General features: G+C 69.7%; 119 protein-coding genes and 1 pseudogene (2 of these 120 running past the window's edge). 59 read left to right on the top strand and 61 right to left on the bottom strand.

The window, feature by feature from the left end:
- The 3 genes from rfaE2 to JOD27_RS12820 all read left to right on the top strand — a co-directional run.
- Positions 1-289, top strand: partial view of a D-glycero-beta-D-manno-heptose 1-phosphate adenylyltransferase gene (rfaE2, locus tag JOD27_RS12830; protein WP_307830102.1) — the 3' portion only. Its footprint begins 974 nt before the window's first position; the window shows 289 of its 1,263 coding nt (coding positions 975-1,263); the start codon falls outside the window, past its left edge; its stop codon occupies positions 287-289.
- The gene (locus JOD27_RS12825) at positions 289-960 is read left to right on the top strand and encodes an SDR family oxidoreductase (RefSeq protein ID WP_204762409.1); all 672 of its coding nucleotides are present in this window, start codon (positions 289-291) and stop codon (positions 958-960) included. Before rfaE2 ends, JOD27_RS12825 begins: the two co-directional genes overlap by 1 nt.
- A gap of 200 nt (positions 961-1,160) precedes the next feature.
- Positions 1,161-1,739 (top strand): phosphatase PAP2 family protein, encoded by a 579-nt coding sequence (locus tag JOD27_RS12820; protein ID WP_204762408.1) that lies wholly within the window; start codon positions 1,161-1,163, stop codon positions 1,737-1,739.
- Here JOD27_RS12820 and JOD27_RS12815 read toward each other — a convergent pair.
- The 3 genes from JOD27_RS12815 to JOD27_RS12805 are packed head-to-tail and all read right to left on the bottom strand — an operon-like array spanning position 1,649 to position 4,220.
- Positions 1,649-2,245 (bottom strand): flavodoxin family protein, encoded by a 597-nt coding sequence (locus JOD27_RS12815; RefSeq protein ID WP_204762407.1) that lies wholly within the window; start codon positions 2,243-2,245, stop codon positions 1,649-1,651. The two genes, JOD27_RS12820 and JOD27_RS12815, sit on opposite strands and share 91 nt — an antisense overlap.
- Complete coding sequence (locus tag JOD27_RS12810) at positions 2,245-3,039, bottom strand: SDR family oxidoreductase (RefSeq protein WP_204762406.1); 795 nt, start codon at positions 3,037-3,039, stop codon at positions 2,245-2,247. Before JOD27_RS12810 ends, JOD27_RS12815 begins: the two co-directional genes overlap by 1 nt.
- Entirely contained in the window at positions 3,036-4,220 is a 1,185-nt protein-coding gene (locus JOD27_RS12805) for a cytochrome P450 (protein ID WP_204762405.1), read from the bottom strand. The genes JOD27_RS12810 and JOD27_RS12805 overlap by 4 nt, the downstream gene beginning before the upstream one ends.
- A gap of 83 nt (positions 4,221-4,303) precedes the next feature.
- Here JOD27_RS12805 and JOD27_RS12800 point away from each other — a divergent pair, with 83 nt between their 5' ends.
- Genes JOD27_RS12800 through JOD27_RS12785 form a run of 4 tightly spaced genes read left to right on the top strand, consistent with a single transcriptional unit; the run spans position 4,304 to position 6,751 of the window.
- Positions 4,304-4,630, top strand: a complete 327-nt coding sequence (locus tag JOD27_RS12800) for a plasmid stabilization protein (protein ID WP_204762404.1) — start codon at positions 4,304-4,306, stop codon at positions 4,628-4,630.
- A 1-nt stretch (position 4,631) separates the two neighbouring features.
- Positions 4,632-5,291, top strand: coding sequence for a hypothetical protein (locus JOD27_RS12795; protein WP_204762403.1), 660 nt, complete (start codon positions 4,632-4,634; stop codon positions 5,289-5,291).
- Positions 5,288-5,842: a hemerythrin domain-containing protein gene (locus JOD27_RS12790; protein ID WP_204762402.1), complete on the top strand. Its 555-nt coding sequence runs from the start codon at positions 5,288-5,290 to the stop codon at positions 5,840-5,842. The genes JOD27_RS12795 and JOD27_RS12790 overlap by 4 nt, the downstream gene beginning before the upstream one ends.
- Before the next feature lie 51 nt (positions 5,843-5,893).
- The gene (locus JOD27_RS12785) at positions 5,894-6,751 is read left to right on the top strand and encodes an NmrA/HSCARG family protein (RefSeq protein ID WP_204762401.1); all 858 of its coding nucleotides are present in this window, start codon (positions 5,894-5,896) and stop codon (positions 6,749-6,751) included.
- Here the strand turns inward: JOD27_RS12785 and ctaD are convergent.
- Complete coding sequence (ctaD, locus tag JOD27_RS12780) at positions 6,732-8,483, bottom strand: aa3-type cytochrome oxidase subunit I (protein ID WP_204762400.1); 1,752 nt, start codon at positions 8,481-8,483, stop codon at positions 6,732-6,734. The two genes, JOD27_RS12785 and ctaD, sit on opposite strands and share 20 nt — an antisense overlap.
- Before the next feature lie 56 nt (positions 8,484-8,539).
- Between ctaD and tal the strand changes: the two genes are divergently transcribed.
- Positions 8,540-9,619, top strand: a complete 1,080-nt coding sequence (tal, locus tag JOD27_RS12775; protein WP_204762399.1) for a transaldolase — start codon at positions 8,540-8,542, stop codon at positions 9,617-9,619.
- Between the two features lie 3 nt (positions 9,620-9,622).
- A complete protein-coding gene (locus JOD27_RS12770) occupies positions 9,623-11,455 on the top strand; it encodes a transketolase (RefSeq protein ID WP_204762398.1) in 1,833 nt (610 codons plus the stop codon).
- A gap of 1 nt (position 11,456) precedes the next feature.
- On the opposite strand, the gene JOD27_RS12765 is transcribed toward JOD27_RS12770, so the two are convergent.
- A complete protein-coding gene (locus tag JOD27_RS12765) occupies positions 11,457-11,690 on the bottom strand; it encodes a hypothetical protein (protein WP_204762397.1) in 234 nt (77 codons plus the stop codon).
- A gap of 403 nt (positions 11,691-12,093) precedes the next feature.
- Here JOD27_RS12765 and JOD27_RS12760 point away from each other — a divergent pair, with 403 nt between their 5' ends.
- Entirely contained in the window at positions 12,094-12,393 is a 300-nt protein-coding gene (locus JOD27_RS12760) for a hypothetical protein (RefSeq protein ID WP_204762396.1), read from the top strand.
- Here the strand turns inward: JOD27_RS12760 and tsaA are convergent.
- Both tsaA and JOD27_RS12750 read right to left on the bottom strand, forming a co-directional pair.
- The gene (tsaA, locus tag JOD27_RS12755) at positions 12,390-12,785 is read right to left on the bottom strand and encodes a tRNA (N6-threonylcarbamoyladenosine(37)-N6)-methyltransferase TrmO (RefSeq protein WP_204762395.1); all 396 of its coding nucleotides are present in this window, start codon (positions 12,783-12,785) and stop codon (positions 12,390-12,392) included. The genes JOD27_RS12760 and tsaA overlap by 4 nt on opposite strands.
- The gene (locus tag JOD27_RS12750; RefSeq protein WP_307830101.1) at positions 12,785-14,185 is read right to left on the bottom strand and encodes a protein adenylyltransferase SelO; all 1,401 of its coding nucleotides are present in this window, start codon (positions 14,183-14,185) and stop codon (positions 12,785-12,787) included. Before JOD27_RS12750 ends, tsaA begins: the two co-directional genes overlap by 1 nt.
- 100 nt (positions 14,186-14,285) lie before the next feature.
- Between JOD27_RS12750 and JOD27_RS12745 the strand changes: the two genes are divergently transcribed.
- Positions 14,286-14,735 (top strand): hypothetical protein, encoded by a 450-nt coding sequence (locus JOD27_RS12745; protein WP_204762393.1) that lies wholly within the window; start codon positions 14,286-14,288, stop codon positions 14,733-14,735.
- Positions 14,725-15,966 (top strand): MATE family efflux transporter, encoded by a 1,242-nt coding sequence (locus JOD27_RS12740; protein WP_204762392.1) that lies wholly within the window; start codon positions 14,725-14,727, stop codon positions 15,964-15,966. The genes JOD27_RS12745 and JOD27_RS12740 overlap by 11 nt, the downstream gene beginning before the upstream one ends.
- Here the strand turns inward: JOD27_RS12740 and JOD27_RS12735 are convergent, their stop codons facing one another.
- Both JOD27_RS12735 and JOD27_RS12730 read right to left on the bottom strand, forming a co-directional pair.
- Positions 15,967-16,317 (bottom strand): HNH endonuclease, encoded by a 351-nt coding sequence (locus tag JOD27_RS12735; protein WP_204762391.1) that lies wholly within the window; start codon positions 16,315-16,317, stop codon positions 15,967-15,969. It abuts the gene before it with no gap.
- The gene (locus tag JOD27_RS12730; RefSeq protein WP_204762390.1) at positions 16,301-17,230 is read right to left on the bottom strand and encodes a LysR family transcriptional regulator; all 930 of its coding nucleotides are present in this window, start codon (positions 17,228-17,230) and stop codon (positions 16,301-16,303) included. Before JOD27_RS12730 ends, JOD27_RS12735 begins: the two co-directional genes overlap by 17 nt.
- 109 nt (positions 17,231-17,339) lie before the next feature.
- On the opposite strand from JOD27_RS12730, the gene JOD27_RS12725 reads away from it, so the two are divergent.
- Positions 17,340-18,335 carry a TDT family transporter gene (locus JOD27_RS12725; protein WP_307830100.1) on the top strand — a complete coding sequence of 332 codons (996 nt, stop codon included), beginning with the start codon at positions 17,340-17,342 and terminating at the stop codon, positions 18,333-18,335.
- Positions 18,336-18,799: 464 nt separating this feature from the next.
- On the opposite strand, the gene JOD27_RS12720 is transcribed toward JOD27_RS12725, so the two are convergent.
- Positions 18,800-20,011 carry an HNH endonuclease signature motif containing protein gene (locus JOD27_RS12720; RefSeq protein WP_204762388.1) on the bottom strand — a complete coding sequence of 404 codons (1,212 nt, stop codon included), beginning with the start codon at positions 20,009-20,011 and terminating at the stop codon, positions 18,800-18,802.
- A gap of 437 nt (positions 20,012-20,448) precedes the next feature.
- Here JOD27_RS12720 and JOD27_RS12715 point away from each other — a divergent pair, with 437 nt between their 5' ends.
- Together JOD27_RS12715 and JOD27_RS12710 are read left to right on the top strand one after the other, a co-directional pair.
- Positions 20,449-20,877 (top strand): DUF6292 family protein, encoded by a 429-nt coding sequence (locus tag JOD27_RS12715; RefSeq protein ID WP_204762387.1) that lies wholly within the window; start codon positions 20,449-20,451, stop codon positions 20,875-20,877.
- 281 nt (positions 20,878-21,158) lie between these two features.
- A complete protein-coding gene (locus tag JOD27_RS12710) occupies positions 21,159-21,524 on the top strand; it encodes an STAS domain-containing protein (protein ID WP_204762386.1) in 366 nt (121 codons plus the stop codon).
- 202 nt (positions 21,525-21,726) lie between these two features.
- Here the strand turns inward: JOD27_RS12710 and JOD27_RS12705 are convergent, their stop codons facing one another.
- From JOD27_RS12705 to JOD27_RS12685, 6 genes are all read right to left on the bottom strand, one after another.
- Positions 21,727-21,885: a hypothetical protein gene (locus JOD27_RS12705; protein ID WP_204762385.1), complete on the bottom strand. Its 159-nt coding sequence runs from the start codon at positions 21,883-21,885 to the stop codon at positions 21,727-21,729.
- Positions 21,882-22,199, bottom strand: coding sequence for a hypothetical protein (locus tag JOD27_RS12700; protein ID WP_204762384.1), 318 nt, complete (start codon positions 22,197-22,199; stop codon positions 21,882-21,884). Before JOD27_RS12700 ends, JOD27_RS12705 begins: the two co-directional genes overlap by 4 nt.
- A 107-nt stretch (positions 22,200-22,306) precedes the next feature.
- Complete coding sequence (locus tag JOD27_RS45955) at positions 22,307-22,435, bottom strand: hypothetical protein (RefSeq protein WP_275591647.1); 129 nt, start codon at positions 22,433-22,435, stop codon at positions 22,307-22,309.
- 306 nt (positions 22,436-22,741) lie between these two features.
- Positions 22,742-23,011 carry a hypothetical protein gene (locus JOD27_RS12695; protein ID WP_204762383.1) on the bottom strand — a complete coding sequence of 90 codons (270 nt, stop codon included), beginning with the start codon at positions 23,009-23,011 and terminating at the stop codon, positions 22,742-22,744.
- A 134-nt stretch (positions 23,012-23,145) separates the two neighbouring features.
- A complete protein-coding gene (locus tag JOD27_RS12690) occupies positions 23,146-23,802 on the bottom strand; it encodes a hypothetical protein (protein ID WP_204762382.1) in 657 nt (218 codons plus the stop codon).
- Positions 23,803-23,836: 34 nt separating this feature from the next.
- A complete protein-coding gene (locus JOD27_RS12685; protein ID WP_204762381.1) occupies positions 23,837-24,499 on the bottom strand; it encodes an RNA polymerase sigma factor in 663 nt (220 codons plus the stop codon).
- Positions 24,500-24,685: 186 nt separating this feature from the next.
- Here JOD27_RS12685 and JOD27_RS12680 point away from each other — a divergent pair, with 186 nt between their 5' ends.
- Positions 24,686-25,168: a hypothetical protein gene (locus tag JOD27_RS12680; RefSeq protein WP_204762380.1), complete on the top strand. Its 483-nt coding sequence runs from the start codon at positions 24,686-24,688 to the stop codon at positions 25,166-25,168.
- Positions 25,169-25,393: 225 nt separating this feature from the next.
- Here JOD27_RS12680 and JOD27_RS12675 read toward each other — a convergent pair whose 3' ends face one another.
- Positions 25,394-25,897: a methyltransferase family protein gene (locus JOD27_RS12675; RefSeq protein ID WP_204762379.1), complete on the bottom strand. Its 504-nt coding sequence runs from the start codon at positions 25,895-25,897 to the stop codon at positions 25,394-25,396.
- 212 nt (positions 25,898-26,109) lie between these two features.
- Between JOD27_RS12675 and JOD27_RS12670 the strand changes: the two genes are divergently transcribed.
- Positions 26,110-26,628 carry a hypothetical protein gene (locus JOD27_RS12670; protein WP_204762378.1) on the top strand — a complete coding sequence of 173 codons (519 nt, stop codon included), beginning with the start codon at positions 26,110-26,112 and terminating at the stop codon, positions 26,626-26,628.
- Here the strand turns inward: JOD27_RS12670 and JOD27_RS12665 are convergent.
- A complete protein-coding gene (locus JOD27_RS12665) occupies positions 26,595-29,324 on the bottom strand; it encodes an AfsR/SARP family transcriptional regulator (protein ID WP_307830129.1) in 2,730 nt (909 codons plus the stop codon). The two genes, JOD27_RS12670 and JOD27_RS12665, sit on opposite strands and share 34 nt — an antisense overlap.
- A 59-nt stretch (positions 29,325-29,383) precedes the next feature.
- Complete coding sequence (locus JOD27_RS12660; RefSeq protein ID WP_204762376.1) at positions 29,384-30,001, bottom strand: TetR/AcrR family transcriptional regulator; 618 nt, start codon at positions 29,999-30,001, stop codon at positions 29,384-29,386.
- 115 nt (positions 30,002-30,116) lie between these two features.
- On the opposite strand from JOD27_RS12660, the gene JOD27_RS12655 reads away from it, so the two are divergent.
- Entirely contained in the window at positions 30,117-30,644 is a 528-nt protein-coding gene (locus JOD27_RS12655) for a DUF308 domain-containing protein (RefSeq protein WP_204762375.1), read from the top strand.
- Positions 30,645-30,858: 214 nt separating this feature from the next.
- On the opposite strand, the gene JOD27_RS12650 is transcribed toward JOD27_RS12655, so the two are convergent.
- Positions 30,859-34,560, bottom strand: coding sequence for a 5'-nucleotidase C-terminal domain-containing protein (locus tag JOD27_RS12650; RefSeq protein ID WP_204762374.1), 3,702 nt, complete (start codon positions 34,558-34,560; stop codon positions 30,859-30,861).
- 190 nt (positions 34,561-34,750) lie between these two features.
- Here JOD27_RS12650 and JOD27_RS12645 point away from each other — a divergent pair, with 190 nt between their 5' ends.
- A complete protein-coding gene (locus JOD27_RS12645) occupies positions 34,751-36,019 on the top strand; it encodes an amidohydrolase family protein (protein ID WP_204762373.1) in 1,269 nt (422 codons plus the stop codon).
- Here JOD27_RS12645 and JOD27_RS12640 read toward each other — a convergent pair.
- Genes JOD27_RS12640 through JOD27_RS12620 form a run of 5 tightly spaced genes read right to left on the bottom strand, consistent with a single transcriptional unit; the run spans position 36,016 to position 41,247 of the window.
- Positions 36,016-36,498 carry a DUF6653 family protein gene (locus JOD27_RS12640; RefSeq protein WP_204762372.1) on the bottom strand — a complete coding sequence of 161 codons (483 nt, stop codon included), beginning with the start codon at positions 36,496-36,498 and terminating at the stop codon, positions 36,016-36,018. The genes JOD27_RS12645 and JOD27_RS12640 overlap by 4 nt on opposite strands.
- A 13-nt stretch (positions 36,499-36,511) precedes the next feature.
- Positions 36,512-37,111, bottom strand: coding sequence for a TetR/AcrR family transcriptional regulator (locus JOD27_RS12635; protein ID WP_204762371.1), 600 nt, complete (start codon positions 37,109-37,111; stop codon positions 36,512-36,514).
- A gap of 32 nt (positions 37,112-37,143) precedes the next feature.
- The gene (locus tag JOD27_RS12630; RefSeq protein ID WP_239566962.1) at positions 37,144-38,634 is read right to left on the bottom strand and encodes an acyl-CoA synthetase; all 1,491 of its coding nucleotides are present in this window, start codon (positions 38,632-38,634) and stop codon (positions 37,144-37,146) included.
- Between the two features lie 7 nt (positions 38,635-38,641).
- Positions 38,642-39,751 carry an NAD(P)-dependent alcohol dehydrogenase gene (locus JOD27_RS12625; protein ID WP_204762370.1) on the bottom strand — a complete coding sequence of 370 codons (1,110 nt, stop codon included), beginning with the start codon at positions 39,749-39,751 and terminating at the stop codon, positions 38,642-38,644.
- A gap of 17 nt (positions 39,752-39,768) precedes the next feature.
- Positions 39,769-41,247, bottom strand: a complete 1,479-nt coding sequence (locus JOD27_RS12620) for an aldehyde dehydrogenase family protein (protein ID WP_204762369.1) — start codon at positions 41,245-41,247, stop codon at positions 39,769-39,771.
- Positions 41,248-41,295: 48 nt separating this feature from the next.
- On the opposite strand from JOD27_RS12620, the gene JOD27_RS12615 reads away from it, so the two are divergent.
- The gene (locus JOD27_RS12615; RefSeq protein ID WP_204762368.1) at positions 41,296-41,733 is read left to right on the top strand and encodes a MarR family winged helix-turn-helix transcriptional regulator; all 438 of its coding nucleotides are present in this window, start codon (positions 41,296-41,298) and stop codon (positions 41,731-41,733) included.
- A 127-nt stretch (positions 41,734-41,860) separates the two neighbouring features.
- On the opposite strand, the gene JOD27_RS12610 is transcribed toward JOD27_RS12615, so the two are convergent.
- The 4 genes from JOD27_RS12610 to JOD27_RS12595 all read right to left on the bottom strand — a co-directional run bounded on the left by JOD27_RS12610 (position 41,861) and on the right by JOD27_RS12595 (position 44,829).
- Entirely contained in the window at positions 41,861-42,790 is a 930-nt protein-coding gene (locus tag JOD27_RS12610) for a PDR/VanB family oxidoreductase (RefSeq protein WP_204762367.1), read from the bottom strand.
- Positions 42,787-42,945, bottom strand: a complete 159-nt coding sequence (locus JOD27_RS12605; RefSeq protein ID WP_204762366.1) for a hypothetical protein — start codon at positions 42,943-42,945, stop codon at positions 42,787-42,789. Before JOD27_RS12605 ends, JOD27_RS12610 begins: the two co-directional genes overlap by 4 nt.
- Positions 42,942-43,976 carry a Rieske 2Fe-2S domain-containing protein gene (locus JOD27_RS12600; protein WP_204762365.1) on the bottom strand — a complete coding sequence of 345 codons (1,035 nt, stop codon included), beginning with the start codon at positions 43,974-43,976 and terminating at the stop codon, positions 42,942-42,944. The genes JOD27_RS12605 and JOD27_RS12600 overlap by 4 nt, the downstream gene beginning before the upstream one ends.
- Before the next feature lie 85 nt (positions 43,977-44,061).
- The gene (locus JOD27_RS12595; RefSeq protein ID WP_372441687.1) at positions 44,062-44,829 is read right to left on the bottom strand and encodes an IclR family transcriptional regulator; all 768 of its coding nucleotides are present in this window, start codon (positions 44,827-44,829) and stop codon (positions 44,062-44,064) included.
- Between the two features lie 118 nt (positions 44,830-44,947).
- On the opposite strand from JOD27_RS12595, the gene JOD27_RS12590 reads away from it, so the two are divergent.
- Positions 44,948-45,571, top strand: a complete 624-nt coding sequence (locus JOD27_RS12590; protein WP_204762364.1) for an RraA family protein — start codon at positions 44,948-44,950, stop codon at positions 45,569-45,571.
- 20 nt (positions 45,572-45,591) lie between these two features.
- Here the strand turns inward: JOD27_RS12590 and JOD27_RS12585 are convergent, their stop codons facing one another.
- Complete coding sequence (locus JOD27_RS12585; protein WP_204762363.1) at positions 45,592-46,020, bottom strand: hypothetical protein; 429 nt, start codon at positions 46,018-46,020, stop codon at positions 45,592-45,594.
- A 220-nt stretch (positions 46,021-46,240) separates the two neighbouring features.
- Here JOD27_RS12585 and JOD27_RS12580 point away from each other — a divergent pair, with 220 nt between their 5' ends.
- The 7 genes from JOD27_RS12580 to JOD27_RS12550 are packed head-to-tail and all read left to right on the top strand — an operon-like array spanning position 46,241 to position 48,964.
- Positions 46,241-46,543, top strand: coding sequence for a gas vesicle protein GvpO (locus tag JOD27_RS12580; protein WP_307830099.1), 303 nt, complete (start codon positions 46,241-46,243; stop codon positions 46,541-46,543).
- Between the two features lie 15 nt (positions 46,544-46,558).
- Positions 46,559-46,858 carry a gas vesicle protein gene (locus JOD27_RS12575; RefSeq protein ID WP_204762361.1) on the top strand — a complete coding sequence of 100 codons (300 nt, stop codon included), beginning with the start codon at positions 46,559-46,561 and terminating at the stop codon, positions 46,856-46,858.
- Positions 46,855-47,538: a GvpL/GvpF family gas vesicle protein gene (locus JOD27_RS12570; RefSeq protein ID WP_204762360.1), complete on the top strand. Its 684-nt coding sequence runs from the start codon at positions 46,855-46,857 to the stop codon at positions 47,536-47,538. Before JOD27_RS12575 ends, JOD27_RS12570 begins: the two co-directional genes overlap by 4 nt.
- Positions 47,531-47,689: a gas vesicle protein GvpJ gene (gene gvpJ, locus JOD27_RS12565; RefSeq protein ID WP_204762359.1), complete on the top strand. Its 159-nt coding sequence runs from the start codon at positions 47,531-47,533 to the stop codon at positions 47,687-47,689. Before JOD27_RS12570 ends, gvpJ (JOD27_RS12565) begins: the two co-directional genes overlap by 8 nt.
- Positions 47,686-47,955: a gas vesicle protein K gene (locus JOD27_RS12560; protein ID WP_204762358.1), complete on the top strand. Its 270-nt coding sequence runs from the start codon at positions 47,686-47,688 to the stop codon at positions 47,953-47,955. Before gvpJ (JOD27_RS12565) ends, JOD27_RS12560 begins: the two co-directional genes overlap by 4 nt.
- Complete coding sequence (gene gvpJ, locus JOD27_RS12555) at positions 47,952-48,293, top strand: gas vesicle protein GvpJ (protein WP_204762357.1); 342 nt, start codon at positions 47,952-47,954, stop codon at positions 48,291-48,293. The genes JOD27_RS12560 and gvpJ (JOD27_RS12555) overlap by 4 nt, the downstream gene beginning before the upstream one ends.
- A complete protein-coding gene (locus JOD27_RS12550) occupies positions 48,290-48,964 on the top strand; it encodes a GvpL/GvpF family gas vesicle protein (protein WP_204762356.1) in 675 nt (224 codons plus the stop codon). Before gvpJ (JOD27_RS12555) ends, JOD27_RS12550 begins: the two co-directional genes overlap by 4 nt.
- 50 nt (positions 48,965-49,014) lie before the next feature.
- Here JOD27_RS12550 and JOD27_RS12545 read toward each other — a convergent pair whose 3' ends face one another.
- Entirely contained in the window at positions 49,015-50,088 is a 1,074-nt protein-coding gene (locus JOD27_RS12545) for an NAD(P)H-dependent amine dehydrogenase family protein (protein WP_204762355.1), read from the bottom strand.
- A 14-nt stretch (positions 50,089-50,102) separates the two neighbouring features.
- Entirely contained in the window at positions 50,103-50,891 is a 789-nt protein-coding gene (locus JOD27_RS12540) for an SDR family oxidoreductase (RefSeq protein ID WP_372441686.1), read from the bottom strand.
- 70 nt (positions 50,892-50,961) lie between these two features.
- Here JOD27_RS12540 and JOD27_RS12535 point away from each other — a divergent pair, with 70 nt between their 5' ends.
- Positions 50,962-51,573 (top strand): TetR/AcrR family transcriptional regulator, encoded by a 612-nt coding sequence (locus JOD27_RS12535; RefSeq protein ID WP_204762353.1) that lies wholly within the window; start codon positions 50,962-50,964, stop codon positions 51,571-51,573.
- On the opposite strand, the gene JOD27_RS12530 is transcribed toward JOD27_RS12535, so the two are convergent.
- Genes JOD27_RS12530 through JOD27_RS12515 form a run of 4 tightly spaced genes read right to left on the bottom strand, consistent with a single transcriptional unit; the run spans position 51,542 to position 56,017 of the window.
- Positions 51,542-52,900, bottom strand: coding sequence for a GH1 family beta-glucosidase (locus tag JOD27_RS12530; RefSeq protein WP_204762352.1), 1,359 nt, complete (start codon positions 52,898-52,900; stop codon positions 51,542-51,544). The genes JOD27_RS12535 and JOD27_RS12530 overlap by 32 nt on opposite strands.
- 22 nt (positions 52,901-52,922) lie before the next feature.
- The gene (locus JOD27_RS12525; protein WP_204762351.1) at positions 52,923-53,813 is read right to left on the bottom strand and encodes a carbohydrate ABC transporter permease; all 891 of its coding nucleotides are present in this window, start codon (positions 53,811-53,813) and stop codon (positions 52,923-52,925) included.
- A 7-nt stretch (positions 53,814-53,820) separates the two neighbouring features.
- The gene (locus JOD27_RS12520) at positions 53,821-54,741 is read right to left on the bottom strand and encodes a carbohydrate ABC transporter permease (protein ID WP_204762350.1); all 921 of its coding nucleotides are present in this window, start codon (positions 54,739-54,741) and stop codon (positions 53,821-53,823) included.
- A 22-nt stretch (positions 54,742-54,763) separates the two neighbouring features.
- Positions 54,764-56,017, bottom strand: coding sequence for an ABC transporter substrate-binding protein (locus JOD27_RS12515; protein WP_204762349.1), 1,254 nt, complete (start codon positions 56,015-56,017; stop codon positions 54,764-54,766).
- A 234-nt stretch (positions 56,018-56,251) separates the two neighbouring features.
- Between JOD27_RS12515 and JOD27_RS12510 the strand changes: the two genes are divergently transcribed.
- Positions 56,252-57,283, top strand: a complete 1,032-nt coding sequence (locus JOD27_RS12510) for a LacI family DNA-binding transcriptional regulator (protein ID WP_204762348.1) — start codon at positions 56,252-56,254, stop codon at positions 57,281-57,283.
- Positions 57,284-57,286: 3 nt separating this feature from the next.
- Here JOD27_RS12510 and JOD27_RS12505 read toward each other — a convergent pair whose 3' ends face one another.
- Both JOD27_RS12505 and JOD27_RS12500 read right to left on the bottom strand, forming a co-directional pair.
- The gene (locus JOD27_RS12505; RefSeq protein WP_204762347.1) at positions 57,287-57,424 is read right to left on the bottom strand and encodes a hypothetical protein; all 138 of its coding nucleotides are present in this window, start codon (positions 57,422-57,424) and stop codon (positions 57,287-57,289) included.
- 189 nt (positions 57,425-57,613) lie between these two features.
- Positions 57,614-57,787, bottom strand: a complete 174-nt coding sequence (locus JOD27_RS12500) for a DUF5999 family protein (protein ID WP_204762346.1) — start codon at positions 57,785-57,787, stop codon at positions 57,614-57,616.
- A gap of 123 nt (positions 57,788-57,910) precedes the next feature.
- Between JOD27_RS12500 and JOD27_RS12495 the strand changes: the two genes are divergently transcribed.
- Positions 57,911-60,217, top strand: coding sequence for an ATP-binding protein (locus JOD27_RS12495; RefSeq protein WP_204762345.1), 2,307 nt, complete (start codon positions 57,911-57,913; stop codon positions 60,215-60,217).
- Between the two features lie 197 nt (positions 60,218-60,414).
- A complete protein-coding gene (locus tag JOD27_RS12490) occupies positions 60,415-61,503 on the top strand; it encodes an RICIN domain-containing protein (RefSeq protein ID WP_204762344.1) in 1,089 nt (362 codons plus the stop codon).
- Positions 61,504-62,059: 556 nt separating this feature from the next.
- Here JOD27_RS12490 and JOD27_RS47135 read toward each other — a convergent pair.
- Positions 62,060-62,275, bottom strand: a complete 216-nt coding sequence (locus JOD27_RS47135; protein ID WP_504739937.1) for a Scr1 family TA system antitoxin-like transcriptional regulator — start codon at positions 62,273-62,275, stop codon at positions 62,060-62,062.
- Positions 62,276-62,579: 304 nt separating this feature from the next.
- Complete coding sequence (locus JOD27_RS12485) at positions 62,580-63,044, bottom strand: Lrp/AsnC family transcriptional regulator (RefSeq protein WP_204762343.1); 465 nt, start codon at positions 63,042-63,044, stop codon at positions 62,580-62,582.
- Between the two features lie 113 nt (positions 63,045-63,157).
- Here JOD27_RS12485 and JOD27_RS12480 point away from each other — a divergent pair, with 113 nt between their 5' ends.
- A complete protein-coding gene (locus tag JOD27_RS12480) occupies positions 63,158-64,273 on the top strand; it encodes a Glu/Leu/Phe/Val family dehydrogenase (RefSeq protein WP_204762342.1) in 1,116 nt (371 codons plus the stop codon).
- A gap of 100 nt (positions 64,274-64,373) precedes the next feature.
- Positions 64,374-64,925, top strand: a complete 552-nt coding sequence (locus JOD27_RS12475; RefSeq protein WP_204762341.1) for a DinB family protein — start codon at positions 64,374-64,376, stop codon at positions 64,923-64,925.
- A 339-nt stretch (positions 64,926-65,264) separates the two neighbouring features.
- Here the strand turns inward: JOD27_RS12475 and JOD27_RS12470 are convergent, their stop codons facing one another.
- Entirely contained in the window at positions 65,265-66,419 is a 1,155-nt protein-coding gene (locus JOD27_RS12470; RefSeq protein WP_239566960.1) for an MFS transporter, read from the bottom strand.
- A gap of 82 nt (positions 66,420-66,501) precedes the next feature.
- Here JOD27_RS12470 and JOD27_RS12465 point away from each other — a divergent pair, with 82 nt between their 5' ends.
- The 3 genes and pseudogenes from JOD27_RS12465 to JOD27_RS47380 form a co-directional block, all read left to right on the top strand.
- Entirely contained in the window at positions 66,502-66,810 is a 309-nt protein-coding gene (locus tag JOD27_RS12465; RefSeq protein WP_204762340.1) for an ArsR/SmtB family transcription factor, read from the top strand.
- 112 nt (positions 66,811-66,922) lie between these two features.
- Entirely contained in the window at positions 66,923-67,720 is a 798-nt protein-coding gene (locus tag JOD27_RS12460) for a phosphotransferase (protein WP_204762339.1), read from the top strand.
- A gap of 287 nt (positions 67,721-68,007) precedes the next feature.
- Positions 68,008-68,154, top strand: a pseudogene (locus JOD27_RS47380) (IS30 family transposase); the annotation flags it as partial.
- An 87-nt stretch (positions 68,155-68,241) separates the two neighbouring features.
- Here the strand turns inward: JOD27_RS47380 and JOD27_RS12455 are convergent.
- Positions 68,242-69,723 (bottom strand): flavin-containing monooxygenase, encoded by a 1,482-nt coding sequence (locus JOD27_RS12455; protein ID WP_204762338.1) that lies wholly within the window; start codon positions 69,721-69,723, stop codon positions 68,242-68,244.
- A gap of 108 nt (positions 69,724-69,831) precedes the next feature.
- Here JOD27_RS12455 and JOD27_RS12450 point away from each other — a divergent pair, with 108 nt between their 5' ends.
- The 6 genes from JOD27_RS12450 to JOD27_RS12425 all read left to right on the top strand — a co-directional run bounded on the left by JOD27_RS12450 (position 69,832) and on the right by JOD27_RS12425 (position 75,100).
- Positions 69,832-71,010, top strand: a complete 1,179-nt coding sequence (locus JOD27_RS12450; protein ID WP_307830128.1) for a helix-turn-helix domain-containing protein — start codon at positions 69,832-69,834, stop codon at positions 71,008-71,010.
- A 54-nt stretch (positions 71,011-71,064) separates the two neighbouring features.
- Positions 71,065-72,087 carry an LLM class flavin-dependent oxidoreductase gene (locus tag JOD27_RS12445; RefSeq protein WP_204762336.1) on the top strand — a complete coding sequence of 341 codons (1,023 nt, stop codon included), beginning with the start codon at positions 71,065-71,067 and terminating at the stop codon, positions 72,085-72,087.
- Between the two features lie 19 nt (positions 72,088-72,106).
- Positions 72,107-72,397, top strand: coding sequence for a hypothetical protein (locus JOD27_RS12440; protein WP_204762335.1), 291 nt, complete (start codon positions 72,107-72,109; stop codon positions 72,395-72,397).
- Positions 72,398-72,519: 122 nt separating this feature from the next.
- Positions 72,520-73,335, top strand: a complete 816-nt coding sequence (locus JOD27_RS12435) for a CPBP family intramembrane glutamic endopeptidase (RefSeq protein WP_204762334.1) — start codon at positions 72,520-72,522, stop codon at positions 73,333-73,335.
- Positions 73,332-74,453 carry a sensor histidine kinase gene (locus JOD27_RS12430; protein WP_204762333.1) on the top strand — a complete coding sequence of 374 codons (1,122 nt, stop codon included), beginning with the start codon at positions 73,332-73,334 and terminating at the stop codon, positions 74,451-74,453. Before JOD27_RS12435 ends, JOD27_RS12430 begins: the two co-directional genes overlap by 4 nt.
- Entirely contained in the window at positions 74,450-75,100 is a 651-nt protein-coding gene (locus JOD27_RS12425; protein ID WP_204762332.1) for a response regulator, read from the top strand. The genes JOD27_RS12430 and JOD27_RS12425 overlap by 4 nt, the downstream gene beginning before the upstream one ends.
- A 4-nt stretch (positions 75,101-75,104) precedes the next feature.
- Here the strand turns inward: JOD27_RS12425 and JOD27_RS12420 are convergent, their stop codons facing one another.
- Positions 75,105-76,049, bottom strand: a complete 945-nt coding sequence (locus tag JOD27_RS12420; protein WP_204762331.1) for an EamA family transporter — start codon at positions 76,047-76,049, stop codon at positions 75,105-75,107.
- Between the two features lie 84 nt (positions 76,050-76,133).
- Between JOD27_RS12420 and JOD27_RS12415 the strand changes: the two genes are divergently transcribed.
- Positions 76,134-76,679 (top strand): CGNR zinc finger domain-containing protein, encoded by a 546-nt coding sequence (locus JOD27_RS12415; protein WP_204762330.1) that lies wholly within the window; start codon positions 76,134-76,136, stop codon positions 76,677-76,679.
- An 81-nt stretch (positions 76,680-76,760) separates the two neighbouring features.
- Here JOD27_RS12415 and JOD27_RS12410 read toward each other — a convergent pair whose 3' ends face one another.
- The 5 genes from JOD27_RS12410 to JOD27_RS12390 form a co-directional block, all read right to left on the bottom strand.
- Positions 76,761-77,246: a glutathione peroxidase gene (locus JOD27_RS12410; protein ID WP_204762329.1), complete on the bottom strand. Its 486-nt coding sequence runs from the start codon at positions 77,244-77,246 to the stop codon at positions 76,761-76,763.
- 14 nt (positions 77,247-77,260) lie between these two features.
- Positions 77,261-77,806, bottom strand: a complete 546-nt coding sequence (locus JOD27_RS12405; RefSeq protein ID WP_204762328.1) for a TetR/AcrR family transcriptional regulator — start codon at positions 77,804-77,806, stop codon at positions 77,261-77,263.
- Positions 77,803-78,237 (bottom strand): nuclear transport factor 2 family protein, encoded by a 435-nt coding sequence (locus JOD27_RS12400; RefSeq protein ID WP_204762327.1) that lies wholly within the window; start codon positions 78,235-78,237, stop codon positions 77,803-77,805. The genes JOD27_RS12405 and JOD27_RS12400 overlap by 4 nt, the downstream gene beginning before the upstream one ends.
- Positions 78,238-78,253: 16 nt before the next feature.
- Entirely contained in the window at positions 78,254-79,393 is a 1,140-nt protein-coding gene (locus JOD27_RS12395) for a globin domain-containing protein (RefSeq protein WP_204762326.1), read from the bottom strand.
- A 131-nt stretch (positions 79,394-79,524) separates the two neighbouring features.
- Positions 79,525-80,535, bottom strand: coding sequence for an Acg family FMN-binding oxidoreductase (locus JOD27_RS12390; protein WP_204762325.1), 1,011 nt, complete (start codon positions 80,533-80,535; stop codon positions 79,525-79,527).
- A 226-nt stretch (positions 80,536-80,761) separates the two neighbouring features.
- On the opposite strand from JOD27_RS12390, the gene JOD27_RS12385 reads away from it, so the two are divergent.
- On the top strand, positions 80,762-81,781 hold the full coding sequence (locus JOD27_RS12385; RefSeq protein ID WP_204762324.1) for a PQQ-dependent sugar dehydrogenase: 1,020 nt from the start codon (positions 80,762-80,764) through the stop codon (positions 81,779-81,781).
- Positions 81,782-81,871: 90 nt separating this feature from the next.
- On the opposite strand, the gene JOD27_RS12380 is transcribed toward JOD27_RS12385, so the two are convergent.
- Both JOD27_RS12380 and JOD27_RS12375 read right to left on the bottom strand, forming a co-directional pair.
- A complete protein-coding gene (locus JOD27_RS12380) occupies positions 81,872-83,368 on the bottom strand; it encodes an FAD-dependent oxidoreductase (RefSeq protein WP_204762323.1) in 1,497 nt (498 codons plus the stop codon).
- Positions 83,369-83,604: 236 nt separating this feature from the next.
- Positions 83,605-84,057: an Lrp/AsnC family transcriptional regulator gene (locus tag JOD27_RS12375; RefSeq protein WP_204762322.1), complete on the bottom strand. Its 453-nt coding sequence runs from the start codon at positions 84,055-84,057 to the stop codon at positions 83,605-83,607.
- Positions 84,058-84,151: 94 nt separating this feature from the next.
- On the opposite strand from JOD27_RS12375, the gene JOD27_RS12370 reads away from it, so the two are divergent.
- A complete protein-coding gene (locus JOD27_RS12370; protein ID WP_204762321.1) occupies positions 84,152-84,979 on the top strand; it encodes an LLM class flavin-dependent oxidoreductase in 828 nt (275 codons plus the stop codon).
- On the top strand, positions 84,976-85,392 hold the full coding sequence (locus tag JOD27_RS12365; RefSeq protein ID WP_204762320.1) for a nucleoside deaminase: 417 nt from the start codon (positions 84,976-84,978) through the stop codon (positions 85,390-85,392). The genes JOD27_RS12370 and JOD27_RS12365 overlap by 4 nt, the downstream gene beginning before the upstream one ends.
- Here the strand turns inward: JOD27_RS12365 and JOD27_RS12360 are convergent.
- Genes JOD27_RS12360 through JOD27_RS12325 form a run of 8 tightly spaced genes read right to left on the bottom strand, consistent with a single transcriptional unit; the run spans position 85,383 to position 92,852 of the window.
- Entirely contained in the window at positions 85,383-85,967 is a 585-nt protein-coding gene (locus JOD27_RS12360; protein ID WP_204762319.1) for a GTP-binding protein, read from the bottom strand. The two genes, JOD27_RS12365 and JOD27_RS12360, sit on opposite strands and share 10 nt — an antisense overlap.
- Positions 85,951-86,301 carry a DUF742 domain-containing protein gene (locus tag JOD27_RS12355; protein ID WP_204762318.1) on the bottom strand — a complete coding sequence of 117 codons (351 nt, stop codon included), beginning with the start codon at positions 86,299-86,301 and terminating at the stop codon, positions 85,951-85,953. Before JOD27_RS12355 ends, JOD27_RS12360 begins: the two co-directional genes overlap by 17 nt.
- A gap of 4 nt (positions 86,302-86,305) precedes the next feature.
- Positions 86,306-86,743: a roadblock/LC7 domain-containing protein gene (locus JOD27_RS12350; protein WP_204762317.1), complete on the bottom strand. Its 438-nt coding sequence runs from the start codon at positions 86,741-86,743 to the stop codon at positions 86,306-86,308.
- Positions 86,740-89,079, bottom strand: a complete 2,340-nt coding sequence (locus tag JOD27_RS12345; RefSeq protein WP_307830098.1) for a sensor histidine kinase — start codon at positions 89,077-89,079, stop codon at positions 86,740-86,742. Before JOD27_RS12345 ends, JOD27_RS12350 begins: the two co-directional genes overlap by 4 nt.
- The gene (locus JOD27_RS12340) at positions 89,076-89,849 is read right to left on the bottom strand and encodes an ABC transporter ATP-binding protein (protein WP_204762316.1); all 774 of its coding nucleotides are present in this window, start codon (positions 89,847-89,849) and stop codon (positions 89,076-89,078) included. Before JOD27_RS12340 ends, JOD27_RS12345 begins: the two co-directional genes overlap by 4 nt.
- On the bottom strand, positions 89,846-90,703 hold the full coding sequence (locus JOD27_RS12335) for an ABC transporter permease (protein WP_204762315.1): 858 nt from the start codon (positions 90,701-90,703) through the stop codon (positions 89,846-89,848). The genes JOD27_RS12340 and JOD27_RS12335 overlap by 4 nt, the downstream gene beginning before the upstream one ends.
- Positions 90,700-91,686, bottom strand: coding sequence for an ABC transporter substrate-binding protein (locus tag JOD27_RS12330; protein WP_204762314.1), 987 nt, complete (start codon positions 91,684-91,686; stop codon positions 90,700-90,702). Before JOD27_RS12330 ends, JOD27_RS12335 begins: the two co-directional genes overlap by 4 nt.
- 38 nt (positions 91,687-91,724) lie before the next feature.
- A complete protein-coding gene (locus JOD27_RS12325) occupies positions 91,725-92,852 on the bottom strand; it encodes an agmatinase family protein (RefSeq protein WP_204762313.1) in 1,128 nt (375 codons plus the stop codon).
- Between the two features lie 443 nt (positions 92,853-93,295).
- Here JOD27_RS12325 and JOD27_RS12320 point away from each other — a divergent pair, with 443 nt between their 5' ends.
- Genes JOD27_RS12320 through JOD27_RS12310 form a run of 3 tightly spaced genes read left to right on the top strand, consistent with a single transcriptional unit; the run spans position 93,296 to position 96,637 of the window.
- Positions 93,296-94,351 (top strand): NAD(P)/FAD-dependent oxidoreductase, encoded by a 1,056-nt coding sequence (locus tag JOD27_RS12320; protein ID WP_204762312.1) that lies wholly within the window; start codon positions 93,296-93,298, stop codon positions 94,349-94,351.
- On the top strand, positions 94,348-95,709 hold the full coding sequence (locus tag JOD27_RS12315) for an amidohydrolase family protein (RefSeq protein ID WP_204762311.1): 1,362 nt from the start codon (positions 94,348-94,350) through the stop codon (positions 95,707-95,709). Before JOD27_RS12320 ends, JOD27_RS12315 begins: the two co-directional genes overlap by 4 nt.
- The gene (locus JOD27_RS12310; RefSeq protein WP_204762310.1) at positions 95,687-96,637 is read left to right on the top strand and encodes a LacI family DNA-binding transcriptional regulator; all 951 of its coding nucleotides are present in this window, start codon (positions 95,687-95,689) and stop codon (positions 96,635-96,637) included. Before JOD27_RS12315 ends, JOD27_RS12310 begins: the two co-directional genes overlap by 23 nt.
- A 1-nt stretch (position 96,638) precedes the next feature.
- On the opposite strand, the gene JOD27_RS12305 is transcribed toward JOD27_RS12310, so the two are convergent.
- The 3 genes from JOD27_RS12305 to JOD27_RS12295 all read right to left on the bottom strand — a co-directional run bounded on the left by JOD27_RS12305 (position 96,639) and on the right by JOD27_RS12295 (position 98,127).
- Positions 96,639-96,962 (bottom strand): avidin-fold protein, encoded by a 324-nt coding sequence (locus tag JOD27_RS12305; protein ID WP_204762309.1) that lies wholly within the window; start codon positions 96,960-96,962, stop codon positions 96,639-96,641.
- Positions 96,959-97,321 (bottom strand): cupin domain-containing protein, encoded by a 363-nt coding sequence (locus JOD27_RS12300; RefSeq protein ID WP_204762308.1) that lies wholly within the window; start codon positions 97,319-97,321, stop codon positions 96,959-96,961. Before JOD27_RS12300 ends, JOD27_RS12305 begins: the two co-directional genes overlap by 4 nt.
- 92 nt (positions 97,322-97,413) lie before the next feature.
- Positions 97,414-98,127, bottom strand: a complete 714-nt coding sequence (locus tag JOD27_RS12295) for a response regulator (RefSeq protein ID WP_204762307.1) — start codon at positions 98,125-98,127, stop codon at positions 97,414-97,416.
- A 409-nt stretch (positions 98,128-98,536) separates the two neighbouring features.
- Between JOD27_RS12295 and JOD27_RS12290 the strand changes: the two genes are divergently transcribed.
- The 9 genes from JOD27_RS12290 to JOD27_RS12250 all read left to right on the top strand — a co-directional run.
- Positions 98,537-99,811: a lysine N(6)-hydroxylase/L-ornithine N(5)-oxygenase family protein gene (locus JOD27_RS12290; RefSeq protein ID WP_307830097.1), complete on the top strand. Its 1,275-nt coding sequence runs from the start codon at positions 98,537-98,539 to the stop codon at positions 99,809-99,811.
- The gene (locus tag JOD27_RS12285; protein WP_204762306.1) at positions 99,811-101,325 is read left to right on the top strand and encodes a class I tRNA ligase family protein; all 1,515 of its coding nucleotides are present in this window, start codon (positions 99,811-99,813) and stop codon (positions 101,323-101,325) included. Before JOD27_RS12290 ends, JOD27_RS12285 begins: the two co-directional genes overlap by 1 nt.
- Positions 101,208-102,368 (top strand): NAD(P)/FAD-dependent oxidoreductase, encoded by a 1,161-nt coding sequence (locus JOD27_RS12280; RefSeq protein ID WP_372441693.1) that lies wholly within the window; start codon positions 101,208-101,210, stop codon positions 102,366-102,368. The genes JOD27_RS12285 and JOD27_RS12280 overlap by 118 nt, the downstream gene beginning before the upstream one ends.
- A gap of 43 nt (positions 102,369-102,411) precedes the next feature.
- On the top strand, positions 102,412-103,626 hold the full coding sequence (locus JOD27_RS12275) for an MFS transporter (protein WP_204762304.1): 1,215 nt from the start codon (positions 102,412-102,414) through the stop codon (positions 103,624-103,626).
- Complete coding sequence (locus JOD27_RS12270) at positions 103,623-104,858, top strand: ATP-grasp domain-containing protein (RefSeq protein ID WP_204762303.1); 1,236 nt, start codon at positions 103,623-103,625, stop codon at positions 104,856-104,858. The genes JOD27_RS12275 and JOD27_RS12270 overlap by 4 nt, the downstream gene beginning before the upstream one ends.
- A 91-nt stretch (positions 104,859-104,949) precedes the next feature.
- Positions 104,950-106,218 carry a lysine N(6)-hydroxylase/L-ornithine N(5)-oxygenase family protein gene (locus JOD27_RS12265; protein ID WP_204762302.1) on the top strand — a complete coding sequence of 423 codons (1,269 nt, stop codon included), beginning with the start codon at positions 104,950-104,952 and terminating at the stop codon, positions 106,216-106,218.
- On the top strand, positions 106,215-107,504 hold the full coding sequence (locus JOD27_RS12260; RefSeq protein WP_204762301.1) for an ATP-grasp domain-containing protein: 1,290 nt from the start codon (positions 106,215-106,217) through the stop codon (positions 107,502-107,504). The genes JOD27_RS12265 and JOD27_RS12260 overlap by 4 nt, the downstream gene beginning before the upstream one ends.
- An 11-nt stretch (positions 107,505-107,515) precedes the next feature.
- The gene (locus JOD27_RS12255; protein ID WP_204762300.1) at positions 107,516-108,715 is read left to right on the top strand and encodes an acyl-CoA dehydrogenase family protein; all 1,200 of its coding nucleotides are present in this window, start codon (positions 107,516-107,518) and stop codon (positions 108,713-108,715) included.
- Positions 108,716-108,731: 16 nt separating this feature from the next.
- On the top strand, positions 108,732-109,915 hold the 5' portion of the coding sequence (locus JOD27_RS12250; protein ID WP_204762299.1) for an acyl-CoA dehydrogenase family protein. 10 nt of this gene lie beyond the right edge of the window; 1,184 of the gene's 1,194 nt are visible here — the first part of the coding sequence; the start codon lies at positions 108,732-108,734; its stop codon lies beyond the right edge, outside the window.

Raw genomic sequence — 109,915 nt, 5'->3', positions numbered from 1 at the left:
CCTGTCGGTGCGGCGCCTGAAAGGCGAGGGGCGGCCGGTCAACGGCCAGAACGAGCGCATCGAGGTGCTGCGCGCCCTCGAGTCGGTGGACGACGTGGTCGTGTTCGGCGAGGACACCCCGGAACACGTGCTGGGCCGGTTGAGGCCGGACGTGTGGGTGAAGGGCGGCGACTACAACGCCGACCTGCTGCCAGAGGCCGCGGTGGTGCGGCGCTGGGGCGGCCGGACCGTCGTCGTGCCGTACCACCGGGGACATTCGACGACCGAGATCCTGTCGAGGAGGGCTTGATGCTGGGGAACGTGCTGGTGACCGGTGGCGCGGGCGGGCTCGGTGCCGCCGTCGTGGACGCGGTGCGCGAGGCCGGCGGAACACCGCTGGTGCTGGACAAGTCCGCGCCGTCCACGGCGGAGTTCGAGCTGGTCGACCTGGCGGACGGACGAGCGGCCGAAGCGGCCGTCCGGAAGCTGGCGGAGCGGTACGGCAGGTTCAGCGGTGTCGTGACGGCGGCGGGCATCGACCGGTGCGGCACGCTCGCCGAGGTACCGGCCGAGGAGTGGGAGAACGTCGTCCGCGTCAACCTCTTCGGCACCGTCGCGGTGGTCCGTGCCGCGTTGCCGCACCTGGAGAACGGCCGGGTGGTGACGGTCGCGTCCACACTCGGGCTGCGGGCCGTCAGCGACGCGACGGCTTACTGCGCCTCGAAGTTCGGCGTCGTCGGGTTCACCCGCGCACTGGCCGCCGAGACCGCGGGCCGGACCGGTGTCACGCTCGTGGTGCCCGGCGGGATGCGGACGAACTTCTTCGACGACAGGACCGAGCAGTACCGGCCGAAGGACCTGGAGAAGCTCAACCCGCCGGACCGCGTCGCGGCCGCGATCGTGTTCGCGCTCAGCCAGCCGCCCGGCTGTGAGATCCGCGAACTCGTGATCGCGCACAGCGAGGAACCGTCCTGGCCCTAGCGCCTCTATCGAGGTCCATGTTCGCGATAGTCGGGCCTGAGGCGGCCCCTGGCGGCACGGCCGGCGGCCCACATACGACACCGGTATGCGAGCCGTCCGGCCGCACCACCAGAAACCACTTCCGGCGCGAGTCTCATCGAACGGGACCTCGATACAGGCCCTGGTTTCTCCGATCACGTGTTCTGGGTACGTAAAGCAGCATGTTCGGTGATAACGAGCTGGACGAGGAGTCCCTGCGCGACAGTGACGCGTTGCCGTCCGAACGTCCCAACCCGATCATCATCGCCGTGAGCGTCATGGCACGGGGTGGCGCGTTGTGGGTGCCGGTCGCCGGCCTGATGACGTTGGCGGGCAAGGGAAGAGCGGCGAAGAAGGCCTTGACCGCGGCTGCCGTGGCGCTGCCGATCGGGCACCTGGTCAGTCTGGTCGTGCACCGCCGCAGGCCGCCGTCCGCGCACCTGCCCGCGCGAAGGGCGCTGCCGGAAGACCCGGACTCGTCGTCGTTCCCGTCCAAGCACGCGATGACGGCTGCCGCGTTCGGCACCGCCACCGCGCTGGAGGACAAGGAAGCAGCTGTTCTCGTGACGCCGCTGGCGCTGCTGGTCGCCTACAGCCGCCTGCGGACCCGCGTGCACTGGCCGACCGACGTCCTGGGAGGACTGCTGATCGGCGCGGTCGTCGCGCTGGCTCAGGCGGGAATCGGGCGCTCCGCCAGGGCGAGGGCCACTGCGTGGAGGTTGGCGGCCATGGTGCGGCCGGTGTTCTCCGACCACTCGTGACCCTCGGACGTCTCCGAGAAGCTCGGGCCGGGGCCAGGGCCGCGGTTCCAGTACGTCCAGGCCTGGCCGGGGATCGTGTAGCCGATGTCGCCGAGCCCGCCGGCGATCTCGCTGATGACGTGGTGCGCGCCGTCCTCGTTGCCGGTCACCACGACGCCCGCGACGCGGTTGTAGGCCACCGGCCGGTCCTCGTCGTCGGTCTCCGAGATCATCGCGTCCATCCGCTCCAGCGCCCGTTGCGCGAGCGAGGACGGGTGCCCGACCCACGTCGGCGTCGCGACCACCAGGATCTCCGCGTCCAGCAACGAAGCGTGGATGCGCGGCCACTCGTCGCCGGGACCGAGGTCGGTCGTCACGCCGGGCGGGATGGTGTGGTCCGCGAGCCGGTACGTGGTGACGTCGACGTCCTTCTTCGTCAGCTCGTCGATCACGACTTGGGCGAGCATGTCGGTGTTGGACTGGTCGGGGGACTTCTTGAGGGTGCAGTTCAGCACCACGGCACGCATCAGGGCTGCCTCCACTTCTCGTCGCCGAGCATTCCGCTCGCCTGCGGGCCCATCAGGGACATTCCGCCGTCCACGACGAACGACGCTCCGGTCACGTAACTGGCGGCCGGGGTGGCGAGGAACGCGACGACGGCCGCGACCTCGGCGGCGTGACCGGGACGGCCGAGCGGCACGCCCGGACGGGGCTGGGTGCGTGGGTCGACGTCCTCCTGGCCGGTCATCGGCGTCGAGATCTCGCCGGGTGCCACGGAGTTCACGGTGATGCCGTGCTCGGACAGTTCGAGCGCGAGCACCTCGGTCAACGCGCCGAGCCCGGCCTTCGCGGCGCAGTACGGCGCGGCGCCGACGCGTGGCAGGTGCTCGTGGACCGAGGTGATGTTGATGATCCGGCCGCCGCGCCCGGCGTCGATCATGTGCCTGGCCGCGCGCTGGCAGCACAGGAACGCACCGTCCAGGTCGACCGAGATCACCTCGCGCCAGGTGTCGAACGGCATGTCCATGACCTTCTGGCTGGTGCCGGTGCCCGCGCAGTTCACCAGGATGTCGACGCCGCCCAGTTCCTCTGCCAGCTCGTCCACGACGGCCGCCGCGGTGGGCAGGTCCGTGAGGTCGAGCTGCCGCACGCCGCAGCGCGCGCCCGCCTCTCGTACCTGGTCAGCGGTTTTCGCGGCTCCGTCGGCGTCCTCGTGGTACGTGATGCCCACGTCCACGCCGCCGCCCGCCAGCGCGACGGCGATCGCCTTGCCGATACCGGAGTCCGACCCTGTCACTACGGCGTACAAGGGTGCGTTCATGAGACGCGAGTACCCGTGGGGGTGGCGTGCATTCGCAACCCGAAGTGGTTCAGCGTCTTCGGCAGCGGTGCGGTGAGCTTCGGGAACGCGAGGTGCTCGCTCAGCGCGTCCAGCATCGCGCTGCCGGTGGCCAGCACGAGGTCGCGGCCGGGGCACACGCCGGGGCCACCGCTGAACGGCACGATCGCCGGATCGAGCGGGCGGTCCCAGATGTCCGGCGCGTACTCGTCGGCGAACGGCAGCCGGTCCGGGTCGCGGTGGAAGAACGGCGTGAACACGACGAACTCGGTGTTCGCCGGCAGCCACGTGCCGTGCCAGCGGGTGGGCCTCGTGCTCTCCCGCAGGATCACCGGCGTCGTCGGCCACAGCCGCGCCGACTCGAGGATGCCGTGCGTGCCGCGGCCACCGATCGCGAGCGCTCGCATCGTGACGATCCCGGCCGCGTCGAACGCGAACAGCCAGTGCGGCACCTGCCCGGACAGATCACCCGGTTGGGCGGCCAGGCTGCCCTCCTCCGCACGGTCGAGGTGCTCGTCGAGCCTGCGCTGGAACCGTTCCCGCAGGTCACGCTGCCTGGGATGGAGGAAAGCCCAGTTGGCGTTCTCCCGCAGCGCCTTCAGGTCATCCGTCAACTGCTCGTCGTCGCGGGCGTGGTCACCGAGCACGATCCTGCGCACCACCCGCCACCACGCCTGGGCGAACGCGTCCCAGGTCAGCTCACCGGTGTTCATCACGTGCCGGGTGAGCAGGTCGGCCTCGTCGCGCACGATCGCGTCGACGGGCACATTCTCCGGCCGCAACGCGCGTTCGTTGAGCTCCCTGCGCCGTTCCCGGGACGTGCCTTCGGAGATCAGCACGCCGTGCGGCTGGAAGTGCTTCAGCGCGGCCTTCTTCTCCTTGGTGGCCAGCGCGAACGGCTCCGGCGACTCGGCCAGCAACCGGCCGACGTCAGCCGGGTCGACGAGCATCGCGACACTGCGGCCGGTGATGCGCAGCCGCACCGGCTCCGGGCCGTAGCGGTCGCGCAGGTGCCGCATCGTGTCGATCGCCGTGCCGTCGGCCTGCAGCTTCTCGGACAGGGCCATCACGCCCGGCCTGCGGACGATGACGCCCTTCGCGAGCGTGGGCAGCAGCACCGTCGAGAACACTCGGGCGGTGTCGAGTCGTGATGAGATCGCCATGCCCTCCGGCTACCCCCGGTGACGCTGGTGTGAACCGCCCTGACCGGGGGTATTCGCGGGTCAGCTCGAACCAGGAGGTCGTGATGCCCGCGGGATCGAACGCGAAACGTGAACGCCAGTACGAACACATCAAGGACTCCGCCCGCAGCCGTGGCGCCTCGCCCAAGCGGGCGAAGGAGATCGCCGCGCGCACGGTGAACAAGAACCGCGCCCAGTCCGGCGAGTCCAAGACCGCCAGCGAGTCCTCCACGAAGGACATGTCGCCGCAGAAGCGCGGCGGCCAGCGGTCGGGTACGAACAGGCCGAAGGGGCCGACGAAGGAACAGCTCTACAACGAGGCCAAGAAGAAGAACATCAAGGGCCGCTCGACGATGACGAAGAAGGAGCTCGCCAACGCCCTCGGACGCTGACGTGGACAAGCCCTCGGCCCTGACCATCCTCACCGCCGAGCACTACACGCTGCAAATGGCGCGTACCGCGACGATCACCGACGCGGCGAGCCGGGCGGGCCATCTGCTCACCACGATCTCGGCGTCGATGATCGCGCTGGGCTTCGTCGCCCAGGTCGTGCCGCCGCGGGTGCTGCTGACCCTGATGCTGGTGATCTTCACCGGCCTGTTCCTGATCGGCCTCGCCACCTTGTTCCGCACGATGGAACTGACCATCGAGGACGTCCAGGCGGGACTGGGGATCAACCGCATCCGGCACGTCTACGGCGACCTCGAACCGTCCACAAGGGACGTCTTCGTGCGGCAGATGCACGACGACACGGCCGGCGTCAAGGCCGACGCCGGGCAGACCGGCTGGCCCAAGGCCAGGCGGCCGCGGCTCATCGGCACCGCGCTGGGCGTGTCCGGGCTCGTGAACCTCGTCAACGGACTCGTCGCGGGCGCCATCGCCGGTGCCGCCTCCGGTCTGCTCGGCGCCGGGCTGACGTGGTCGATCGTCATCGGCGCCGCCGTGGCCGTGACGGTGATCAGCGCGTTCGGCGTGGTGCTCGGCCGGATCGGGCGACGCGGCCTCGCGCCCATCACCACGCGATATCCCAGAACCGAAGGAGAACCACCGTGAAGTACGACGTCGTCGACCTGATCATGCAGGACCACCGCGAAGTCGAGCGCCTGTTCGCGGAGTTGCAGAACAGCCCGGAGAAACGGCCGTTGCTGACCCCGGTGCTCTGCGGCCTGCTCGTCGCCCACAGCAGGGCCGAGGAGACCGAGGTCTACCCGGTCGCCAAGCAGGAGGCGGACGAGTCCGACGAGGTCGAGCACAGCCAGGAGGAGCACGCCCAAGCCGAGCGTCTGCTCGCCGAACTGCTCGACTGCGAGTACGACTCGCCGCGGTACGACGCCAAGCTGCGCGAGGTCGTCGAGGCCGTCACCCACCACGTCGAGGAAGAGGAGAAGACGGTCCTGCCGGGCATGAAGCGCCGCCTGAGCGAGGAACGCCGGCACGAGCTCGGCGAGAAGTTCGCTCACGTGCGGGCCGACCACCTCGGCGACATCCCCGGCCAGGCGAGCCGGGAGGAACTGCTCGCGCAGGCTCGCAACCTCGGGCTGCAGAACGCCTCGTCGATGAGCAAGTCCGAGCTGCAGCGCGAGATGCAGAAGGCCGGTTCCTGACAGTCGTAATGGACTGGAATCGGAGACGATAAGCAGGCCAGGAGGCCTGCCATGGACGATTCCGGGATGGTCGCGGTCACCGGTGCGACGGGTCGCCAGGGCGGCGCCGTCGCCCGGCACCTGCTCGCGGCGGGCTGGCGGGTGCGGGCCCTGACCCGCGACCCGTCGTCGGCGAAGGCGCGGCGGCTGGCCGAGGCCGGGGCCGAGGTGGTGCGGGCGGACATGGCGGACGTCGCCACGTTGCGGCCCGCGTTCGCCTGGGCACACGGCGTGTTCACCGTGCAGAACCCGATGATCAGCGGGCACGACGGCGAGCTCGCGCAGGGCCGCAACGTGGGTGACGCCGCCGCCGAGGCGGGCGTGCGGCACGTGGTGTACGGGTCCGCCGGCGTCGGGAAATCGGGCACCGGTGTCGCGCAGTGGGAGTCCAAAGTGGTCATCAAGGCCCACCTGGAGTCACTGGGCCTTCCGCTCACGGTGCTGCGGCCGACGGCGTTCATGGAACTGATGACCGACAAGGACTTCTACCCGCCGGTGTCGATGTGGCACCTCATGCCGAAGCTGATCGGCGGCGATCGCCCGTTGGTGTGGCTGTGCGCGGACGACCTCGGTGCGATCGCCGCACGGGCGTTCGCCGAGCCGGACCGGTTCGTCGGCGCGGACCTGTCGCTGGCCTCCGACGTGCGCAGCATCGACGAGTGCCGCGACCTGTGGCGTGCGGAGTTCGGCAGGCCGCCACGCCGTTTCCCGATGCCGATCCGGTTGTTCCGCCGGTTCGTCGGTGACGACCTGCTGACGATGTGGCGCTGGCTGCACGACAACCCGGTCGAGGTCGATCCGGCGGAGACGCGCGCGATCGTGCCGTCCGCGAAAACCGTGCGCGAATGGCTCAGCTCTCGCGCTCGGTAGAGGCGAGGGTGTCCTCCGTCGGTTCGTCGGGCGGAGTGTGGTGGCCGCGCCGCAGGATCGAGAAGTGGGCCTCGTCGCGCATGCGGTCCACCATGTGCGGGTAGTGCAGCTCGAACGCGGGCCGCTCGGACCGGATCCTCGGCAGTTCCAGGAAGTTGTGCCGCGGCGGGGGAGAGGTGGTCGCCCACTCCAGCGAGTTGCCGTAGCCCCAGGGGTCGTCGCGTCCTGCCGGTTCGCCGTGCCGGTAGCTGCGCACGATGTTGTAGAGGAACGGCAGCACGGACGCGCCGAGCACGAACGCGCTGATCGAGGAGATCGTGTTGAGCAACGTGAACCCGTCGCTCGGCAGGTAGTCGGCGTACCGGCGCGGCATGCCCTGGTTGCCCAGCCAGTGCTGGACCAGGAACGTGCCGTGGAAGCCGAGGAACGTCGTCCAGAAGTGCAGCTTGCCCAGCGGCTCGTCGAGCATCCGCCCGGTCATCTTCGGGAACCAGAAGTAGATGCCCGCGTAGGTGGCGAACACGATCGTGCCGAACAGCACGTAGTGGAAGTGCGCGACGACGAAGTACGTGTCGGTGACGTGGAAGTCCAGCGGCGGTGACGCCAGGAGGATGCCCGTCAGGCCGCCGAGCAGGAACGTCACCAGGAACCCGATCGAGAACAGCATCGGTGTCTCGAACGTGAGCTGCCCGCGCCACATCGTGCCCGCCCAGTTGAAGAACTTGATCCCGGTCGGCACCGCGATCAGGAACGTCATCAGCGAGAAGAACGGCAGCAACACCGCGCCCGTCGCGAACATGTGGTGCGCCCACACCGCGACCGACAGCATGCCGATCGCGAACGTCGCGAACACCAGCCCCTTGTAGCCGAACAGCGGTTTCCGGCTGAACACCGGCAGGACCTCGGTGATGATGCCGAAGAACGGCAACGCCACGATGTAGACCTCGGGGTGACCGAAGAACCAGAACAGGTGCTGCCAGAGGATGACCCCACCGTTGGCCGGGTCGAACACGTGCGCCCCGAGGTGCCGGTCGGCCGCGAGACCCATCAGCGCGGCGGTCAGGATCGGGAACGCCAGCAGGATCAGCACGGACGTCACCAGGATGTTCCAGGTGAAGATCGGCATCCGGAACATGGTCATGCCTGGTGCCCGCAGGCAGACGATCGTGGTGGTCATGTTGACCGCGCCGAGGATCGTGCCGAGGCCGGATACAGCGAGCCCCATGATCCACAGATCCGGGCCGATGCCGGGAGCGTGGGCGGCGCTGGACAACGGGGTGTAGCCGGTCCAGCCGAAGTCGGCGGCACCGCCGGGCGTCACGAAGCTGCTCATCACGATCAGGCCGCCGAACAGGAACAACCAGTACGAGAACGCGTTCAGGCGTGGGAACGCGACGTCCGGAGAGCCGATCTGCAGCGGCAGGACGAAGTTCGCGAAACCGAACAGGATCGGGGTCGCGTACAGCAGCAACATGATCGTGCCGTGCATGGTGAACAGCTGGTTGTACTGCTCGTTCGACAGGAACTGCAGCCCTGGACGTGCTAGTTCGGCGCGCAACAGCAACGCCATCACGCCGCCCGCCATGAAGAACGCGAACGACGTGACCAGATAGAGGATCCCGATCTGCTTGGGATCCGTGGTGCGCAGCAGAGACAGGAAAACGGCACCTTTGGGACGCCGGCGTGCGACGCCCGGATGCGGCACCACCGGCGTCGGCTTCAGGGCGGTCATGAGTGTGGCTACCCCGGCCACGGGTACCCGGAAACGGCCAGGAGAGAGGACTTGCCATGCGGACCGCACTGCACGGCCTGGCCGAACGCGGCCAGAGCCCGTGGATGGACCAGTTGTCACGAGACCTGCTCCGCGGAGGCGATCTGGCCGGCCTGGTCGAGGCGGGCGTGCTGGGCGTGACGTCGAACCCGACGATCTTCCAGGACGCCATGAGCAGCGGCGACGCCTACGACGCCCAGAAACGCGAGCTCGACGAGGACGACCCGAAGGAGGTCTTCCTCGCTCTCGCCGCCGAGGACATCCGCAACGCCTGCGACCTGCTGGCCGGCAAGGGCACCGCGCCGCAGGACGGCTGGGTGTCGATGGAGGTCGACCCGAACTTCGCCTACGACACGCAGGCGACGCTCGACGAGGCGCGGCGGCTGCACTCGTTGATCGACCGGCCGAACCTGTTCGTGAAGATTCCGGGTACCCCGGAGGGCATGCCGGCCATCGAGGAGTCGATCGCCCGCGGCATCCCGGTCAACGTGACGTTGCTGTTCTCGCTCGACCGGCACCGCGCCGCGGCCGAGGCCTATCTGAGGGGTCTGCGCAGATTCCGCGCCGACGGCGGTGACCTGAGCAAGGTCGCGTCGGTGGCGTCGTACTTCGTGTCCAGAGTGGACACCGAGGCCGACAAGCGCCTGGACGCGATGCGGGGCCACGAGGTGCTCAAGGGGAAGCTCGCGATCGCCAACGCCAAGCTCGCCTACCAGCAGTATCTGGAGATCTTCTCCGGCAAGGAGTGGGACGAGCTGGCCCGTGCGGGCGCGACCCCGCAGTGGTGCCTGTGGGCGTCCACGTCGACCAAGAACCCGGCCTACCGCGACACGCGCTACGTCGAGGAACTGATCGGACCGGAGACGGTGACCACCATGCCGCGCAAGACGATCGAGGCCTTCCTCGACCACGGCCGCATCGCCGACACCCTGACCCGCGACGTCGAGGGCGCCCGCCGCGTCCTCGACAGGTTCGCCGAGATCAGGATCAGCTACCGCGACGTCACCGAGACCCTCGAACGCGAGGGCGTCCGCAAGTTCGCCGACTCCTACCAGCAGCTCCTGGACAGCCTGACCGCCCACCCAGCCCGGAGGTGACCCTTGCCCCACAACGACTTCCGCCACGAACTCGCCCAGCAGCTCCGGGTCGACTCGATCCGCGCGAGTGACGCGGGCGGCTCCGGTCACCCGACGTCGTCGATGTCCGCGGCCGACCTGATGGCGGTGCTGCTCGACGGCTACCTGAGGCTCGACTACGCGAACCCGGACAACCCCGCCAACGACCACCTGGTGTTCTCCAAGGGCCACGCCTCACCGCTGTACTACGCGATCCTCAAGGCGGCGGGCGCCATAACCGACGAGGAACTGCTGAGCTTCCGCACGTTCGGCAGCCGGCTGGAAGGCCACCCCACACCCCGCATCCCACCGACCGACGTGGCCACCGGCTCGCTCGGCCAGGGTCTGCCCGTCGGTGTGGGCCTGGCGCTGGCGGGCAAGAAGCTCGACGCGCTGCCGTACCGCGTGTGGGTGCTCTGCGGCGACTCGGAGATGGCCGAGGGTTCGATCTGGGAGGCGTTCCAGCACGCGGGCTGGGCAGGCCTCGACAACCTCACCGCCATCGTCGACGTCAACCGCCTCGGCCAGACCCGCGAGACTATGCTCGGCTGGGACCTCGACGGCTACGCCGCCCGCGCCGAGGCGTTCGGCTGGAAGGCCATCGCGATCGACGGCCACGACCTGGACGCCATCGACGCCGCACTGGCCCAGGCCACGTCCGTGACGGACCGGCCGACCGTGATCCTCGCCAAGACCCACAAGGGCCGCGGTGTGAAGGCCGTGGAGGATCAGCCGGGCAAGCACGGCAAGCCTTTGGAAGAGCCCGCGGAGGCCGTCGAGGAGCTCGGCGGCGCGCGTTCGCTGGCCGTGACGGTCAAGACGCCCACACCCGGCACGCCGCATCGCTTCGCCACCAACGGCGGCACGTTGCCCCGCTGGGAGATCGGCGAGGAGGTCGCGACCCGCCAGGCGTACGGGCAGACGCTGGCCGAACTGGGCGGGCTGCGCGGGGACGTCGTGGTGCTGGACGGCGAGGTCTCGAACTCGACCATGTCGGAGCTCTTCGCCAAGGCGCATCCCGACCGCTACTTCGAGATGTTCATCGCCGAACAGCAGATGATCGCCGCCGCCGTGGGCATGCAGGCCCGCAACTGGGTGCCGTTCGCGTCGACGTTCGGCGCGTTCTTCACCCGCGCGCACGACTTCATCCGCATGGCCGCGATCTCCCGCGCGGACCTCCGCCTGTGCGGCTCGCACGCCGGGGTGTCGATCGGCGAGGACGGCCCGTCGCAGATGGCGCTGGAGGACATCTCGATGTTCCGCGCCATCCACGGCTCCACGGTGCTGCACCCGTCCGACGCGAACCAGACCGCGGCTCTGGTCTCGGAAATGGCTTCGCTGCCGGGGATCTCGTACCTGCGGACGTTGCGCGGGAAGACGCCGGTGCGGACGTCGCCGGACGAGAACATCCGCGTCGGCGGCAGCAGGGTGCTGCGCAACAGCGATCACGACGACCTGACGATCGTGGCGTGCGGGATCACCGTGGGGGAGGCCGAGAAGGCGGCCGACGTGCTGGAGGCCGACGGCATCCGGGCACGGGTGATCGACTGCTACTCGATCAAGCCGATCGACGGGAACACGCTGGTGCAGGCCGCGTCGCAGACACGTGCCGTGCTCACCGTCGAGGACCACTGGCCCGAGGGCGGGCTCGGTGACGCCGTGCTGGACGCGCTGGCCGCGTGCGAGGCTCGGCCGCCGGTGCGCAAGCTCGCGGTGAGCTCGATGCCGGTGTCCGGGAAACCGGGGGAGCTGCTGCACGCGGCGCACATCGACGCCGAGGCCGTGGTGGAGGCGGCTCGGCAACTCGTGAAGGCGTAGTTCAGACCGGTTCCGGCGGCTGCGGGTCCGGGTCCGGGGCCGGTGTGGGCGGCTGCGGGTCCGGGTCGGGTCCCGGTGTGCGGGGCAATGGTCCTGGGTCCGGTTCCGGGGTCGGCGGCACCGGGCCTCGGCCCGGCGTCGGCGGCAGCGGATCCGGGTCTGGTCCCTGCGGCCGGGGCTGGTCCGGCCCAGGGGTGGGCGGCAGCGGTTCCGGCGGCGGCACTGGCTGGCTCATGCCTACCGGATACCCACGGCGAACCCCGCCCTCACCAGCCCGGATTCCGCACCGCCTCGAATTCCGGGATTTCCGCACTGTCCAGGATGACCTCGCGCGAAGACTGGTACCTCGGCTCGTCCCGCGGCCTGAACTTCCTGGGCGCGCTGGAACTCCTGGAGTTGCTCGACCAGCTGGCGTCCCGACCGCGCTGGCCGGGAAGGGACGTGCCGCTGCCGATCATCCACCTGCGCCGGCCGCCGGGCACGGACAGCCCGCTCGAGGCACTGGCCAACCGGCCGGCCACCGCGCGCGGACGCCGGGTCGCGCTCGCGTTGGTGGACGGCAGGAAAACTACCTCGACGTCTTCCGCAAGAACTGCAAGACCCTCAACGACGGCCGCTCCGCCGCGGCCTACGACGCGATGCAGGTGCTGGCAGAAGGCGTGCGGCAGGTGCGCCGGACCGACCCCGGCGCCCGCGTGCGGGAGGGACTGCTCGCCGGCATCGGCAGCATCCGGCCGGACAACGCGATCCAGGGCGCCACCGGGACGATCGGGTTCGGTGCCAGCACACGAATCCCGTCGGACAAGGCCGTGCTGGTGTTGCAGGGCAACACGGACACGACCTCGACACCGCGGTTGTTGTGCGGGGAACTGCCGTTCAAGGGTGATCTGGCCTCAACACTGGTGCAGGACAGCGGTTGCCCGCGTGATCCGCACTAGCGCTCGGACCCGAGCACCGGCTTCACGTCGAGGACGGGCGTGCCGTCGATCGCCTCCAGATCGGCGACCCGCACCTTCACCCCGTCCACGCCGAGGATCCGGACCCGGTGCAGCCCGATCGGGTTCGGCCGGTCCGGCGACCGCGTGGAGAACACGCCGGTTTCCGGCCGGTCCGCGTCGCCGCGCGGATGGACGGCCAGCACCGACCGGTCCGCGCGGTCGAGCCACGTCAGCACCAGGACGTCCTGCCCGGCGGCGAGTTCGCGCATCGCTCGCGCGTACTCCGGGGCGAAGACGAGCCACGACTCCGGTGCGCCCTCGTCGCCCTGCTTCGGGGCGGACGAGCGGTCGAGCAGGGGTGATTCGACGTGGCCGATCGGCAGCAGCTTCATCAGGTCCCGCAGAAGGTCTGGTAGGTGGCACTGAAGTCCTGCGGCGCAGGTGCGGCGAAGTATTCCAGGCCGGGCCGTTCGCCGTACGGCGCGGTCACCGCGTCCAGCAGTCGTTCCAGCGGACCCAGGTCACCGGCGGACCCCGCCGCCAGCGCCTCCTCCACGAGGTGGTTGCGCGGGACGTAGACGGGGTTGACCTTGTCCATCGCGTCGGCGTCGGGTCCGAGCGCACGCCACCGCTCGATCCAGCCGTCGATCGCGGCGAGGTCGAGGAACAGCGACCGCGCGGGCTCCGCGTCACCCCGTGCGGCCGCGGACAGCCGGTGGAAGAACAACGTGAAGTCGACGTGGTTCGCGTGCATCAGCGCGAGCAGGTCCTTCACCAGTTCGACGTCACCGGCAACGCCGAGCTTGGCCTGCAGGCCGCCCATCCAGGCGCGTTCGAAGTGCCCCTCGAACGTGCCGAGTGCTTCCACCGCCACGGAGACCGCCTGGTCCTCGTCGGAGGCGAAGAGCGGCAACAGGGCTTCGGCGAGCCGGGCGAGGTTCCACTCGGCGACGATCGGCTGGTTGCCGAACGCGTAGCGGCCGCGGTGGTCGATGGAGCTGTAGACCGTTGCCGGGTCGTAGGCCTCCATGAACGCGCAGGGGCCGTAGTCGATGGTCTCGCCCGAGATCGTCATGTTGTCGGTGTTCATCACGCCGTGGATGAAGCCGACGAGCATCCACTGCGCCACGAGCGCTGCCTGCGCGGCGACGACCTGCTCGAACAGCTCCACGTGGCTGCTGCCGGGGTAGTGGCGGGCGATGGCGTGGTCGGCGAGGCGGCGCAGCAGGTCGTGGTCACCGGTGTTGCGGGCGTACTGAAAGCTGCCGACCCGCAGGTGCGACGAAGCCACCCGCGCCAGCACAGCTCCCGGCAGCGGGGTCTCGCGGTGCACGACGGCGCCGGTGGCCACGACGGCCAGTGAGCGGGTCGTCGGGATACCGAGCGCGTTCATCGCCTCGCTCACGACGTACTCGCGCAGCATCGGCCCCACCGCGGCCAGCCCGTCGCCGCCGCGGGCGAACGGTGTGCGGCCGGAGCCCTTCAGGTGCAGGTCGCGCAGGCGGCCGTCGGCGTGCGTCAGTTCGCCGAGAAGCAGCGCGCGGCCGTCGCCGAGCCTGGGGGAGTAGCCGCCGAACTGGTGGCCGGCGTAGGCCTGGGCCACGCCCGGCGCCTCGTTGCCGACGAGGAACGGCAGGCCGTCGGAGCGCAACCAGGCGGGATCGAGGCCGAGTTCCTTCGCCAGCGGCTCGTTGAGGACGAGGAGGACCGGTTCCTCGACCGGCGCCGCCTCCCAGGCGACCGCCATCTCCGGCACGGCACGTGCGAAGTCGCTGCTCAGGCTGATGCTCACGGCCTCAACGGTACCTGGCTGCGCCAAACCCGTGCGTGAGTCCGAAGTGGACGTCGGCATCACCCGATCAGGTCAGGACCGCCGTCGCTAGGCTCGGGCCATGCGCTCTTCCGCCATTGCGCTGGTGTTCCTGCTCGTCGGCTGCGGTTCCGCCGGGACGGCGTCCTTGCCCACCATCACCCCGGACGCCACCTCGTCGTCGTCCTCGCCGCTGCCGGAGCTGCAACCCCGGCTCGACGCGATCGGCGTCCTGCTGACCGCCTGCATCCCGAGGCTGCGCGGTGAGCCTGTCGACAACGTGGACAACTGCGCCCACCTCATGCCGGACGTGAAAGGCGTGATCGACGAGGTCGAGAAGCAGACGGCCAAGCTGCCGCCCAACGGCCGTGCCGCCGTCGAGCAGGTCCGCAAGGCCCTCACCGACATCAAGCCGTGCGAGCCGTGGTTCGCGGCAGGCGGGTCGAGTGCCGACGGGCAGCTCAACGCCCGCTGCGGCAAGGCGTGGGACGAACTCTTCAAGGGCTTCACCACGTTGCGCAATGCTGCTTAGCGACGCAAGGCAGATCGGCCGCGTCGCGCTGCCGTTGTACCTGTCGATGGTCGCGGTGTCGCTCAGCGCACTGGTCACCACCGCGGCGCTCGGCCGGTTCGACACCGGGGCGCTGGCCGGTTTCGCGGTGACCACGGCCGTCTACTTCCCCGCGATGGCAGCGGTTTCCGGTGCCGTGCGCGGGGTGATGCCGTTCGTGGCGGCGAAGGCGGACGATCCGCCGGGGCTGCTGCGGGTGGTGCGGGACGGCACGGGGCTCGCCGTGGTCGTCGGCGTGCCCGCCGCGCTCGCGGTCGCCTGCGCCCCGCTGATCGCGCGGGCCGGCGGTGTGCCGGAGGCCACGGTCCAGCGGCTCGGACCGCTCCCGCTGCTGATGGCGGCCGGGGTCTTGTTGAACGCCTTCGGTTCCACGGCCACGTCTTGTCTGGTCGGCCTCGGACTGAGCAAGGTCGTGATGCGGGCGGGTCTGGCCGGGGCCGCGTGCACGGCGGTCCTCTCACCGCTGCTGGTGTGGAAACTGGGCCTCACCGGCGCGGGCATCGCCCTGTGCACCGCGATCCTCGCCAGCTGCCTCATCACGGTTTCCGGGCTGCGCAAGCGACTGCACGGCCGGCTGGAGCTGAACGTCCACTTCGGACAGATCGTGGAACTCGCGAAGGTCGGCATCCCGATGGCCGGAACCGTGCTGGTCAAGTTCGGAGTGCTCGGCGTGCTGACCGTGGCCGCCGCCCGCGTGAGCGCGACGGCGGTCGCGGCGCACAACATCGCGACGGGACTGGTCAGCCTGACGTTCACCGCGGCCCTGGCGATCGGGCAGGCGGTGGTGCCGCTGGTCAGCACGCGGACCGAAGGCGTGCGGCGCGCGGTGGGCGCGGGCCTGGCGATCACCATCGCCACGCTGTCGGCCATCTCCGCGATCATCGCGCTGGGCGGCGTCCACCGGCTGTTCACCGACCCCGAGGTGCTGGCCGCGGTCGGCCACCTGCTGGCGTTGATCGTGCTGGTCGTCCTCGCGGACGGCGTGCAGGCCGTGCTGGGGTTCGGCCTCGCGGGGTTGAAGCGCACGACACCGAGCTTCGTCATTTTCGCGATCTGTTACGGCGTGCTGGCCCTCGTCGCGGTCCCGGCAGCCGATCACGGGCTGACCGGGCTGTGGGTGGCGCTGGCCGCCGCGAACCTGGCCGTGGCGGTGGGGCAGGGCATCGCGTTCCGGAAAGCGAGCAACCTCTGATCAGGCGAACTTGGCGGTGAGCTCGTGCGAGATCTCGTAGTGCCGCACCAGGAACGCGCGCTCGTCGAGCTTCTTGCGCCGCAACCAGCCCGTCACCTCGGCGTTGCACTTGCTGGCGTTGCACGACCCGCACGCGGGCACGACGTTGCCGAGCGTGTAGCGCCCGCCGCGCGAGATCGCCTGCACGCAGTCCTTCTGCAACGACGCCGCGGGCGCACCGCAGTAGGCGCACCCGCCCCAGGACGCCTTGAGCGCGTCCCACTGCGCGTCGGTGAGGTCGTGCGCCACCCGCGCCATCCGCTTCTTGCGCTTGCGGGCCGCGCGAACCTGTCTGCTACCGCCGGTCGGCACGATGCGTGACACTACGCGTAGCGATGGTCAACAGGTCGGAGGCGGGTCCTCGGGGTGTCCTGCCCGACGGCCACACCGCCCGCAACGCTCGATGCAGATCGACATCGCTCACCTCGACCCGCACCAGCGTGCGCGTCTTCAGATCGGCCTCCACAGCGTGAATGCTCAGCACGGCGGGCCCGATCCCGCCGATCGCCGCCGCCTTGATCGCCGTGGTCGACGACATCTCCAGCAACGGCCCGGCGAACTCCGTGATCCCGGCACCCCGCAGCGCGTGCTCCCACGCCTGCCGCGTGCCCGACCCGGACTCCCGGCTCACCAACGGCGTCCCAGCGGCCTTCGCGGCCGTGACCCGGCGCCGCCGGGCCCACGGATGCCCCGGCGCGACCACCAGCACCAGCTCGTCCTTGGCCACCACCCGGCTGGCCAGCCCCTGCGGCATGCCGGTGCTCTCGATGAACCCCAGATCGGCCCGCTCGGCCAGCACCTGCTCCGCGACGTGCACGGAGTTGCCCGCCGTCAACACCGTCGCGGTGTCCGGACTGACCGCCCGCAGCGCGATCAGCCACGCCGGCAGCAGGTACTCGGCCACCGTGAGACTGGCGGCAACCCTGAGCTGACCGTGCCGATCCGCCCGCAGACTGGTGATCCCGGCATCGAGATCCACCGCCCGAGCCAGCACCGGCGCCGCCCACCCGGCCACGAGCTGCCCGGCCGTGGTGAGCCGGGCCCCACGCGACGTGCGTTCGAGCAACGCCACCCCGACACGTGCCTCCAGGGTGCGGAGCCGTTCACTCGCCGACGGCTGCGACATCCCGTGCGCCTTGGCGGCCCGCCCGATGCTGCCCAGCTCGGCCACGCTCAACAACAGGTCGAAGCTGGCCAGATCACTGACCCTGGACGGCAGAGGCATAGGCACAGCCTATGCGTTCATCGGCGATTGCCACCTACCGGCGTGCCGGGCGCACGAGCATCGTTGTCTCGTGACCGCTCTCGCACCTCACCCACACCGTGCCCCCGAGGTGCGACGAGCGGCGCCCTTCGGCCCGAACCTCTTCGCCTCGGTGATGGGCACCGGCATCGTCGCCACGGCAGGCGCCTCCATGCCGGGCCTGCGCACCCCGGCCACCTTCGTCTGGGCCCTCGACGCGGCACTGCTGGTGTGCCTGGTCATCGCAGCCCTGCGCCGCTGGACCTGGACAACGGTGCGCGACCAACTGGCCGACCCGGTGATGGCCCAGTTCTGGGGCGCCCCACCGATGGCACTGATGACCGTCGGCACCGGCACGTTGTTGCTGGGCTCAGACTGGATCGGCCTGCCGGCGGCCCTCGCCATCGACTGGACACTGTGGACACTCGGCACCGCACTGGGCCTGACCACCTCGGTCCTGGTGCCGCTGCGCATGATCGGCAGCGGCGAACGCCCGTTCGGCGGCTGGCTGATGCCCGTGGTCCCACCCATGGTCTCCGCCGCCTCAGGCGCCCTCCTGGCCCAGCACCTCCCAGAAGGCCAGTTCCGCCAGGCTATGGTGCTCGGCTGCTACGCCCTGTTCGGGGTGAGCCTGTTCGCCACGATGATGATCGTCCCGCAAATCTGGCAACGCCTCGTCCAACACGGCCTGGGCACCGCCTCCACCGTCCCCGCCCTCTGGATCGTCCTGGGCCCGCTGGGCCAGTCGATCACTGCGGCCAACCTCCTGGCAGGCGTCCACGTCCTCCCGGGCCAAACCGCCTTCGGCGTCCTCTACGGCACGATCACCTGGGGTTTCGCCCTGCTCTGGGTGGCCCTGGCCTCCACCGTGACCCTCCGGACGGCTCGCCGCGGCCTCCCGTTCGCGCTGACGTGGTGGAGCTTCGTCTTCCCTCTGGGCACCCTCGTGACCGGCACCAGCGCTCTCGCTGCCCGCATCCCGTCCGCCATGTTCTCCTTGGTGGCCGTCGTGCTCTACGCCACTTTGGTGCTCGCCTGGATCACGGTGGCCGTTCGCACAACTCTGATGACCGCGAAATCTGCCTAACCCCCCGCTTGGGGATGTTTACCGGGACGGGTCTTTTCATCGCCGCTTCGCGACGATTGCGATTGGCGCTTGACTTCGGGGCCCTTGCGAGGCGCTGGTCGGCCTGTAAAAGCCGGGCAGGTAAAGCGCCCGGCCGATCCGGTCACGGTAGCACCTCGCACCCAAAGTCAAGCACCAATCGCCTGCGTACGTGGTTGCGTTGTGCGGTCGGGTTCCGGAAATTACCGCTTGAACGGCGCGGCATAGAGCTGTCCGGCTCGGCTTCGGCTTCGCGGTTTCGGGGTGTGCCTGGGCTTCACCATTGGCCATGCCCGGTCTTTACGGTTCGTATTGCTGGAGCAGGATCGCTGCCTTGCCCAGTGTGCCGGGTTGTGGGCATGGTTGTGCCACGGCCGTGGTGGTGCTGCACGGCCGTGGCGGTCGACGTGGGTGGTGGGGTCCGCTCGTGTCCCTCGTGGTCGGGGTTAGGCGGCGGTGTGGAGCTGGTTGCGTCTGGGTCTGCGTTCGGGGTCGAGCCAGGCGGGCGGGTAGAAGACCGGCATGCCGTGTTCGATGGTGACGTCCCAGCCGCTGCGGTGGATGAGGGTGTGGTGGTGGCGGCATAGCAGGACGCCGTTGTTGAGGGAGGTGTCGCCGCCGTCGGCCCAGTGCTGGATGTGGTGGGCGTCGCAGTGTTTCGGGGGGCGGGTGCAGCCGGGGAAGGCGCAGCCGTGGTCGCGGGCGACCAGGGCGCGGCGGATGGCGGAGGTGAACAGCCGGGACCGGCGGCCGACGTTGAGCGGCTGGGAGCGGCTGCCCAGCACGATCGGGAGGATGCCGGCGCTGCAGGCGAGCTGGCGGATCTGGTCGGCGGGGAGGTGCACGCCGTTGTCCAGCGTCGCCGCCCCGGCCTGCTCGGCCAGGTGGTCGTAGTCCACGGTCACCGTCAGCGCGACGGCTTCGCCGCCGTGTTCGGGCAGCACGTCCGCGCGCAGCACCAGGTCGAGGAGTTCGGCCAGGGCGTCGCCCTGCCGCTCGTCCAGCGTGCGCGGGTCGGGGCCTTCGGCGGTGGTCGGGCGGGGTTTGGCCAGCGGGCCCAGTGCCGCCATCAGCGTGGCGCCGGTGACCGGGTCCATCGTCCCGGCGTACTTCACCACCCCGTCCTTGGTCTGGCGCAGCGTCAGCCGGTTACGGGAGCAGGCGGGTTCGGGCTGGGGGTCTGTGGGTTCGGGGTCGTTCTGGAACAACCCGTAGATCAGCTTGTTGCCCAGGGCGCGGACCAGGGTGGGCTCGAACTGGCGGGCGTAGTCGACCAGCTGCGTCTCACGGTCGGCGGGCAGGGTCTGCATCGCCTCGGCGACCACCGCGACGTGCTCGATCGACAGGGCGCCCTCGGCGGCGGCCGTGGCGGTGATCGGGAGCCGGGCGGTGATCTCGCTGCCGGTCGGGGTGATCTCACCGCTCAGCTTCGCGGCCTGCTCGACCCACCGTGTGGCGGTGTTCTTGTCCCAGCGGACCGCGTCCCGCAGCACGAGCGGAAGGTTTTTGTAGCCTAGTTCGGTGGCGGCGCCGCGCCGGTTCAATTCGGCGATTTTCTGCATGATCGCATAATCGCGGGCCCGGGATTCCGTTACCTCGTCGACGATGCCGCGCAGCAGCTCGCCGGTGGAGAGGAGGGGAAGGCTGGGGTCGCTCACGTGTTCTAATTTACCGCAAGATCACGTGAATATCGGGGCCGAAAATGAACACCATCGAGTGAATCGCCAGACCCGCGGCACCGATTCAGAACCGGGAAGCGGTAATTTCCGGAACCCGACCGCCTCACGCGACCACGCACGCTCGCGATTGGTGCTTGACTTTGGGTGCGAGGTGCTACCGTGTTCGGATCGGCCGGGCTCTTTATGCCCGGCTTTTAAAGGCCGACCAGCTCCTCGCAAGGGCCCCGAAGTCAAGCGCCAGCGCCAATCGCAATCGTCGCGAAGCGGCGATGCCGAAACCAGCGCTCGTCAAAAGCCCACGCAACCACGCTGGAACGGCGACCCGCGCTAGCCCCGAGCAGGGTTTCACCGACACCCCGCAGGGGTATCCACCGCGCGCACAACGGGTTCGTTCGGCCAACGGAGGCACTGCTGGCATGGACCGCGACATGACCGCCGACTTCGACGCGGAGATCGACGTCACCTTCGACTTCGACGACGAGACGGCACGCCGGACACGGCGTTATGTGAGCGATGTGGTCACGGCATTCGGACTACGCGGTGACAGCTCGTTCGTAGAGACAGAACCACGCGCCAGCGCGTACGTGGCACTCGACGGACGGCTGCCGGACTTCCCGGACCACGACGTGGCGTTGCTGTGGAACGAGCTCAGCGGCTGGTCGGCGGCGGTCGAGGACCGCGGTGGCGAGCTGGTGGTGGTCGCACGGATGGCAGGCGATCCGCGGCCTGAGCCCACCGCGGTTGTGCACTGGGCGCAGAGCCTGTTCTGCCGGGAGCGTACGGAAGGCCAGGCGAACCGCGATTTCGCCGCCTTCGTTCCGTCGCCAAGGGCCAGCGACTCGTGACGTTCACGCAGGCCGGTCCAGGGTGACTGGTCGGCATGAGCGCTGAACGGCAGCAGGAGTACGGCGAGCGAGCCGCGCGCACCGTTTCGGGCCGAGCGATCAGGGGTACTCTGGTCTGATACGTGGCAGGAGCGTTGTGAACCGCTCTATCGCGACCAGTTCACTGGTTGGCTGCTTTCGCACATGGATGTTAGACAGGCGTTGCCCGGCTACGTGACAGGGACACCGCGGAGTTCTTGACCCCGCGGTGCCTGACACACGCGGCAGGGAAGAGCACCGACATGGCCATGCACGCGCATACCCCTTTACCAATTTGGGTTCAGACGATCTATGTCGACGCCCAGGTGCCCGTCACCTCCGTTCGCGGTGAGATCGACCTCAGCACCGACCAGGTGGTCCAGGACGAGGTCACCGCTCAGCTCGCCGCCAAACCACGTCTGCTCGTCCTCGACCTGAGCCAGGTCGCGTTCATGGGATCGGCTGGCATCCATTTGGTGCTGCGCAACCACGCCCACGCCCGCTCGGTGGGATCCATGCTCGCCGTCGTCGCCGAGGGGTACTCGCGCCACGTTCTGACGTTGAGCGGCATCGATGGCGTTTTGCGCCTCTACCGGGACGTGCGGACGGCCATTGAGGAGATGTGCTGAGTCACGGGTAGTGCGGAGCTCGCACGGCCAAGGGCGAGGTCGCGCGGCACCCGGTGAAGCGGCCGGCCAGGCCAGGTACGTCGTGAGAGATGTGCGGGAACGTGTTGCGGCGGAAGCGGAAGAGCAGGCGGTGCGGGTGCCGAGGCAACCCGGCCGCATCAGCTGGGCGCGGCGTCAAGCAGCCGACGCCGTTCCTGGTGACCTACAGGCCGCCCTCGTCGTCGGGCTCGGACTCGTCGGGTCCCCGGTGCGGTCCGCCGGGATTCTCGTCGGCGTAGGTCGGCCGCGTGTGCTCGGAGCCGATGTCGGCGTCCTCGAGTTCGCTCTCGGCCGTGTCGCGATCGGGCTCCGGCGTCGTCATCGCCACTCCTCCTGCCAGTCGTGGTGGGTGTCGTAGGCGGCGGCCAGCAGTCGCAGCAGCGCCTCGTCGTGGGTCTGCTCGACCTCGGCCCGCAGCAAGGGGAACTTCTCCGGGAACGGCACCGGCACGCGTTCCTCCGCCGCCTGGATCGGGCCGGGCAGTAACAGCAGCCCCGACCCGTCGTCCGAGCGGATGATCCGCAGCCTGCCTCTGCCCTCGGCCTCGTCGAGCAGCGGCAGCTTCTCCTGCGCCAGCCGCTCCTCGTCCTCCGCCAGTCGTACGAGGACGAATCGCCGCAGTTCGTCGGTGTCCATGCCGGAGGGGTATCCGCTGTGCCGCTGGGTACGCCTCTGGCAGCTGTACTCGGGAGAGGAGCGCTTCGCCTTCACGGCGGCCCGCCTGATCGCCACCCGTGTGCTGATCAGTCCGGCGGCTCACTCGCCTCGTCGTCGGTTTCCTGCTGCGGCACCTCGGGTTCCGGGGTCTCGAGATCGTCGAGGCTGGGCGTGCCGGGGGAGTGAGGTGCTTCGGGGTTCAATGGATCGGTCATGCCGCCCGGTTACCCGGACGGCATGACCTCAAAGCAACTCTGCCTCTGGTTCGCCCCGCCGGTGCACGACCGGATCTGCAGCCTCGCGCCATCGCCCGCGTTGTTTCCGATCATGTCCAGGCATTGCCGTGACAAGGCCGCCGACCTCGATGAGGCCACCGACCCACGGCTGACGACCGTCCGGCAACCGTTGCAGGAAAATGGGAAGGATCGCCGTCACCCGGCTGATGCGGGTACTCGACGGCCATCAGCCAGAGGCGTTGCACATGGAGCTGGCGACGACGCTGGTGGTGAGGGAGCCACTGGTCACGCCTGACAGGCGGGGCCCCACCAGGGCTCCCGCGCGGCGACGGTCGACAGCACCGGGCGTTCGGCGCACAGGCGCCGGTTGGCCGCGAGGATGTCGGCCCTGAGCTCCTGCAGGAACAGGGCTCCCGGCATCAGCGCCACGATTTCCCGTTGGCAGTGCAGGCAGTGCCTGCTGTGCTGCCGGAACTCCGCTGTCTCCTCGGGGGAGAGCATCTCGAGCAGGTAGCTGCCGGCTGAGACAACGTGCGGACAGATGTCGTCGGACATGGCTCTCCTCCTGCGGGGCGGCGAAGGGGTGGACGAGCGGCGGCGTGTGGGGCAGGCCGCCGCCCGTCCTGGAATGGGCGACCCGGTGAGGGAGTGGGAGAGCAATCGGGTCGCCGGACGTGTGCTGGTGTGCGTCAGCGCTCCGGCTTGGTGGGCTTGCCGGGGGCGGTGTGGTCGGGCTTGCCCGGCTTCTCGCCCAGCTGGTCGGCGCAGAAGGCGGGCACCTTGTCGGCACCGCCCGCGGCCGTGATCAGCGCGCTGAACGCCGGGTTCTCGTGCGCCTTGCCGTGTTCCGATCCGGCGCCGGCGGTGTAGGCCTGGCACAGCCCCTTCAGCGAGGGCGAGGGAGAAGCGCTGTTGTCCGGCTTCTTGTCCGGGCTGTTCGGCTTGTCCTTCGTCGTCACGGACGTCGTGGCGACGACGTTCGTGTCGGCGGCCGGCGAAGGTTCTTCGTGCCGTTGGCCTGGCAGCGTTCCCGTCGCGGCAGCCAGCGCGATGCCGCCCGCGGCGGCTGCCGTGACGGCGGCGATCTTCACAGTCAGCACGTTCGCCAAGGCGATCTTGAGCATCCGGGGTCTCCGTCGCTGAGGGGCGGTGGCGAGACGAGCGGCGCGGAACGCCGCCAGGGCGGCCTGCTCACCGGTCAGCTCGCGATCGCGGGCCGGGGCGGACGCCGCCGCGAGCACTTCGCTCAGGCGGTCGTGCCCGGTGGCCCGCGTCCGGCCGGGCGCGTCGCAAAGCAGTCGCTCCGCGGTGCGCCGGCTGATGCGGCGGAATCGGTGGTTGCTCATCTCATGTCCTTCAGCGTCAGGGCCTCGTTTTTTGTCACTCCGATGGTGTTCGCCCTGGTGGGGGAGCTTTGTCGAGGTGTGCGGCCAGGGTGCGCAGGCCCCGGTGCGCCGCGGTCCGGACGGCGCCTGGGCGCTTGCCGAGCACCTTGGCGGCGGCCTTCGCGTCCAGGCCGACGACGACCCGCAGCAGCACGGCCTCCGCCTGGTCCCTCGGCAGCCTGGCGATCAACGCCAGCGCCGCGTCCGTGGCCACCGAATCGACCGCGGCCTGGGCGGTGTCCTCCGGACCGGCGGGCTCGGCCACGTCCTCGACCGTTCCGTGCACGACCGGGCGCCGCTGCTGACGGCGCAGGTGGTCCATCGCGCGGTTGCGGGCGATCGTCGTCGCCCAGCCGCGGAATCCGTCCACGTCGCCGCGGAACGATCCGAAGTCCCGTGCGATCTGCAGCCACGCGTCGGAAGCCACGTCCTCCGCGTCCGCTCCCACCAGCACCTGGAGGTACCGCAGCAACTTCGGCTGAACCTCGCGGTAGAGGGCGCGGAAGCCGTCCTCGTCACCCCGGCGCGCCGCGGTCAGCATCGCCTCGGCGCCGGTGTCCGCAATGGACCTTCCCGCGCTCGACCGTCGCGGCGACCACACGACACCGGAGATCTCGCCGCTGTCGCCGAAGCCCGCCGCACTCTGCACGCGCGGCATCTTGAACGAAGTTCAGGCATTGTGCCAAGTCCTTGCCATCGAGGCCGATGTGGACTAACGGAGCCTTGCCCACCTGTCGTTGGACTGAACGAACTAGGCCGGACGACCCTGCTGCCACTCGCCCATTCGGGGTAGCGTCTTTGGCGGCTTTGCGCGGGAAAAGGAGCGTTCAAAGGAAGAAAGGTCATGCGTCCACGCAGCATTTTCACGCTGTTCGCGGCGATCGTCGCCGCACTGCTCATGGTTGTCACGCCTGCCGGGGCCGACGCCCCGAAGTTCCACTCGGCCAGTGGCAGCGTCAACGGCTCGGGCGCGCTCGTCGTCAACTTCGACGAGCGGGGTCTGGGCAACGAGAACATAGACTACGTGCTCACGGCCGACGCGACCGCGACGTACGCGTGCATCAACGGCGGCGGAAACCACCCGCAGGCCGCGAACAAGGAGACGTTCAACTCCGAGGTTTCGGCCGGGGGGACGTTCCAGCCGAAGAACGGCCGCGTGACGGCGAGTCTGTCCGCCGGCCCGATCTCCGCCGGCTCGTTCAGCTGCCCGAACGGTCAGCGGCTGGTGCTGGCGAGCGTCTCGTACAGCAACATCGTGCTCACCGACACGACGAACAACGTCAGCACTTCGGTCGCCGACGTGTCACGGACGTTCTTCGCTGTCTGACCGGCGCACGGGGAGACTGGTGCTCCAGCCTCCCCGTCACCACAGGGGGTAGGATGCGGGCGGGAACGGGTTGTACCAGCCGTAGGACTGGAACACCGCGAACTCTCCGTTGTCGTTGAACGCCGTCGGGTAGCTGCGTGACGGACCAGCCGCGCTCCCGTTCGGACGGTGGCAGGTTCCGGCCGTAGACCTCGAACGCGAGGACTCGCGCCCGTGCTGGGTGTCCTAACCGGACACCCACGGCCGCAGCCGCGGGAGCCAGCCGGGCACCGCTGCCCGGTAGGTGTCGTACTGATCGCCGAACTGCCGGTGCAGGGCCGGTTCCTCGTGCCAGTGCACCATCGCCGTGAACGCGGCGGTCACCACGGCGGCATAGGCGATCAGGACCAACTGCCCCAGCACGAGCGCCTGCCCGACGATCAACGCCAGCACGGCGAGGTACATCGGGTTGCGCACGTACCGGTAGAACCCGCCCACCACAAGACGATCCGGCGGCGCGACCGGCGCGGGCGTGCCCAGGCCCTCCGCGGCGAACCGGGCGAACGACGAGATCAGCACCGCGAGCCCGCCGAGCAGCAGGAGCGCGCCGAGCACCCGCAGCGGCAACCAGAAGGGCAGCGGCTCCTCCACCCGCCACCGCGTGAGCAGCCACGGGAGGAGCCCGGCGACGCCACCGGGCGCCAGCACGAAGAACGCCGCCGAGCCGAGCGCCGCCTGTCGCCTCTCCATGGCGTACAGCCTTATCCACCACCGACCACTGCAGGTAGCTCTGAGCCGTGTCTTCGTGGCGGGATTCACCTGGTCGGCCTATCGGGCCGGGTCGCAGCGGTCACGGTGCGGGATCATGTCCGCGCAGGCTCGTGTATCGGCGATGTATCCGCCGTGGATGTCCCCTCGAAATGCTGCGAGAGCAGTGCATTTCTTGCGAAAAGGGGATCTTCATGCGTTTCACCGCAGTGACGGCCGCGGTCGTCGGCCTGCTCGGCGCGGCTCTGCTCGGCACCGCCGCCCCGGCCGGTGCGACCGGCGCGGAGGCGTTCAGCCAGGGCGTCGAGATCGCGCAGCCGTGGCTCGAGGACACGGCCACCGCGCCCGCCCTCGACGGCGACATCACCATCCAGCAGACGGCGGCCGGCGCCATCAAGTGGATGTCCGACCGGCGCGGCAGCACGGCGTACGAGGGCTACTGCGAGCGCGCGGTTCGTCTGGCGTGGGCGCGGCAGACGCACCACGCCTCGGCGATCGAGCACTGGCGGTCCTCCGACGGTGCCCGCCACACCACCGGCACGCCGCCCAAGGGTGCGTTCGTCTTCTGGAACACCAGCCAGAACGGGCACGTGGGCATCGCCGACGGTGCGGGCGGCTTCTGGTCGACCAGTGTCGGCGGCAAGATCGGCCACGGCAGTTCGGTGGGCTACTTCCGCAACTACCTCGGCTGGAAGTACGGCAACAGCAACTGATCCAATGCACCCGCCGCGCGCGCCAGCGTGCGCAGCGCGGCGGGTTCGCCTTCCCGGTTGCCCGTGCGGCGATAGGTTTCCAGCGCCTGTTCCACCAGGTCGTGCGCCGCTTGCGGGTGACCGTTCGAGATCAGCGCCTCGGCCAGCTCGACCTGGGCGAACGCGGTGCACCGCTCGTCGGTGAGGTCCATCAGGATAGTCACGGCCCGGCGTGCGCTGACCAGCTCCGCCTCGTGTTCGCCGGTGGTGCGGTAGAGCGTCGCGAGACGGACCAGCACGAGCGCTTCCCGGTGTGCGTCACCGAGATCGGCGGCGAGTTGCCGGGCGCCGGTGAGCCATTCCCGCGCCTCTTCAGCCGCGCCGAGTGCGCCGTGGACGGCACCGATCGACGCGCGCACGTGGGCGACGGAGTGCAGGTCTCCTGCGGACTCCAGCAACCGCAACGCTTCGGTGTAGCAGGCCATCGACTGTTCGTACTCCGCCCGTAGCCGGTGCACCACGCCGACGCCGGCGATCGCGGTGCCCTGACCGCGTTCATCGCCCACCGAGCGGTAAAGTTCCCGCGCCGCAAGCATTTTCCGCTCGGCGTCGGCGAACTCGTCGCGGTAGATGTGGACCTGGGCGATGCCGCGCAGCAACGCCGCTTCGCCCGCCTTGTCCCCCGCCTCGCGAACGCAGTGCAGGGCCCGCGCGTGCGTCCTCGCCCAGTCCTCGTAGTGACTGTGGAGGTCGAAGAACGGCACGCAGGCCGCCGCGATCTGCCACGCCAGCTCGTCGAACCCCGCGGCCGCCGCGATGTCGACCGCACCGCACAACGTCCGCCGCTCCGCCTCGAACCACGCGACCGGGTCGGTGAGCAGATGCTCCGGTGCAGCCACCCGCTCGGCGTCGGCGATCGTCGTGCCGAACGTGACCGGCAGCCGCCGCGCCGCCGTGACCGCGAGCCACAGCAACGCCCGCAACACTCGTTCCACAGTGGACATTCGGTCGGGCAACGAGCGGGCCAGCTCCGAGGCGTGGCAGCGCAAGAGGTCGTGCAGCCGGTAACGGGGCCGGCCGATGCCGTCGGCGCCGCAGGACTCGAGCAGGCTCGCGTCGACCAGTCCGTCGAGCAGGTGTTCGGTGCCCGGTTCGCCGAGCAGCGTGTCGACGACCCACCCCGGGAAGTCGTGCGGCCCGAGCAACGCCAGCCGTACGAACGCGCGGAACTCCTCGTCGGGAAGCTGCCGGACGCTGAGGTCGAAGCTCGCCCGCACCGCCAGTTCACCGGAGCTCAGCTCGCGCAACCGGGTCGACTCGTCGACCAGCCGCTCGCGCAGCACCTGCATCGACCACCCGCTGCGTCCGGCCAGCCGCGCGCCGGCCACCCGGATCGCCAGTGGAAGATGCCCGCACGCCAGGGCGATCGCCGCGGCCTCGTCCGGCTGGGCGTTCACGCGGTCCTCACCCGCGATGCCCGCGAGCAGCTCGGCGGCCTCCTCCGGTGCGAACGGCCGCAGCTCGACCTGCACGGCGCCGGGCAGTTCCGACAGCCTGCGCCTGCTGGTCACGAGGACCGCGCACCCGGCGTCGCCCGGCAGCAGCGGCACGACCTGGCTCACCGAGGCGGCGTCGTCGAGCACCACCAGCACCCGCCGCCCGGCGAGCCGGGAGCGGTAGAGCGCGGCACGGGCCGTGAGGTGGGAGGGCAGTCCGGCACCAGTGATTCCCAAGGCGTGCAACAGTTCCGTGAGCACGTCGCTCGCATCGCGCGGCTGTTCGGCCGTCCCGCCGAGCTCGACGTACAGCTGACCGTCAGGGAACTGATCGCCGACGAGGTGCGCCACCCGGATCGCGAGCGTCGACTTGCCGACACCGGGCGGCCCGGTCACGCCCGCCACCGGCGCCGACACCGAACCTCGTCGCAACGCCCGGACGAGCGCGTCGGTTTCGGCGGCACGACCGCAGAAATCGGACACCGACGGCGGCAACTGCCGGAGCGGCGCGGAGGCCCGCTCGCCCCGCAGCACCGCGAGCTGAGCTTCCTGCAACGCCGGGCCGGGCTCCAAACCGAGCTCGTCGGCGAGCCGTGCGCGCATGTCCGCGTAGACCTGCAGTGCCTCCGCGCGCCTGTTGTCCTTTCGCAACGCGATCACGAGCTGACCGCACACGCTCTCGCGGTACGGGTGCTCCGCCAGCAACGCCCGCAGCTCAGGGATCGCGGCGGCGCACTCGCCCTGCTCCACTTGCAACGTGAGCCGGTGCTCGGTGGCCACCAGCCTGGCCTCCTCCAGCCGGGCGATGGCGGGCGTCCACGCGTCGTGTTCGGGCAGGTTCTCCAGCGGGCGGCCACGCCAGAGGGAGTCGGCCTGGCGCAACAACTCCAGCGCGGCGCCCGGACTGCGGCGCGCGTCGGCGACGAGCTCGTCGAACAGCAACGCGTCGAGCTCCTGCGGCGACACGGCCAGCACGTAGCCGGTGCCGTGGGTGCGCAGGTGATCATCGAGCAGCTGCCGCAACCTCCAGACGTAGGTGCGGACGTTCGACACCACCGATCGCGGCCGGGACACCGGCCACAGCGCCTCGACGAGCTGGTCGAGCGACACACCGGTGTTCGCGTGCAGCGCGAGGTGCGCGAGCAGCGCCCGCTGCTTGACGCCGCCGAGGTTCTCCGTGCGATCGCCTCGCCGGACCTCGAGCGGGCCCAGCACCCGCACGCTCAACGCGCTGATGGCTCCTCCGATCGTCGGGCCTCAGCGCGGCAGGATAGTGCCGGTCACACCGCCTTCGTGCCGCTTTTCGCCGTTTCCGGTGTGGTCTGCGCTCGCAGAAGTCCTTCGACACCACGCAGGAAGGTCTCGCAGACGATCTCCGCGTCGGACAGGCACCCGGCCGCCATGGCACCGTCGCGCAACATCACGAAGTGCCGCGCGGCCGCCTCGGCGGACTCCTCTCTGAGCTGGGTGAACAGCTCGGTGACGGTGGTCTGGAACCACTCGCGGTGGGCGAGCACCGCCTGGTGCACCGGGTGCTCGGGATCCGGGTACTCCGCGGCGGCGTTGAGGAACGCGCAGCCCCGGAACTCAGGTGAGCGGATGCCCTCGGCGATCGCCCTGGCCAGCGCCCGCACGGTGTCGGCGGGAGAGTGGCCGCGGGCGGCGGCCCGCTCGGCCTGCGCGCGCATGGCCGCGTCGGCCTCGCCCAGGTAGGCGACGACGAGCTCCTCCTTTCCCAGGAAATGCCGGTAGAGAGTCGCCCTCGTGACCCGAGCCTCCTCGACGATGCGGTCGATGCCGACTGAGTGGATCCCCTCCGCGTAGAAGATCTTGAGGGCCGTGTTGAGCAGCCGCGTCCGAGCCTCGGACGGCCGGCCCGTCTGCTGGGTGCGTGCCATGGCACCGACTCTAGCGGATAGAACGTTCGGTCTTGACGAACGAGCGGCTGACCGTCAGGGTGGAAAGAGGTAGAACGTTCGGTCTCATTGGCCGGGCATCGTCGAAAGGACCTCCATGACCACCGTTGTCTCGTCCACCCCGACCGCGCTGCGCCGGCTGTACCTCGTCCGGTTCGGGTTCGCCGTCGTCTGGGCGGTGCTGCTCTTCCTGACCAGGTCGGATCTCGGGCCGGTCAGCATCACCCTGCTGGTCCTCTACCCGTTGTTCGACGTGGCGGCCGCCGTCGTGGACGCCCGCTCGTCCCGCGCCCGCGGCCTGTACGTGAACATCGCGGTCAGCCTGTTCGCCGCGGCCGGCCTGGCCGTGGCCTGTACGTCCGGTCTGCCCGCCGTGCTGCGGGTGTGGGGTGCCTGGGCGATCGTCTCCGGGCTGGTGCAGCTGGTCGTGGGCGTGAGCCGGCGGAAGATGGGCGGTCAGTGGCCGATGATCCTCAGCGGCGGACTCTCCGTGCTGGCCGGGTCGTCGTTCGTCGCGATGGCGTCCGCGGCCAACCCGTCGCTCGCCACCCTCGCCGGCTACGCGACCGTCGGCGGCGTCTTCTTCCTGGTCTCCGCGCTGCGTCTCGGCCGCGTCACAGGCTGAGCCGCTGCCTTGTCTCGAGGTGAAGGCTCAGGCGCAGGCGTTTGATGACGATGCCGAGCGGGGACGGGAACACGACGGCGGGACCGACTTTTCGAGTACCTGGCGCCGGAACTGCGGCCGTAGCGGCAAGGCTGAGATCACCGCAGGGCGATCTCAGCCCACACCGGTCAGGGCAGCGTCACGAACGGCGCAGCGCGTCGGTGACCTGGTTCAGTTAGGGCGTCACCACCGGGCACACGACGGTCCCGCTCGTCGTGCAGGTGACACGGCCGACGATCGCCGGGCTGATCGGCGTGTTCGCGGCGATGTGATCGGCCAGCACCTGGTCCAGGATCTCCCTCGTGGTCGCGCGGCTGGCGAAGTTCGGATAGCCGTCACCGCCGTTGGACATGAAGTCGTTCTCCGCCAACGAGTACGTCGCCGCGGCGGTCAGGTCGACCGGTGCGCCGGTGCACGACCCGTCGGCGGCCTGCCGGACCGCCGACACCACGCGCGACCCCGCGGGACCGGAGATGTCGTAGGTGAAGCAGAGCCCGGACACCTGGGCGAAGCGCCCGTTGACGGCCGGCATCTGGGAAACACCGTTCTCCAGCATGGTCTTCAGCTCGGCGCCGCTGACGTTCAGGGTCGTCGCGACGTTGCCGAACGGCAGCACGCCCAGCACCTGGCCCCGCGTGATCGGATACGGCGGCGGGGTGAAGGCCGGGCAGAAGTCGTTCGGGTTGTCCGTCGTCGGGCACGTCAGGTCGGCGCGCAGGCCACCGGAGTTCGTGATGGCGAAGTCGACGCCGTACTTGAGCCGCATCGCGTCGGTGACCGTGTTGCCCACCAGCGACTCGCAGGTGCGGCCCGCGCTCTGACCGCACGCGTCGGCACGCGGGATCACGCGGGTCGACGCGCCGATCACCGTGCTCAGCACCGGTGCCAGCTGCGCGTTGAGGTCGTTGATGCGGGACTGGATCGCGGGATCGGCGGTGATGCCGATGTCCCACGGCTTGTGGAAGTCCGCGGTCTTGTAGACGACCTTCTTGGCGTTCGTGTCGACGACCAGCCGCACACGCGTGAACCGGATGCCCTTGCTGCGGTTCTCCGTCAGCAGCACACCGTTCGATCGGGTCGCGACGACCTGGAAGTCGGTGTGGTCACCCAGCACCGCGTCCACATTGGACACGTTGTCCGCCAGGTTCACGACCGGGCCGGTCGGAGCGGTGAGCGTGCCCGCCGTGGCGCCGAGGTGGCCGAGCGCCACGATCGCGTTGACACCGCGGGCCTTCAGCCGCGCGGCCTCGGCGTTCACGGCTGTCGTCGAGTTGGTCAGGTGGAACGGGTCGATCGCGCCGGGCGCGGTCAGCTCCAGCAGGTCGTCGTTGGAGAAGCCGACGATGCCCAGCTTGACGCCGCCGAAGACGTCCACGACGGCCGACGGCGCCCATTCGGACGGGGTCCTGCCGTTCGCGTCGACGATGTTGGCGGTGAGGAACCTGTACTGCGCCAACGGGATCAGGGTCTGCCGGAGGTACGCCTGGCCCTTGTCGAAGTTGTGGTTGCCGAGTCCGTCGAACGTGAAGCCCATGGCGTTCATCAGCTCGATGGTCGGTTTGTCACCGAAGAACGCGGAGATCGGCGGGGTGGCGCCCACCGAGTCGCCGCCGGCGACGGTGATCGAGCCGTTGGTGGCCTCCGCGCGGTACACGTCGAACCACGGCTTCAGGAACGCCGAACCGCCGATGCCGAACGCCGGGTCGGTGCCGCCCGCCACCGTGTCGGCGGTCTCGGACAGCGGCACCAGCTGACCGTGGTAGTCGCTGATGTTCAGTACGGTCAGCTCTTTCAGCGAACCGGGTTGCGGCAGCAGCGAGTACAGGATGCGGCCGCGCGCGTTCTGCGGGCCGGGCACGCCGAGCAGCAGCGCCATGGTGGGCGCGAGGTCGATCGCCCGGACGCCGGCGAGCGGGCTCTGCTTGCGGATGCCGGGACCGGACGCGATGAACACGGCGTGCATGTTCACGCTGTGCGCCAGGTCCACGAGGTCGGGCAGGTAGCCGTGCTGGCCGAAGAACTGGCTGAACGCGATCAGCTGGCCGGGAGTCGCCGCGTCGAACTGGTACGGCGGACGCGTCACCACGACCACGTCACCCGAGCGCGACGGGTGCAGCGAGTCGGAGCCGTCGACGTTGCGCAGCTCCTCCTTCTTCATCACCTTCAGCACGACCTGCTTGCCGTTGTGCGTCAGCCCGCTGAAGGCGTTGATGATCTGGGTGCGCACGGCCTCGTAGTCGGCCGCGGGCACCACACCGCCCGGATCGCGGCCGGCGAGCGAGATGTAGATCTGCGCGGTGCCACCGGCGTAGCAGGCCTTGGCCTTGGTGACGCTACCGGTGCGGCAGTTGCCCGCCTGCTCGGTCTGCTGCAGACCGGCGTCGGCGAGCACCTTGCCCGCGTTAAGCGCGTACCACTGCGGCGCGAACCCGTGGTCGCTCGCCGCCATCGTCGTCGGGTTGCCGCCCATCAACGCACGTGCGCGCGCGAGCTTGGCGTCCGCCTCGTGGTAGGCCGAGCGGAGGTACCCCTCGCGGATCGCCAGGCGGTTGTCCTTCACGCCGTCGCCGTTGACGTCGTCGAAGTACGGGTTCGCCGCGCCGTCCATGTCGGCGGGCACGGTGAGCCCGAGGAACTGGTGCGAGAACTCGTCGGTCACCGGGTAGCCGACCTGCGCGAGCTGGGTGTCCGGCTGCAGCGTGCCCAAGATGTAGTCGAGCACCGCGTCGCCGTAGGCCTTCTCCAGGTTCAGGCCCTGCTGGACGTAGGTGTCCTCGTCGATGATCCGCGCCTCGAGCGGTGCGAAGTCCGCGGCCACCGCGGTCGGCGCGTTCTCGGCCAGGTACTTCTCCAGCCGGTCCTCACCGGCGCCACCCGCGGGCAGGGCATTGCACGCCGCCGTGCCGCACGTGGCGATCAGGCGTTCGACCGAGGTGAAGTACAGCTTGAACGACGACAGGTCGGGCGCGAGGCCGATCAGCTTCGTGTAGAAGCCCGCCGTCTGCCCGGCACGGGCCCCGATCAGCCCGTCCGCACCGCGCAGCTTGACCTCCTTGAAGTCGCCCTGCGTCAGCGACACGGCCTGCGCGGCGTTCTTGCCCGCGCTCGAAGGCGTCAGCAGCACGCGGTCGTACGCTGCTGTCCCGTTGACGTTCGCGTCGAACACGTAGACGTCGTAGGTGCGCGTCGGGTTCTGCGAGGCGAACGTCGTCGCGATGGTCAGGGTCGTCTGTTGCGGAGGTGCCGCGGGATCACCGGCGGGCACGTTCGTCCAGCCGTCGGCCGGGCTGAACGCGGCGACCTGGTACGACAGCCCGAACGCCGCCGCACCCGCCTGCTCGTCCGCCACGGCCGGCGCCGTCAGCACGCCACGGGTGGAGAAGAAGTTCGCGAAGTCCACGGTCGGACCCGTGATCTTCGCGGCGGCGCCGCCCACCCAGTCGACCTGCGCGACCTTCTTGCCCGCGCGTTCGGCGCCGGCGGCCAGGGTGTCCGCCTGCAGCACCCCGCCGGCGGAGAACGACGTGCGGTTGTTGAAGTTCGCCTCGCCGGTCCGGTGGAACGTGTTGTTCGTCGAACCGTGCTCACCGGGGTAGGTGCCGGTGGCCATGGTGTACCAGCCGACGCCGGTGTTGGGCGGGAACGCCTGGACCATGCCGTTGGCGCCCTTGACGCCGTCGGCCATCAGCTTCGCGTACGTGGGCATGGCGCCCGCGGCGGCGTACTTGTCGACCAGGTCGGGCCGCATGCCGTCGGAAGCGAAGAACACCGCCCGCGACGCGGCCCCGACGGAGGGTGCGGCCGCGGCGGTGACGGGAGGGGAGACGACCACGAGCGGAATGACGGCGGCCAAGGCGAACAAGCGGGTGCGGCGCATGGCAGAACCTCCAGGTGCCTGCCCCGACCCGCCCAAAGCGTAGGTCCGTCCGCGCGTGCTTCCTACGGCCGAACGACCCTAACGGGAGCGGTTCAGCCGGGCGACGCGTACCTGTGGTTGCGCTACTTCGTGCCGGCGTGACGACGGGTTGATCGGGTTAGGGTTGATCAGGATTCCTGGGGAGGAAGCGGTGGCCGCGGCAACAACGATCGTGAACGCGAAGGTGTTCGACGGAACGAAGGCGCGGGACTGGACCTCGATCCGGTTCTCCGGCGGCCTGATCACCGAGTGCTCGGCGGTCCCGGTCGCCCGCGAAGGCGACGAGGTGATCGACGCCGCGGGCGGCACCGTGGTGCCCGGCCTGATCGACGCGCACGTGCACCTCGTTCCCGGCGCTCTCCAGCAGTCGTTGACGTTCGGCGTCACCACCGTGCTCGACATGTTCAGCAAGCCCGGCCTGGTGGCCGCCGCCAAGGAGCAGGCCGCGTCCCGTCCCGACGTGGCGGACGTGCGCTCGTCGGGAGTCGGTGCCACCGCGCCCGACGGGCACCCGTCCTTGATGTACGCCCCGTTCCCGACGGTGACCGCCGCCGGCCAGGCCGAGCGGTTCGTCGCGGACCGGATCGCGGAGGGCGCGGACTACCTGAAGATCTTCTCCGGTGTCGGCGGTCTGTGGCCGTCGCTGGACTCCGCGACCATCACGGCGCTGGTCACCGCCGCACACGCCCGCGGTCTGCTGGTGGTGGCCCACGTGAGCTCGGCGGCCGGTGTCGAGCAGGTGGTGTCCGCCGGTGTCGACGTGATGGCCCACGTCCCCGCGGACACCGAGCTGGACGAGGCCCTGATCGACCGCATCGCCGAGGCCGGAATCGTGGTCGGCCCGACGCTAGCCACCATCGAGAACACCCTCGGCGAACCGGGCGGCGCGGCGGTGGCAGGTGATCCGCGGCTCGCGGAGGCACTCGGCGAGGCCTGGACACGCCGGTTGACGGCGGGTGCCCCGCTCCCAGGTCGCCTGCCGTACGCGTGGGCCGAGAACAACGTGCGGCGGCTGGCCGACGCGGGTGTCACGGTGCTGGCGGGCACCGACGCCCCGAACCCGGGAACCGTGTTCGGGGCGAGCCTGCACCGGGAGCTGGAACTCCTCGTCCGGTGCGGCCTCAGCCCGGCGCAGGCCCTGGCCGCCGCCACGAGCGAACCGGCACGGGTGTTCGGACTCGCCGACCGGGGACGTGTCGCGGCCGGACGGCGCGCGGACCTGGTGCTCGTGTCCGGTGACCCGTTGTCGGACATCACCGAGACACGGGCGATCGAGCGGATCTGGCGCGGGGGCGTGGCGTGCGACCGACGCGCTTTCGTGGCGAGCCCGGCGGAAGCCGAGCAGCTCGACGCGTTCGACGCGCAGGTCGCGAAAGTCGTTGCGGCGGTGCGCGAACGCCGGTCCGCGCAGAGGTTCTAGGGCCGCTGAGCCTGGTGGCGTTCCCACAACCAGCCGAAACGGTCGATCCGCCACAGCTGGGCCACGACCACGAGGGTGGTGCCGAAGACCGTCGGCCACACCTGAAGGCCGATCAGGCCCCAAAGGATCATGCCGAACCCGATGACGCCCAACGAGACCAGCAGCCGCAGCACACTCCGGTGGTCGGGCGGCACCAGGTTCCTGTCGCGCACCCACGCCCGTTCGCCGTAGATCCCTCGCGCGGCCCAGCTGCGTGGTTCGTCGACGGGTGGAAACGCCCTCGGATTGACGAAGAGCCACACGACGACGGCGGCGACCGGCACGAGGCACCACCACCCGATCCACGTGCGACTCCAGATCGCCAGCAGCATCAACGGGATCGCGGCGAACCGCGTCCACACGCTCCACGGGTTGGCGTGCCGTCGCCACGCCTCGTCGGTCATGCCGAAGGTCTTCGCGATCCGGTCGGCAGCGTCCATCGTGGATCCTCCTTCAGCGATCGCCGAGCTCGTTGAACGCGGTGAGCCAGCGGTCGTCGGCGAACAGGCCGGAGGTGAGCATCTCCAGCCCGGCCCGCGCACCACGCACGGCTGTCGCGGTCTCCGCCGGATCCCCGCCGAGCAACCGTCCGACATGATCACCGAGCACGAGCGGCGCCAGCAGCCACGACACGTACGTGACCGCGCGCGCCCGTGCGTCGGCGGCCGGACGGACCCTGCCTTCCTCTTCGCCAGTGGCGAGCCATTGCTGCGTGCGGTCGACGATCTCGTCGAACAGGGTGCTCGCCGCGGCGGTGCCGTCGAGCAACGCGCGCGCCAGGTAGCGCCGGACCGGAGTCGCTGCCTGCAGCACTTCGCCCAACGCGTCCGTTCCCGTCTCGCCGCCGGAGCGGATCCCTTCGAGGACGTAGTCGTCGCAGGCCTGCCGCAGCCCTTCCTTGGAGCCGAAGTGATGCACCACCAACGCCGGCGAGACCCCGGCGTCCGCGGCCACCGCGCGCACCGAGGTTCCGGCGATCCCGTCGGCGCCGAACCTGGTCAGCGCGGCATCGCGGATGCGCGCACGTGCCGTGAGGTCAGAGGCTGAACGCATGTTCAGAGTATTGAACAGTTGTTCAACGCACGTCAAGCGAGCTCGGCCGCGGCCATCGCCCTCAGCTCGACGCGGCGGACCTTGCCGGTGGCGTTGCGCGGCAACGCGTCCACGAAGAACAGGTGCTTGGGCACCTTGAAGCGGGCGAGGTTCGCCTCGAGGTGCTTGCGCAGCGCATCGGCGTCGAGGCCCGCGCGGGCGACGACGTAGGCGGCGCCGACCTCGCCCCACCGCTCGTCCGGCACCCCGACCACCGCGCACGACTCGACCTCGTCCAGCCGCACGATGACGGCCTCCACCTCGGCGGGGTAGACGTTCTCACCGCCGGAGATGATCACGTCCTTGATCCGGTCGACGACGTGGGCCCAACCGTCCTCGACACGGACCACGTCACCGGTGCGGAACCACGAGTCGACGAAGCTCGACCGGGTTTCCTCCGGCCGGTTCCAGTAGCCGGCGAAGACGTTGGGACCGCGGACCAGCAGCTCGGCCGGTTCGTCCCCGAGAGCCGTGACACGCGAGGACGGATCGAGTGCGGCCACATCGGTGAAGAAGTGCGGCACGCCGGCGGAAACGGGATGGTCCAGCGTTCCGTCGTGGGTGGCCATCGACACGCCGGGGGATGCCTCGGTCATGCCGTAGCCCTGCAACAGCCGGACACCGCGGTCGAGCCACGCGCGCGCAACGCGTTCCTGCACCGGTGAACCGCCGTACAGAACGCACGTCAGCGAGCTGAGGTCGGCGGTGTCCCAGGCCGGGTCCTGGCACATCATCTGCAGCATCGTGGGCACCGCGGAGAAGCCGGTGATCCCGGCCTCTCCGATGCGCGTGAGGATCGCGCCGGGATCGAACTTCGCGACCGGCTCGACGCTGCCGCCCTTGAACAACGTCGGCAGGGTGATCTGACCGAGGCCGACGCAGTGGAACAACGGAGCGATGCACAGCGCGCGGTCGGTGCTGAGGACGTCGAAGTGGGCGAGCTGGTTGACGGTGTTCCAGGTCAGGTTGCCGTGCGTGAGCACCGCGGCCTTCGGTTTTCCGGTCGTGCCCGAGGTGTAGAGCAGCAGGCACGGGTCGTCGAAGGTCACCTCGGCCGCGGGTGGCTCACCTCCGGCCACGGTGTCGAAGTCGGAGGTCCGCAGCACGGGCGGCAGGGGACCGGCCGCGGCGACGAGGGCGTCGGCGTCCGCGCTGTGCACCAGCATGCAAGCGCCGCTGTCGGCGAGCATGTAGCCGATCTCCGCGCCGGACAACCGGTGGTTCAACGGCACGAAGATCGCCCCGAGCAGCGCCGTGGCGAACAACGTCTCGAACACGGTGATGTCGTTGACGCCGAGGTAGGCCACCCGGTCGCCGCGGCGGACGCCGAACCCGGCCAGCGCGCCCGCGAGCCGGTCGGCCCGGTGCGCGAGCTCGGTGTAGGTCAGCGTCCGGTCTCCCTGCACGAGTGCGGTGCGGTGCGGCGAGATGCGCGCCCGTCGCGACGGCCAGCTGCCGACGCCGTGGTTGGCCGGTCCGATCATCCCGGTCTCACCCGAGCCGCAACACGGGCTTGATCGTCACGCCCGCCACCGCGTCGTCGACGGCCTGCTGGATCTCCCCGAACTCGTAGTGGGTGATCAGCCGGTCGATCGGCAGCCTGCCAGCGGTGACGAGGTCGACGAGCACCGGGATGAGCGACTGCGTCTCGGCGTCGCCCATGGTGAGCCCGACGACCTTGCGGCCGGACAACATGAAGTTCACGTTGACCGGGACCTGGGTGCCGAACGCGGGCGCGCCGACGATCACCGCCGTGCCGCGGGTGGCGAGCGAGGAGATCGCCGTGCCGAGCACGTCGGCGTTGCCGGTGGTCTCCACGACGCCGTCGACCCCGCGGCCGGACGTGAGCTTCGCGACCGCTTCGCCGAGGTCGTCGAGGGTGGTGTCGATGGTGTCGGTGGCGCCCAGTTCGGCCGCCAGCTCCAGCCGTCGCGGGACGCGGTCGGCGGCGATGATCCGGGTGGCGGGGGTGAGCCGGGCCGCCATGATCGCGGAGAGACCGACCGCGCCCGCACCGGTGACGAGGAGGGTGGCGCCGGGTCGCGGGGCGAGGACGTGCCAGACCGCGCCGGCGCCGGTCATGACCCCGCAGCCGAGCGGGGCGAGCAGGTCGAGCGGTGCGTCGGCGGGTGCCTTCACCACGCTGCGTTCGTCGACGACGGCGTGGTGGGCGAAGCTCGACTGGCCGAAGAAGTGACCGCCGAGCGGGACGCCGTCGCGGGAGATCGGCGACGTCCCGTCGGCTCGTTCGCCGCCGATGAGGTTCGACGGCAGCCAGGTGTCGCAGTAGGCGGGGTGGCCGTCGCGGCAGTTCTGGCAGCGGCCGCACGACGTGTAGCTCAGCAGTACCTGGTCTCCGGCTGCCACCTTCGTGACGGCGGAGCCGACCTCCTCGACGATTCCCGCGCCCTCGTGGCCGAGCACGCCGGGCAGCGGGAACGGCAGGTGACCGCCCGCCACGCCGAGGTCGGTGTGGCAGATGCCGGCGGCGACGACACGCACGCGCACCTCGTCGGGGCGCAGGTCGTCGAGAGCCACCTGGGCGAGCGTGAATCCGGAACCGGCGGACTCGACCACGGCCGCCGTCGTTGTGGTGGGCATCGGATTCTCCTGTGGGCTCAGGCGAGGGAGATGACGACGGACTTGGTGCGCGTGTAGGCGGCGAGTGCCTCCGGGCCGTACTCGCGGCCGTGTCCGGAGTCCTTGACGCCGCCGAACGGGATCGCCGGGTCGAGCAGCGCCCAGTCGTTGATCCAGACGATGCCCGCCTGCAGCCGGGCGGCGACGCGGTGCGCCCGCGCGAGGTTCTCGGTCTGCAGCCCGGCGGCGAGGCCGTAGGGCGTGCTGTTGGCCATGGCGACCGCCTCGTCCTCGGTCTCGAACCGCTGCACGGTGAGCACCGGGCCGAAGATCTCCTCCCGCACCACCGAGGACGTGTCCGGCAGGTCCGCGATCACCGTGGGCGGGAAGTAGCACCCGGCCCGGTCGACGCGCTGCCCGCCCGTGACGATCCGGCCGCCGTCGGCCTTCGCCTGCGCGACATAGCGCTCCACTTTGGACAGATGCCGCTCGCCGGCCATCGGGCCGATCACGGTCGCCGGGTCGAACGGGTCACCGAGCGGGACGGTCGGCACGGCCTCGGCGAGAGCGCCGAGAACGGCGTCGTACAACGGTGCCGCGACGAGCAACCGGGGCCCGCCCATGCAGAACTGGCCGGTGTTGAAGACGAACGCCTTGATCGCCGCACCGATCGCCTTCTCCAGATCGGCGTCCTCGAAGATGATGTGCGCCGCGTTGCCACCCAGTTCCATGGTCACCGGCTTGAGCTGCGCGCCCGCGATGCTCGCCGCGTGCCTGCCGACCGCCGTCGACCCGGTGAACGCCACCTTGTCCACGCCGGGGTGACGCAGCAGGTGTTCGCCGATTTCCGCGCCGTAGCCCGTCACCACGTTGACCACGCCGTCGGGCACACCGGCCTCGGCGAGGATCTCGGCCATCAGCAACGCGCTGAGCGGCGTGTCCTCGGCGGGCTTGTGCACCACCGTGTTGCCCGCCGCCAGTGCCGGCGCGATCTTCGAGCTGGACAGGATCAGCGGGAAGTTGAACGGCGTGATCGCCGCGACCACGCCGACCGGCTCGCGGCGGGTGTAGGCGTGCGAGGGGATCGGGATCTGCCGCGTGGCCCCGTCGAGGGTCTGCGCCAGTGCCGCGTAGTACTCGTACTGCTCGGCGGTCGTCTCCACGTCGACCGGACGGCACAGCGAGACCGGCTTGCCGACGTCGAGGCTCTCCACCGCGACCAGTTCGTCCGCCCTGGCCCGCACGATGTCCGCGACCCGGTGCAGGATCCGCCCGCGGAGCCGGCCGGGCGTCGCAGCCCAGCCCTCGAACGCGGCGCGCGCCGCGTCGACCGCGTCGTTCACGTCCGACGTCGTGCCCCAGGCGACGGACGTCACGACGGATCCGGTGGACGGGTCGGTCACCCGGATGCGGGCGTCCTCGCTGGACTCCCGCCACTGGCCCCCGATGAACAACCTGCCGGGTGCGACGACCGGGCGGCGCACCGTTGCGGTCGGACGCTCGTCGAGTGCGGTCATGATGGATTTGCCTTCCTGTGCCAGGCTCTGGGGGAATCGGGGAGATCGATGGGGAAGGTGGAGCACGTGCGGCCGTCGCTGATGTACGAGATCAAGCAGGTGGAGCTCGCGGTGCGCGCACTCATGGACGAGGTGCTGCGCCCGGCCGGAGTGACGACGCTGCAGTACACGGCGCTGACGGTGCTGGCCCGGCGCGACGGCCTCACGTCGGCCGAACTGGCGCGGAACTCGTTCGTGACCGCGCAGACGATGACCGACATGGTGGCCGCGCTGGAGCGGCGTGAGCTGATCGTCCGCACGCCGGATCCGGCGCACGGCAGGAGGTTGCTGATCAGCCTCACGGACTCCGGCAGGGCGTTTCTCGAGGAACACGCCGCCGAGGTGACCGCGATCGAGAAGCGGATGGTGAGCAACCTCAGCAAGGGCGAGCGAACCGCGTTGCACGACATGCTCAACCGATGTCGTGCCGCGCTCGCCGGTTCCTAGCGACCACGCATGGGTTCGGCTCCTCACTGAGCGGGCTGTATCAGGACCTCGAATATCAGGAATCCTGATATAGCAAGCATGGTTCTGCGTAGTTGAACTGTCAAGTGTTTCTGTGGTGTGTCTCGGTTCAGAGATCGAGCACCAGGCGCGGGGAACGCGACCGGGACACGCAGATCATCATCGCGTCGCCGGTCTCCCGTTCCTCCGCCGTGAGAATGGAGTCGCGGTGGTCGGGCGTTCCCGCCAGGACGATCGTCTCGCAGGTGCCGCACGTGCCTTCCTGGCAGGACGACAACACGGGCACGCCCGCACGTTCGACGACCTCCAGCACGGATTCGTCCGCCTCCACCCGCAGGACCTTGCCGGACTGCGCGAGCTCGACCTCGAACTCGTGCCGCGGCCCTTGTCCCGCATCGGGTTTCGGTGCGAACCGTTCGACGTGGAGCGTGCCGGCAGGCCACTTCGCACAGTGCTGCTCCACGGCGGTCAGCAGGCCTTCCGGTCCGCAGCAGTACACCGCGGTGCCGCTCACGGGTTCGCCGAGCACCGCCGCCAGGTCCAGCAGGCCGTACTCGTCCTGCGGGCGGATCTCGACCTGGCCCAGAGGTTCGAGCTCGTCGAGGAACGCCATGGAGGAACGCGTTCTGCCGCCGTAGACGAGCCGCCAGTCGTGTCCGGCCGCGGCCACCTCGGCGATCATCGGCAGGATCGGCGTGATGCCGATGCCGCCCGCGATGAACACGTACCGCTCGGCCTCGACGAGCGCGAAGTGGTTGCGCGGCCCGTGCACCTCGATCAGCTGCCCGGCTTGCAGCACGTCGTGCACGTGCTGCGAGCCGCCGCGGCCGTCGGGTTCGCGGAGCACGGCGACCTGGAGCACCGTGTCGTCGTGCGGGTCGCCGCACAGCGAGTACTGGCGGACCAGGTCGCCGGCGAGTTCCAGGTCGACGTGGGCACCGGGCGTCCACGCGGGCAGCGGATGATCGTCCGGATGGCGCAGGGTCAGCAGGACGACACCGTCGGCGATCGGTTTCTTGTTCTCCAGCAGGAGTTTCATGGCGTGTGTCCCACCGGGTGGTCGAGGAGCCACTCCCACAGCTCGACCGGGTCCTCGAACTCGCGCTCGGCGGAGCAGTGGCACACCGCGCGGAGCCGGTCGGTGCCGAGGACCCAGTGGATGCGGAAGACGCGGTCGCCGGTCAGCACGTTCATGCCTTCTCGCACAGCCGCTTGAGCATCCGCCGCGCGGCGAGGCCGCCGGTGTCGATGTTGATGGAGAGCTCCTGGTAGCCCTCCGGCTCGGTGGCGATGACCTGCTCCAGCACGTTCAACGCCACGACGTCCTGCAGGACGACCGTGCGGTTGTTCTCGGCGAGGAACGCGGAGACCTCCTCGTCGCCGAGCGCGAAGTCCCTTGCCACCGCCCAGAAGTCGTGCGTCGAGTTCTCGGTCTCCGGCGTGATCGCGTAGACGACCTCGACGTGGAACGCGTCCGGGTCGGTGCCGTCCTCATTGGGCACGGATCCGACCGGCGCGATGCGGCTGTGCAGCTTGTACAGGCACGGCGGCGTGTACTCGATGTCCTGCCAGCGCGCGATCCTGCCCTGCAGGCCGGTCGACTTCGAGTAGAACGGCGGGCACTCCGCGTCGTCCATGTGCCGGGAGACGTAGACGATGCCGGCGTCCTCGTCGACCTCGGTCGTGATCGGGGTGGAGGCGACCTCGGGCGTGCCGATGTACCCACCGTGCAGATAGGTCTCGTGGGAGAGGTCGAGCAGGTTGTCGACGAGCAGTTCGTACCTGGCCTGCAACGGCTCCATACCGCACACCGTCGTGTAGTCCGGCGAGACGAGCCACGGCGCGCGCGGGATCCGCGACGCGTCGGCGTTCGCCGGGTCGCCGATGAACACCCACACGAACGAGTCCTGCTCCACCACCGGATACGGCAGCAGCCGTGCGGTGCGCGGGATGCGGGTCTGACCGGGCACGGCGACGCACTTGCCGCTCGCGTCGTAGGTGAAGCCGTGGTAGCCGCACACGACCTGGTCGTCGACAAGCCGGGAAGGCGCCTGGGACAACGGGAACCGGCGGTGCACGCACCGGTCGGGCATGGCCGTCACCGCTCCGTCGCGGGTACGCCAGAACAGGATCGGCTCGCCGCAGATGGTGCGGGTGAACAGGTCTTGCCCGATTTCGGAACCGTAAGCCGCGACGTACCACTGGTCGCGCGGGAAGCCGGTCATCGACGCTCCTTCTCCGTGGTGGGAGTCACAGCCTGGCCGAGACCGCGGCCCGATCCGTAGCGCTGTTTCCGGAAAATGGAAGCCCTTAGGCCGAGAGGGCGCGCGAGATCGCCTGAGCGCTGGTACGCACCAGCCGCGCCAGCGCGTGCGGTGTGGTGCTGCCGTGCCGCACGACCAGCGACACCGCGGCGATCACCACGCCGTGCCGGTCGCGGATCGGCGCGCCGACCGACAGCGAGTCCATCGTGACCTGGCGGTCGCTGACGGAGAAGCCGTTCGACCTGGTGTCGGCGAGCATCCTGCGCAGCTGCACCGGATCGGTGACGGTCTTGGCCGTGTACCGGTCGATCGGGCCGTTGAGGACCTCTTCCTGCACCTCGGCGGGGGCGTGGGCGAGCAGCACCAGGCCGACGCCGGTGGCGGTGAGCGCGAACCGGCCGCCGACGCGGGTGAGCACCGGCACGGCGCCGGACCCCGCAATCCTCTCGACGAAGACGACCTCCGTGCCTTCCCTGACGGCGAGCTGCACGTTCTCCTTGGTGATCTGGGAGAGGTCCTCCAGGAACGGCAGCGCGGCCTCGCGCAGCCCGGGACCGCGCGGCGCGAGCGAGCCGAGCTCCCACAGCCGCAGCCCGATCCGGTACAGCCCGTCCGTGCCGCGTTCGACGGCACCCCACGCGCAGAGCTCCTGCATCAGCCGGTGCGCGGTCGACAACGGCATGTCCGCCCGCCTGGCGAGCTCGCTCAACGTCAGCTCACGGCGCTGGGCGTCGAACGCGTCGAGCAGCCGCAGCGCACGGCCGATCACCGGCCCGGTGGGACCGGCGGGTCTGCCTCTCCTCGGCACGCTCACACAGCCATCATCCGTTACCTGAGGTGTCGAGTGCAGACGAACACATTCGATCACACATGATTACAAACCACCGAACAGCTCAGAACCCGCTTGGACCACGTCTGGTAATCGTGGTGGCATGAGTGACACAGCCGAGTTCGAGAAGATCCCGCCCACCACCCTCGCCGACGTCCTGGGCCGCGAGCGCGTGATGGACCTGGGCATCCGTCCCTTGTGGACGCCGATGCCGCGGGTCGCGGGTCCCGCGTTCACGGTGCGGTGCCCACCGGGCGACAACCTGATGCTGCACGCGGCGATCTACCGGGCCGAGCCCGGCTCGGTGATCGTGGTGCAGTCGGGCGACCTCGACTACGCGCTGGCCGGCGGCAACGTCTGTGCCGTCGCGCATCGCCGTGGCGTCGCCGCGTTCGTCCTCGACGGCGTGATCCGTGACGTGGCCGAGACCAGGGAGCTGGGCTTCCCGGTCTTCGCCAGGGGAGTGATGCCGATTCCCGGCACCAAGAAGGCCGTGTCGCCGTTCGACGAGCCGATCGACTGCGGTGGTGTGCGGGTCGAGGCGGGTGACGTCGTCGTGGCGGACGAGGAGGGCATCGTCGTGGTGCCTCGGGACCGGCAGGACCAGGTCCTGCGCGACGCGCGGGCCAAGCTGGAGAAGGAAGCCTCCCAGTCGCTCGACGACTGGGAGGCCGAGCACCACGCCCGTATCACCAAAGCGCTGCGGGACAACGGCTTCGCCGACTAGTGGTGCGACCGGGTGCTTCGTCAGCCGCAGTGCGACGGCGCCGAGTACCAGGCGTTCCACACTCCGCTGATCGTCACGCCGCCTCCCCAGATGATGCACTTGCCCGCGGCGGACACCTTCACCGGACCGGCGTAGGTGGTGTAGGGCTTGTCGTCGTTCTTGAAATCGGTGTAGCTGCCGTCGGCGTTCTCCTTCGCGATGGCGGCCAGCAGACGGGTGGGGCTGCCGGGGTTCGCCCGCCACGTGACCACGCAGTTGGTGCTGCCGTTGTACAGCAGGTGGATCGTGACGCCGCCCAGCCTGTGGCTGTCGATCTCGTGGTAGCTGCCACCACCGCAGGCGTCGATCGGTGACGACGCCGCTTCGGCCGCGGTGCTCATCGCGACCGAAGCGGCGAGCACCGCCGCGGTGGTGATGCCGAGAGAGAGCGCTTTCCTGAACTTGTTCACGGCCGGGACCATATGCGGCGCGTGGGCGAAAACCGCAGCAAGTCGGACAACCTCGGACACCTCGTTCAGAGGGTCTGTGCCGATCGCAGTAATCGAATGCAATCTTCGAATTCGGCCAAGTGCTCTAAAGTATTCGCCCGGATTTTATCCGTTAACATGTCAATTCTTCCTGGGCGGGCCATTCTGCAAAGCCGAGCCCAGTGCCCCTATGGTGGGGAGAGTGGCTGACGATTCGAATGAAAGTTCGCCATCCGGAAAACCTGAGAAACTGACCGCCGCATTCGCCATTCGAGCTGCGAAGGAGCAGTTCGGTGCTCTGATCGGCAGGACACCGGAAGCCGTTTCGGGGATTCGCGCGCTGCCGGACGGCGGCTGGTCCGTCCTGGTCGAAGTGCTGGAACTCGAACGCATCCCGGCGACCACCAGCGTGATGTCCACCTATCGCGTCGATGTCGACGCGACGGGCGAGTTACGCGGCTGCGAGCGGCTCCGGCGCTACACCCGTGGGACGACCGACATGTGAGAGGACGGTTCCAAAGTGGACAACAGACCCGGTTCTCTCGCCGACACACTGGAACGCGTCCTGGACAAGGGCGTGGTGATCGTCGGGGACATCAGCGTCTCCGTGGTGGACATCGAGCTGCTCACGTTGCGGGTGAGGCTGTTCGTCGCATCCGCGCAGACCGCCCGCGAGATGGGCATCGACTGGTGGGAGAACGACCCGTTCTTCGCGCCGCGAGCGGCGGACCGCGCGGTCAAGGAGCTGACGGCGGAGAACGCCGAGCTGCGCGAACGGCTCGCGGTGCTGGAGCGGGCGGTGGAAGAGAGACGAGCATGAGCCGCGGCCTGTACGCGTACGCGATCACCAGGGACCGGCGGATCGACCTGGCCGGGCCGTGGCTGATCGGCCACCGCGGGCTGGCGCTCGTCGTGGCCGAGATCGAGATCGAACGGCTCAGCGGGCTCGAGTTCGACGAGCCCGCTGAGGACAGTCCGCTGGCCGTGCTGGCTCGCTACCACGACGCTGTCGTACGTGCCGTGTTCCAGCACGAACCGGTGCTGCCGCTGCGGTTCGGCACCGTGCTCGACGGTGTCGACGCGGCCGTGCGGTTGCTCGGCGCCCGCCACGAGGAGGCGTCGGCCTGGCTCGACAGGGTGGAGGGACGACGGGAGTGGGGTGTCCGGGTGCGCGCCGCCGCGCGTGCGCCGGTGGACCTCGACGCCGTGTCGGGAACCGCTTATCTGGCGCAGCGCCGTGAGCGCCTGGCAGCCGCCGATGCCGTCCGTCGCGGCGCCGATGCCCTGCACCGGGCGTTGACCCTGCGGGCGGCCGAGAGCACGTGCCGCGACCTCGCAGGCGACGTGCTGCTCGAAGGGGCGTACCTGGTCGACGTGGAGAACGAGGAGGACTTCCACGCCGAGATCGACCGGTTGACCCGGGAACTGGGGCTGCGCGCGGAGATCACCGGTCCGTGGCCGCCGTACTCGTTCACGAGGGTGGAGTTCGCCGATGCCTGAGCACAGTGCGGCGAGCCTCGTCGACCTGCTCGACCGGGTGGTGCACCGCGGCGCGGTGGTGCGTGGTGACGTCGTGATCACGTTGGCGGGCATCGAGTTGATCCGGCTCGACCTGAGGTTGCTGCTGATCGGCATCGGCGGCGACCGGTGAGCACGCAGGACGCGGGCCGGGGACTCGGCCGGATCGTCGTGGCGGTGCTGGAGATCGTGTGCGAGCTGCTCGAGCGTCAGGCGCTGCGCCGGGTGGACGCGGGAACCCTGACGGCCGAGGAGATCGAGAACCTCGGCCAGGCGCTGATCTCGCTGCAACGCCAGTTCGCGGCGTTGCGCGAAGCACTCGGTGAGCCGGACTCGTCGGGCGTCCGGCTCCCGGTCGACATCGCGACCCTGCTGAGCGAAGAGAGGGCAGCATCATGACCGCACCTGTCGTTCCGAACTCCGGCGGCCTGGCCGATGTGCTGAACGTCCTGCTGGACAAGGGACTGGTGATCGACGCGTCGGTGCGGGTGTCGCTGATCGGCATCGAGATCCTGGCCATCGACATCAAGGTCGTGATCGCGAGCGTCGACACCTACATCCGTTACCTGGAGGCCATGCAACGGCTGGAGGCGACCCGCCGCGGCGTGGTGCCGGCACCGCCCGCCGCTCAAGGTATTTCCGGCACCTACGGCCTGCTGGCCTCCGCGGTGCCCGCCATGGTCGCGCCCGCGGTCGTCACCCCGGCGCCTGTCACGGTGGAGGAACCCCAGTCGTGAGCCTGCATCTGCACGGTGTCGTGCGGGCGAGCCACCGGCTGCCGGACGCCTCACCGCTGCGGCTGATCGAGGTCGAGGACCTCGCCGTCGTGGTCAGCGACCGGCAGGACGACCACGTGCTGACCGAGCAGGAGGTCGTCGCACACCTGGAGGGCCTGTGCGCGCTGCTGCCGGGCGGTCCCGTGCTGCCACTGCGGATCGGCACCACCGCGGCGGACGAGGCCGCGGCCCGCGCTGCGGTGATCGCATTGGGTCCGCCGTCGCTGAGGCACCACCTGGACGAGCTCGACGGTATGGCGGAGATGCACGTGCGGCTGGTGTTCGACGAGGATGTCGCGTTGCGCGCCGTCCACGACAAGGGCGCGGTCACGGGCCGGGGTACGGATGTCGTCGCGCAGGCGCAGCTGATCGCGCGGGAAATCGTGGCGTGGCGACGAGAACAGGCCGACGCTCTGCTCGCGCCGGTGGCGGCGGTGGCGAAGGCGGTGGCGCTGCTCGACGCGCAGACGCCGACCGAGGAGGCCCGTGCGTACCTGGTGCCGTTGGATCAGGTCGAGGCGGCGTGCGCGGCGGTCGCGGAGATCGGTGGGGTCACGGCGACCTGCACGGGTCCCTTGCCCGCCTACCACTTCCTGGATCCGCCACGACCTGTCTCCCGCTGGGGCTGGTAGGACTCCGGTCAGCCTGGGTATCGGCCCGCGTCCCGCCGGGCTGACCGCACTCACCCTTTCGCGGACACCAGTCCCCGTCCGGTCGTCAGCGGCAGGTCGAGCGCGGTGAGCAGACCGGGTGCGGCGGCCACGACCGCGGGAACGGCGTTGACCAGACGCATGGCGGTCGCCGCCACGCCGGCGGTGTTGTGGTCGCCGTCGCCACCGGTCAGCCGCACGTCCACCACGTAGTTCGGTTCCCCGGTGACCTCCACGCGATAGCAGCCGGTGCCGACCGGCTGCGGCCAGTCCGGCGCGTGGTCGGCCCGCAGCCGCGTGACGTGTTCGAGCACGAGCACCGGACGATCACCGACCATGCCGCTGACCGTGAACCGCAGTGCCGCCATGCCGCCCTCGGCGATCGTGCGGCCCGCGGCCGTGAACTCCTCCGGCGCCGCGAACCGCTCGTGGTGTTCGACGACCGAGTCCAGCGTGACGTCCAGGGCGGCGGCCAGCTGACGGACCACGCTGCCCCAGGCGAGCGTGAGCACGCCGGGTTGCAGCAGCAGCGGAGTCTGGTCGGGCGACGAGCCGAAGCCCATGATGTCGAACAACACCAACGGGTTGTCGTAGGTGGAGTAGTCGGTGATCTCCGAGCAGCGGATGAGGTCGATGCGCTGACAGGTGCCGGACAGCAGCAGCGGCAACCAGTCGTTGGCCCAGCCGGGGTCGATCCCGTTGACCCACAACGAGCTCCCGCCCTCGGCCGCGGCCTGCCTGATGGGCTCGACCACCTCGGGCGGCACGGTGCCCTCCGGATAGGACAGGAACACCGGACCGCTGGCCACCACGTCGATGCCCGCCCGCAGCAGCCGGCACAGGTCGTCGATCGCCTCGGGCAGCCGGTTGTCGGCCATCGCCGTGTAGACCACGCAGTCGGGTTTCGCCGCGATCAGCCGGTCGGCGTCGGTGGTCGCGCGAATCCCGACCGGCTCCACCCCGGCCAGCTCTCCCGCGTCGAGACCGTCCTTGGCCGGACTGGACACCCAGACGCCCGCCAGCTCCAGACCGGGATGGTCGATGATGCCCCGCAACGCCCACCTGCCGACGTTGCCGGTGCTCCACTGCACCACGCGAAGCGCCACCTGTGTCTCCTCGCCTACAGATCCGGGAGGTTGAAGTCGAGGTTGGGTGCGCCGATCCCGCCGTCCACGCGGAGCACCGAACCCGTGGTGTAGCCGGAAGCCCGAGATGCCAGGTACAGCACCGCCGCCGCGACCTCGTCGGGATGGCCCAGCCGGCGCAGCGGGGTGGCCTGTTCCATCGAGGTCCTGATCTTCTCGTCGCGGGCCACCACGTCCAGTGCCGAGGTGTGGACCGAGCCCACGTCGATCGCGTTGACCCTGATCCGCGGCGCCAGATCGGTGGCGGCCAGGTGCGTGTAGTGCGTGAGGGCGGCCTTCGCCGTGCCGTAGGCCAGGAAGCCGCGACCGGCCAACCGGCCCATCACGGAGCTGATGTTGACCACCGATCCGCCACCGCCTTCGAGCATGAGCGGCACCGCGGCCATGGTCAGCGCGTGCGCGGTGGTGACGTTGAAGTGGAAGGCGTCTTCGAGGAACTCCGCGGTCGTCGTCAGGAATGTGTTCGGCAACGTGCCACCCACGTTGTTCACGACGACGTCCAGCCGCCCGAACTGTGAAGCGGCGGTCTGCGCCAACGAAGCCGTAGCGTCCACATCGGACAGATCGGCCGGGACGACGACGGCTCGACGGCCCAGGGCCTCGATCTTGCCGGCGACCTCCGCCAGTTGGTCCTCGGTGCGCGCGCTGATCACCACGTCCGCACCCGCTTCGGCGAGCGCGAGCGCCGAAGCGGCACCGATGCCTCGGCCGGCGCCGGTGACCACCGCCACCGCGCCGGGTAGTCCGAACATGTCCGTCACCACCCGGCCCACTCTTAAGCGCTGGTGCTTAAAAGTCAAGAGCTGGTGCTCACCCCGTGCTACCGTGCGAGCCGTGGCCAGCGCGGATGCCAGGGAACGGATCATCGTCGCCGCCGAGCGGTTGATCGCCGAGCACGGCGTCGAGGTGCCGTTGCGCGACATCGCGACGGCCGCCGGGCAGCGCAACAACTCCGCGGTGCAGTACCACTTCGGCGGCAGGGACGGGCTGATCGACGCCGTCGCCCAGCACCGCATCGCCGACCTCGAACAGCACCGCCTCGAACTGCTCGCCCAGAGCGAGGCCACCGGCGAGGCGCAGGACGTCCGCGCGCTGGTCTCCGCCTTGGTCGTGCCGATGCTGACCGTGCCCTACGAGCACGGTGCCACCCACTACGCGCGGTTCCTCGACCGGGTTCGCACCCATCCCGCCCTGGCCGCCGACACCAACCTGGACCGGGCGGGCAGGGCCGCTGTCCGGCTGATCATCACGCGCCTGGACCGGGCACTGCGAGACCTGCCTACCGAGGTCAGGCGCCGCCGCCTGCGCGTTCTCCCGACGGTGCTGTTCGCCCTGCTCGCCGACCGCGAACGGGCCGAACCCACAGCCGACCCGCACGCGGCGGCGGAGCTTGTCGACCTGGTCGTCGGCATGCTCACCGCGCCGGTGTCCGTTGGGCCTCGATGAACGAGCGGTACCAGTGGTAGCTGGCGCGCGGTGTGCGCTGCTGGGTGGCGTAGTCGACGTGGATCAGGCCGAACCGGTGCTTGTAGCCGTGCGCCCACTCGAAGTTGTCGAGCAGCGACCAGCAGAAGTACCCGCGCAGGTCCACCTCTGACGCCGCCTCGGCCGCCGCGATGTGGTCGCGGAGAAAGACGATGCGGTCGTTGTCCTCGAACGTCTCGGTGTCCGGGTAGACGCAGCCGTTCTCGGTGACATAGACGGGCGGCAGATCCGGGTGCCGGGCCTTGAGGTCCGTCAGCGCGATGGTGAGACCGGCGGGCTCCACCGGCCAGCCCATGCCGGTGCGCGGGACGTCCGGCAGCCGGGTCGTGTCGACGCCGATGTCGTGCGCGGTGCGCTTGGCCGGATCCGGTTCCCGGTGCGGCGCGTCGGCGACGTGCAGGCGGTAGTAGTAGTTGAGACCGACGTAGTCCAGCGGTTCGCCGATGACCGCCAGGTCCCCGTCGTGCCGGAACGAGAAGTCGGTGACCGCGCCGAACATCGACGTCAGCTCGTCCGGGTACGCCCCGCCGAACAACGGGTCGGTGAACTGCCTGCGCAGCAAGCAGTCCTGGCGGCCGGCCGCCGCGATGTCGGCGGGGGAGTCGGTGACCGGCACGGTGGGGGACTGGTTGAGCACGATGCCGAACTCCTGGCCCGGCGCACCGTTCGCGCGCATGGCCTGCACGGCGAGACCGTGCCCCAGCAGCAGGTGGTGCGCCGCTGCCAGCGCACCGTGGCCCTCCCGCGCGCCGGGGGCGTGCCGGCCCTCGCCGTAGCCCACGATCGAGGAGCAGTACGGCTCGTTCAACGTGGTCCACTTGGTGATGACGTCGTTCAACGCCTCGTGCACGGTCGCCGCGTAGTCGGCGAACCAGCCGGACGTGTCGCGGCTGCGCCACCCGCCCTGGTCCTCCAGCGCCTGCGGCAGGTCCCAGTGGTACAGCGTGACGAACGGCTCGATCCCCTTGCCCAGCAACGCTTCGGCGAGTCGCCGGTAGAAGTCGAGGCCGCGCTGCTCGATCCGGCCCCGGCCCTCCGGCAGGATCCGCGACCACGAGATCGAGAACCGGTACGCGTCCACGCCGAGGTCGACGAGCAACCGCACGTCCTCCGCCCACCGGTGGTAGTGGTCCGCCGCCACGTCACCGGTGTCGCCGTTCGCGACCGCGCCCGGCACCGCCGCGAACGTGTCCCAGATGGACGGACCGCGGCCGTCGAGCCGCGCCGCCCCCTCGATCTGGTAGGCCGAGGTCGCCACACCCCAGCGGAAGCCGTCCGGAAAGCTCACGACATCACTCCTTGACTCCAGGTCAGCCCTTGACGGCGCCCGACATGATGCCGCCGACGATCTGGCGGCCGAACAACAGGAACACGGCCAGCACGGGTACCGTGCCGATCGTCGCGGCGGTCAGCACCAGCGTGTAGTCGGTGGTGTAGCCGCTGGCCAAAGTGGACAGTGCGGTCTGCACCGTCGGGTTCTCCGGCACCAGCACCACGAGCGGCCAGAAGAAGTCGTTCCACGCCTGCATGAACGTGAACAACCCGAGCACGGCGGCCGCGGGCCGGGCCGCGGGCAGCGCGATGTGCCAGAACAGCCGCAGCGAGTGGCAGCCGTCCATCATGCCCGCCTCGAGCAGCTCGTCGGGGATCGCCCGCTCGAAGTACTGCCGCATGAAGAACACCCCGAACGCGGTCACGAGCCCCGGCACGATCACCGCGTGGATCTGCCCCGCCCAGCCGAACTCGCTCATCATCATGTAGAGCGGGATGATGCCGAGCTCGGTCGGGATCGCCTGCGTGGCGATGATGAGCAGCAGCAACACGTTGCGCCCACGGAACTTCAGCTTGGCGAACGCGAACCCGGCCAGGGTGGAGAAGAACACGACCGACACGGTGACCGTGCCCGACACCACGATCGAGTTCGTCAACGCCAGCGCGAAGTCCGTGGTGTCGAAGACGCGGGCGATGTTGGCGAATAGGTTGCCGCCCGGCACCAGCACCGGTGGCACGCGGTCGATCGCGTCCGGTGTCTGCGACGACACCACGAACGACCAGTACACCGGGAACGCCGAGCCGGCGAGCACCGCGATCAGGGCGGCGTACGTCCACGGTCCCGCCACGCGCCTGGCCAGCCTGCGCGCCCGCACCGCGGGCCCGGCGGGACGTCGTACCGGCGCGGGAGGATCCAGCACTGCGGTCATGGTGTCCTCACTCCGTCTGGATCCGTTTGGTCACCAGGTAGCCGAGACCGGCGACGATGACGGTGGCGATCGCCAGCACGACCGCGATGGCCGAGCTGTACCCGAAGTCGTAGTTGGTGAAGCCCTGCTCGTAGAGGTAGAGCGCGGCGGTCTGGAACTGCCGGTCCGAACCACCCGTCGCGGCCGCGGCGCCGGGGTTGAACAGCAGCGGTTCGGCGAGCAGGCGCATGTTCCCGGTGGTCGCGATGATCGTGGAGAAGATGATCTGCGGCCGCAGCAGCGGAACCGTGATGCGCCAGAACTGCTGCCGGCCGCTCGCGCCGTCCAAGGTGGCCGCCTCGTACAGGCTGGGCGAGATCGCCTGCATCGACGCCAGGAAGATCAGCGCGTGGTAGCCCGTCCAGCGCCACACCACCATCACGGCGATCGCGACGTGCGACGTGGCGGTGCCCGCCTGCCAGTCGACGTGGCCGGCACCGAACAGCTCCAGCACCCAGTTGATCAGCCCGAAGTCCCTGCCGAACAGCTGGGCGAAGATGATCGTCACCGCCGCCACGGAGGTGATGTTCGGCAGGATCACGCCCATCCGGAACAGCGTGCGGGTCCTGACCTTGCGGTTGAGCAACGCGGCGATGCCCAGCGCGAACAGGATCTGCGGGACGGTGGTCAGCAGCCACAGGCTCATCGTGTTGCCCATGGCGTTCCAGAAGTACGGGTCCACCAGCAGCCGTGCGTAGTTGTCGAACCAGACGACGGACGCGCCGCCCTCGTCGAGCAGGTTGCGGTGCTGCAGCGAGACCCAGATCGTGTAGAGCAGCGGGAACAGGCCGAAGACCCCGAAGAGCAGGAAGTACGGCGCCACGTACCCGTACGGCGCGAACCTGGTGTCCCAGCGGTGCCTTCTGGCCGTTTTGTCGATCACTGGCATGTCCGTCACTTCCGGACGTCCGTCACTTCTGGACATCGGCTACGAACTGGCGCCACGATTCCTCGCCGTTCTGCTTGCCCTGCTCGACGCGCTGCATCGCGTTGCCGATCGCGGTCTGGATGTCACCGGCCTTCGGCCCCTGGTACTGCGGCTGCAGCTTCTTCGCGGCGTCGGTGAACAGCTTGCCCACGGGAGCGTCGTTGAAGAACGGGTTCTTGTAGCCCACGATCGCCGGGTCGTCGTAGAGCTTCGGCGTCGACGGCAGGAGCCCGGAGGTGGTGAACACCCTGGCCTGCTGCTCGGGAGCGGTCAGCCACGCGGCGAGCTCCACGGCCTTGTCGACGTTCTTGCCCTGCTTGGGAACCGTCAGGTACGAGCCGCCCCAGTTGCCGCCACCGCCCGGCACGGACGTCACGTCCCACTTGCCGGCGGCGTCCGGCGCCTGGTCCTTGATCTTGGCCATCTGCCAGGCCGGGCAGGTCACCGTCGCGAACTGGCCCTGCTTGAAGCCGGTGTTCCAGACCGGCGTGGAGTACAGCAGCTTCGCCGACAGACCGGCCTGCACGCCGTCGACCACGAGGTCCCAGCCCGCCTTGATCTCCTTGTTGTCGCCCACGGTGATCTTGTCGGACTTGTCGTAGTAGCCGACGGAAGCCTGGCCGACGATCGCGTTGAGCACGGTCGGGCCGCCGTCGAACCACTTCACGCCCTCGGGGGCGTTGGTCTGGAACCGCTTGCCCGCGGCGATGAAGTCCTGCCAGGTCGGCCACAGGGCCGCGACCTGGTCGCGGTCCGCGGGCAGTCCGGCCTTCTGCAGCAGGTCGCGGCGGTAGCAGATGGCCAGGCCGCCGATGTCGGTGCCGTAGCCGATCTGCTTGCCGTCCTTGCTGAGCGAGGCCTCCCACTTCCACGGCAGCCAGCGGTCCTCGAGCTGGTCACCGCCCTTGGTGTTGAAGTCGACGAACTTGTCCGGTGTGGCCTTGAACTGGTTGATGTACCCGGTGTCGACCGCCTCGATGTCCGCCGCGCCGTTGTTGGTGGCGAGGTGGGCGGCGAGGTTCTTGTGGTGGTCGGAGTAGGACGCGGTGCGGTCGGTGATCTCGACGTCCGGATGTGTGCTCGCGTACTCCTTGAGCAGCTCGGCGTAACCGAAGTTGCCGAACAGCCCGATGGTCAGCTTGGTCTTGCCGCCGGACGTGGTGCCGCTGCCGCAACCGCTGAGCACCACGGCTGTCGCCAGCGCGGCGCAGCCGATGGCAAGTGCTTTGGGGCGCATTCCAGGCCTCCGTCGTTTTCTGGGCGCGCTGAAGCAGAGAAAGGTGTTCGTGGGGCGGGTGAACCGGCGTCAGGACGAATCGACAGCCGGTGATGTGTGGTGCCTATGACAACCGGGTTACGCGACGCCCGTCAAGTAACAAAACGATAAAGGCGTTGTCTGCTGCGCGCGTTTGACTAGGGCAACTGCTGCTCGTACGGTGATGTAACCGCTTACGGTGAAACGGAGGGTCCGATGGCGACCGGGCGAGAGATCGCCCAGCTCTGTGGCGTGTCCGTGGCAACGGTGTCGCGCGTCTTCAACCAGCCGGAAACGGTCAACGAGGAAACGCGGGAACGGGTGCTGCGGGTCGCGCGGGAGCTGGGCTACCAGCCCAACGAGTCCGCGCGGGCGTTGTCGACGAAGCAGTCCACGATGATCGGACTGGTCTGGGACACCGACCACCGCAGGCCCGGCTGGCGGCACCCGTACCTGCAGGACCTGCTCATCGGGCTGAAATCCGCGCTCAGCGCGCACGGCTACCACCTGCTGATGCTCGCGACGAGCGGCGACGCCCGCGAGGTCGGCGCCTCGCTCGCGGATCCGGTGGGCTACGTGAACATGACCCGCCGGCACCACCTCGGCGGGCTGGTCCTGATCGACAGCGGCTCGGACGCGGAGGCGTTCGAGGCGTTCGCGCAGTCGGGCGTGCCGTGCGTCGCGCTGGACGTCGCCGTCGACGGCCCCAAAGCCACCTACGTGACCTCGGACAACGAGGGCGGCGCCCGCGAGGCCGCCGGCCACCTGGCAGGACTCGGCCACACCCGGATCGCCATGATCACCGGCCCACCGGGCAACCAGCCCTCCGAAGCCCGTGTCTCGGGCTACCGCAAGGCGTTGGAGGAAGCCGGTCTGCCATCGCGTGCCCAGTACGTCGTCGCCGGTGACTTCTACCGCACGAGCGGAACACTTGCCATGCAACGACTTCTGGCGCTCGACGAGCCGCCCACGGCCGTGTTCGCGGCGAGCGACGAGATGGCGGTCGGCGCACTGCGTGCCGCCCGCGCCGCGGGACTGCGCGTGCCGGCCGACCTGGCGATCGTCGGGTTCGACGACATCGAGATCGCGTCCGTGGTCGATCCGGCGCTCACGACGGTGGCGCAGGACAAGCCGGGGTTCGGCGTGGCGGCGGCCAAGGCGATCATGGCGATGATCACCGGCGGCTGCCGTGAGGACCCGGTGATCCTGCCGACCAGGTTGGTCGTCAGGGACTCCTGCGGATCCTGAGGGTCAGCCGGCCCGCACGACCTGGCCGCACCGGGCCAGCCAGGTGCCGACGTGCAGCCACTCGCGGCCGCGGCGGTTCGTCACGAGCACCGTCGGCCGCAGGCACCGCGGGCACGGCTGCGGTGGTGAATCGATGGTCATGGCGGTTCTCCGGTAGTGGGATCACGGGGCGGACGACCCGACCGCAGAGGCGCGCTGCGGCGAGCAGGCCGTCCACCCCGTCCGCCCGGTGCGCGTCGGTGTCGAGAGGGGGGAGTCGACACCGACGTCGGGGAACCACCGGGCACGTTTGAGGGCAACCGACGGGACTCAGGCCGCCCCCGAACGAGATCAGGCGGCGGGAGCGATGACGCTGTGGTCGGGCATCATCAGGCCCCCGTCGTCGAACAGGACGATCCCGTTGCAGAGCAGGTACCAGCCCTGCTCGGGGTGGGAGACGACGATCTCTGCCCGCTGGCCGCGCGGTTCCGCTGCGGCGGGGCACTTCGGCTCATGCTGGCACATGCAGAAAGCGTGCTCGGCACGCGGCGCGGCCACATCGGGAGGAGTACGTAGAAGCCTACGGATTCCGAATTGTTGCGTGTTCTTTCCTGCGGGCCCGCGGGGACCGCACTACCGTTCGTCGGTATGGGCACGGTCGTCCGGAGGAGAACGACAGGTCTACCTCTGGAGCTGAGCAGCTTCGTCGGGCGCAGGCGCGAGGTGGACGAGGTCAGAAGCCTGCTGCAGACGTCACGCTTGGTAACTCTGACAGGACCGGGCGGAGTCGGCAAGACCCGCCTCGCCCTGGAGGTGTGCCGGGCCGTGCGCAGGGCGTTCCCCGACGGGGTGGTGCTGGTCGAGCTCGACGAGCTACGCGACGCCGAGCTCGTGGCCAACGCGGTGGCGCTGGCCGTGGGCATGCGCGAGGCGGGCAGGACGTCGCTCGAGATGCTGGTCGACTACCTGGCGTCCCGTCGGCTGCTGCTGGTGCTCGACAACTCCGAGCACCTCGTCGACGCGGTCGCCGAGCTGTCCCAGACGCTGCTGCAGAGCTGCCACGAGCTGCGGATCCTGTCGACGAGCCGGGAGTGCCTGGGCATCGTGGGCGAGGCCGTCATGCCCGTGCCGCCGCTGACGCTGCCGGCCGAGGACGGGCCGCTCGCCGAACAGGAACTGAGCGGTTCCGAGGCGGTGACGCTGTTCGCGGAACGCGCGGCGTCCGTGCGGCTCGGGTTCACCGTGAACGCCGCCAACGGCAGCGTGGTGGCCGAGATCTGTCATCGCCTGGACGGCCTCCCGCTCGCGATCGAGCTGGCCGCGGCACGGGTGCGCGCGCTGTCGGAGAAGGACATCCTCGCCCGGCTGATGGACCAGCCCCAGCTGTTCACGGCGCCGCGCCCGCACGTCCCCACCCGGCAGCAGACGCTGCGGTCGTGCATCGAGTGGAGCCACGGCCTGTGCTCGGATCGGGAGAGGCTGCTGTGGGCGCGGCTGTCCGTGTTCGCGGGCGGGTTCGAGCTCGACGCCGTGGAGGACGTGTGCTCCGGCGGCGGGCTCGCTGCCGAGGACGTGCTGAGCACCCTGGCGTCGCTGCTGGACAAGTCGATCCTGGCCGCCGAACAGCACGCCGACGTGATGCGCTACCGGATGCTGGAGACCATCCGCGAGTTCGGCGTCGAGCGGCTCAAGGACACCGGCGAGTACGACGACCTCTTGCGCAGGCATCGCGACTTCCACCTCGGGCTGATCGAGCGGGCCAACGCCGACTGGGTGAGTTCCCGGCAGGTGGAGTGGTTCGCCCGGCTCGACCGCGAGCACGCCAACGTCCAGGCGGCCGTGGACTACTGCCTGAAACAGCCGGGGGAGCTGGACGGCGCGTTCCGGATGCTGTCCGGGCTGTTCCACTTCTACTGGTGGGGGCGCGGCTGGGCCAGGGAGGGTCGGCTGTGGTTGTCCCGTGCCCTCGACCGCCCGTGCCCGCCGTCCGCGTTGCGAGCCAGGGCCCTGCTCACCGACGGCAGCCTGGCGTCGGCGGACGGCCAGTTCGACGTGTGCCTGCAGCGGCTGGCCGACGCCAGGGTCATCGAGGAGGTCGTGGACGACCCGACCATCACGGCCTTCGCCTGCTGGGTGGAGGGCAGCGTCGACCTGTACAGCGGTGACCTCCCGGCCGCGATCGCCGTCTTCGAGCGCGGCATCGCCGTGTTGCCACCGGGGGTGGACGTCACGCGCCGCCTCGACCTGATGCTGAGCTACTCGAGCGCGGTCGGACTCGCTGGCGACGTCGCCCGTGCCACCGCCTGCCACAAGGAATGGCTGCGGATCACCGAGCCGGCGGGCGAGTGCTTCCACCGCTCGTACGCGCTGTGGAGCATGGGGATCTTCGCGATGGCGCAGGGCGACCACGACCGGGCAGCCGCGCTGTACCGCGAGAGCATCGGGCTGCGCCGCGACATCCGCGACCTCACCGGAATCGGCTGGTCGGTCGAGTCGCTGTCGTGGGTCGAGTCCGCGCTGGGTCACGCGGAGACCGCGGCGACGCTGCTGGGCGCCGCGGACCGCATCTGGGAGATCATGGGCCGACCGCTGCGGACCTACCAGCACCTCTACCCCTACCACGAGGAAACCGAACGCGTCGCGCGGGAACGACTGGGCGCCAAGGGGTTCGACGAGGCGTTCGGGCGCGGGCGGGCGATGGACGTGGACGAGACCGTCGCGTTCTCGCTGCACGAGGAGCCGCCGGCCGCCGAGCCGGAGGCGCCGCCCGCCGTGCTGACCCGGCGAGAGCGGGAGATCGCCGAGCTCATCGCGGAAGGGCTGACCAGCCGGGAGATCGCGGACCGGTTGGTGATCTCGGTGCGGACCGCGGAGACCCACACCGAGCACATCCTCGTCAAGCTCGGGTTCAGGTCGAGGGTGCAGGTCGCGACCTGGGTGTCGCAGCAGAGGTGAGCGAGCCTCATGTGAGCGCTAACAGAAGCCGTACCGGCTGAGACGCCAATACGCGTTACCGGCGAGTTCTGTTGGTTCACATCAGGAATCCCGGCGGTCGGTGAGCCCGTCTCAAGTGGCGAGGCGTATTGACGTGACTCCTTCGCGTTATCCAGTGTTAGCGCTAACGCAACATGGACTGCGACAGGGAGAACATGATGCAGGCAGGACTACGGCGGCTCATCGTCTGCGCCGCCGCTTTGCTCACCGCCGCGCTGCTGCCAGCCACGCCGGCGGTCGCGGAGTCCAACGGCGGAACACGGGTGATGCCGCTCGGCGACTCGATCACCGAGGGCACGCAGGTGCCCGGCGGCTACCGCATCGGGCTGTGGCAGCGCCTCGGTGCGGCGAACTACCGCGTCGACTTCGTCGGCTCGCAGTTCAACGGCCCTGGCTCGCTCGGTGACCACGACCACGAGGGCCATCCGGGCTGGCGCATCGACCAGATCGACGCGAACATCGTCAGCTGGCTCCGCAACACCGACCCGCGCACGGTGCTGCTGCACATCGGCACCAACGACGTGCTGCAGAACTTCGACGTGGCCAACGCGCCCGCACGCCTGTCGGCTTTGGTCGACCGCATCACCGCGACCTCGCCCAACGCCGACGTGTTCGTCGCGACGATCATCCCGATGAGCAACGCGGGGCAGGAGCAGGCCGGGCAGGCGTACAACGCGACGATCCCGGGAATGGTGCAGAGCAAGAGGAACGCGGGCAAGCGCGTGCACCTGGTCGACATGCACTCGGCCATCACCACCGCCGACCTGATCGACGGCGTCCACCCGACCGCCACCGGCTACGACAAGATGGCCGCGACCTGGTACGCCGCGCTGCGGGGCGTGCCGGGCAGCATCGGCGACAGCACGGGCAGGCAGATCGTCGGCGTGCAGTCGGGCCGCTGTGCCGACGTCGCGGGCGGGAGCTCGGCCAACGGCACCCAGGTCCAGCTGTGGGACTGCCACGGCGGATCCAACCAGAACTGGGTCCAGACGTCGTCGAAGCAGCTGGTGGTCTACGGCTCGAAGTGCCTGGACGCCTACGGCTGGGGCACCACCAACGGCACCAAGGCGGTGATCTGGGACTGCACCGGCGGTGCGAACCAGCAGTGGAACGTGAACGCCAACGGCACGATCACCAGCGCGCTGTCCGGCTTGTGTCTCGACGCAAACGGCGCCGGTACCGCCAACGGCACGCAGCTGGTGCTGTGGTCGTGCTCGGGCCAGGCCAACCAGCAGTGGAGGCCATGACCCGGCCAAGGGCGATGAAGGGGACCTGATCCACCTCAGGGTTTGCCTCATTCGGTGCCCCACCGTCATCTGCCGTTCGTGACTCTGACGCCCTCCTGCCCAGGTAGGAGGGCGTCAAAGGGTGGACAGGGGCTCACTGGTAGCGTGTCGCAGCTATTTCTTGCGATGTGGCCGGCGGCAGCCGCGCTTCGATCATGAAGGTCGCGCTCTCATGGCTGCCAACTGCACGGTTGGCAGCAGTTGGGGTGATCAGCGAACGTTTGCGTCGGCATTTCTCTACCGCCATCTCGGCAGCGGACGTGCATGAGAGCGCGGCCATCCGGGCTTTCGGAGACGAGCACCAGATCGCCCAGCCCCCTGCCCGACTCAACGGAGCACAACTGAGCCGCGACGCTCCACTGGCCTGATGACCTGGCACTTTCGAGGTGGAGGAATCCATGCCGGGGAGCGGCCAGGAAGGACCTGCCAGGCATGTGGGCCGCACGTGGTGTAGCTCGCCCTGCTGCGACTACCTAGGCGTGCAGGTCGCTCGCACCTACCGCAGGGGGCGCGATGCTCATGCGGCAGGCCATAGGTTGCTCGCCGCCTCTGCGATCAACTCCAAAGAGTTGGCCGGACTCAGTGCCATCTGTTGCAGGGCTGCGAAGCGCTGAACGCAACGTTCGCGGTTGTGCTGATCTTCGATGTATCCGCTTGTGAGGAATGTGCCCACGTACGCGACGTCATCGTGCTGCCGATGCGGGAACGACAACCCCGCGAACGGAAACCCCACGACGGGGCAGGAAGCCACGTCGTGTGCGACAGAGCAACTGCGCGGTCAACGTCCGTGGACCGCCGACAACTTGCCTGATGGCGGACTCAGGAATAAATAGCCTGCATGCCCGCCTGCTTCATATGCCCGCCCTGTTCGATGACGCCGTCATGCGCCGCGACACATCCATGCAGGTTCCGTCATGGTCAAGCATGTGAGCAGCGTCGAGCTGACGAGCCCGCCGATGACCACGATCGCCGGCGGCCGTGAGATGAACTCGCCGGGGCCACAGCTCGACAATGGCCGATCCTGTGCGGTTACAGCATCAGTCGGGTGCGGGAAGGCGTGCGGGGGTGGTGCTGCTCACCTGCTGAAAAATGACCGAGGTGCGGAAGCCGGTGACTTCACCGCGCTTGCTGAGCCGGTCGGTCAGGAAGGCGTGCAGGTGGTCGAGATCCTGCACCGCGACGTGAAGGAGGAAGTCGTCGCCTCCGGAGAGCACGAACACGTGGAGGACTTCCGGCAGGCCGCTGGCGAAGCCCTTGAAGGCGTCGATGACGGCGCGACTGAGGGGTCGTACCTGTACTGACACGAGCGCCTGAACGCCGCGATTGAGGGCCACAGGGTCGATGTCGGCGTGGTAGCCACGGATGACGCCCCGGCGGTGGAGCGCCCGAACCCGCTCCAGGCAGGTCGAGGGGGCGATGCCGAGCTGGCGGGCGAGTTCGCGGTTGGACTGCCGAGCATCTGTCTGGAGAAGCCGGACAATCTCCGAATCAAGTTCGTCCATGGTCGACAACTGTACCGAATTTTCACTCAATCGTTCGGCCATGGCCGCATTCAGTGATTTGTTCGTGCAGCATGCACCTGTCGAAGCCGAACATATGAAGGGACGGCGGGTACATGCTCGATCATGAGCAGGTCGCGATCCACACCGGCCGGCGCTCGCGGCTTGCGGTGATCGTGGCTGTTCACTCCACGGCACTCGGTCCGGCAGCCGGCGGCCTCCGGCTCTGGCACTACCCCGACTGGCGGGACGGCCTCACCGACGCCCTTCGCCTGTCGGCCGCGATGACCTCCAAATTCGCCGTGGCCGGGCTGCCCAGCGGGGGCGGGAAGACCGTCGTGGTCCTGCCGGAGGGGATCAAACTCGATGCCGGCCGACGTCGCGACGTGCTGCGTGACGTGGCAGATGTCATCGACTCGCTTGGCGGGGCGTACGCCACCGGACCGGATGTCGGGACCGGCCCTGACGACATGGCACTGATCGGGGAAACCACTCCCCATGTGTTCTGTCGGCCGGCGCGTCTGGGCGGCAGCGGCGACTCCTCGCCGCACACCGCGCAGGGGACGCTCGCCGCGCTGCGGGCCGTCAGCCGACGGCTGTACGGCACCGCGAGTCTGGCCGACCGCAGTCTCGCCGTGGTCGGTCTGGGTCGCGTCGGCGCTCACCTCGCCCGCCTCCTCGCCGCAGAGGGCGCCGCCCTGACGGTCACCGACATCGATCCGGACAAACGCAGCACCGCCGACGAGCTCAACGCTGTCTGGCGGTCGCCCGACGAGATCCTCGCCGCGAACGTTGACATCCTGGTCCCCGCGGCCCTTGGCTCCGTCCTGACCAGGCAGACAGTGGCGGAGCTGCGCTGCCGCACCGTGGTCGGACCGGCGAACAACCAGCTCGCCACTCCCGATGTCGCAGACCTGCTGCACCACCGCGGCATCATCTGGGTGCCCGACTACGTCGCGAGCGCAGGAGGAGTCATCAACGCCATCAGCACCGAGCTCCACCACGTCAGTGCCGACGAAGCCCACGCACGGGTCCGCGCCATCGAGGACACTGTCGACGACCTGCTGGACACCGCGCAACGGTGCGGCCAGACCCCGGCGCAGGCGGCCGGCGAGCTGGCGATGCGCCGCCTGCGTGCCGCCTCGGACGGGGCGAACTCACCCACACCACCGCTGCGGGCGGCTGTGCCCGGCGACGGCGAGAACATGGCGCTGCTGGACGCCGACCGCTGAACACCAGGTGCCCCAGGCGCCGACCGGACGTGATGGCGACGGCTCCAAGATGCGGTGCGGTCATCGCGACGATCACACCGGCGAGACCTGAAGGGTGGACATGACCGATCCCACCAGAAGAGGCGAACTGTTCGGCGGCGCGGACGGTGTTCGCCGGTTCACCGGACCGACGACCGGCGACGAACGGCGCATGCTCGTCGACGTCCTGTGCGCCCAACGTGCCACGCTGCGGCTGAAGTGCGCCGGCCTGGGCCCGGAGCTGTCCCTGCGATCCGTGAAGCCGTCCACGCTCTCGCTGCTCGGCCTGGTCCGACACCTCGCCGATGTGGAACGCCGCTGGTTCCGGCGGGTCCTGGCCGGGCAGGACCTTCCAGCCCTCTTCTCCTCGACGGCCGATCCCGACGGGGACTTCGACGGTGCCACAGACGATCCCAGCGCCATCGCGGCGGCGTGGGAGGCTTGGCGGACCGAGGTGGCCTTCGCCGAACAGTTCGTCTCCGAGGCCCCCGACCTCGACGTCGAGGGTGACGACTCCTGGCGTGGGACAGTGTCGCTGCGCTGGGTCCTCATCCACATGATCGAGGAATACGCCCGCCACAACGGCCACGCAGACCTGCTCCGCGAGCGCATCGACGGAGCAATCGGCATGTGAAGCGAAGACAGCATTGCCGCCGCACGATGTTGTGGCCCACCGCATCGCGTCGTGAAGGGGGCAGGCCACCGGCACGTCGGCGCGAGGGATCCTGCCACGGCATCCTCGGCATCTCGTGCCCGCGAGACCGGCCGGTTCGACGCACCGCAGCTCGTCGTCGACAACTTCCGTATGACGCTGGTGGTTGGCGGGTGGAGAAGCATCCGCGGTTCCTGTCCGACACCACGGGCGACGGCAGGGCCGACATCATCGGCTTCGGCTTCGCCGGGGTCTGGTCCTACCGCTCCCGACCGGCACGGATCCTCTGGCCCGCGCGGCCAGAGGATCCGTTCGCGATGATCACGCCGCCTGAGTCGCCAGCGCGGGCTTCGGCTGCGCGACGAGCAGGCCGAGTGCTCCCAGCGCCACCAGCGCGGCGATCGGGGGCAGTGCGAGCAGCCCGACGTTGCTCACCACCAGGCCGCCGAACACGCCAGACAGGCCCACGCCGAGGTAGATCGCGGATGCGTTGACGGACAACAGAAGTCCGCTCGACTCGCCGGGTGCGAGCTCGATCAGCCAGTTCTGGATCGGCGGGTTCACCGACCACGTGAACAGGCCCCACACGAACAGCACCACGCCCGCGGTCGCCGCCGTCGTCGCGGTGAGCGGCAACGTCGCCAGGACGGCCACGAAGACCGTGAAGATCACGAGCAACGGGACGCGGCTGCCCCAGCGGTCGGTGACCCGGCCGCCGACCGAGTTGCCGATCGCGCCGCCCACGCCGTAGACGAGCAGCAACACGCTGATCGTCCAGCCGTGCACGTTCGCGAGCGACGTCAGGATCGGCGCGATGTAGGTGAACACACTGAACGCCGAGAGACAGCCCAGCACGGTCATGCCGAGCACCAGCAGCACACGGCGGTCACGCGCGGCGGCGAACCGTTCGCGCAGGCCGGCGAACGGAGGCGCGGCGACTCGCGGGACGCCGAGCTGGATCGCCAGAGCGCCGAGCAGTGAGACGACCGCGACCGAGGCGAACACGCCCTGGTAGCCGAGCTGCTCGCCGACGACGTTGCCCAGCGGCACGCCGAGGATCAGGGCGAAGGTGAGGCCGCCGAACACCGTCGCGACGGCACGGCCGCGGTGGTCCGGCGGGGCGAGGACGGTCGCGACCGCGGTGGCGACCGGGGTGAACGCGGCGGCGCCGAGCGCGCTGATCACGCGGGCGCCGAGCAGCAGCTCGAACGTCGGCGCGACAGCGGCCAGCGCGTTGCCGACCGCACTCGTTATCAGTGCTGTGATCAGGAGTTTCCGGCGTTCCCACCGTCCGGTGAGCACCGCGAGCACGGGCGAGGTGATCGCGTAGGCGATGGCGAACGCGGTGACGAGCTGGCCCGCGGCGGCGGGGGAGACGTGCAGCTCGCGGCTCACGGCCGGAAGGACTCCGGTGACGATGTAGCCGCTCGTGCCGACCGCGAACGCTCCGGCGGCGAGCAGGTGGATGCGAGACAAGGTGACCCCTTCGACGGCTAGTACGACGCACACCGTACTACGAAACTCGTCGAACTACGATGGTTATCGTACTATTGCCGTCATGAGCGAGGACCTGCCGCACCCCGACCGCGCCGAGATCCGGATCGAGGCCGTGCTGCACGCCCTCGCCGACCCGGTGCGACTGCACTACGTCCGGGAGATGGACCGGATCGGCACCGGGGTGGCCTGCGGCGCGATCGAGCTGCCGGTGACCAAGTCCACCCGCACCCACCACCTGCGGACGCTCCGGGAGGCCGGGGTGATCCGGCTGCGCAAGGAGGGCACGGCCCGCATCGCGACGATCCGGCGGGACGACCTGGACGCGCGCTATCCGGGGCTGCTGAACGCGATCTTGTCCGCCGAGAGTTAAGGGTCACCCCGAGTTCGTCCGGCAGTGAACTAGGAGACTGACGATTAACCGCCTTGACTGGGCCGTGCTACCTCCGGCACTCGTGAACGCAGTTGAGAAGGAAGTAGGTCGCGTGATCAGTACGGAGGAGGCTCCGGCTGGCCGTAACTCCGAGATCGCCGTTTCGCTCGTGGCTGCGGATGGCCGGTTCTTCTGCAAGGGGGTCAAGGCGGACGATCCTCAGTCATTTATGCACCGCAACGAAGCGGCCGTGAACCCCTTCCTGCCCGAAGGCATGGCGCCGCGGTTGCTCTGGCAGATCGAAGAGGAGGGTTGGCTGCTGCTCGGGTTCGAGCACGTGTCTGGGCAGCATGCCAATTTCTCTCCCGACTCTCCTCATCTGCCGATGGTCGCTGACGCTGTACGAGTGATCAGTACAACGGATGCGCCGCCTACGTCCTCAGCCAAGCGTGAGATGGCGAAGCAATGGGCGACCGCTCTCGACCGCGAGTTGAGCATGGAACTTCCCGTGGCCGCACATGCGTGGTCCCGCGAGAACGCGGCAACGATCGCGGAGTGGGCGCGTCGGGCTCCGGCCTATATGGACGGTGCGACCCTGATCCACTCCGACCTGAACCCATTCAACTTCCTCATCTCGGACACCGCACGCGTCGTGGATTGGGCGTGGTGGCGGTCCGGCGCTCCGTGGATTGACGCAGCGCAGGTCGCGGTTCGGCTCATCGCTGCGGGACATCGACCGCTGGAAGCTGAGGCATGGGCCACGCAACTCGACGGATTCCGCACAGCGGACCCAGACGGGATCACGGCGTACACCGCGTCGCTCGTGCGACTTTGGGAACGGAAGTTCGCCGCGACCGACGCCACGGAAGGGGCGCGTCGCTGGTTCGAGTACAGGGTCAGCAACCGCTGAAACCTGACGCGCACGAGAGCCCTGGTCAAGCAACGGAGGGTTATAGCGATCCCCGCAACACCCTGGATTTCAGGGAGTTGCTGGGATCGTGGTTTCTGGATAGGGCGAGGTTGCTCGAGGCTCTGGACCGGGAGAACGGCAGCATCTCGGGTGCTGCACGAGCGGTCGGAGTGAACCGTGCGACGGCGGCCGGGTGGGCGCGCAAGGCCGGTATCCGTGGTCGTGGGAAGACCAGGACGGCTGGGCATCCTGGTCGGGCGGAGTACGACAGGCTTCGTGCGGCCGGGGTGTGTCGGCGGGATGCCGCGGCGCAGGCCGGGGTTCATGAACGCACTGCCAGGGACCGGGACCACGGCATCCGCAAGATCGGTAACGCGCGGCTGCACGACGATGGGCGCTTGATCGACTACAACACGGGTGTGACCACCATCGTCAGTGGTACGACGTGTCGGTCGTGTCCACTGAGGACAGTGGCTACCCGCGGCGGTTCGCCGGTCACGTCGAGACCGGCGCTCCCGGCGTCAGCGACCCGGCGATCGGGACGGCGTGACAGCGGCCCGGCTGCGGGAGAACCGCAGCTCGTCGTCCTCGACGGGCAGGCGGCGCAACAGCTTCACGTCGCTGGTGTAGCTCATCGACGTGAGCCACGGCGCCCGTTCGCCCTGCCGTGGCAGCTGGTCCACGACGCGCTTGATGTAGCCCGCGCCGAAGTCGATGAACGGGCGCGTCGGCGCGCCGGGATCGGTGATCACGGGCCGGGCGGTGTCGTAGCCGTGCGCGTCCATGTGTGCGAGCAGCCGGCAGAAGTGCTCGCACAGCAGGCCGATCTTGAGCGTCCACGACGAGTTCGTGTACCCGATGGCGTAGGCGAAGTTCGGCACGCCGGACAGCATCATCCCCTTGTACGCCAACGTGTCCGGGAGGTTCACCGGCTCGCCGTCGACGGTGAGCGCCATGCCGCCGAACGCCTGGACGTTGAGTCCAGTCGCGGTGATGATGATGTCCGCTTCCAGGGTGCGGCCGGATTCCAGCCGCACGCCGGTCTCGGTGAAGGTCGTGATCCGGTCCGTCACGACGGAGGCTTTGCCGCTGCGGATCGCCGTGAACAGGTCGCCGTCCGGGACGATGCAGAGTCGTTGGTCCCAGGGGTTGTACGGCGGGTTGAAGTGTTCGTCGACCGGATAGCCCTCCGGCAGCAGCTTGGCGTTGAACCGCCGGATCAGCCGTCGTGCCGCCTTCGGGAACCGCTGGGCGAACCGCCAGGTCAGTTGCTGCTGCAGGATGTTCTTGCGCCGGGTCAGCGCGAACGCGCGGTCCTCGCTCAGCACCTTGCGCAGCAGGTTGCCGATCGGATCCTGGGCGGGCACGGGCAGGATGTACGACGGGGTGCGCTGCAGCATCGTCACATGGCTCGCGGTGGGAGCCATGGCGGGCACGATCGTCACCGCCGTCGCGCCGCTGCCGATCACGAGGACCCGCTTGCCCGCGTAGTCGAGGTCCTCCGGCCAGTGCTGCGGGTGGACGATCTGACCGCGGAAGCGTTCCCTGCCTTCGAAGTGCGGCGTGAACCCCTCGTCGTAGCGGTAGTAGCCACCGGCGCAGAACAGCCACGAGCACGTCAGCGTCTCGCGTTCGCCGTTCCTCTCGACCTCGACCGTCCAGTGCGCGTCCGCCGACGACCACTCGGCGGCGATCACCTTCGTGTGGAACCGGACAGCCTGGTCGATGCCGTGCTCGGACGCCGTCTCGCGCAGGTAGGCGAGGATCTTGTCCGCCCCGGCGATCGAGTCCTCGTCGCGCCACGGCTTGAACTCGTAGCCGAACGTGTGGAGGTCGGAGTCGGACCGGATGCCGGGGTAGCGGAACAGGTCCCAGGTGCCGCCGATCGCCCCGCGCGCCTCGAGGATCGCGTACTTCTTCCGCGGGTGCTCGCGCTGCAGGTAGTACGCGGCGCCGAGGCCGGAGATCCCGGCTCCGACGATGACAACGTCGAGGTCAGCCATGCCTTCATGGTGGCCGGGGTGACGCCGGTCACGAAAGCACGAAGTGCAACTGTTCACCCCTCTTGTGGTGCAATGTGCACCATGTCGTGGGAGCGACCGTCACCCCGCGTGCGCGAGCTCATCCGGCGCGGTGCGGAGATCGCGCTCGACCCGCCGGCCGAGTGGCTGGCCGAGCTGGACACGGCGACCTTGTCGGGCGCCAACCGCAGGCAGGTCGCCGAGGATCCCGTGCTCACCGCGGCCTTGAAGCGCACGAACCGGTCGAACCTGCTGGGCTGGGCGTCGGCCAACATCCGGGCGCCGGGGGAGCGCGTGCCCGCCGACCTGGGCGAGGCACCGCTGGCGTTCGCGCGTGACCTGATCCGCCGCGGTCTCGACGAGTCGGCGCTCGACGCCTACCGCTCAGGGCAGGGCGTCGCGGTGCGGCTGTGGCTGCGGATCGCGTTCTCGCTGACCTCCGACCCCGAGGAGCTGCGCGAGCTGGTCGAGGTGTCGTGCCGGTCGATCGAGGCGTTCGTCGACGACACGGTGGCCGCGATCTCGGTGCAGATGACCCGCGAGCGCGAACAGCTCACGCGCGGCACGCACGCCGAACGCCTGGAAACGGTGACGCTGCTGCTCGACGGCGCACCGATCACCGTCTCCCGCGCGGAACAACGCCTCGGCTACCGGCTCTCGGGCGAGCACACGGCGGCCATCGTGTGGAGCGACGACGCCCTGGGCGACCTCGACCGCGTGGCGGACCTGCTCGCCGCGGCCGCCGGGGAGCCGCGTCCGCTGACCGTGCTAGCCAGCGCCGCCACCCGATGGGTGTGGGTGCACGGCGCACCGGACGACGCCGTGCTGCGCGGGGGCGTCGCGCGGTTCCCGGCCGTGCACGTGGCGCTGGGATCGAGCGGGCTCGGCGCGGACGGGTTCCGGCGCAGCCACCTCGACGCGCTCACGGTCCAGCGCATGCTCGCCAGCCTCGCCTCACCGCAACAGCTCGCGACCCACGAGGAGGTCGAGCTGGTCGCGCTGCTCACCACGGACGCCGAGCGGGCCGATCGGTTCGTGCGACGCACCCTCGGCTCCCTCGCCACCGCCGACCCGGAGGTCATCGAAGCCGTGCGGGCGTTCATCGCCGCGAACTGCAACGCGACGACGGCGGCGGCACGGCTCTATACGCATCGCAACACGCTGCTGCGGCGGTTGGCCCGCGCGTCGACGCTGCTGCCGCGGCCGTTGGAGCACAACTTGGTGCACGTCGGGGTGGCGTTGGAGGTGCACCGGTGGCGCGCGCAGTGATTCCGTTCAGGTAAGGTTGACAGGTCAACTAAGCGACGGAAGTGGGCGCGCGATATGAAGAAGATCGGGTTCCTGTCGTTCGGCCACTGGTCGGACAGCCCGCACTCGCAGACGAGGTCCGCGTCGGACACGTTGCTGCAGTCGATCGACCTCGCGGTGGCCGTGGAGGAGCTGGGCGCCGACGGCGCCTACTTCCGGGTGCACCACTTCGCGCGGCAGCTCGGGTCGCCGTTCCCGTTGCTCGCGGCGATCGGCGCCAAGACCGAGCGCATCGAGATCGGCACCGGCGTGATCGACATGCGGTACGAGAACCCGCTGTACATGGCGGAGGACGCCGGTGCCGCCGACCTCATCGCAGGCGGCAGGCTGCAGCTCGGCATCTCCCGGGGATCACCCGAGCAGGTCGTCGACGGGTGGCGGCACTTCGGCTACCAGCCCGCCGAGGGCGAGACCGAGGCCGACATGGCCCGCCGGCACGCCGAGGTGTTCCTGAAGGTGCTGGAGGGCGAGGGTTTCGCGCAGCCCAACCCGCGGCCGATGTTCCCGAACCCGCCCGGCCTGCTGCGGCTCGAACCGCACTCGCCAGGCCTGCGCGAGCGGATCTGGTGGGGCGCCGGGTCCAACGGCACCGCCGTGTGGGCGGCCGAGCAGGGCATGAACCTGATGAGCTCGACCCTGAAGTTCGACGAGGGCGGCGCGCCGTTCCACGTGCAGCAGGCCGACCAGATCCGGGCGTTCCGCAAGGCCTGGACCGAGGCCGGCCGGCAGCAGGAGCCGCGCGTCTCGGTGTCGCGCAGCATCTTCGCGCTCACCACCGACCTCGACCACGCGTACTTCGGCGACGACGGCGAGAGCCGCGACCAGATCGGCTACATCGACGGGCCGAACAGGGCGATCTTCGGACGTTCCTACGCCGCCGAGCCCGACGTGCTGATCGAGCAGCTCGCCGGGGACGAGGCGATCGCCGAGGCCGACACGCTGCTGCTCACCGTGCCGAACCAGCTCGGCGTCGAGTACTGCGCACACGTCGTCGAGAACATCCTCGTGCACGTGGCGCCGGCTCTCGGCTGGCGCTGAGCTGCGCTAACGTCGAGCGATGGCCTCACTGCGGGACCTGCCCGACCGCCTCAACGAGCTGGACGACGACTCGACCATCTACGCCGCGCCGCCGTGGACCAGTGCGTCCGCGGCGGTCGCGGTCGTGGAGGACAGCCCCGAGATGCACGCGGCGCTGGCAGCCGGGATGACCTACCTCCTGGAGGTCGACCTGGTCTACGACGTGCTCGAGGCGTGGCACGAATGGCGGCCGGGGCGGACGGCGACCTCCGACGACAAGTGCGCCGCCGTCATCCACTACGCGGAGCACGACGCGTATCTGGAAGGGTGATGTCCCCCGAGCGAGCTACACCGAGATGTCCACTGCGCGGTGACGATTCCGCACGGCCGAATCCCTAGCGTTCGCGGTACCGGCGGCGCGATGGCCGCGGACGTCTCACGAAGGAATTGGTCATGCGACTGTTGGTGCAGCTCGTAGCGGTCGGGCTGGTCGCGTTCGGCGGCAGTGCACTCGTCGGCGCGGTGCGGTGGAACGTGCCCCTCACCCTGGTGTTCGGTCTGGCGACCGCGGCGCTTTCGCTGTTCGTGTACGCGCGGGTGGTGCGGCGGACCGAACGCCGGGCGCCGATCGAGGTGGCCACCAAGGGAGCGGGCCCCGCGTTCGGACGAGGACTGCTCATCGGGTTCGGCATGTTCGGCGCGGTCATCCTGAACATCGCTCTGCTGGGCGGTTACGAGGTGCGCGGCCTGGGTTCGGTGGCGGGTCCGGTCGCGATGATCGGCTTCACGGCCGCGGCCGTCGTGGTGGAGGAGCTGATCTTCCGCGGCATCCTGTTCCGCATCGTCGAGCAACGCTTCGGCACCTGGACTTCCCTTGTGCTCAGCGGGGTGCTGTTCGGTGCGGCACACCTGTTCAACCCGCACGCCACGTTGTGGACGGCGACCGCGATCGCCATCGCGGGTGGTTTCATGCTGGCCGCCGCCTACGCCGCCACGCGCACTCTGTGGGTGCCCATCGGCGTGCACTTCGGCTGGAACTTCGCCCAGGGCGCCATCTTCGGCACGAGCGTGTCGGGAACGGAAGCACCGCAGGGCCTGCTGGACGGCGTGACGTCCGGCCCGTTGCTGCTCAGCGGTGGGGAGTTCGGCCCGGAGGCGAGCGCCTACTCGGTGCTGGGAGGAGTGGTGGTGACGGCGGTGTTCCTGCGGCTGGCGTGGAAGCGGGGCAACATCGTGCGCCGGGTTCCCGCGGCTACGCTCGCCGGGTGATCAGGCAACTGTGGCGCCGCTCGGACGTCACGGTCCGGGACGCTCCGATCGCGGTGGCACTCGCGCTGGCCTCGCTGATACCGGCGCTGCACAACCGGGGAACGCAGCTGGGCGACCTGCCGAGCCGGCCGCTGGACGCGCTCGCCGCCGCCGTCATCGCGCTGGAATGCCTGCCGCTGATCGTGCGGAGGCGGTGGCCGATCGTCTGTCTCGCGCTGGTGTCCGCCGGGTTCGCGGCCGATCAGCTCCTCGGTTACCACGCTGTCGCGGGTACCGCGCTGCCCATCGCGTTGCTCAGCACGGGACTGCATCTGGACCACTACCGGCGCACCACCGCCGTGCTGGGGTCCGCGGCGTACGTGCCGCTGGCCATTGGGCTCGACCGGCAGGGCTCGGGCGAGGGCGTGGCGGGGTTCGTGACGTTCTACCTGGCGCTGGCCGCCGCGTGGGCGATCGGGGCGTGGCTGCGGGTGTCCAGGGTCGCGGAGGAGGAGCGGCGTCGCCACGTGGCCGAGGCGACCCGTCTGGCCGAACGCACGCGCATCGCCCGTGAACTGCATGATGTCGTGACCCACCACGTGACGGCGATGGTCGTGCAGGCCGAGGCGGCGCGGTACCTGACCGCCGCTCCCGAGCGGCTCGACCAGGCGTTGACCGCGATCACCGACACCGGCCGCAGGTCCATCGCCGACCTGCGGCACCTCCTGGACCTGCTGAACCCTGACCACGACGGCGATCCGCACACGCAGTCCGTCGGTGAGCTCGTCGAGCAGACCAGGCGGGCCGGGCAGCCGGTGGAGTTCACGCAGGAGGGCGCGCCTACGGCGGGCAGCGCGAAGGTGGTGGCGTACCGGGTGGTGCAGGAGGCGTTGACGAACGCCCTCAAACACGCGCACGGCAGTCGCACCAGGGTGCACGTGCGCTACGGCGGAAGCGAGATCGTGGTGGAAGTCGGAACCGACGGCGCGGCTTCGTCCAGCGCGTCACCTGGCGGCGGCGGACGGGGTCTCGCCGGTCTGCGCGACCGGGTCGGGGCGCTCGGCGGCGAGTTCAGCGCGCGCAGGCTCGACGACGGCTTCGTCGTGCGCGCCCGCATTCCGGTGGAGGCTCGCTCATGATCCGGGTGCTGGTCTGCGACGACCAGGCGTTGATCCGCACCGGCTTCGCGACGATCATCGACGCCCAGCCAGACCTCGAGGTGGTCGGCGAGTGCGCTGACGGGCGGGCCGCGGTCGATCTCGCCGGGCAGCTGAGCCCGGACGTGGTGGTGATGGACGTCCGCATGCCGGTGCTCGACGGCATCGAGGCGACCCGCCTGCTCGCGGGAACCGGTGTCGCGCATCCCGCGAAGGTGCTCGTCGTGACGACGTTCAACCTCGACGAGTACGTGTACGAGGCGTTGCGCGCGGGAGCCAGCGGGTTCCTGCTCAAGGACGCCCCGCCCGCCCAGCTGTTGCACGGGATCCGCACGGTCGCCTCGGGCGCGGCATTGCTCGCGCCGGAGGTGACCAGGCAGCTCGTAGGCAGGTACGCCGAGCGGATCAGGCCCGCCGGAGGTGCACCGGACGACGTTCCGCTGACCGCGCGGGAACTCGAGGTGCTGCGTCTCATCGCGGAAGGCCTGTCGAACGGCGAGATCGCCGCGGCACTGGTGATCAGCCACGAGACCGTCAAGACGTACGTCTCGCGCATTCTGACCAAGCTCGACCTGCGTGACCGCGTGCAGGCCGTCGTCTACGCCTTCCGGCACGGCCTGGTGGCCTGAGCCGTCAGTGCTGTACCAGGCCGGGGATCGGCGCTGGTTCCACCTTCGGCCGCTCGGCGCGCACCGAGGCGATGCCGCCGAGGATCAGCAGTCCGCCGGCCAGCTGCGGCGCGGAGAGCTCCTCACCCAGCAGGAGCCAGGCGAACAGAGACGCGGAGACGACCTCCAGCAGGGCGATGAAGGACGCGAGCCGCGACCCGAGGATTCCGGAGGCCGTGATGCCGGACGCGTAGGCGAGCGCCGTGCCGACGACCGCGACGACGAGCAGCGGCACCCACCAGGCCGTGGTGGTGCCCAGCAGCGGCACGTCGCCGAACGTCGCGGTGAACGGCAGCAACCCGGTCGCCCCGATGAGCGCGAGAACGGGTGCGGCGAGCAGCAGTCCCGTCCCGGCGAGCGCGACGGGCGGCAACCCCTCGTTGGGCCGCGCCGCGATCACGAAGTAGCCGGCGCACCCGAGGGCGGCACCGAACGCCGCCGCCAAGCCGATCGGGTCCACGGCGTGGATCGCGCCGGGGCCGATCACGAGCACCAGACCACCGACCGCGAGCACGGAGCCGAGCAGGACGACGGGCGCGGGCGTGCGCCTGCTGACCGCCCAGGTGAACCCGACCAGGATGATCGGCGCCAGGAACTCGATGAGCAGCGCGGTCGCCACCGGGATGCGCTGGATGGCGGCGAAGTAGAGGACCTGGGTGACCGCCACGCCGACCAGCCCCATGCCGAGCACGGGCCATCTGGCTCTCAGCAGCAGGTCCCACCGGCCGCGCAGCGAGGCCACGACGAACGGCAGGAGCACGAGCCCGGCCGTGAGCGCGCGGGCCGTCACGGCGGCGGTCGGCGACCAGCCCGCCTCCAGGAGCGGTTTGACGAACGCCCCGGACGTGCCGAACGAGATGAACGAGACCGCTGCCGCGATCAGGCCCGTGGACTTCGACGGAATCCCCATGTCCTGCCTCCCCGTCCGGCCCTCTGTCATGGTCTAACCTGGGTTACGCCCCTGACGCTAGGCCGGTGTCGGTAAGGAGTCAATTTGCGTTTTGCCCCTGACACGGAGGATGCACTCGTCTTCGTCGTCGTCCTGTGCAACACCGACCCGTCCGCGTCCCGCAGCGGCACGGACGAACTGGCCACGATCGACCAGCTCGCGGCCCTGCTGGACCGGTATCCGTTCTCGGGCCGCATCGACCACGACGAGGCGGAACTGCGCGATGTCCAACGCACGCGCGCGCTGCTCCGGCACGTGTGGACCCTCGACCGTGACGACGCCGCGGAAGCCGTCAACAAGATGCTGCGCGACGCCAAAGCGCTCCCGTACCTCGTGCGGCACGACTCGCTCGACTGGCACATGCACGCCACCGAGCCCAGCTCGCCGCTCGCCGAGCGACTGCGGGTCGAGGCGGCGCTCGCGCTCATCGACGTGATCAGGATGAACGAGATGGACCGCCTGCGGGTCTGCGAGGCCGACGACTGCGCCGGCCTCCTCCTCGACCTGTCCCGCAACGGGCTCAAGCGGTTCTGCAGCGTGCGGTGCGGCAACCGGATGAACATGATCGCGTTCCGGGAGCGCCGCCGGTGAACCATCTGGCACCAGCTCGGTTGCTCGTGCCGCGGTGCGGCCGGCTTGACGCCGAACGCGGGGCGAAAGCCGGCCGCGGCACTAACGGAGAGCGGCCTCGATGGCGTCGGTGATCGCCGAGTCCTCCGGCTCGGTGCGCGGGCGGAACCGGTGCAGCACCTGCCCGTCCCGCGACACCAGGAACTTCTCGAAGTTCCACTGCACGTCACCGGCGACGCCGTCCGCGTCGGGCTGCTTCACCAGCTCCTCGTAGACGGCGTGCCGTCCGGAGCCGTTGACCTCGACCTTCTCGTACAGGGGGAACGACACCCCGTACGTCGTCGAGCAGAACGTGGCGATCTCCTCCGAGGTCCCCGGTTCCTGCCCGGCGAACTGGTTGCACGGGAAGCCGATCACCGAGAATCCGTCCTCGCCGTACTTCTCCTGCAGTCGCTCCAGGCCCGCGTACTGCGGGGTGAGGCCGCAGCGCGAAGCGACGTTGACGACGAGCAGTACCTTGCCCCGCAACGCGCCCAGGTCGCCCGGTTCGCCCGCGAGAGTGTTGACCGGGATGTCGAAGATCTCCATGACCCCAACGTAGTTCATCGCGGCGGGTCGACGAGCTGCAGCAGCCACGCGCTCCACGCGGTGTCCACCCGACGTTCCGGCAGTTCGAGCGCGCCGGTGACGGTCTGGATCAGGCCGGTGGCGAAGAACGTGCGCACCTGCAACGGATCCGCGCCGGTCAACCGGGCGATCGACTTCATCAGGTCCAGGTGCCGTCGCCGCACGGCCTGTCGGACGTCGTCGTCGCCTGCTGCCGCATAACCCTGCAACACCACCATTCCGACGGTGCTCTCCCGTCGCAGCAGTCGCACGTAGGCATCGCCCAGCGCGGTCAACGTCGGTTCCGCGCGCTCGAACGCCGTCTCGATCTTGCCGTAGGCGATGTCGACGACCTCGAGGAACAACTTCTTCTTGGAGCCGAACATCTGGACGACGCGCGGGTGCGAGATCCCGGCGCGCTCGGCGATGGCGTCCAGCCTCCCGCCCGCCAGGCCGTGCCGGGCGAACTCGAGCTCGGCGGCGTCGAGGATCCCGGCACGGCGGGCGGCGGCGGGCAGGCGGACGGGTGCGTCCTCGGTCACCGCCCGGCAGTCCCGCGGACCTGGCGCTCCACGAACTTGTTGTCGTACAGGCAGCGGTAGGCGTGGACCAGGCCGTCCTCGCCCAGCTCCAGGCGGTCGTCGCCGTGGAACTCGACGCGCCGGTCGGTGCCGGCGACCGTGCCGGAGAACTGCCACGCCACGACCACCGCACGACGTGTCGTCTCGGCGTAGACGCCCACCGGCGAGAACGAGAAGTCCGGGAAGTTGCGCGCCATCTCGGCCACGAACTCGCGGATGGCTTCCCGGCCGTGCGCGGTGCCGCGCAGCGCCGGTTCGTCGTAGACCAGGTCGTCCGCGCACAGTGCCGCCACGGCGTCGGCATCGCGCGCGTTCCAGGCCTTCTCCCACTTGCCGCAGAACTCCTCGACCGCGCCGATGTCGGTGGCGGCCACGTCAGCCAGGATCGTCATGGAGCTAACTTACAGGTTAGTAAGAAGTGTCGTCCAGCGTGCCGGGACCGAACACCTCGTACCTGATGTCGTCAGCGGACATCCCGCGGCGGAGCAGACCCGCGCGGACGTCGCGCATGAACGCGATCGGGCCGCACAGGTAGGCGATCGCGCCAGGAGGCAGTGGGATCGCGTCCACGTCGATGAGCCCGTCGCCGTTCTCGTACCAGGTCAGCTGCCGCGAACCGCCGAGCTGGTCGTACTCGGCGCGGTGTGCGTGCCGCTCCGGCGTGAGCTCGGCGTGCGCGGCGACGACCGTGCGCGTGGGCTGCGTGGCGGCGATGTGGTGCAGCATCGACAACATCGGCGTGATGCCGATGCCCGCGCTGATCAGCAACACCGGCCGTCCGGTGTGGTCGAGGGTCACCTCGCCGGCGGGCGGACCGACCAGCACGACGTCGTCGGTGTGCACGTTGTCGTGCAGGAAGTTCGACACCGCGCCGTCGGCGACGCGCCGCACGGTGATGCGCAGCTCACCGCCGCCGGGAGCCTGCGACAGCGAGTACTGGCGCGGCTGCCGGTGCCCGTCGGGCAGGTCGACGGCGACGGACACGTACTGGCCGGGCTCGAACGCCGGCACCGGGCCGCCGTCGTCCGGCACCAGCGTGAAGGACGCCGTGTCTACGGCCTCCTCGTCGCGCTTGGCCACGCGCCACGGGCGCCAGAGCGTGTCGGGGGAGACGCCGGCGTTCTGGTACAGCCGCGCCTCCGCGGCCACCAGCAGGACGGCGAAGAGCCAGTAGACCTCCTCCCACGCCGCCGCGACCTCGGGCGTGACGGCGTCACCGAGCACGGTGGCCACGGCGCCGATCAGGTGCCTGCCGACGATCGGGTACTGGTCGGGGCGAACGCCGAGCGAGACGTGCTTGTGGGCGATGCGGTCGGCGATCGGGCCGAACGGCACCCCGTCGAGCAGGTGCTCGGCGAACGCGACGACCGCGGCGGCCAGCGCGATCCGCTGCCGTCCGCTGGCCTGGTTGCCCTGGTTGAACAGGTTCAGCAGCTCGGGATGCGCGGCGAACATCGACGGGTAGAACTCGGCGGTGATCTCGGCGGCGTGCGCGCGGACGACGGGAAGGGTCGCGCGCACCACGGCGGCTGAAGCAGCGGACAGCACAGAAGTCTCCTCGGCCGAATGGGAACGGATGCCTTGAGCTTGCGTGATCAGAGGCGTCCGCCCGCAGTTCGGAACGTCGTGTGCGGGGCGGGACCAACGTCCCGGCAATCACGACCGGAAGGCTCCAGCGATCAGCAGACTGCCTCTTCCTCGGCGCCCACCAGCAGTTCCGCGACGGAGCGACGCGGCGAGGCCGGAACCTGGGTGCTGTAGCCGACCCGCAGCACGGTCTGCGGCACGAGCACGCCACCCAGTGCGCGGCGCAGGTCCTCCCTGACCGGCCGCACCTCGATCGGCTGGGAGAGGAACGACGCGGACAGCCCGCGCACGGTGGCGGTGAGCAGGACCCGTTGCATCGCCTGTCCCGCCTGGAGATCGCCGAGCGGGCTGTCGTAGTGGGAGCAGAGGACCGCGACGAGCGGATCGGACTCGTAGTCCTTGCCGGGGCCGCGTTCCTGGCCACGGAAGTCGCGGAAGGCCCACTCGTCCTGCATCGCCGGGCGCAGGCCTGCCGAGGCCGGTGGCACGCCGTCGGTGGCGCCGGGACGGTGGCCTGTGTACGCGATGAGCTCCGCCTGCACGGCCCGATCGGCCAGCTGGATCTCGTGCGCCCTGCGGACGAACCGCTTGAGCTCGGCGCGCCCCTGCGGCGTGGTGACGACGTGCAGCCACGAGCGTTCCAGCTCGGCGGCGCGGACCAGCGCGTGCCGCTGGCGGGGGTCGACGGGAGCCTCGAGGAACGGCCTGCGGTTCGTGCGACGGCGTGGCACGGCGTCGAGCAGCGCGCGGCTCTCGTCGTCGATCTTGATCGTGCCGCCGCGCCGCACGACCGCGAGGGCACCGGGCGCGTCCCTGCCCGGCTGCATCGTCACCAGCGGGCGCACGCCCATGCCCTGCAACGCCAGCCGGAGGTTGTAGAGCGCCGCACCGCAGGACAGCCGCAGCTCGCGGTCCTCGGGATCGGTCGCGGACAGCACGCGGGACGTGTCGGTGTGCAGCTCGATCCGGTCGGGCCGGACCTTGAACCGCCAGGGCTGGATGTTGTGCACGGAGGGGGCGAGCGTCGCGGTGACGAGTGCGCGCTCGACCTGCTCCGCGGTCAGGCCGAGCGCCGCCGTGACAATCCGTGGTGAAGCCGTCATCCCTCCACTGTCGGTGCGGCTGCCGGGCGCTCACACCATCGAAGGTCCCTACCTGACCGGGACTCGGCCCCGCCATTCTTCACGATTACTTCAGTGTTGACCGAAATAAATCACCTCCGTCGAACGGCTTCGAACAGGGTTTTGGACGCGCTCTCACGGTGCTACACACGGATGGAGTTCTCGCGCTGCCGCCGCCGCGGACACCTCGTCACCACAGGAGGCATGCATGAGAATCCGCGAAGGTCTGCTGCTCGGCACCGCGATGGCCGTGGGTCTGGCGTTGACACCGGGTACGGCCGCCGCCGTCGAGCGCGACCTGGCGACGAACCTGGCCGTGCCCTGGGACATCGCGTTCCTGCCGGACGGGACGTCGCTGGTGACCGAACGCGGCTCGGCCCGCGTGCTGTCGGTCGACAACGGGACGACGCGCGAGGTCGCCCGCATCCCCGATGTCTCGGCGCAGGGTGAAGGAGGTCTGCTGGGCATCGCCGTCTCGCCGAACTACGCCACCGACCGGTACCTGTTCGTCTACTACACGTCCAGTTCGGACAACCGGATCGCCCGGTTCCGCATCGGCGAGACACCGCAGCCGATCGTGACCGGCATCCCGCGTGGACAGACGATCCACAACGGTGGCGGTCTGTCGTTCGGACCGGACGGACTGCTCTACGCGGGCACCGGCGACGCGGGCAACACCGCCAACGCGCAGAACCCGAACTCGCTGGGCGGCAAGGTCCTGCGCATGACGATGGACGGCAGGCCCGCACCGGACAACCCGAACTCGTCGCTGGTCTACAGCCTGGGGCACCGCAACGTCCAGGGCCTGGCCTGGGACAGCGCGGGCCGGATGTACGCGGCAGAGCTGGGACAGAGCCGGCTCGACGAGGTCAACCGCATCCAGCGCGGCGGCAACTACGGCTGGCCGACCTGCGAAGGTCCCTGCAACGACGCCAGGTTCGTGAACCCGCTGCTGACCTGGTCGACCGCGGTGGCCTCGCCGAGCGGCCTCGCGTTCCACCAGGGCAGCCTCTACATGGCGGCGTTGCGCGGCCAGCGGCTGTGGAAGATCCCGGTCAACGCCGACGGGGGTGTCGGCCAGCCGCAGGCGTTGTTCTCCGGCAGGTACGGCCGCCTGCGTGCGGTCGCCTCGGCACCGGACGGCACGTTGTGGTTCTCGACGTCGAACCGCGACGGGAAGGGCAGCCCCGGCTCCATGGACGACCGAGTCGTCAGCACGACGGGTTGACGAGGATGGTCCTCCGCCTCGGCGCACTGCCGAGGCGGAGGACCACTCCTGGAGAGCCTGTCTCAGCTCTCCGCCTTAGAGGGCTGCTCGTCACCGAGCCCCGGAGGCGCCGAACCACCGGCGAGCGGCACGGTCGAAGCCTTCCCGGTCGGGGACGCGATCGCCGACCCAGGCGACGATCCCGTCGGGCCGGACCAGCACGGCGCCCAGACCGAGGTCGTCCACGGCGGGACCCGCGGCATACCGCACGTCGGCGTCCCAGCCCGAATCCCTCAGACACCCGTCGGCACTGAAGTCGAGGACGACACCTCGCCCGTCCTGCATCAGGTCGGCCAGGCGGGAGCCGTCCTCCAGGCGGAAGTCCGGGGCGCTGCGCCCGACCAGCGGGTGCTCGTCGCCGAGGTCGTAGCGGGTCGTCGCGCCCGTCATCTTCCGGACCACGTAGTTGGTGCCGTCCCTGGTCGCGAGCAGGTCCCTGACGACGGCCTGGATCGCCTGGGCGTGCGGGTCCGGCCGCATGGTCGCCACCTGGGCGCGGGTCCAGTCGAGCGCCTGGGCGCCGACCGGACGGCGTTCGCCGTCGTAGGTGTCGAGCAGGCCTTCCGGCGCACTTCCACGCACGGTCGCGGCGAGCTTCCAGCCCAGGTTCACGGCGTCGCCGAGGCCGGTGTTGAGGCCCTGCCCGCCGAGCGGCGACATGATGTGCGCGGCGTCTCCCGCGAGCAGGACGCGTCCTCGCCGATAGGTCGTCGCCTGCCTGGCCCTGTCGGTGAAGCTGGAGGCGAACCGGACGTCGGTCACCGTCACGTCGATGCCGGACACGCGGCGCAGCACGGCCTGGAGGTGGTCGCGGGTCAGCTCCTGGGACCGGTCGAACGCGCCGCCGTCGAAGTCCATCATGCCGATGTGCCCAGGCGTGGGCATGTTGATGTACATGCCCTCCGGCGTCAGCGTGAAGCCGGGGTCGAGCCGCTCTTCGTTCGTGATGGTCGCCAGCATCACGTAGCCGGTGAACGTCGGCTCGGTGCCGTCGAAGCCGAAGCCCGCGAGGGTACGCACGGCGCTGCGCCCGCCGTCGCAGCCCACGACCCAGCGCGCCGCGTACTCCTGTTCGCCGTCGCTCACGACGACGGTCCTGTCGTCCTGGGTGATGGCGGAAACCTCGGCGCCGTAACGGATTTCCACGCCGAGCTTGACGGCTCGCTCGGACAGCACCGTCTCGACGGTGCCGAGGTCGGTCATCACGAACTCCGGTGTCGAGCTGGGCAACCCGAACGGCTGCGGGCCGGTGTCGAGGTTGGCCGCGTCGAGCATGATGCCGGCGAAATGACCCACCGCCCGCCGCCGTGGCCCGGCGAGGGCGGCGGGATCGCCCGCCGTCGCCAGCAACGGCTCCAGCATCCCGCGGCGGTCCAGCACCTCGATGGACCTGGTGAACAGGCCTCGCACCCCGAGAGGCGCCGTCCGCCACGGCGAGCCGGGCGCCGGTTCCCGTTCGAGCACGAGGACCGAACGCCCCGCGAGGCCGAGCTCGCCGGCGAGCAGGAGACCGACAGGGCCCGCGCCCACGATCACTACGTCATGCATGAGAAATCCCCTTCTGCCACCGGATCTCCGGCGACCGGCCAAGACTGCGGCCGGCCGCTGGCAGGGGACGCACATCGCGCTGGCATCGCGCGCACACCGGCTGTCAGAAGGGAATCGTCGCCAGCACGAGCGACCGATGAACGGCGCATTCGTCCACGCCGACGCCGCCCAGGCCGTGCGGTTCGGTGATCCGGCCGCGGCGGAACAGGCGCTGCGCGACGAGATGGGCCGACCGGTCAGGCGTTCGGTGCGCTCACGCCGCGGTAGGCCGCGGTCTGGCTGTAGACGATGCTCGTCGTGGTGCTGCCGAACGCCATCAGCTCGTCCACCACCTTCTCCAGGTGCGGCATCGAAGTGGCGGCGACCTTGAGGGTGTAGCAGTCCTCACCCGTGGTGCGCAGGCATTCGAGGATCTCGGTGCGTTCGGCCATCAGCCGGTGCAGTGGCTGGTGCTGGTTGCCGGGGTACTTCAGCCGCACGACGGCGAGAACGCCGTAGCCGACCTTGCCGAGATCCACGGTGGCTCGGTAGCCGGTGATGACTCCGGTGCTCTCCAGCCGCTTGACGCGTTCGGTCGTGGCCGACGCGCTGAGGTTGACCCGGCGGCCGAGCTCGGTGAGCGGCACCCTGCCGTCCTGCTGCAGCTCGGCGAGGATGGCCCAGTCGGTCGCGTCCAGGGTCTCGGTCATCCGCCGAAGCTACCGTGGAATCCACGGCGTCCGGGCCCGGATGCCGTGAACGATCTCTTCTGTCACAGGCGTTCGGGCTCATAGTCTTGATCACGTGTTGATCGGTGTGAACGTCCCGAACTTCGGCCCCGGCACCAGCCCCGGCGTACTGCGCGACTGGGCGCGGACGGTGGAGGGCCTCGGCTTCGACATGCTGCTGATGTCCGACCATGTCGTGGTGACGCCCGATGTGGCCCAGCAGTACCCGGCACCGTTCTACGAGCCGTTCACCGCGCTGTCGTGGCTTGCCGGCGTCACCGAGCGGATCACCCTCGGCACGACGGTGCTGATCGCGCCCTACCGCCATCCTCTGCTGGTCGCGCGGATGGCGGCCAACCTGGCCGACCTGAGCGGCGGCCGGTTCGTGCTCGGCGTCGGGATCGGGTGGGCGCGCGAGGAGTTCGCGGCGCTCGGGGTTCCGTTCGAGCGCCGGGGAAAGCTGACCGACGAGCTGATCACGACGGTGCGCGAGGCGTGGCAGGACGAGGGTTACCGCGCGGGGGACATCCCGATCTGGGTGGGCGGTCACAGCGACGGCGCGCTGCGCCGCGTGGTCCGGCTCGCGGACGCCTGGCACCCGCTGCGGCAGACCCCGGCGGGATGGCGGGAAGCGTTGGCACGACTGGAAGTCCTCGCCGCCGCCGAGAACCGGCCGCGGCCCTTGCCTGCGCCGCGCGTCATGCTGAGGCTGACCGCCGAGCCGCTCGAGAACCGGCGGCTCGGCGAGGGCACGCTGGACCAGGTCGTGGCGGACCTGGAAGGACTGCGCGCGGACGGAGCGCACGCGGTGGTGCTCGACCCGTTCGTCGGCGATCCGGAGGAGACGCGGCATCCGGAGGTCGCCTGGCACGCGTTGGCCGCGGTGCGAAAGGATTTCCGGTGAACGAAGAACATCTGCGGCGGGCGATCGCGCTGGCGGCCGAGGCGCGGGCGGGCGGCAACCCGCCGTTCGGGTCGCTGCTCGTCGGGCCGGACGGCACCGTGCTCGCCGAGGAACGCAACTCCTCCCTGACCGACGACGACATCACCGCCCACCCCGAGCTGAAGCTGGCGCGGTGGGCGGCGCGGTCGCTGGACCCGGCCACGGCCGCCGGGACCACGATGTACACGAGCTGCGAACCGTGCCAGATGTGCTCGGGTGCCTTGGCGCGGTCGGGCATCGGGCACGTGGTGTTCGCACTTTCCGGTGATCAGTTGAACGGGTTGAAGACGTCGGGAGGGTTCGCGGCCGTCCCGACCGACGGGCCGCACCTCTACGACGAGGCGAAGGAACCGGTCGAGGGTTACTACCCCTGAGCCGCTGGGGAGGTCACGCGTTGCAGCGTGGTCCGCAGCACGGTCAGCAGCGCGTCGCGGACCGACACCTTCACGCGGGCGTCGAACGTGATCAGCGGGACGTGGTCGCCGATGGCCAGTGCCCAGCGGATGTCCGCCACGGCGTGGCTCAGCCTGCCCTCGAACAGGTTGACGGCGACGACGAACGGCAGGCCCGCCTTCTCGAAGTAGTCGACGGCCGGATAGCACTCGTCGATGCGCCGGGTGTCGACGATCACGAGCGCGCCCAGCGCGCCGAGCACCAGATCTCGCCACATGAAGCCGAAGCGGTCCTGGCCGGGTGTGCCGAACAGGTACAGCTTGATGTCGTCGTCGATCGTGATGCAGCCGAAGTCCAGTGCCACGGTGGTGGTGGTCTTGTCGGGGACGTGGGCGGTGCGGTCCACGTCGTCGGACGCCGTGGTGATGGCCGCCTCGGTGCGCAGCGGGGTGATTTCGGAGATGGACGACACGGCAGTCGTCTTCCCGACCCCGAAACCGCCCGCGATGATGATCTTGACCGGTGTCGGGGTGCGGGATTCAGCTGATTGCTTCAAGGCGGCGGATGATCCTCTCGATCATGGCGGGGTCGCCGGCGAGGCCGGCGGCCGGACGGTGGACGACGACGTACCCGAGCGCCGCGAGGTCCGCCACGAGAACCCGGGCCACACCGATGTGCAGCCCGAGGATCGCGGCGACCTCCGCCACCGACATGGTCTTCGTGCACAGCGCCACGATGTCGCGGCGCTCGAACGACAGGCTCGCGTGGGACGCCGCGCCGAGCTCGGTGGTGAGCACCTGGGCCTCGATCTCGAGGTTGCGGTCGATCGGCCCCGCCCGTCCCGACGTGAGCAGGTACGGCCGCAGCAGCGAGACCTCGCGGTCCTGCATGTCCTTACCGCCCGACCGTGAACTTGAGTTCCTCGATCACCTGCGGGGTGAGCACGGCGCTGGCGCGGTTGGCGAACATCGCCATCTCGTAGCCGATCGTGCCGAGACCGGCCTGTTTGGACGCCAGCACGCCGAGCGCGCAGCCGATGCTGATGGTGGAGACGATCAGGTAGCCGTGCCCCAGCTCGACGATGACCTTGTCCGGCCCGCCGAGCGGGTGGCAGTCCGAGACGCCGCCCGCGAGGCTCAGCATGGCCGAGGTGATCGCCGCCAGCCGATCGGCGTTCTCCCGCACCAGATCCGTCGACATCGCGATGAGCAGACCGTCGGACGACACCGCGATCGCGGCCAGTGCGCCGGGGGTGGCTTGCGCGAACCGGGTCACGAGCCAGTTGAAGTTCTGTGCCTCGACGCTCGTCCGTGCGGCGGGAAGCGCGCTCATTCAGTGCCTTCTCTCGTGGGTTGCGTGCCTGCTCCGGCGGCGGCGCCCAGTGCCAGACCGTCCGCGAACGCGTCGAGCGCGGCTCGTTCGGCGGCGGGGTCGCGGTCCTGCCAGGAGGCGGTGTTCTCGGCAGCCGGCGCGGCCGGCTTCGCGGTCGTGCCGGTGCTGGTGCGCAGGCTCGGGGCGAGGTTGGCGCCCGGCACCCGCCGGGTCAGCCCCGCGCGTCCCGCCTGCTCCGGTGCCATCGCGGGCGGTGGTGGGGCGGGCTGCGGCTGGACCGCCACCCGCGCGATGGCCGACGACACCAGCGTGATCTCCGCGGTCAGCTCGCCCGCCAGGTGCTCGGGCTCGTCGCTCACGACGGGCAACGTCGTGGTCTGGTCGCTCATGACCGGCAACGTCGTGGTCGGCTCGTCCATGAACCAGCCGAACACCCTGCCGTCCAGCGGTGCCGGTGGCGCGGGCGCCAGCAGCGACGACCGCGAAGGCCGGTCGTCCTGCCTCAGCAGCCGGGACGGCACCATCACCCGCGCGGTGACGCCGCCGCCCTCGGTCGGGAGCAGGTCGACGGCGAGGGAATGCCGGCGCGCCAGCCGGCCCACCACGAACAGACCCAGCACGCTGGTCGGCGTGATGTCCAGCCGTTCGCGGTCCACCAGGCGCAGGTTCTCCTCGGCGAGCCTGGCCTCGGTCATCCCGATGCCGTGGTCGACGATCTTCACGACGCAGGAGCCGTCGGCCGCGCGTGCCGTGCCGACCTCCACAGTGGACTCCGGTGGCGAGAACGAGGTCGCGTTGTCCAGCAGTTCCGCGAACAACAGGATCAGGTCCGAGCCGAGCGAGGACGGCATCGTGATCTTGCTGACGGAGCCGAGCCGGACCCGTTGGTAGTCCTCGATCTCCGCCAGCGCCGAACGCAGGACGGTGCCGAGCTCCATCGGGCCGGACAGCTTGCCGTCCTCGCGGGCGCCCGCGATCACGAGCAGGTTGTCGGCGGTGCGCCGCAACCGGGTGGAGAGGTGGTCGAGCTGGTACAGGCTGGCGAGCAGCCGCTCGTTCTGCTCGTCGCGCTCCAGCTCGTCGACGAGCGCGAGCTGCCTGCTGACGAGGCTCTGCGTGCGCTTGGCGACGTTGGCGAACATCAGGCTCACGTTCTGCCGCGTGACCGCCTGCCGTTCCACGAGCTGCGCCGCGGTGCCCTGCACGCGGTTGAACGCCTCGGCGAGCCTGCCGAGCTCGTTGCCCGACGACACCTCGATCTCGCGCAGCAGCGGCACCTGCTCGTCCGCCGTCTCGGTGTCGGAGACGCGCACCAGCTCGCGGCCGGCGAGATCGGCCACCGCGCCCGCCGCGTCGGTGAGGTTGCGCAACGGGTTCGCGATCGAGCGGCGGACGACGATCACGAGCCACACGACCAGGACGAACAGCGCGGCACCGCCCGCGCCGACGGTCCACGCGACGACGGTGGCGCTGGTCGCCCGCGCCGAGGCCGCCGCGGCGATCTCGTCGGTGACCGTGTCCTGCGCGGCCTTGCGCAGCTCGGCCTGCGCGGTCACCGCGGTCAGCGCTTCCGCCGCGAACGCCGGGTTCGGCTGGCCGGGCAGCCGGGTGGCGAGCTCGCCGACCCTGCGCGCCTCCGGTCCTTCCTCCACCGTCACGACCAGTGCGGCGTGCTCCGCGTCGGCCTGCTGCACGAACCGCTCCGTGAACGCGTCCGCCTGCATCACGGCGTCGTTCAGCAGATCCTGCCCGGTCTGCCTCCTCGTCGCGGCGATGATCAGGCCGGTGTCGCGCAGGGAGTGCTGCTCGGTGGCACGCAGCAGCGCTTCGAGCGCGGTGAGCTGCCTCGTGCCCTCCGCGTCGCCGGTCGGCTGCGGAACGAGGCGCAGCGAGTCGATGATCGCGCTGATCGTGGCGTGGTACGTCCGCGCGACGCCGTCGGACGAGGCGCCGCCGCGCAGGGCGTTCTGCCGCAGCCCGGTCAGCGAACCCAGGCGCACCAACGCGTTCGTGAGCTCGTCGGACATGGTCGACCCGAGTGCGGCACGCACGTCCTCGACCGCCTTGTCCACGTTGCCGTGCTGGCGCTTGAGGTTCTCGCCGTCACCCGTGGGCGCGGCGAGGTGCGCGGCCGTGAGCACGCGTTCCTTCTGCAGTTCCCAGATGAGGCCGCCCAGTTCGCGCACCTGCCGTGCGGACGTCGCGGTGCCCGAGGCCGATCCCGCGTCCCCGGCCTGGCCGAGGAGGAACGGCACGGCCACGAGGACCGCCGCGACCAGCGGAGGCACGATCAGCAGGTTGAGCTTGCGGCCGATGGAGTGCCCGTGGAGTCTCACGCGGTCACCCCACCGCGGTGCTGGGCGCGGACCATGTCCTCAATGGACGCCCGCAGTTCGAGGAACGCCGGTGAGCGCTTGGTCGCGAGGCTGCGATCCTCCGCGAGCGGGATGCGGAGGTCGGCGGCGACCCGGCCGGGCTCGCTCGCGAGCACGACGACCCTGGTGCCCAGGAACACGGCCTCCTCGACGTCGTGGGTGACCATGAGCACGGTGGTGCCCGTGTCGCGCCAGATCTGCCTGATCAACAGCTGCATGTCCTCCTTGGTCTGCACGTCGAGCGCGCCGAACGGCTCGTCGAGCAGCAGCACGGCCGGTTCGCAGACCAGGGCCCTCGCGATCGCGACGCGTTGCTGCTGGCCGCCGGACAGCTGGCGCGGCAGCGACCGTCGGACCTCCGCGAGGCCGGTCTCGGCGAGGTACCAGTCGACCCGGCGGCTGCGTTCGGCCGCGTCGAGCCCGAGCAGCTCGAGTCCAAAAGCGACATTGCGCTCCACCGTGCGCCACGGGTAGAGCGATCCGGCCTGGAAGACCAGCCCGCGGTCCGGTCCAGGGCCGGTGATCGGGTGGCCCTCGATGGTGATCTGGCCGCTGGTCGGCATCGTGAGACCGGCGACCAGAGACAGCAGGGTCGACTTCCCGGAGCCGCTCGCGCCCACGACGCAGAGGAACTCGCGCGGGGACACCGTGAGGTTCACGCTGTCGAGTGCGCGCTTCTCCTTGCCGCGCAGGCGGTAGTCCATGGAGACGTCGACGAGTTCCAGCGTCACGCGGCCCACCGCCCCACCCGAGTACGCACCAGGCGCAGGGCCACGTCGATCGTCACGCCGATGACGCCGATCACGACGAGCACCGCGAAGATCTTGTCCGTCTGCAGGAAGCGTTGCGCGCGAACGATCCGGTAGCCGAGCCCTGCCGTGGAGTTGACCAGCTCCGCCACCACCACGAAGTTCCACGCCGCCGCCGCGTTGACCCGGATGGCGTCGATGATGCCGGGCAACGAGTGCGGTACCACGACCTTGCGCAGCACCTCGCCGCGGTGGGCGCCGAGCGTGTAGGAGACGTCGATGAGCGCGCGCGGCACACCCCGAACGACGTCGGCGGTCATCAGCGTGTTGAAGAAGACCGTGCCGATGAACAGGATGGCGATCTTGGAGGGTTCGCCGAGCCCGAGCCAGATGATGAGCAACGGGATGAACGCGCTCGCCGGCAGATACCGCAGCAGCCCGATCACGGGCTCGAACGCCGCCTGCCCCGCGTGGAAGGTGCCCATCAGGATGCCGAGCGGCACCGACACCACCACGGCGAGCCCGAAGCCTTCCAGCACCCGCCGGGTCGTCGTCCACGCGTCGACCGCGAGCTCGCCCGATCTCGCCATCTCCCAGCCGACGGACAGCACGGCGCCCGGCGACGGCAGGAACGTGGCGGGCACGGCGCCGGTCGCGCTCAGCACCACCCAGCAGGCGAACGGCACGGCCAGCGATCCGACGGTGAGGATGGTCGTGGTTCGGCGGGAGAGCGGTGTGCGGATGGCGAGCACCGTGCGCTGCGGGCGGGTTCGGCGCGGCAGTGGAGGCCACGCGGCGCGGACGTCCGCCGCGCGTTCGGCCAGAGCGGCCTTCAACTCCGCACCGCCTTGACGAACCTGTCGTCGAACAGCCCGTCCAGCGACGGCCGTTTCTGCGTGAGCCCGGTGTTCACCATGAAGTCCGCGATCTGACCGGCCTGGTGGTTGAGGTGCGTGGGCGTGACGCCCGGCGTGAAAGCGTCGATGTTCTGCTGCAACGTGAAGATGGTCGTGCCCGCGTCGTAGGTCCGGTAGTCGGCCACGCTCACGCCGCCGCGCCTGGCCATGATCTCGACGGCCTTGTCGTTGTTCTGCTTGATCCAGTCGAGCGTGTCGAACCAGGTGTTCACCAACGCCTGCGCCGCCTGCTGGCGGTTCTTCGCGAACTCGCGGGACACCACGAGGTGGTCGGGGATGGCACCGGGGAACTCGGCGGAGGTCGCGATGGCACGGCTGCCCGCGCGTTGCAGCGCGGTGGTGGTGAAGGGCGCGAAGGCACCGACCGCGTCGACCTTGCCCGCGACGAACGCCGCCGCCGCCGCGTCGGTGGCGAGCGGCACGAGCTCGATGTCCTTCTGCGACAGACCGGCTTCGGTGAGTGCGAGCAGCAGCAGGTAGTGGTCGACGGTGCCCTGCTCGACGGCGACCTTCTTGCCCTTCAGGTCCGCGATGCCCGAGATGCCTTCACGGGCGATCACCTGGTCGTTGCCCGTGGAGTTGTCGTTGACGAGCACTATCGTCTGCTGCGCGCCACCGCTGACCGACGCGAGCGTGTCGTTGAGTGTCTGGCTGTTGGCGTCGATCGCGCCGCTCGACAACGCGTTGAGGCTGTCGGTGTAGCTGTCGAAGTACTTGAGCTCGACGTCGATTCCGTTGCGGCGGAAGAGCTCCTGCTCCTGCGCGACCTGCCACGGGAACCAGCCGGGCCACGCGCTCAACCCGAGCGTGATCTTGCCGGCGGACGCCGGGGTCGATGTGCATGCCGTGGCGCACAGCAGAACGAGTGCGATGAGGAAACGGCTGATGCAGCGGGAAGTCAAACCGAACTCCAATGAGATTCTGTTGTGTGGAAGGGCTTTCAGCCCGCGTGGCGAGGGAGGTGGCCCGCGCGGACGAGGCAGCCGAGGGTGTCGCAGATGACCCTGGTGGCGATCAACGACGTGATCTCCGCCTGGTCGTACGGGGGAGAGCACTCGACGACCTCGATGCCGGCGAGCGGCTGCGCGGCGACCAGCTGGATGAACTTGAGCACCTCGCGGGGCAGGAACCCGCCGGGTTCCGGCCAGCCGGTGCCGGGCACGAACGCCGCGTCGAGGCAGTCGACGTCGAAGCTGAGCCAGACGGCTTCCGCGCCGTCCCAAGCCACGTCCAGCGCCCGGTGCGCGGCGGCCTCGATGCCCATCTCCACGCAGTCGGTCACCGTCATGATCGTCGTGCCGCGCTCGCGCCCGACCTGCACGCCGGGGCGAGGCGCCTGCCAGCCGCCGATGCCGATCTGGACGAGGTTGCGCGCCGGCACGTTCGGGATGTCCGTCGCGTGGAACCACGGCGTCGTGTGCATCCGCTCGTCGAGATCGGTTTCCTGGGTGTCGACGTGCCGGTCGAAGTGGATGATGCCGAGATTTCCGCGCAGGTGCCCGGAAACACCGCGCACGGTGGGATAGCCGATCGAGTGGTCGCCCCCGAGCACCACCGGAAAGGCGCCCGACGCGTACACGTGCCCGACCGCCTTGCTGATCTGGTCGAACGTCTTCTCGATGTTGCCGGGAATGGTGAACACGTCGCCGACGTCCGCGATCGTGATGGACTCGCGGAGGTCCACGCCGAGCTCGAAGTTGTAGGGGCCGTACAGCGCGGAGATCTTGCGGATGCCCTGTGGCCCGAACCGGGTGCCCGGCCGGTAGGTGGTGCCCCCGTCGAAGGGTGCGCCGAGCACGACCACGTCGTACTCGCCGCACATGCGGACGTCCTCCACGAACGGCGCCTTGAGGAACGTGTCGATGCCCGCGAAGTGCGGCAGCTCGCCGCGGGAGAACGTCGGGATGCGTCTGTCCACAATGGAGTCTGCTGCGGGGAGTCCCAGTTCGAGGCCGCGGCCGACCTCGCGTTCCCAGCCGGTCGTCGGCAGCACGGCCTCGCGTTCGACGGCACTGCGGGCTTCCGGGCCGTAATTGTCGTGCAACGGTTGGCCGCCGGGCTCAGTCATCGGTGTCCGCACGCTTCCTCTGCGCATTCTTGATGTACCGAAATGCGGAGGTCCCCGAAAACTCCATGCATTTTCTCATGCACCTGGACGAAAGCTGTTGATCCAGGACCGAATTGAGATTCCAAGCCTAGCGGTGTGCGCAACCCCTTCTGGTCCCGAGCGGGGTTGTCGAATGGGGCAACGACTTTCGGCACCTGGGGTTTCCGTTGTGCTGCGCGTCGCCGTGGCCTGCGGCGTTGAGGTGTAAATGGTCCAAGCCAATGACGTTCCACTTCGCCGGATTACGATGTTTGGGGCCAACCGGGTGATTTGACGAGGCGTCCGCTGGGAACGTTGTCATTGATCTTCCGCAGAACAGGGCAATTGACTGACTGCGAGGTGCGGGTCTACGTTGTAACTAGTTGCATGTAACTAGTTACATCAACGGATCGCGGAGGTGCGGGATGCGGATCATCGTGGTGGGTGCCGGCGTCTACGGCGCGGCGGTGGCGGCGGCGCTCGTGCGGCGCGGAGCGACGGTGACGGTCGTCGACGCCGGTGCGCCGGGCTCGGGAACGTCTGGGGCGTCGTTCTCGTGGGTCAACTCGCGCGACAAGCGGCCGCTCGTCTACCACGAGCTCAACGTCGCGGGAATGGCGGCGCACCAACGGTTGGCGGCCGAGTTCCCGCCCGGCGACTGGTACCACGGTGGCGGCGGCATCGAGTGGACCACCGACGAGGCAGGGCTGAGCGCGAAGGTCGACGGTCTCGTCGCGCTCGGCTACGAGGCCACGTTGCTGACCCGTGCCGAGGCGCTGGACCTGGAACCGGGCGTCGCCGCGGACCGGCTCCCGGCCGACGGCATCGCCTACTACCCCGACGAGGGATGGGTCGAGCCGACGCGGTTGATAGCGCATCTGCTGTCGAGGGAGGTCGACGTGGTGGCGGGCGACGCCGTGATCGGGCTGGACCTGAGTGGCGAGGCCGTGCGGGCCGTGCGGCTGGAGTCCGGCCGGGTGCTCACCGCGGACGCCGTCGTGAACTGCGCGGGGCCGAAGGCGGCCGAGGTCGCCGCGATGGCCGGGCTTGCGTTGCCGATGCGCAACCTGCCGTGCGTGCTCGTGTACACGTCTCCTGTAGCGGTGCCGTTGTCGAGGGTGGTGCACGCGCCGGACGTCCACATGAGACCAGAGGGTGACGGCCGGATCCTGTTGCACTCCAGCGAGGTCGACCGGGGCGGCCAGGAGGCGGTGGACGAGCTGGTGCGGGCCGCCACGTCGCTCTGCCCCGGCATTCGGGCGGCGAAGGTCGAGAGCGTGCGCACGGGGGAGCGGCCGATCCCCGGCGACGGATTGCCTGTCCTGGGGCGGGTGGCCGACCTGCCCAACTACTTCTTCGCCGTGTCGCACAGCGGAGTGACGTTGTGCCTGCACGCGGGCGAGCTCGTCGCCGCCGAGGTGCTCGGCGAGGACTCCGACGACGCGCTGGCGGCGTTCCGCTTCGAGCGGTTCGAGCGATGACGACGATCGTGCGCGGCGGCGACCTGGTCGACGGCCGGGGCACCGAACCGCGGCGCGGCGTCGACGTCGTCATCGAGGGCGACGCGGTCCGCGAGATCGTCGAGCCGGGCAACGGTGCCTACCCGTCGGCGGAAGTCGTTGACGCGCAAGGAATGCTGGTGATCCCCGGCCTGATCAACAACCACACGCACGGCACGGCGTACGGGCCGCTGTTCCCGAGCGGCCACGAACCGTTGCCGCACCGGCAGGTGAACGCGAACCTCGACCGGCATCTGCTGGAGGGCACGACGACGGTGCTCTGCGTCGACGGGTTCATCACCGCGGAAGCCGTTGCCAGGACTGACGAAGCGCATCCGGTCAACGTGAAAGCGGCCTCCTGCAACGTACCCGCGTGCCTGGAGGCGGCGAGGATCACCGACGGTGGCGGCCTCACCGACGCCGACAGGGCGTTCACCGCGCGTCAGGCCGTTGCCGAAGGAGCGGTGGCGCTGGGCGAGATCGGCTCGGGGCACACGCTCGGCGGCGGCGGGGCGAGCTACCTGTACATCCCTCAGGAGATCGCGCGGCGCACAGGTGTCCGAGTGACCAGGTCGCAGGCGAACGAGTTGAAGGTCGCGGTGCTGGGCAGGCACATCAGCACCGCGGCGTTCGACCGCGACGCGGTGGAGCAGGCGTTGGAGAGTGCCGGGCTGGCCGGGCTGCTGTCCGTCGACGACGCCCGCGAGATCGTGTCCGGTGTGGTGCTGCCCGCGTTCGACGTCGCGCTGCGCGGTCTGTCCGAAGCGGCGGACCAGGCCAGGGAACTGGACGTCCCGGTGCTCGTGCACAACGCTGCCGCGTCGATGACGCAGGTCGCCGCGATCGCGAGGACGGACGTGCGGCTGGTCGCCGGGCACTCCAACCACCCGAGCTTCACGACGCGGGAGGCGCTGGAGCACGCGGAGTGGCTGAAGGAACGGGGAGTGGTCATCGATGTGTCCATTTTGGACACGTTCCGGGGTGGGCGGCCGGACCTCACCCCCGACCTGCTCTTCGCCCTGTTCGAGGCGGGCCTGGTGGACACGATCTCGACCGACTACGCGGCCGGCCACCACGACCCGATCCTGCTGGCGATCGACCGCGCGACCAAGGCGGGCGTGGTCGGCCTGCCCGCCGCGATCGCGATGGCCACGTCCGCGGTCGCCGACACGTTCCCCGGACTCGCGCCCCGGCGTGGCCGGATCGTGCCGGGGGCGGTCGCGGACCTGGTGGTGACCGACCCGGCGGCGCTGGACAATGTCCGGGTCGTCATGATCAACGGCAGGATCGTCGTGCGGGAAGGCAGGCTGGTCGCGGATGAAGCGAGTGACGATCGGTGACGTCGCCGTGCACGCGGGAGTGTCGACGGCGACGGTCTCCCGAGTGCTGAACGGCGGCCTCGTCGCCGAGTCGACCGCCGCGAAGGTGTGGGCGTCCGCCGAAAGCCTCGGCTACAGCCCGAACGCGCTCACGAAGAGCATCTTCGCCGGCCGGTCGAGCACGATCGGCGTGATCATCCGCGACCTGAGCAGTCCGTTCTACCTGGACCTGATCCGGGGTGTCGACGAGGTGGCCGCGGCCAACGACAGTCCGGTCATGCTGGCCAACACCTACCGCCGCACCGACCGGGAAGCCGCCCAGGTGCGGGCGATGGACCAGCACCGGGTGCGCGGCCTGATCACCACCGCCGACGAGACCGCCGACGACCACGCACGGCGGATGGCGGAGAACGGCACACCGTGCGTGATCGTCGCGCGCACCGCCCCAGGGCTGCACTCGGTGAGCCTCGACGACGTCGCGGCCGGGAGGTTGATGGCAGCGCACCTGACGGACTGCGGCCGGTCGCGGGTGGGAGTCGTGAGCGGCAGCCATCGGCCGACTCAGGTCAAGCGCGTGGAAGGACTGCGGCAGGGCCTCGCCGAGAGCGGTCTGCCGCAGCCGCAGGAGGTCCTCGTGGAGAACGAGGACGAGGTGGATGCCGCTGTCGGCTCGTTGCTGCACCGTGTTGACGCCGTGGTGTGCACGACCGGCCGGCTGACCGCGGCCGTCCACGCGGCACTGACCGCTCGGGATCTCAAGATGCCCGACGACGTCGGTTTCCTGACCGTGGACGACTTCCCGTGGGCGAGCACGCTCGGGATCAGCGTGGTCGCCCAGCCGTCGTACGAGATGGGGCGCAGGGCCGCGGAGCTCGTCGTCGAGGAGCCCACGGCACCGGAGCGGATCGTCTTCCAACCCAGCTTGATCGCCCGCGGATCGTGCGGGTGAGTCAGCCGACCTCGTCGATGAAGGACGTTCCCGCGGCGGCGTGCGGGCCGTAGCGCTCCCACTCCTCGCGCAACCGCAGGCGGCCTTCTGCCGTGAACTCGGGTGTGTTCACGGTGTGCCCGCAGATCACCTCGCCGTTCGTGAGCACCATCGTGTATCCCATGTGGAGGGTGCCGTCCGGGGCGCGCGTCCCGGCGATCGAGCCGCGGCGGACGGTGCCACCGGCGAAGTCGGCCCAGACGAGGTCGCCTTCCTGGTGGTACTCGGCGACGGTGTGCGGGTCGCTGTCGGGCTTGCGGAACTTGCGGCCGTTGTAGTCGATCACGCCAGGTACTCCTCGGCCATCACGCCGTCCCACCAGATCGCGTAGTACGAGAAGTCCTCGTCGTTCGGGTTGAGGACGTGGTGGTCGACGTCGCCGGGCATCAGCATCAGGTCACCCGCCGCGATCACGTGGGTGCGTTCGCCCACGACCACCTCGGCACGTCCCGCCATCGCGATGAACAGCTCCTGCTCGCGGTGCTGGTGCGTGTCGGTGCGGTCGCCTGGGCGCAGGACGCACCAGGCGCCGCGGAACGGTGTGGCCAGGCCGGGCCACGGGTGCAGCAGCCTGAGGTCGAGCCCGTGTTCGCGGACGAGGTTCTCCGGCTCGCGCCTGCGGAAGTCCACGTGGTCTGTCGGCATCCCCAACTCCGATCGACGTTCGACGACGAGGCGGAGCGTAGGTTCGCGGGTTTCCCCGCCGACAGGGGCGGCTTTCCCTTTTGTATCAGGAACTACCGCCCCAGTCCCGCGTCGCGGGCGAGGACGATCGCCTGGGCGCGGTCCGCCACACCGAGCTTCGCGAAGATCGAGGACACCCGGTTGCTGATGGTCTTCGAGGCGAGCGCGAACTCCCGCGCGATGGCGACGTTCGACCGGCCGGCCGCGATCCTGTCGAGGACCTCCCGCTCCTTGCCGGTGAGTTGGGGGAACGGGTACGGCGGTTGTCCCGCCACCGGGTGCATGAGGGTGCCGAAGCGGGCGGCGATGGTCTTGCCGATGAGGAACTCGCCCGCCGCGACGGCCTGGATGCCGCGCACGATCTGGGCGGGGTCCGCGTTCTTCAACAAATAGCCGCGCGCGCCCGCCCGAATCGCGGCGAGGACGGTCGCGTCACAATCAAGCGCGCTGAAGACCAGGATGCCCGTTTCGGGGCATGCGCGCGTTATTTGCTCCACTAATAGGCAGTTTCCGGCTCCCACGGTGTCGACGTCGATGACGAGGACGTCGGGTTGGCACCGCATTGTCTCCGCGAGAACGTCCGAAGAAGTAGAAGCTTCACCTACAACGGAAACGCCGTCCACGCGTTCGAGCACGGAACGCACGCCGTGCCTGATGGCTGGCTGCGTGTCGGCCAGCACCACCGTGACTGTCGCAGGTCTGTGCAGGACCGCGATGTCGTGGCCGCGGCGCAGGCTTGGTAGGGCCGCGTGTTCCACCTGAGTCATCTGACTCCCCCGAAAATAGCTGTACGTGTCATTCCACAGCGGTCACCTGATCTCCCCCAAAGAGCGGCACCGGCCGTAGGGTATATCGCCTCATCGGGGTAAGTCGCGATCTCGAAAACGCGGTTTTCACTCGTTCGGCCCAACGTGATCCCTGGGGCCGATGACGACCGGAGTAGCGGCGTGACTGCGTTCGGCTCGTCCGTTCGGCGAAGCGGTCCAACGAGGCGGCGCAACGGGTGACACCCGGTGAGCGCCGCGCATGATCACTGTCGGTGACCCGGTTCCGTACTTCTTTGCCCCGTAAGGGAATCGGCATTGCCCATGCGGTCGGGAACAGTTCCCCTACCTGTGGGGAAGTGCCGCTACCTAGCCTCTGGAACGCCACTCGGGGACGAACAGAGGGGGACGTGTGACTGTCCAAGACGTGGGCGTACTGGCGATCGGCGCGGGCCCGGCGAACCTCGCCCTCGCGGTCGCGATCGAGGAGTCGGGTGCGCGGGAGCTCGCGGGCGACACGCTCGTGCTGGAGCAGCACGAGGACGTCAGGTGGCAGCGCGGCACGCTGATGCCGTGGGCGCGCAGCCAGGTGTCGTTCATCAAGGACCTCGTGACGTTGCGCAACCCGCGCAGCCGGTTCTCGTTCCTGAGCTTCCTGCACGACCAGGGCAGGCTCGACGAGTTCGTCAACCTCGGCACGTTCCACCCGTACCGGTGGGAGATGTCCGACTACCTGCAGTGGGTCGCGTCCTCTTTGGACCGCGTCGGCGTCCGCTACGACGCCCGCGCCGCGCGGATCGATCCCGTCCGGCAGGACGGTGTGATCACCGGCTGGACCGTGACGCTCGCCAACGGCGACGTGATCCGGTGCCGTGACCTGGTCGTCGGCGGCGGCCGCGACCCGCACGTGCCCGCGGTGTTCGCCGGCCTGCCCGCGGACAAGGTCGTGCACAGCTCGCAGTACCTCGACCGCATCGGTGACGTGCCGAAGGACCGGCCACTGCACGCCGTCGTGGTCGGTGGCGCGCAGAGCGCCGCGGAGATGTTCTACGCGCTGCACTCCGACCTGCCCGACAGCCAGGTCACCTGGCTGGTGCGGTCGATCGGCCCGCAGAACTACCAGACCAGCAAGTTCATCAACGAGGCGTTCTTCCCGTCCTACGTGGACGAGTTCTACGACACGCCGGAGGAGGTGCGCGCGCAGATCCTCGACGAGATGCGGTTCGCGAACTACGCGGGCCTCGCGCCGCCGTTCCTCGACGAGCTCTACACGATGCTGTACCAGCAGAAGATGCTGGGACCGCGGCGTTCCAGCGTCCGGTCGATGACCGAGGTGGTCAACGCCCGGCAGGACGGCGACGAGATCGTGCTCGACCTGCACGACCGGAAGACCGGCAAGGTCGAGCCGGTGCGCTGCGACCTCGTGGTGCTCGGGACCGGCTACGACCAGCGGATGCCCGCGATGGCACGCGATCTCGCCGACCGGCTCGGGCTGGACGACATCGCCGTCAGCCGCTGCTACCGCGTCGACATCGGTGACGCGGCGTGGGGCGCGTTGTACCTGCAGGGCGTCAACGAGAAGACGCACGGCATGTCCGACTCGCTGATCAGCGTCCTCGCGCACCGTTCGCAGGACATCGTGAACGACCTGCTCGCCCGTCGTACCGCTGAGCTGAGGAGTGCCTGATGCTTCTGGTGATCGCTCCAGGCCCGACCGCGAACGGCGACCTGCACCTGGGCCACCTCGCCGGCCCCTTCCTGGCCGCCGACATCTGCACGCGGTACGCCCGTGCCGCCGGGTGCGACGTGCTGTTCGGCACCGGCATCCACTCGACGCAGAACTACATCGTCACCACCGCCCGCCGCCTCGGCGTCCGGCCGGAGGACCTGCGGGAGAAGTCGGCGAGCGAGGTCGATGCGTCGCTCGCGGCGATGGGCATCGAGCCGGACGGGTTCGTGCGGTTCGACGAGCGGTACGTCAAGACGGTCGTCACGTTCTTCGACCGCCTGCACAGCGCGGGCAAACTGCGGTTGCGCGCAGTCGAGTTCCCGTACTCGCCGCGGACCGGGGAGTTCCTCACCGACGCGTACGTGCGCGGTGGTTGCCCGGTGTGCCTGAGCGACGGCTGTGCCGGGCTGTGCGAGGGCTGCGGCCACTGGATCGCCTCCGGCGAGCTCGTGGACCCGCGGTCCACATTGGACCCGGACGACCCGGTCGAGCTGCGCTCGGCGGAGGTGCTGGTCCTGCCGGTCGAGGAGTACCGGGCGGGACTGGAGGAGTTCTTCGCGCGGCACGCGCCGACGTTGCGGCCGCGGCTCGCGCGGATGATCGAGGAGATGCTGGCGCGGCCGTTGCCGGACTACCCGATCACGCTGCCCATCTCCTGGGGCATCCCCGCGCCGTTCCCCGAGGTCGCCGGCCAGGTGTTCTACTCGGACACCGAGACGATCACGTGGAGCGTCCACGCGTCCGCGCTCGCCGCGCAGCGTCGAGGCGAGGTGCTGGAGAGCGACGACCAGCTGTGGTTCGGTGACACGGAGATCGTGTACTTCTTCGGCTCCGACGCGGGGTTCGCGTTCGCCGTCGCCGGTGTCGCGATGCTGCTCGCCCTCGAGGAGTACGTGCTGCCGGAGCAGTTCGTCACCAACGAGTTCTACGAGCTGGAGAACGACAAGTTCTCGACCAGCCGCGGCCACCTCGTCACCGGCCAGGAGCTGCTCGGACAGGGTGTCCCGCGCGACGTCGTCCGGTTCTACCTCGCCTCGACCAGCCCGGAGTTCCAGCGCACGAACTTCACCCGCGCCGCGATGGCGGAGGTGACGTCGTCGCGCCTGGTCGCGCCGTGGAACCGGATCGCGGCCAGGGTCAACGCGCTGGCGCCGGCTCCGCTGCCGGTCTCGGAGCGCTCCCGCGTCGCCGCACGGCTGATGGCCGAACGCTTCGCCGGCGCCTACGACGTGCGTCGGTTCAGCGTCACGGCGGCGGCGTTCACGCTCACCGAGCAGCTCGCCCGCCTGGACTCCTTCCCGCTCACGGCCGGGAACGCGGGCGACTTCTGCCACGAGGTCGACGTGTTCCTGCGCTGCGCCGCGCCGATCCTCACCGACCTCGCCGCCTCGGCGCTGCCGGACACCGCGATCCCGGCGACGTTCGACACTGTGCGGTTCACGCCTCGGCGGCTGCCGGAACTTCCCGAGTGATGGCCAGGATCGTCATCGTCGGGGCGGGCGTCACCGGCCTCGTGACAGCGGTGGAGTGCGCGCTCGCCGGCCACCGCGTGACCGTGCTCGACCGCGGCAGCATCCCCAGTCCGGTGTCCACGTCGTTCGACCAGCACCGCGCGCTCCGGACGTTCGTCCCGGACGACGTGGACGCCACCCTCGGCCGCGTCGCCGCGCACCGGCGGTGGCTGGAGCTGGAGTCGTTGCTGGACACCAGGTTCTACCGCCGGGTCGGCGTCGTCACGGCCTGGCCGCGCGCTCAGGCCGCGGTGATGGCCGGGCAGGCGATGGCGTGGGGGCTGCCCGTCGAGACGCTGGAGCCGGAGAAGCTGCCGCACCTGGTGTTCGCTCGGGACGCGGTGGGCGTGCTGGAGGTCGACGCCGGGGTGTTGCTCGCGACGCGAGTGCTGGTCGCGGCCGTGCGCTGGCTGATCGAGCACCCGCTGGTGTCGTTGCGGCCCAACAGCCGCGTCACCGCCGTCGGAACCGGCCGCGTCTCCGTCGAGGGCGGCGTCACGGTACGGGCGGACCTGGTGCTGGTCGCCGAGGGCCCGTGGACCGCAGAGCTGGTCGGCGTCCCGGTGCGGCTGCACCGCCAGACGATGGTGTACCTGCGGCCTCCCGAGCCGCTGATGCGCTGGTGGGAGAACGCACCCGGTGCCGGCGGGCTCGGCGACGACGGCCGGGCCTGGCTGCTGCCGCCCGGTGACGGCACCCTGCTGAAGATCAGCTCGAACGCCGTCTGCCGGGAGGTCGAGTCCGTCGACAGCGTCGAGCTCTACCAGGACTGGGCCGACCAGCTGCTCGCCGCGTCCATCGTGTCCGATGTGGACCGATACACCGTGGTCGCGGTGAAGCACTGCCACTACGCCGCCGACGCGGTCACGGGTGGCGCCCAGCTCACGGAGGTGGCGCCGGCCGTCTGGGCACGCGCGGCCTGCGGGGGCTCGGGATTCGCTTCGGCGCCGCTGGTGGCCGCGCGCATCGTGGGAGCTCTCGGTGCGCTCGGGGAGGCGGCGTGATGTCCGGTTCCGGTTCGGTCAACGCTCCTGAGGAGTCAGCCTGATGGCAGAGAAGACCGGGGTGATCGCCACGTTGCGGGCGACCCCCACCCCCGTGCGCTACCTCCTCGGCGGCGTACTGATCAACCAGCTCGGCGCGTTCGTCCAGACGTTCATCCTGCTGTACCTGACCTTCCGCGGCGACGCGATCGGCGTGGCGGGCCTGTGCCTCGCCGCGTACAGCGTCGGGGCGATCTTCGGCACGTTGCTAGGCGGCGAGCTCACGCACCGGCTCGGGCCGCGCACGACGATCACGCTGGCCATGCTGGCGTCCGCGCCGCTGGTGTCGTCGATCCCGTTCGTGGCCAAGACGCCGGTGGTGCTGTTCCTGGTCGTGGGCCTCGCGGGGCTCGTGACGCAGGCGTACCGGCCCGCCGCGGCAGTGCTGCTCAGCGACCTGATGCCGGAAGAGCACCAGGTGATGGCGTTCTCGATGATGCGCATCGCGCTGAACACCGGCGCCGCTCTCGCCCCGCTGATCGCCGCCGGGCTGATTCTCGTCGACTGGGACCTGCTGTTCTACGTCGACGGCGCCACCGCGCTGATCTACGCGCTGCTGGCGTACTCGCTGCTGCCGCGGGTGGAGGCGCCGGAGGAGGACGAAGAGAAGTCCACCGTGGACTCGCGCACCGCGTACTCGACGATGCTGCGGGACGGCAAGTACCTCGCCTACCTCGCGGCGGTGTTCCTCGGCACGATCGCGTACGCGCAGTCCGTCACGGCGCTGCCGCTGGAGATCGTCGCGGACAAGTACCCGACCGGCCTCTACAGCGCGGTGCTGACGATCTCGTCGGTCGTGCTCATCACGTGCGAGCTGAAGATCACGGCGTACATCGTCAGGATCCCGGTGCACGTCGCCGTGCTCGCCGGGCACCTGGTGAACTCGTTCGGCTTCGCCCTCTACGCCCTCGCCGTGCACTCCGGGACGTTCGTGATCCTGGGTGCCGTGTTCGCGGTGAGCGGCCTGATGATCGCCGGGCCGAGCATGTTCGCGCACCCGGCGAAGTTCCCGGCGGCGTACAAGTCGCGTTACATCGGCACGATGCAGGCCGTGGTCGGGTTGGCGTGCGCGATCGGGCCGTTGTTCGGCGTGTTCACGTTCAACTCGCTCGGTGGCGCGTTCTGGATCGTCATCGCGCTGGTCAACGGGGTCGCCGGGCTGCTCGCCGTGTACGGCGTCCGCGTGGTGAAGGAGCCGGCAGAGGCAGGTGTGGCATGAAGCCCGTCATCGTCGTCGGGTTCGTCGGTGTCACGCTCGGCCTGATCGCCGAGTTCCAGCCGGACGACTCGCTGATCTACGTCGAGGAACCGGACGTGGTGCGCAAGCGGCACGTACGTGAGCAGATCGAAGGCGTCGGGTTCGCCCGCGGCCTGATCGAGTGGGAGTACCTCACGCCGGGCAAGGCCGACGAGTTCTTCCACACCCACCGCGATCTCGACCCCGCGGCGATCATCCCCGCGATCGAGTACGCGACACCGTTCGCCGCGCGGCTCGCCGAGCGCTACGGGTTGCCGGGGGCGACGCTCGGGGCGGCGCAGATCATGCGGGACAAGGCGTTGCTACGGCAGGTCACCGCGTCCGCCGGCATCCGGAATCCGGCGAGCGTGCGGGTGACGAGCCCGGCTGACGTCCTGGCGTTCATGCAGGACCGGCCGATAGTGCTCAAGCCGTCCAACCGCCAGGCCTCCGTGGGCACCCAGGTGATCCGCTACCCCGACGACATCGAGCAGGCCTGGGCGCACTGCACCGCGCAGGACGAGGGCATCTTCGTCCCCGACCGCCCGATGGAGCTCTCCATGCTCGCCGAGGAGTTCGTCGAGGGCGAGGAGTTCAGCGTCGAGACGCTGGTGCAGAACGGGAAACCGTTGTGGGCCAACGTCACCGGCAAGCAGCTCGTCCCCGGCCCGCGCCCGGTCGAGCTCGCGCACGTCGTGCCCGCGGACATCCCGCCCGAGCTGGACGACCTGCTGAAACAGGACACCGCGCTGGTGATCGACGCGACCGGGTTCCGCGACGGCATCGTGCACTGCGAGTGGATCGTCGCGGGCGGCGTCCCGCACCTCGTCGAGTGTGCGGGCAGGCTCGCGGGAGACGGCATTCTGGACGTCGTCCAGCTCGCGTACCCGGTCGAGCTGCTGCGCTGCTACTACGCCGTGCTCAAGGGCGAGGACCCGCCGAGCGACCTGCCGGCCCGGGCGAAGTCCGGTGCAGCCGTGCGGTTCCTGACGATCGAGCCCGGTGTCGTCGAGAGCGTCGAGGGCGTGGACGAGGCGCGGCGGCTCGACGGAGTGCACCTGCTGCAGGTGACGGTCGCGCCGGGGGAGAGGTTCGACGGCCTGCGCAGCTCGTGGGACCGCGCGGGCATCGTCATGGCCACCGGCGACACGTCCGCGGAAGCGTTGCGGCGCGCGGAAAACGCGGCGAACACCGTCCACATCGAAGTCCGGTAATTCCCGCTCGGTCGGGAACGGTTCCTCTTCTTCTCGGGGAACTTCGTTGTCTAGCTTGGTTTTCGGCTGCGAAACCATCGGAGGGGGCACTGTGACTGACCGAGAGGTTGGGGTACTGGCGATCGGCGCGGGACCGGCGAACCTGGCGCTCGCCGTCGCGATCGAGGAGTCCGAGTCGGACCTCGCCGAGAACACCCTTCTGCTGGAGCAGAGCCCGGACGTCAAGTGGCAGCGCAACCTGCTCATGCCGTGGGCGCGCAGCCAGGTCTCGTTCCTCAAGGACCTGGTGACGTTGCGCAACCCGCGCAGCCGCTTCTCGTTCCTCAACTTCCTGCACGACCAGGGGCGGCTCGACGAGTTCGTCAACCTCGGTACGTTCAGTCCGTTCCGCTGGGAGCTCTCGGACTACCTCCAGTGGGCGGCGAAGTCGTTGGAGCGCGTGCAGATCCGCTACGACTCCCGCGCGCAGAGCATCGAGCCGACGCGGTCGGGCGACGGGACGATCACCGGCTGGGAGGTGTCCCTTGTGGACGGTGGTCGGATCCGGTGCCGCGATCTCGTCGTCGGCGGTGGTCGTGACCCGCGCATCCCGGACGTGTTCGGCGAGCTGCCGGCCGAACGGATCGTGCACAGCGCCCAGTACCGCACCAGGATCGCGCAGATCCCGAAGGACAAGCCGGTGCGCGCCGTGGTCGTGGGTGGAGCGCAGAGCGCGGCGGAGATGTTCTACGCGCTGCACCAGAATCTGCCCGAGAGCCAGGTGACGATGGTCGTCCGGTCGATCGGGCTGCAGAACTACCAGCACAGCAAGTTCGTGAACGAGCTGTTCTACCCGTCGTTCGTCGACGAGTTCTACGACAGCCCGCCCGAGGTGCGCAAGCAGATCCTCGGCGAGATGCGGCTCACCAACTACGCCGGCCTCGCGCCGGAGTTCCTCGACCAGCTCTACACGATGCTGTACCAGCAGAAGACGCTCGGCCCGCAGCGCTCGTGGGTGCGGCCGATGACCGAGGTCGTCGCCGCCCGCGTGGAGAACGACGAGGTGGTCCTCGACCTGCGTGACCGCATGAGCGGCAAGGTCGAGCCGTTGCACAGTGACCTCGTGCTGCTGGGCACCGGCTACGACCCGCGCATGCCGTGGCTCGTCCGCGATCTCGCCGAACGGGCCGGCATCGACGAGATCACCGTCAACCGCAGCTACCGGGTCGACCTCGGCGACTCCGCGTGGGGCGCCATGTACCTGCAGGGCGTGAACGAGGAGACGCACGGCATCGCCGACTCGCTGATCAGCGTCATCGCCCACCGCTCGCAGGACATCCTCACCGACCTGCTCACCCGCAGAACGGGAGCCACCGCATGAACCCCGCGATCCTCGTCATCGGCAGCGGACTCAAGGTCTACCGCGAGTACCTCGTCGCGCCGATCGCCCGCCGCGCCAAGGCGGCGGGCATCGACCTGGTCCTGATCAACAACCTCAAACCCACCTGGCAGCGCCAGTACTTCGACGAGATCATCGTCGCGAACGTCTTCGACTCGGACGTCATGGGCGAGGCCGCCAGGGCAGTCGTGGCCCGCCGCGCCGTCGTCGGGCTGATGTGCTGGGACGAACCCCTTGTCCTCGACGCGGGCCTGCTCGCCGCCGAGTTCGGCGTACCAGGCCTGTCCGCGGCGGGCGTGCGCGGCTGCCGCGACAAGGAACGCACCCGTGCCGTACTCACCGCCGCGGGCCTGCACCAGCCGGGTTTCGAGCTCACGACGACCGTCGAGCAGGCCCGTGCCGCGGCGGAACGCATCGGCTATCCGGTCGTGATCAAGCCCCGCGCGATGGGTGCCAGCATCGGAGTCGTCTTCGCCACCGACGAGTCCGAGCTCGACGAGGCGTTCCACACCGCCTTGTCGGCGAGCGAGGTCGACCCCGGCCCCTACCGGGCGAGTGCGATCGTCGAACGCTACGCGCCAGGCCAGGAGATCAGCGTCGACGGCGCTGTCCACAAAGGCGAGTACCTGCCGATGTTCGTGGCGCGCAAGCACTCCAGCGACCACCCGTACTTCGAGGAGGTCGGGCACGTGGTCGACGCGAACGACCCGCTGCTCGACGACCAGGACCTGATGCGGCACCTCGCGAAGGCCCACGAGGCGCTCGGCATCGAGAACGGCATCACGCACGCGGAGGTGCGGCTGACCGACCGCGGCCCGCTGATCATCGAGATCAACGGCAGGCTGGGCGGCGACCTCATCCCGTTCCTGGGCCGCACCGCCACCGGCATCGAACCCGGCGAGGTGCTGTTCGACGTCACGACCGGGCAGCGGCCGGACATCACGCCGAAGCACCGCCGCGTCGCGGGCATCCGGTTCGGCTACCCGGCAGAGGACTGCCTGCTGAAGTCGATCGAGGTGCCCGCCGAGGCGCCCGGCCTGGTCGCGGCCTCGCCGATGTGCGAGCCCGGCACGACGTTGCGGCTGCCTCCCGGCGGTTACCTGGCGCGGCACTCGTTCGTCGTGTGCGAGGCCGACGACACGCAGACGTGCCTCGACCGGCTGGAGACCGCCGCCGCCCTGGTGGAGCTGGAGACCGAACCGGTCGGGCCGGCCGATCCCGACGCGCCCTTCGCGATGCCCGCGGGGCTTCTGGACGTGGACGAGTGAGGAGCGAGAACATGACGACGGTGGCCGACGAGCCCCGCACGGCGACCGAGATCATCGCCCGTGCCAAGGCGCTCGCGCCGGTGCTGCGCGAACGGTCGGCGGAGATCGAGCAGGCAGGGCAGCTCCCGGCGGACGTCGTCGAGCTGCTGCGCGCCACCGGCGTGCACCGCATGTGCTTCCGCCGCGAGTGGGGCGGCCCCGAGCTCACGTCGATGGAGCAGACGCAGGTCGCCGAGGCGCTCGCGTACGGCGACGCGTCCGCCGCGTGGTGCGGCATCATCGGCGCGAACACCGGTCTGCTGGCGAACTTCCTGGAACCGGACGTCGTCCGCGAGGTCTACCCGCGGCTCGACATGGTCACCGCCGGCGTGCTCGCCCCTGCCGGGCGCGCCGACAAGGTGCCCGGCGGGTTCCTGCTGAGCGGCCGCTGGTCGTTCGGCAGCACCATCCACCACGCCGACTGGGTGATGTCCGGCGCGTTCGTCTTCTCCAACGGCGAGCCGTACGCGAGCCCGGACGGCAGCAACCCGCACGAGTCACGCCAGTTCCTCGTGCCGCAGAGCCAGGTCGAGATCCTCGACAACTGGGACACCACCGGTCTGCGCGGCAGCGGCAGCTCCGACTACACGATCACGGACGTGTTCGTGCCGGAGGCGCACACCCTGACGTTCGACAACCCGCGCTGCTCGCCGCACCCGCTCGCGCAGCCCGAGTCGTTCATGCGCAGCCTCTGCGGTGTTCCGCTCGGAGTAGCGCGTGCGGCGTTGGACTACGCCCGCGAGATCGTGCTGCAGCGCGTCGACCGGATGACCGGCACGGACTGGGCGGACATCTGGCGCGTCCAGGTCACGCTCGCCGAGTGCGAGGCCGACTTCAACGCCACCCGCAACGGCGTGTACTCGGCGATGACGCGGCAGTGGGAGGTCCTGTCGTCCGGCGGCACGCTCGACGACCTCACGATGAACGAACGCGCCGCGTCGCCGATCGCGTGGCTGCACGCGTTCCGCACGTCCCGCTCGATCGTGAACCGGCTGTTCGACCTGCTGCAGACGTGGTCGATCCACCGGTCCTCGCCGATGGACCGCTGGCTGCGCGACACCGCGACCATGTGCCAGAACCTCTCGGCGCAGGACGCGATCCTCGAGTCGGCTGGCGCGTACCTGCTCGGTCGCCGGCCCAAGTTCCGCATCTGCCTCGGCATCGTCAAGTAGGGGAGTTCAGGTGACCATGACGAGGGAACCCGCCGCCACCACGGCCGCGGAGCTCATCGAACGCGCCAGGGCGTTGGCGCCGATGCTGCGGGAACGGTCCGCGGAGATCGAGGAACTGCGCCACCTGCCACAGGACATTGTGGACACCTTGCGGGACAACGGTGTTTTCCGCATGTGCTTCGGAAAGCACTGGGGTGGCCTGGAACTGACCTCGATGGAACAGCTGGAGGTCGTCGAGGCACTGTCCTACGGGGACGCTTCGGTCGGCTGGTGCTCGATGATCGGGTCGAACACCGGCATCTACGCCGAGTTCATCGACCCGGTCGTGGCCAAGGAGATGTTCCCGAACCCCGACCAGATCGTCGCCGGTCTGCTGCAGCCGTCCGGCCGCGCCGAGAAGGTGCCCGGCGGCTACCGGCTCACCGGGCGGTGGCCGTTCGGCAGCGGCATCACCCACGCCGACTGGGTGATCTCCGGCGGGTTCGTCTACCAGGACGGCAAGAAGTACGCGAGCCCGGACGGCAGCAACCCGCACGAGTCGCGCCAGTTCCTCGTGCCGCGCGAGCAGGTCGAGGTGATCGACAACTGGGACACCACCGGTCTGCGCGGCAGCGGCAGCTGCGACTACACGATCACCGACGTGTTCGTGCCGGAGGAGCACTCGTTCAGCTTCGACGACGTCCGCGGCCGCCGCGGCCCGCTCGCCCAGCCGGACGCGTTCACCCGCACGATGTGCGGCGTCGCGCTCGGTGTCGCGCGGGCGGCGTTGGACTACGCCCGCGAGTGCGTGTTGCAGCGCGTCGACCGCATGACCGGCACGGACTGGGCGGACATCTGGCGTGTGCAGGTGACGCTGGCGGCATGTGAAGCCGACTTCAACGCCACGCGTGCCGGTGTCTACGGGGCACTGGAACGCCAGTGGGAAGTGCTGGCCGCCGGTGGAGTGCTCGACGACCTCGACCCGATCGACCGCGCCGCCTGCCCGCTGTCGTGGGTGCACGCGTTCCGCATGTCGCGCTCGATCGTGGGCCGCCTGTTCGACCTGCTGCAGACGTGGTCGATCCACAAGTCGTCGCCGATGGACCGCTGGCTGCGCGACACCGCCACGATCTGCCAGCACCTCGCCGCGCAGGACCGGATCCTCCAGTCCGCCGGCGCCTACCTCCTGAACGCCAAGCCCGAGTTCGGCATCGCCCTCGG

This window comes from Lentzea nigeriaca, assembly GCF_016907955.1.
Taxonomy (GTDB): Bacteria; Actinomycetota; Actinomycetes; order Mycobacteriales; family Pseudonocardiaceae; genus Lentzea; species Lentzea nigeriaca.
This window is presented reverse-complemented; position numbering and strand designations above follow the sequence as displayed.

Bases quoted from the DNA above. Each gene is read 5' to 3' on its own strand.
- JOD27_RS12825 (WP_204762409.1), top strand. From the start codon at position 289: ATGCTGGGGAACGTGCTGGTGACCGGTGGCGCGGGCGGGCTCGGTGCC.
- JOD27_RS12820 (WP_204762408.1), top strand. From the start codon at position 1,161: ATGTTCGGTGATAACGAGCTGGACGAGGAGTCCCTGCGCGACAGTGAC.
- JOD27_RS12815 (WP_204762407.1), bottom strand. From the start codon at position 2,245: ATGCGTGCCGTGGTGCTGAACTGCACCCTCAAGAAGTCCCCCGACCAG.
- JOD27_RS12810 (WP_204762406.1), bottom strand. From the start codon at position 3,039: ATGAACGCACCCTTGTACGCCGTAGTGACAGGGTCGGACTCCGGTATC.
- JOD27_RS12805 (WP_204762405.1), bottom strand. From the start codon at position 4,220: ATGGCGATCTCATCACGACTCGACACCGCCCGAGTGTTCTCGACGGTG.
- JOD27_RS12800 (WP_204762404.1), top strand. From the start codon at position 4,304: ATGCCCGCGGGATCGAACGCGAAACGTGAACGCCAGTACGAACACATC.
- JOD27_RS12785 (WP_204762401.1), top strand. From the start codon at position 5,894: ATGGACGATTCCGGGATGGTCGCGGTCACCGGTGCGACGGGTCGCCAG.
- ctaD (WP_204762400.1), bottom strand. From the start codon at position 8,483: ATGACCGCCCTGAAGCCGACGCCGGTGGTGCCGCATCCGGGCGTCGCA.
- tal (WP_204762399.1), top strand. From the start codon at position 8,540: ATGCGGACCGCACTGCACGGCCTGGCCGAACGCGGCCAGAGCCCGTGG.
- JOD27_RS12765 (WP_204762397.1), bottom strand. From the start codon at position 11,690: ATGAGCCAGCCAGTGCCGCCGCCGGAACCGCTGCCGCCCACCCCTGGG.
- JOD27_RS12760 (WP_204762396.1), top strand. From the start codon at position 12,094: ATGCAGGTGCTGGCAGAAGGCGTGCGGCAGGTGCGCCGGACCGACCCC.
- tsaA (WP_204762395.1), bottom strand. From the start codon at position 12,785: ATGAAGCTGCTGCCGATCGGCCACGTCGAATCACCCCTGCTCGACCGC.
- JOD27_RS12745 (WP_204762393.1), top strand. From the start codon at position 14,286: ATGCGCTCTTCCGCCATTGCGCTGGTGTTCCTGCTCGTCGGCTGCGGT.
- JOD27_RS12740 (WP_204762392.1), top strand. From the start codon at position 14,725: ATGCTGCTTAGCGACGCAAGGCAGATCGGCCGCGTCGCGCTGCCGTTG.
- JOD27_RS12730 (WP_204762390.1), bottom strand. From the start codon at position 17,230: ATGCCTCTGCCGTCCAGGGTCAGTGATCTGGCCAGCTTCGACCTGTTG.
- JOD27_RS12715 (WP_204762387.1), top strand. From the start codon at position 20,449: ATGGACCGCGACATGACCGCCGACTTCGACGCGGAGATCGACGTCACC.
- JOD27_RS12710 (WP_204762386.1), top strand. From the start codon at position 21,159: ATGGCCATGCACGCGCATACCCCTTTACCAATTTGGGTTCAGACGATC.
- JOD27_RS12705 (WP_204762385.1), bottom strand. From the start codon at position 21,885: ATGACGACGCCGGAGCCCGATCGCGACACGGCCGAGAGCGAACTCGAG.
- JOD27_RS12700 (WP_204762384.1), bottom strand. From the start codon at position 22,199: ATGGACACCGACGAACTGCGGCGATTCGTCCTCGTACGACTGGCGGAG.
- JOD27_RS45955 (WP_275591647.1), bottom strand. From the start codon at position 22,435: ATGACCGATCCATTGAACCCCGAAGCACCTCACTCCCCCGGCACGCCC.
- JOD27_RS12695 (WP_204762383.1), bottom strand. From the start codon at position 23,011: ATGTCCGACGACATCTGTCCGCACGTTGTCTCAGCCGGCAGCTACCTG.
- JOD27_RS12690 (WP_204762382.1), bottom strand. From the start codon at position 23,802: ATGAGCAACCACCGATTCCGCCGCATCAGCCGGCGCACCGCGGAGCGA.
- JOD27_RS12685 (WP_204762381.1), bottom strand. From the start codon at position 24,499: ATGCCGCGCGTGCAGAGTGCGGCGGGCTTCGGCGACAGCGGCGAGATC.
- JOD27_RS12680 (WP_204762380.1), top strand. From the start codon at position 24,686: ATGCGTCCACGCAGCATTTTCACGCTGTTCGCGGCGATCGTCGCCGCA.
- JOD27_RS12675 (WP_204762379.1), bottom strand. From the start codon at position 25,897: ATGGAGAGGCGACAGGCGGCGCTCGGCTCGGCGGCGTTCTTCGTGCTG.
- JOD27_RS12670 (WP_204762378.1), top strand. From the start codon at position 26,110: ATGCGTTTCACCGCAGTGACGGCCGCGGTCGTCGGCCTGCTCGGCGCG.
- JOD27_RS12660 (WP_204762376.1), bottom strand. From the start codon at position 30,001: ATGGCACGCACCCAGCAGACGGGCCGGCCGTCCGAGGCTCGGACGCGG.
- JOD27_RS12655 (WP_204762375.1), top strand. From the start codon at position 30,117: ATGACCACCGTTGTCTCGTCCACCCCGACCGCGCTGCGCCGGCTGTAC.
- JOD27_RS12650 (WP_204762374.1), bottom strand. From the start codon at position 34,560: ATGCGCCGCACCCGCTTGTTCGCCTTGGCCGCCGTCATTCCGCTCGTG.
- JOD27_RS12640 (WP_204762372.1), bottom strand. From the start codon at position 36,498: ATGGACGCTGCCGACCGGATCGCGAAGACCTTCGGCATGACCGACGAG.
- JOD27_RS12635 (WP_204762371.1), bottom strand. From the start codon at position 37,111: ATGCGTTCAGCCTCTGACCTCACGGCACGTGCGCGCATCCGCGATGCC.
- JOD27_RS12630 (WP_239566962.1), bottom strand. From the start codon at position 38,634: ATGATCGGACCGGCCAACCACGGCGTCGGCAGCTGGCCGTCGCGACGG.
- JOD27_RS12625 (WP_204762370.1), bottom strand. From the start codon at position 39,751: ATGCCCACCACAACGACGGCGGCCGTGGTCGAGTCCGCCGGTTCCGGA.
- JOD27_RS12620 (WP_204762369.1), bottom strand. From the start codon at position 41,247: ATGACCGCACTCGACGAGCGTCCGACCGCAACGGTGCGCCGCCCGGTC.
- JOD27_RS12615 (WP_204762368.1), top strand. From the start codon at position 41,296: ATGGGGAAGGTGGAGCACGTGCGGCCGTCGCTGATGTACGAGATCAAG.
- JOD27_RS12610 (WP_204762367.1), bottom strand. From the start codon at position 42,790: ATGAAACTCCTGCTGGAGAACAAGAAACCGATCGCCGACGGTGTCGTC.
- JOD27_RS12605 (WP_204762366.1), bottom strand. From the start codon at position 42,945: ATGAACGTGCTGACCGGCGACCGCGTCTTCCGCATCCACTGGGTCCTC.
- JOD27_RS12600 (WP_204762365.1), bottom strand. From the start codon at position 43,976: ATGACCGGCTTCCCGCGCGACCAGTGGTACGTCGCGGCTTACGGTTCC.
- JOD27_RS12590 (WP_204762364.1), top strand. From the start codon at position 44,948: ATGAGTGACACAGCCGAGTTCGAGAAGATCCCGCCCACCACCCTCGCC.
- JOD27_RS12570 (WP_204762360.1), top strand. From the start codon at position 46,855: ATGAGCCGCGGCCTGTACGCGTACGCGATCACCAGGGACCGGCGGATC.
- gvpJ (WP_204762359.1), top strand. From the start codon at position 47,531: ATGCCTGAGCACAGTGCGGCGAGCCTCGTCGACCTGCTCGACCGGGTG.
- gvpJ (WP_204762357.1), top strand. From the start codon at position 47,952: ATGACCGCACCTGTCGTTCCGAACTCCGGCGGCCTGGCCGATGTGCTG.
- JOD27_RS12525 (WP_204762351.1), bottom strand. From the start codon at position 53,813: ATGACCGCAGTGCTGGATCCTCCCGCGCCGGTACGACGTCCCGCCGGG.
- JOD27_RS12520 (WP_204762350.1), bottom strand. From the start codon at position 54,741: ATGCCAGTGATCGACAAAACGGCCAGAAGGCACCGCTGGGACACCAGG.
- JOD27_RS12515 (WP_204762349.1), bottom strand. From the start codon at position 56,017: ATGCGCCCCAAAGCACTTGCCATCGGCTGCGCCGCGCTGGCGACAGCC.
- JOD27_RS12510 (WP_204762348.1), top strand. From the start codon at position 56,252: ATGGCGACCGGGCGAGAGATCGCCCAGCTCTGTGGCGTGTCCGTGGCA.
- JOD27_RS12505 (WP_204762347.1), bottom strand. From the start codon at position 57,424: ATGACCATCGATTCACCACCGCAGCCGTGCCCGCGGTGCCTGCGGCCG.
- JOD27_RS12500 (WP_204762346.1), bottom strand. From the start codon at position 57,787: ATGTGCCAGCATGAGCCGAAGTGCCCCGCCGCAGCGGAACCGCGCGGC.
- JOD27_RS12495 (WP_204762345.1), top strand. From the start codon at position 57,911: ATGGGCACGGTCGTCCGGAGGAGAACGACAGGTCTACCTCTGGAGCTG.
- JOD27_RS12490 (WP_204762344.1), top strand. From the start codon at position 60,415: ATGCAGGCAGGACTACGGCGGCTCATCGTCTGCGCCGCCGCTTTGCTC.
- JOD27_RS12485 (WP_204762343.1), bottom strand. From the start codon at position 63,044: ATGGACGAACTTGATTCGGAGATTGTCCGGCTTCTCCAGACAGATGCT.
- JOD27_RS12480 (WP_204762342.1), top strand. From the start codon at position 63,158: ATGCTCGATCATGAGCAGGTCGCGATCCACACCGGCCGGCGCTCGCGG.
- JOD27_RS12475 (WP_204762341.1), top strand. From the start codon at position 64,374: ATGACCGATCCCACCAGAAGAGGCGAACTGTTCGGCGGCGCGGACGGT.
- JOD27_RS12465 (WP_204762340.1), top strand. From the start codon at position 66,502: ATGAGCGAGGACCTGCCGCACCCCGACCGCGCCGAGATCCGGATCGAG.
- JOD27_RS12455 (WP_204762338.1), bottom strand. From the start codon at position 69,723: ATGGCTGACCTCGACGTTGTCATCGTCGGAGCCGGGATCTCCGGCCTC.
- JOD27_RS12445 (WP_204762336.1), top strand. From the start codon at position 71,065: ATGAAGAAGATCGGGTTCCTGTCGTTCGGCCACTGGTCGGACAGCCCG.
- JOD27_RS12440 (WP_204762335.1), top strand. From the start codon at position 72,107: ATGGCCTCACTGCGGGACCTGCCCGACCGCCTCAACGAGCTGGACGAC.
- JOD27_RS12435 (WP_204762334.1), top strand. From the start codon at position 72,520: ATGCGACTGTTGGTGCAGCTCGTAGCGGTCGGGCTGGTCGCGTTCGGC.
- JOD27_RS12425 (WP_204762332.1), top strand. From the start codon at position 74,450: ATGATCCGGGTGCTGGTCTGCGACGACCAGGCGTTGATCCGCACCGGC.
- JOD27_RS12420 (WP_204762331.1), bottom strand. From the start codon at position 76,049: ATGGGGATTCCGTCGAAGTCCACGGGCCTGATCGCGGCAGCGGTCTCG.
- JOD27_RS12410 (WP_204762329.1), bottom strand. From the start codon at position 77,246: ATGGAGATCTTCGACATCCCGGTCAACACTCTCGCGGGCGAACCGGGC.
- JOD27_RS12400 (WP_204762327.1), bottom strand. From the start codon at position 78,237: ATGACGATCCTGGCTGACGTGGCCGCCACCGACATCGGCGCGGTCGAG.
- JOD27_RS12390 (WP_204762325.1), bottom strand. From the start codon at position 80,535: ATGACGGCTTCACCACGGATTGTCACGGCGGCGCTCGGCCTGACCGCG.
- JOD27_RS12385 (WP_204762324.1), top strand. From the start codon at position 80,762: ATGAGAATCCGCGAAGGTCTGCTGCTCGGCACCGCGATGGCCGTGGGT.
- JOD27_RS12380 (WP_204762323.1), bottom strand. From the start codon at position 83,368: ATGCATGACGTAGTGATCGTGGGCGCGGGCCCTGTCGGTCTCCTGCTC.
- JOD27_RS12375 (WP_204762322.1), bottom strand. From the start codon at position 84,057: ATGACCGAGACCCTGGACGCGACCGACTGGGCCATCCTCGCCGAGCTG.
- JOD27_RS12355 (WP_204762318.1), bottom strand. From the start codon at position 86,301: ATGCAGGACCGCGAGGTCTCGCTGCTGCGGCCGTACCTGCTCACGTCG.
- JOD27_RS12350 (WP_204762317.1), bottom strand. From the start codon at position 86,743: ATGAGCGCGCTTCCCGCCGCACGGACGAGCGTCGAGGCACAGAACTTC.
- JOD27_RS12325 (WP_204762313.1), bottom strand. From the start codon at position 92,852: ATGACTGAGCCCGGCGGCCAACCGTTGCACGACAATTACGGCCCGGAA.
- JOD27_RS12320 (WP_204762312.1), top strand. From the start codon at position 93,296: ATGCGGATCATCGTGGTGGGTGCCGGCGTCTACGGCGCGGCGGTGGCG.
- JOD27_RS12315 (WP_204762311.1), top strand. From the start codon at position 94,348: ATGACGACGATCGTGCGCGGCGGCGACCTGGTCGACGGCCGGGGCACC.
- JOD27_RS12310 (WP_204762310.1), top strand. From the start codon at position 95,687: ATGAAGCGAGTGACGATCGGTGACGTCGCCGTGCACGCGGGAGTGTCG.
- JOD27_RS12300 (WP_204762308.1), bottom strand. From the start codon at position 97,321: ATGCCGACAGACCACGTGGACTTCCGCAGGCGCGAGCCGGAGAACCTC.
- JOD27_RS12295 (WP_204762307.1), bottom strand. From the start codon at position 98,127: ATGACTCAGGTGGAACACGCGGCCCTACCAAGCCTGCGCCGCGGCCAC.
- JOD27_RS12285 (WP_204762306.1), top strand. From the start codon at position 99,811: ATGCTTCTGGTGATCGCTCCAGGCCCGACCGCGAACGGCGACCTGCAC.
- JOD27_RS12275 (WP_204762304.1), top strand. From the start codon at position 102,412: ATGGCAGAGAAGACCGGGGTGATCGCCACGTTGCGGGCGACCCCCACC.
- JOD27_RS12270 (WP_204762303.1), top strand. From the start codon at position 103,623: ATGAAGCCCGTCATCGTCGTCGGGTTCGTCGGTGTCACGCTCGGCCTG.
- JOD27_RS12260 (WP_204762301.1), top strand. From the start codon at position 106,215: ATGAACCCCGCGATCCTCGTCATCGGCAGCGGACTCAAGGTCTACCGC.
- JOD27_RS12255 (WP_204762300.1), top strand. From the start codon at position 107,516: ATGACGACGGTGGCCGACGAGCCCCGCACGGCGACCGAGATCATCGCC.